At 62.9% G+C, this 112,373-nt stretch carries 110 protein-coding genes, 1 tRNA gene and 1 pseudogene; 48 read left to right on the top strand and 64 right to left on the bottom strand.

The features are described from left to right. Positions 1–56 precede the first annotated feature (56 nt). The 3 genes from FJ953_RS13615 to FJ953_RS13605 all read left to right on the top strand — a co-directional run bounded on the left by FJ953_RS13615 (position 57) and on the right by FJ953_RS13605 (position 1,940). Positions 57–431: a TIGR02301 family protein gene (locus tag FJ953_RS13615; protein ID WP_140494550.1), complete on the top strand. Its 375-nt coding sequence runs from the start codon at positions 57–59 to the stop codon at positions 429–431. 387 nt (positions 432–818) lie between these two features. Then, entirely contained in the window at positions 819–1,076 is a 258-nt protein-coding gene (locus FJ953_RS13610; RefSeq protein ID WP_008874920.1) for a hypothetical protein, read from the top strand. A gap of 69 nt (positions 1,077–1,145) precedes the next feature. Continuing rightward, positions 1,146–1,940 carry a hypothetical protein gene (locus FJ953_RS13605; protein WP_181175019.1) on the top strand — a complete coding sequence of 265 codons (795 nt, stop codon included), beginning with the start codon at positions 1,146–1,148 and terminating at the stop codon, positions 1,938–1,940. Between the two features lie 104 nt (positions 1,941–2,044). Here FJ953_RS13605 and FJ953_RS13600 read toward each other — a convergent pair whose 3' ends face one another. Both FJ953_RS13600 and FJ953_RS13595 read right to left on the bottom strand, forming a co-directional pair. Next, the gene (locus tag FJ953_RS13600; RefSeq protein WP_140624533.1) at positions 2,045–2,272 is read right to left on the bottom strand and encodes a hypothetical protein; all 228 of its coding nucleotides are present in this window, start codon (positions 2,270–2,272) and stop codon (positions 2,045–2,047) included. A 52-nt stretch (positions 2,273–2,324) separates the two neighbouring features. Continuing rightward, entirely contained in the window at positions 2,325–3,656 is a 1,332-nt protein-coding gene (locus FJ953_RS13595; RefSeq protein WP_140624532.1) for a dihydroorotase, read from the bottom strand. 82 nt (positions 3,657–3,738) lie between these two features. Here FJ953_RS13595 and FJ953_RS13590 point away from each other — a divergent pair, with 82 nt between their 5' ends. The 3 genes from FJ953_RS13590 to FJ953_RS13580 all read left to right on the top strand — a co-directional run bounded on the left by FJ953_RS13590 (position 3,739) and on the right by FJ953_RS13580 (position 7,434). Next, entirely contained in the window at positions 3,739–4,599 is an 861-nt protein-coding gene (locus FJ953_RS13590; protein ID WP_140624531.1) for a folate-binding protein YgfZ, read from the top strand. Next, the gene (locus tag FJ953_RS13585) at positions 4,599–5,231 is read left to right on the top strand and encodes an HD family hydrolase (RefSeq protein ID WP_140624530.1); all 633 of its coding nucleotides are present in this window, start codon (positions 4,599–4,601) and stop codon (positions 5,229–5,231) included. Before FJ953_RS13590 ends, FJ953_RS13585 begins: the two co-directional genes overlap by 1 nt. A gap of 64 nt (positions 5,232–5,295) precedes the next feature. Beyond that, on the top strand, positions 5,296–7,434 hold the full coding sequence (locus FJ953_RS13580) for an EAL domain-containing protein (protein WP_140624529.1): 2,139 nt from the start codon (positions 5,296–5,298) through the stop codon (positions 7,432–7,434). Positions 7,435–7,443: 9 nt separating this feature from the next. Here the strand turns inward: FJ953_RS13580 and FJ953_RS13575 are convergent, their stop codons facing one another. Further along, on the bottom strand, positions 7,444–8,334 hold the full coding sequence (locus tag FJ953_RS13575; protein ID WP_140624528.1) for a fatty acid desaturase family protein: 891 nt from the start codon (positions 8,332–8,334) through the stop codon (positions 7,444–7,446). A gap of 115 nt (positions 8,335–8,449) precedes the next feature. Here FJ953_RS13575 and FJ953_RS13570 point away from each other — a divergent pair. Further along, a pseudogene (locus FJ953_RS13570) lies at positions 8,450–8,880 on the top strand (LysR family transcriptional regulator). A gap of 18 nt (positions 8,881–8,898) precedes the next feature. Here FJ953_RS13570 and FJ953_RS13565 read toward each other — a convergent pair. The 8 genes from FJ953_RS13565 to FJ953_RS13530 form a co-directional block, all read right to left on the bottom strand. Further along, positions 8,899–9,171, bottom strand: coding sequence for a DUF3303 family protein (locus FJ953_RS13565; protein ID WP_140517813.1), 273 nt, complete (start codon positions 9,169–9,171; stop codon positions 8,899–8,901). A gap of 20 nt (positions 9,172–9,191) precedes the next feature. Beyond that, positions 9,192–10,655, bottom strand: coding sequence for a RimK family protein (locus FJ953_RS13560; RefSeq protein WP_140494569.1), 1,464 nt, complete (start codon positions 10,653–10,655; stop codon positions 9,192–9,194). Positions 10,656–10,660: 5 nt separating this feature from the next. Then, a complete protein-coding gene (locus FJ953_RS13555; RefSeq protein ID WP_140624527.1) occupies positions 10,661–11,758 on the bottom strand; it encodes a GNAT family N-acetyltransferase/peptidase C39 family protein in 1,098 nt (365 codons plus the stop codon). 202 nt (positions 11,759–11,960) lie between these two features. Further along, complete coding sequence (locus tag FJ953_RS13550) at positions 11,961–12,752, bottom strand: anti-sigma factor (protein ID WP_140517812.1); 792 nt, start codon at positions 12,750–12,752, stop codon at positions 11,961–11,963. A 2-nt stretch (positions 12,753–12,754) separates the two neighbouring features. Beyond that, entirely contained in the window at positions 12,755–13,267 is a 513-nt protein-coding gene (locus tag FJ953_RS13545) for an RNA polymerase sigma factor (protein ID WP_140494575.1), read from the bottom strand. A gap of 157 nt (positions 13,268–13,424) precedes the next feature. Next, positions 13,425–13,841, bottom strand: coding sequence for a type II toxin-antitoxin system VapC family toxin (locus FJ953_RS13540; RefSeq protein WP_140520684.1), 417 nt, complete (start codon positions 13,839–13,841; stop codon positions 13,425–13,427). Beyond that, positions 13,841–14,083: a type II toxin-antitoxin system VapB family antitoxin gene (locus FJ953_RS13535; protein ID WP_140520954.1), complete on the bottom strand. Its 243-nt coding sequence runs from the start codon at positions 14,081–14,083 to the stop codon at positions 13,841–13,843. The genes FJ953_RS13540 and FJ953_RS13535 overlap by 1 nt, the downstream gene beginning before the upstream one ends. A 52-nt stretch (positions 14,084–14,135) precedes the next feature. Beyond that, positions 14,136–16,880, bottom strand: coding sequence for a DUF2339 domain-containing protein (locus tag FJ953_RS13530; RefSeq protein ID WP_140624526.1), 2,745 nt, complete (start codon positions 16,878–16,880; stop codon positions 14,136–14,138). 255 nt (positions 16,881–17,135) lie between these two features. Between FJ953_RS13530 and FJ953_RS13525 the strand changes: the two genes are divergently transcribed. Further along, positions 17,136–17,600 carry an NUDIX domain-containing protein gene (locus FJ953_RS13525; protein ID WP_140580886.1) on the top strand — a complete coding sequence of 155 codons (465 nt, stop codon included), beginning with the start codon at positions 17,136–17,138 and terminating at the stop codon, positions 17,598–17,600. Between the two features lie 45 nt (positions 17,601–17,645). On the opposite strand, the gene FJ953_RS13520 is transcribed toward FJ953_RS13525, so the two are convergent. The 9 genes from FJ953_RS13520 to FJ953_RS13480 all read right to left on the bottom strand — a co-directional run bounded on the left by FJ953_RS13520 (position 17,646) and on the right by FJ953_RS13480 (position 25,173). Beyond that, the gene (locus FJ953_RS13520; RefSeq protein WP_140555803.1) at positions 17,646–18,164 is read right to left on the bottom strand and encodes a PaaI family thioesterase; all 519 of its coding nucleotides are present in this window, start codon (positions 18,162–18,164) and stop codon (positions 17,646–17,648) included. Then, positions 18,161–18,931, bottom strand: coding sequence for a DNA repair protein RecO (gene recO, locus FJ953_RS13515; RefSeq protein ID WP_140494585.1), 771 nt, complete (start codon positions 18,929–18,931; stop codon positions 18,161–18,163). The genes FJ953_RS13520 and recO overlap by 4 nt, the downstream gene beginning before the upstream one ends. 132 nt (positions 18,932–19,063) lie before the next feature. Next, on the bottom strand, positions 19,064–20,200 hold the full coding sequence (locus tag FJ953_RS13510) for a porin (protein WP_140624525.1): 1,137 nt from the start codon (positions 20,198–20,200) through the stop codon (positions 19,064–19,066). A gap of 581 nt (positions 20,201–20,781) precedes the next feature. Beyond that, positions 20,782–21,672 carry an aminoglycoside phosphotransferase family protein gene (locus tag FJ953_RS13505; RefSeq protein WP_140624524.1) on the bottom strand — a complete coding sequence of 297 codons (891 nt, stop codon included), beginning with the start codon at positions 21,670–21,672 and terminating at the stop codon, positions 20,782–20,784. A gap of 5 nt (positions 21,673–21,677) precedes the next feature. Then, the gene (gene era / locus FJ953_RS13500; RefSeq protein ID WP_140494591.1) at positions 21,678–22,610 is read right to left on the bottom strand and encodes a GTPase Era; all 933 of its coding nucleotides are present in this window, start codon (positions 22,608–22,610) and stop codon (positions 21,678–21,680) included. Next, positions 22,607–23,332, bottom strand: coding sequence for a ribonuclease III (rnc, locus tag FJ953_RS13495; protein ID WP_140494593.1), 726 nt, complete (start codon positions 23,330–23,332; stop codon positions 22,607–22,609). Before rnc ends, era begins: the two co-directional genes overlap by 4 nt. A 4-nt stretch (positions 23,333–23,336) precedes the next feature. Next, positions 23,337–24,086 (bottom strand): signal peptidase I, encoded by a 750-nt coding sequence (lepB, locus tag FJ953_RS13490; protein WP_140517805.1) that lies wholly within the window; start codon positions 24,084–24,086, stop codon positions 23,337–23,339. Between the two features lie 77 nt (positions 24,087–24,163). Continuing rightward, positions 24,164–24,577: a holo-ACP synthase gene (acpS, locus tag FJ953_RS13485; RefSeq protein ID WP_140494597.1), complete on the bottom strand. Its 414-nt coding sequence runs from the start codon at positions 24,575–24,577 to the stop codon at positions 24,164–24,166. Then, entirely contained in the window at positions 24,574–25,173 is a 600-nt protein-coding gene (locus FJ953_RS13480) for a DUF2062 domain-containing protein (protein ID WP_140494599.1), read from the bottom strand. The genes acpS and FJ953_RS13480 overlap by 4 nt, the downstream gene beginning before the upstream one ends. Positions 25,174–25,389: 216 nt before the next feature. Here FJ953_RS13480 and FJ953_RS13475 point away from each other — a divergent pair, with 216 nt between their 5' ends. Next, entirely contained in the window at positions 25,390–25,911 is a 522-nt protein-coding gene (locus FJ953_RS13475) for a GNAT family N-acetyltransferase (RefSeq protein WP_140624523.1), read from the top strand. A 6-nt stretch (positions 25,912–25,917) separates the two neighbouring features. Here FJ953_RS13475 and FJ953_RS13470 read toward each other — a convergent pair whose 3' ends face one another. The 4 genes from FJ953_RS13470 to rpoZ all read right to left on the bottom strand — a co-directional run bounded on the left by FJ953_RS13470 (position 25,918) and on the right by rpoZ (position 29,674). Continuing rightward, entirely contained in the window at positions 25,918–26,298 is a 381-nt protein-coding gene (locus FJ953_RS13470) for a VOC family protein (RefSeq protein ID WP_140559458.1), read from the bottom strand. A gap of 10 nt (positions 26,299–26,308) precedes the next feature. Then, positions 26,309–26,887, bottom strand: coding sequence for an orotate phosphoribosyltransferase (gene pyrE, locus FJ953_RS13465; protein ID WP_140520690.1), 579 nt, complete (start codon positions 26,885–26,887; stop codon positions 26,309–26,311). A 28-nt stretch (positions 26,888–26,915) separates the two neighbouring features. Beyond that, a complete protein-coding gene (locus tag FJ953_RS13460; RefSeq protein ID WP_140517800.1) occupies positions 26,916–29,144 on the bottom strand; it encodes a bifunctional (p)ppGpp synthetase/guanosine-3',5'-bis(diphosphate) 3'-pyrophosphohydrolase in 2,229 nt (742 codons plus the stop codon). A gap of 128 nt (positions 29,145–29,272) precedes the next feature. Continuing rightward, a complete protein-coding gene (rpoZ, locus tag FJ953_RS13455; protein WP_140494610.1) occupies positions 29,273–29,674 on the bottom strand; it encodes a DNA-directed RNA polymerase subunit omega in 402 nt (133 codons plus the stop codon). Between the two features lie 333 nt (positions 29,675–30,007). Here rpoZ and FJ953_RS13450 point away from each other — a divergent pair, with 333 nt between their 5' ends. Further along, positions 30,008–30,589 carry an NYN domain-containing protein gene (locus FJ953_RS13450; protein ID WP_140494612.1) on the top strand — a complete coding sequence of 194 codons (582 nt, stop codon included), beginning with the start codon at positions 30,008–30,010 and terminating at the stop codon, positions 30,587–30,589. 11 nt (positions 30,590–30,600) lie between these two features. Continuing rightward, complete coding sequence (locus tag FJ953_RS13445) at positions 30,601–31,263, top strand: uracil-DNA glycosylase (RefSeq protein ID WP_224519207.1); 663 nt, start codon at positions 30,601–30,603, stop codon at positions 31,261–31,263. 14 nt (positions 31,264–31,277) lie between these two features. Here the strand turns inward: FJ953_RS13445 and FJ953_RS13440 are convergent, their stop codons facing one another. The 3 genes from FJ953_RS13440 to dapA all read right to left on the bottom strand — a co-directional run bounded on the left by FJ953_RS13440 (position 31,278) and on the right by dapA (position 33,458). Beyond that, positions 31,278–31,988, bottom strand: a complete 711-nt coding sequence (locus FJ953_RS13440) for a GH25 family lysozyme (protein WP_140624522.1) — start codon at positions 31,986–31,988, stop codon at positions 31,278–31,280. An 83-nt stretch (positions 31,989–32,071) separates the two neighbouring features. Further along, positions 32,072–32,551 (bottom strand): SsrA-binding protein SmpB, encoded by a 480-nt coding sequence (gene smpB, locus FJ953_RS13435; RefSeq protein ID WP_006202221.1) that lies wholly within the window; start codon positions 32,549–32,551, stop codon positions 32,072–32,074. A gap of 25 nt (positions 32,552–32,576) precedes the next feature. Continuing rightward, complete coding sequence (gene dapA, locus FJ953_RS13430; RefSeq protein ID WP_140494617.1) at positions 32,577–33,458, bottom strand: 4-hydroxy-tetrahydrodipicolinate synthase; 882 nt, start codon at positions 33,456–33,458, stop codon at positions 32,577–32,579. A gap of 303 nt (positions 33,459–33,761) precedes the next feature. On the opposite strand from dapA, the gene FJ953_RS13425 reads away from it, so the two are divergent. Both FJ953_RS13425 and FJ953_RS13420 read left to right on the top strand, forming a co-directional pair. After that, on the top strand, positions 33,762–35,807 hold the full coding sequence (locus FJ953_RS13425; protein WP_140624521.1) for a lytic transglycosylase domain-containing protein: 2,046 nt from the start codon (positions 33,762–33,764) through the stop codon (positions 35,805–35,807). 177 nt (positions 35,808–35,984) lie between these two features. Beyond that, complete coding sequence (locus tag FJ953_RS13420) at positions 35,985–36,881, top strand: alpha/beta hydrolase (protein WP_140624520.1); 897 nt, start codon at positions 35,985–35,987, stop codon at positions 36,879–36,881. A 136-nt stretch (positions 36,882–37,017) separates the two neighbouring features. Here FJ953_RS13420 and FJ953_RS13415 read toward each other — a convergent pair whose 3' ends face one another. Together FJ953_RS13415 and FJ953_RS13410 are read right to left on the bottom strand one after the other, a co-directional pair. Further along, a complete protein-coding gene (locus FJ953_RS13415; RefSeq protein ID WP_246674802.1) occupies positions 37,018–38,085 on the bottom strand; it encodes a site-specific integrase in 1,068 nt (355 codons plus the stop codon). Between the two features lie 241 nt (positions 38,086–38,326). Continuing rightward, positions 38,327–39,469 (bottom strand): porin, encoded by a 1,143-nt coding sequence (locus FJ953_RS13410; protein ID WP_140494624.1) that lies wholly within the window; start codon positions 39,467–39,469, stop codon positions 38,327–38,329. A gap of 470 nt (positions 39,470–39,939) precedes the next feature. On the opposite strand from FJ953_RS13410, the gene FJ953_RS13405 reads away from it, so the two are divergent. From FJ953_RS13405 to FJ953_RS13390, 4 genes are all read left to right on the top strand, one after another. Then, positions 39,940–40,030, top strand: a tRNA-Ser gene (locus tag FJ953_RS13405). 174 nt (positions 40,031–40,204) lie between these two features. Next, positions 40,205–40,555 carry a GIY-YIG nuclease family protein gene (locus tag FJ953_RS13400; RefSeq protein WP_348640071.1) on the top strand — a complete coding sequence of 117 codons (351 nt, stop codon included), beginning with the start codon at positions 40,205–40,207 and terminating at the stop codon, positions 40,553–40,555. 14 nt (positions 40,556–40,569) lie between these two features. After that, positions 40,570–41,718, top strand: a complete 1,149-nt coding sequence (locus FJ953_RS13395) for a porin (RefSeq protein WP_140520696.1) — start codon at positions 40,570–40,572, stop codon at positions 41,716–41,718. Positions 41,719–41,917: 199 nt separating this feature from the next. Continuing rightward, entirely contained in the window at positions 41,918–43,030 is a 1,113-nt protein-coding gene (locus FJ953_RS13390) for a pyridoxal phosphate-dependent aminotransferase (RefSeq protein WP_140567731.1), read from the top strand. Between the two features lie 36 nt (positions 43,031–43,066). Here FJ953_RS13390 and FJ953_RS13385 read toward each other — a convergent pair whose 3' ends face one another. After that, complete coding sequence (locus tag FJ953_RS13385; RefSeq protein WP_140624519.1) at positions 43,067–44,071, bottom strand: bifunctional helix-turn-helix transcriptional regulator/GNAT family N-acetyltransferase; 1,005 nt, start codon at positions 44,069–44,071, stop codon at positions 43,067–43,069. A gap of 166 nt (positions 44,072–44,237) precedes the next feature. Here FJ953_RS13385 and FJ953_RS13380 point away from each other — a divergent pair, with 166 nt between their 5' ends. The 6 genes from FJ953_RS13380 to FJ953_RS13355 all read left to right on the top strand — a co-directional run bounded on the left by FJ953_RS13380 (position 44,238) and on the right by FJ953_RS13355 (position 50,589). Continuing rightward, positions 44,238–44,522, top strand: coding sequence for an acylphosphatase (locus FJ953_RS13380; RefSeq protein ID WP_140494632.1), 285 nt, complete (start codon positions 44,238–44,240; stop codon positions 44,520–44,522). A gap of 69 nt (positions 44,523–44,591) precedes the next feature. After that, positions 44,592–45,242: a TetR/AcrR family transcriptional regulator gene (locus tag FJ953_RS13375; RefSeq protein ID WP_140567723.1), complete on the top strand. Its 651-nt coding sequence runs from the start codon at positions 44,592–44,594 to the stop codon at positions 45,240–45,242. Between the two features lie 66 nt (positions 45,243–45,308). Then, a complete protein-coding gene (locus FJ953_RS13370; RefSeq protein ID WP_140555818.1) occupies positions 45,309–46,472 on the top strand; it encodes an isovaleryl-CoA dehydrogenase in 1,164 nt (387 codons plus the stop codon). A 1-nt stretch (position 46,473) separates the two neighbouring features. Then, positions 46,474–48,081 carry a carboxyl transferase domain-containing protein gene (locus tag FJ953_RS13365; protein WP_140624518.1) on the top strand — a complete coding sequence of 536 codons (1,608 nt, stop codon included), beginning with the start codon at positions 46,474–46,476 and terminating at the stop codon, positions 48,079–48,081. A 1-nt stretch (position 48,082) separates the two neighbouring features. Then, complete coding sequence (locus FJ953_RS13360) at positions 48,083–48,646, top strand: O-acetyl-ADP-ribose deacetylase (RefSeq protein ID WP_140517990.1); 564 nt, start codon at positions 48,083–48,085, stop codon at positions 48,644–48,646. Further along, complete coding sequence (locus FJ953_RS13355) at positions 48,628–50,589, top strand: acetyl/propionyl/methylcrotonyl-CoA carboxylase subunit alpha (protein WP_140624517.1); 1,962 nt, start codon at positions 48,628–48,630, stop codon at positions 50,587–50,589. Before FJ953_RS13360 ends, FJ953_RS13355 begins: the two co-directional genes overlap by 19 nt. 153 nt (positions 50,590–50,742) lie before the next feature. Here the strand turns inward: FJ953_RS13355 and FJ953_RS13350 are convergent, their stop codons facing one another. Continuing rightward, positions 50,743–51,864, bottom strand: a complete 1,122-nt coding sequence (locus FJ953_RS13350) for a branched-chain amino acid ABC transporter substrate-binding protein (RefSeq protein ID WP_140494645.1) — start codon at positions 51,862–51,864, stop codon at positions 50,743–50,745. 398 nt (positions 51,865–52,262) lie between these two features. After that, positions 52,263–52,529: a sel1 repeat family protein gene (locus FJ953_RS13345; protein ID WP_010915070.1), complete on the bottom strand. Its 267-nt coding sequence runs from the start codon at positions 52,527–52,529 to the stop codon at positions 52,263–52,265. A 445-nt stretch (positions 52,530–52,974) separates the two neighbouring features. On the opposite strand from FJ953_RS13345, the gene FJ953_RS13340 reads away from it, so the two are divergent. The 5 genes from FJ953_RS13340 (at position 52,975) to FJ953_RS13325 (ending at position 56,663) form a co-directional block, all read left to right on the top strand. After that, positions 52,975–53,316, top strand: coding sequence for a DUF2147 domain-containing protein (locus FJ953_RS13340; protein WP_140494647.1), 342 nt, complete (start codon positions 52,975–52,977; stop codon positions 53,314–53,316). A 207-nt stretch (positions 53,317–53,523) separates the two neighbouring features. Further along, positions 53,524–53,682 carry a hypothetical protein gene (locus FJ953_RS30445; protein ID WP_181165140.1) on the top strand — a complete coding sequence of 53 codons (159 nt, stop codon included), beginning with the start codon at positions 53,524–53,526 and terminating at the stop codon, positions 53,680–53,682. 54 nt (positions 53,683–53,736) lie between these two features. Beyond that, positions 53,737–53,931, top strand: coding sequence for a hypothetical protein (locus tag FJ953_RS13335; protein WP_140517987.1), 195 nt, complete (start codon positions 53,737–53,739; stop codon positions 53,929–53,931). Between the two features lie 101 nt (positions 53,932–54,032). Continuing rightward, positions 54,033–55,493, top strand: coding sequence for an AMP nucleosidase (locus FJ953_RS13330; RefSeq protein WP_224617604.1), 1,461 nt, complete (start codon positions 54,033–54,035; stop codon positions 55,491–55,493). Between the two features lie 141 nt (positions 55,494–55,634). Next, the gene (locus tag FJ953_RS13325; RefSeq protein ID WP_140520705.1) at positions 55,635–56,663 is read left to right on the top strand and encodes an endonuclease/exonuclease/phosphatase family protein; all 1,029 of its coding nucleotides are present in this window, start codon (positions 55,635–55,637) and stop codon (positions 56,661–56,663) included. Between the two features lie 13 nt (positions 56,664–56,676). Here FJ953_RS13325 and FJ953_RS13320 read toward each other — a convergent pair whose 3' ends face one another. Next, positions 56,677–57,270, bottom strand: a complete 594-nt coding sequence (locus FJ953_RS13320; protein WP_140520706.1) for a DUF922 domain-containing protein — start codon at positions 57,268–57,270, stop codon at positions 56,677–56,679. Between the two features lie 137 nt (positions 57,271–57,407). Continuing rightward, positions 57,408–59,087 carry an electron transfer flavoprotein-ubiquinone oxidoreductase gene (locus tag FJ953_RS13315; RefSeq protein ID WP_140520707.1) on the bottom strand — a complete coding sequence of 560 codons (1,680 nt, stop codon included), beginning with the start codon at positions 59,085–59,087 and terminating at the stop codon, positions 57,408–57,410. 220 nt (positions 59,088–59,307) lie between these two features. On the opposite strand from FJ953_RS13315, the gene FJ953_RS13310 reads away from it, so the two are divergent. The 3 genes from FJ953_RS13310 to FJ953_RS13300 all read left to right on the top strand — a co-directional run bounded on the left by FJ953_RS13310 (position 59,308) and on the right by FJ953_RS13300 (position 61,786). Continuing rightward, complete coding sequence (locus tag FJ953_RS13310) at positions 59,308–59,952, top strand: hypothetical protein (protein ID WP_140517982.1); 645 nt, start codon at positions 59,308–59,310, stop codon at positions 59,950–59,952. Between the two features lie 109 nt (positions 59,953–60,061). Next, positions 60,062–60,934 (top strand): uracil-DNA glycosylase, encoded by an 873-nt coding sequence (locus FJ953_RS13305; protein WP_140624516.1) that lies wholly within the window; start codon positions 60,062–60,064, stop codon positions 60,932–60,934. 48 nt (positions 60,935–60,982) lie between these two features. Beyond that, positions 60,983–61,786: a helix-turn-helix transcriptional regulator gene (locus tag FJ953_RS13300; protein WP_140624515.1), complete on the top strand. Its 804-nt coding sequence runs from the start codon at positions 60,983–60,985 to the stop codon at positions 61,784–61,786. 9 nt (positions 61,787–61,795) lie between these two features. Here FJ953_RS13300 and FJ953_RS13295 read toward each other — a convergent pair whose 3' ends face one another. Continuing rightward, positions 61,796–62,698: a DMT family transporter gene (locus tag FJ953_RS13295; RefSeq protein ID WP_246674823.1), complete on the bottom strand. Its 903-nt coding sequence runs from the start codon at positions 62,696–62,698 to the stop codon at positions 61,796–61,798. A gap of 237 nt (positions 62,699–62,935) precedes the next feature. On the opposite strand from FJ953_RS13295, the gene pepN reads away from it, so the two are divergent. Then, complete coding sequence (gene pepN, locus FJ953_RS13290; RefSeq protein ID WP_140624513.1) at positions 62,936–65,581, top strand: aminopeptidase N; 2,646 nt, start codon at positions 62,936–62,938, stop codon at positions 65,579–65,581. 101 nt (positions 65,582–65,682) lie between these two features. Here pepN and FJ953_RS13285 read toward each other — a convergent pair whose 3' ends face one another. Further along, positions 65,683–66,096: a hypothetical protein gene (locus FJ953_RS13285; protein WP_140517978.1), complete on the bottom strand. Its 414-nt coding sequence runs from the start codon at positions 66,094–66,096 to the stop codon at positions 65,683–65,685. Between the two features lie 243 nt (positions 66,097–66,339). On the opposite strand from FJ953_RS13285, the gene FJ953_RS13280 reads away from it, so the two are divergent. Continuing rightward, on the top strand, positions 66,340–68,664 hold the full coding sequence (locus FJ953_RS13280; RefSeq protein WP_140624512.1) for a PAS domain-containing sensor histidine kinase: 2,325 nt from the start codon (positions 66,340–66,342) through the stop codon (positions 68,662–68,664). A 44-nt stretch (positions 68,665–68,708) separates the two neighbouring features. Here the strand turns inward: FJ953_RS13280 and FJ953_RS13275 are convergent, their stop codons facing one another. From FJ953_RS13275 to FJ953_RS13210, 14 genes are all read right to left on the bottom strand, one after another. Next, positions 68,709–69,188, bottom strand: coding sequence for a DUF4179 domain-containing protein (locus FJ953_RS13275; protein WP_140520713.1), 480 nt, complete (start codon positions 69,186–69,188; stop codon positions 68,709–68,711). A gap of 51 nt (positions 69,189–69,239) precedes the next feature. Beyond that, the gene (locus tag FJ953_RS13270) at positions 69,240–72,200 is read right to left on the bottom strand and encodes a bifunctional [glutamine synthetase] adenylyltransferase/[glutamine synthetase]-adenylyl-L-tyrosine phosphorylase (protein ID WP_140624511.1); all 2,961 of its coding nucleotides are present in this window, start codon (positions 72,198–72,200) and stop codon (positions 69,240–69,242) included. Further along, the gene (locus FJ953_RS13265; protein ID WP_140559439.1) at positions 72,200–73,675 is read right to left on the bottom strand and encodes an ATP-binding protein; all 1,476 of its coding nucleotides are present in this window, start codon (positions 73,673–73,675) and stop codon (positions 72,200–72,202) included. Before FJ953_RS13265 ends, FJ953_RS13270 begins: the two co-directional genes overlap by 1 nt. A gap of 8 nt (positions 73,676–73,683) precedes the next feature. Beyond that, positions 73,684–74,358, bottom strand: coding sequence for a response regulator transcription factor (locus tag FJ953_RS13260; RefSeq protein ID WP_181165141.1), 675 nt, complete (start codon positions 74,356–74,358; stop codon positions 73,684–73,686). Positions 74,359–74,701: 343 nt separating this feature from the next. Next, a complete protein-coding gene (locus tag FJ953_RS13255; protein WP_140517974.1) occupies positions 74,702–76,246 on the bottom strand; it encodes a Do family serine endopeptidase in 1,545 nt (514 codons plus the stop codon). Between the two features lie 136 nt (positions 76,247–76,382). Then, positions 76,383–76,850 (bottom strand): cytochrome c-type biogenesis protein, encoded by a 468-nt coding sequence (locus FJ953_RS13250; protein WP_140517973.1) that lies wholly within the window; start codon positions 76,848–76,850, stop codon positions 76,383–76,385. Continuing rightward, entirely contained in the window at positions 76,847–78,838 is a 1,992-nt protein-coding gene (locus tag FJ953_RS13245) for a heme lyase CcmF/NrfE family subunit (RefSeq protein ID WP_140624510.1), read from the bottom strand. Before FJ953_RS13245 ends, FJ953_RS13250 begins: the two co-directional genes overlap by 4 nt. 29 nt (positions 78,839–78,867) lie before the next feature. After that, positions 78,868–79,311, bottom strand: a complete 444-nt coding sequence (ccmE, locus tag FJ953_RS13240; protein WP_140494692.1) for a cytochrome c maturation protein CcmE — start codon at positions 79,309–79,311, stop codon at positions 78,868–78,870. A 14-nt stretch (positions 79,312–79,325) separates the two neighbouring features. Beyond that, complete coding sequence (gene ccmI, locus FJ953_RS13235; RefSeq protein ID WP_140624509.1) at positions 79,326–80,480, bottom strand: c-type cytochrome biogenesis protein CcmI; 1,155 nt, start codon at positions 80,478–80,480, stop codon at positions 79,326–79,328. Between the two features lie 127 nt (positions 80,481–80,607). Next, on the bottom strand, positions 80,608–81,045 hold the full coding sequence (locus FJ953_RS13230) for a hypothetical protein (protein WP_140520719.1): 438 nt from the start codon (positions 81,043–81,045) through the stop codon (positions 80,608–80,610). A 187-nt stretch (positions 81,046–81,232) separates the two neighbouring features. Next, positions 81,233–82,621: an ATP-binding protein gene (locus tag FJ953_RS13225; RefSeq protein WP_281405113.1), complete on the bottom strand. Its 1,389-nt coding sequence runs from the start codon at positions 82,619–82,621 to the stop codon at positions 81,233–81,235. A 28-nt stretch (positions 82,622–82,649) separates the two neighbouring features. Next, positions 82,650–83,315: a response regulator transcription factor gene (locus FJ953_RS13220; RefSeq protein WP_140494700.1), complete on the bottom strand. Its 666-nt coding sequence runs from the start codon at positions 83,313–83,315 to the stop codon at positions 82,650–82,652. 71 nt (positions 83,316–83,386) lie between these two features. Further along, positions 83,387–83,677 (bottom strand): hypothetical protein, encoded by a 291-nt coding sequence (locus FJ953_RS13215; protein WP_140494702.1) that lies wholly within the window; start codon positions 83,675–83,677, stop codon positions 83,387–83,389. A gap of 173 nt (positions 83,678–83,850) precedes the next feature. Then, on the bottom strand, positions 83,851–84,258 hold the full coding sequence (locus tag FJ953_RS13210; protein ID WP_140494704.1) for a DUF3168 domain-containing protein: 408 nt from the start codon (positions 84,256–84,258) through the stop codon (positions 83,851–83,853). 256 nt (positions 84,259–84,514) lie between these two features. Here FJ953_RS13210 and FJ953_RS13205 point away from each other — a divergent pair, with 256 nt between their 5' ends. After that, entirely contained in the window at positions 84,515–85,303 is a 789-nt protein-coding gene (locus FJ953_RS13205) for a hydratase (RefSeq protein WP_140624508.1), read from the top strand. Between the two features lie 45 nt (positions 85,304–85,348). Here the strand turns inward: FJ953_RS13205 and FJ953_RS13200 are convergent, their stop codons facing one another. The 5 genes from FJ953_RS13200 to FJ953_RS13180 all read right to left on the bottom strand — a co-directional run bounded on the left by FJ953_RS13200 (position 85,349) and on the right by FJ953_RS13180 (position 90,340). Beyond that, positions 85,349–86,155, bottom strand: a complete 807-nt coding sequence (locus FJ953_RS13200) for an ABC transporter permease (protein ID WP_140624507.1) — start codon at positions 86,153–86,155, stop codon at positions 85,349–85,351. 3 nt (positions 86,156–86,158) lie between these two features. Continuing rightward, positions 86,159–86,992, bottom strand: a complete 834-nt coding sequence (locus FJ953_RS13195) for an ABC transporter permease (RefSeq protein WP_140517968.1) — start codon at positions 86,990–86,992, stop codon at positions 86,159–86,161. A gap of 16 nt (positions 86,993–87,008) precedes the next feature. Beyond that, positions 87,009–88,121: an ABC transporter substrate-binding protein gene (locus FJ953_RS13190; RefSeq protein ID WP_140494711.1), complete on the bottom strand. Its 1,113-nt coding sequence runs from the start codon at positions 88,119–88,121 to the stop codon at positions 87,009–87,011. Positions 88,122–88,190: 69 nt separating this feature from the next. Beyond that, complete coding sequence (locus FJ953_RS13185; RefSeq protein ID WP_140494713.1) at positions 88,191–89,285, bottom strand: ABC transporter ATP-binding protein; 1,095 nt, start codon at positions 89,283–89,285, stop codon at positions 88,191–88,193. Positions 89,286–89,443: 158 nt separating this feature from the next. Further along, positions 89,444–90,340, bottom strand: a complete 897-nt coding sequence (locus FJ953_RS13180; RefSeq protein ID WP_140553936.1) for a LysR substrate-binding domain-containing protein — start codon at positions 90,338–90,340, stop codon at positions 89,444–89,446. Between the two features lie 75 nt (positions 90,341–90,415). Between FJ953_RS13180 and FJ953_RS13175 the strand changes: the two genes are divergently transcribed. The 6 genes from FJ953_RS13175 to FJ953_RS13145 all read left to right on the top strand — a co-directional run bounded on the left by FJ953_RS13175 (position 90,416) and on the right by FJ953_RS13145 (position 98,092). Beyond that, positions 90,416–92,005, top strand: a complete 1,590-nt coding sequence (locus FJ953_RS13175) for an amidohydrolase (RefSeq protein WP_181171578.1) — start codon at positions 90,416–90,418, stop codon at positions 92,003–92,005. Between the two features lie 28 nt (positions 92,006–92,033). Beyond that, a complete protein-coding gene (locus FJ953_RS13170; protein WP_140517963.1) occupies positions 92,034–92,966 on the top strand; it encodes a dimethylarginine dimethylaminohydrolase family protein in 933 nt (310 codons plus the stop codon). 206 nt (positions 92,967–93,172) lie between these two features. Continuing rightward, positions 93,173–95,326 (top strand): penicillin-binding protein 1A, encoded by a 2,154-nt coding sequence (locus FJ953_RS13165; protein WP_140517962.1) that lies wholly within the window; start codon positions 93,173–93,175, stop codon positions 95,324–95,326. A 133-nt stretch (positions 95,327–95,459) separates the two neighbouring features. Further along, the gene (locus FJ953_RS13160; protein ID WP_140624505.1) at positions 95,460–96,044 is read left to right on the top strand and encodes a DUF1214 domain-containing protein; all 585 of its coding nucleotides are present in this window, start codon (positions 95,460–95,462) and stop codon (positions 96,042–96,044) included. Continuing rightward, positions 96,037–96,606, top strand: coding sequence for a DUF1254 domain-containing protein (locus FJ953_RS13155; protein ID WP_140624504.1), 570 nt, complete (start codon positions 96,037–96,039; stop codon positions 96,604–96,606). The genes FJ953_RS13160 and FJ953_RS13155 overlap by 8 nt, the downstream gene beginning before the upstream one ends. Positions 96,607–97,060: 454 nt before the next feature. After that, positions 97,061–98,092, top strand: a complete 1,032-nt coding sequence (locus FJ953_RS13145; protein ID WP_140629390.1) for a hypothetical protein — start codon at positions 97,061–97,063, stop codon at positions 98,090–98,092. On the opposite strand, the gene FJ953_RS13140 is transcribed toward FJ953_RS13145, so the two are convergent. The 3 genes from FJ953_RS13140 to FJ953_RS13130 all read right to left on the bottom strand — a co-directional run bounded on the left by FJ953_RS13140 (position 98,070) and on the right by FJ953_RS13130 (position 100,973). Next, positions 98,070–98,417 carry a DUF1491 family protein gene (locus FJ953_RS13140; RefSeq protein WP_140494737.1) on the bottom strand — a complete coding sequence of 116 codons (348 nt, stop codon included), beginning with the start codon at positions 98,415–98,417 and terminating at the stop codon, positions 98,070–98,072. The genes FJ953_RS13145 and FJ953_RS13140 overlap by 23 nt on opposite strands. Before the next feature lie 71 nt (positions 98,418–98,488). Continuing rightward, positions 98,489–99,253 (bottom strand): peptidoglycan-binding protein, encoded by a 765-nt coding sequence (locus FJ953_RS13135; protein WP_140624503.1) that lies wholly within the window; start codon positions 99,251–99,253, stop codon positions 98,489–98,491. Continuing rightward, positions 99,228–100,973 carry a PAS domain-containing sensor histidine kinase gene (locus FJ953_RS13130; protein ID WP_140520733.1) on the bottom strand — a complete coding sequence of 582 codons (1,746 nt, stop codon included), beginning with the start codon at positions 100,971–100,973 and terminating at the stop codon, positions 99,228–99,230. The genes FJ953_RS13135 and FJ953_RS13130 overlap by 26 nt, the downstream gene beginning before the upstream one ends. Positions 100,974–101,315: 342 nt before the next feature. On the opposite strand from FJ953_RS13130, the gene FJ953_RS30440 reads away from it, so the two are divergent. From FJ953_RS30440 to FJ953_RS13120, 3 genes are all read left to right on the top strand, one after another. Beyond that, positions 101,316–101,483, top strand: coding sequence for a hypothetical protein (locus FJ953_RS30440; protein WP_181171577.1), 168 nt, complete (start codon positions 101,316–101,318; stop codon positions 101,481–101,483). 23 nt (positions 101,484–101,506) lie between these two features. Next, on the top strand, positions 101,507–101,854 hold the full coding sequence (locus FJ953_RS13125) for a DUF5330 domain-containing protein (RefSeq protein ID WP_140555857.1): 348 nt from the start codon (positions 101,507–101,509) through the stop codon (positions 101,852–101,854). 99 nt (positions 101,855–101,953) lie between these two features. Continuing rightward, entirely contained in the window at positions 101,954–102,382 is a 429-nt protein-coding gene (locus tag FJ953_RS13120; protein ID WP_140624758.1) for a SufE family protein, read from the top strand. Between the two features lie 187 nt (positions 102,383–102,569). On the opposite strand, the gene FJ953_RS13115 is transcribed toward FJ953_RS13120, so the two are convergent. Then, complete coding sequence (locus FJ953_RS13115) at positions 102,570–102,995, bottom strand: MucR family transcriptional regulator (RefSeq protein WP_095089970.1); 426 nt, start codon at positions 102,993–102,995, stop codon at positions 102,570–102,572. A 429-nt stretch (positions 102,996–103,424) separates the two neighbouring features. Continuing rightward, positions 103,425–103,793, bottom strand: coding sequence for an SH3 domain-containing protein (locus FJ953_RS13110; RefSeq protein WP_140520957.1), 369 nt, complete (start codon positions 103,791–103,793; stop codon positions 103,425–103,427). Positions 103,794–103,909: 116 nt separating this feature from the next. Between FJ953_RS13110 and FJ953_RS13105 the strand changes: the two genes are divergently transcribed. The 3 genes from FJ953_RS13105 to FJ953_RS13095 all read left to right on the top strand — a co-directional run bounded on the left by FJ953_RS13105 (position 103,910) and on the right by FJ953_RS13095 (position 107,268). Continuing rightward, positions 103,910–106,024 (top strand): S9 family peptidase, encoded by a 2,115-nt coding sequence (locus FJ953_RS13105; protein WP_140567669.1) that lies wholly within the window; start codon positions 103,910–103,912, stop codon positions 106,022–106,024. Positions 106,025–106,091: 67 nt separating this feature from the next. Next, positions 106,092–106,718, top strand: coding sequence for a LysE family translocator (locus FJ953_RS13100; protein WP_140517957.1), 627 nt, complete (start codon positions 106,092–106,094; stop codon positions 106,716–106,718). A gap of 160 nt (positions 106,719–106,878) precedes the next feature. Next, positions 106,879–107,268, top strand: coding sequence for an SET domain-containing protein-lysine N-methyltransferase (locus FJ953_RS13095; RefSeq protein WP_140494748.1), 390 nt, complete (start codon positions 106,879–106,881; stop codon positions 107,266–107,268). On the opposite strand, the gene FJ953_RS13090 is transcribed toward FJ953_RS13095, so the two are convergent. The 4 genes from FJ953_RS13090 to FJ953_RS13075 all read right to left on the bottom strand — a co-directional run bounded on the left by FJ953_RS13090 (position 107,269) and on the right by FJ953_RS13075 (position 110,477). Next, positions 107,269–108,219: a cytochrome c gene (locus FJ953_RS13090; RefSeq protein ID WP_140559432.1), complete on the bottom strand. Its 951-nt coding sequence runs from the start codon at positions 108,217–108,219 to the stop codon at positions 107,269–107,271. Between the two features lie 9 nt (positions 108,220–108,228). Further along, a complete protein-coding gene (locus FJ953_RS13085) occupies positions 108,229–108,666 on the bottom strand; it encodes a cytochrome c (protein WP_140494752.1) in 438 nt (145 codons plus the stop codon). 157 nt (positions 108,667–108,823) lie between these two features. Continuing rightward, positions 108,824–109,426 carry a superoxide dismutase gene (locus FJ953_RS13080; RefSeq protein ID WP_140567666.1) on the bottom strand — a complete coding sequence of 201 codons (603 nt, stop codon included), beginning with the start codon at positions 109,424–109,426 and terminating at the stop codon, positions 108,824–108,826. Between the two features lie 172 nt (positions 109,427–109,598). Continuing rightward, complete coding sequence (locus tag FJ953_RS13075; protein ID WP_140494756.1) at positions 109,599–110,477, bottom strand: branched-chain amino acid aminotransferase; 879 nt, start codon at positions 110,475–110,477, stop codon at positions 109,599–109,601. A 154-nt stretch (positions 110,478–110,631) separates the two neighbouring features. Between FJ953_RS13075 and FJ953_RS13070 the strand changes: the two genes are divergently transcribed. Continuing rightward, positions 110,632–111,294, top strand: a complete 663-nt coding sequence (locus FJ953_RS13070; RefSeq protein WP_140494758.1) for a haloacid dehalogenase type II — start codon at positions 110,632–110,634, stop codon at positions 111,292–111,294. Positions 111,295–111,496: 202 nt separating this feature from the next. Continuing rightward, positions 111,497–112,321 (top strand): L,D-transpeptidase, encoded by an 825-nt coding sequence (locus tag FJ953_RS13065; RefSeq protein WP_140494760.1) that lies wholly within the window; start codon positions 111,497–111,499, stop codon positions 112,319–112,321. Positions 112,322–112,373 lie beyond the last annotated feature (52 nt).

The following is a 112,373-nucleotide window of genomic DNA, read 5'->3' as shown; positions in this document are numbered from 1 at the left end:
GAATTCCCCCGGCACAATCGCCTTGCAGGCGGCAAATTGTTTGGCCAGATTGACTTATGCGTTGCCTTCCTCTCCTTCTCGCGACATGCCTTGCCGTCAGCCCTGTGGCGGCACGACCGGCGTTCAGCGCCGAGGCACCCTTCGAACCGGGGCTGATGCGGCTGGCGGAGGTTCTGGGGTCGCTGCATTTCCTGCGCAATCTGTGCGGCGAAAAGGGCGACCAGTGGCGCGGCGAGATGCAGAAGCTGCTCGAATCGGAGAACCCGGATCCGCAACGGCGCGCCCGCTTCATCGCCAGCTTCAATCGCGGCTACCGCTCATTCGGCGGCACCTACACGCAATGCACCGCGTCGGCGACCGAAGCCATCGGCCGCTACATGAAGGAAGGCGAGACCCTGTCGCGCGACATCGCCTCGCGCTACGGCAACTAGCGCATGTCGCCCAAGGTACCCTGGCAAGAGCGCATCCGGCCTTCATCAACAGATATCCGGTCCATTGGCCGCGACTGCGGGCATATCCAGCTTGTGTCGAGAACTGTCATGGTGCAATCCTTTTGTTGCGCTTATGCAACAGCGTTAATGAAACGTTAGCGCGCGGATGTGGAATTAACTCAAACTGAAGGTTTTCACCCCGCAGGCACGCCTAATCGGCTAAGTTTGACCAGGATTGAATGCAGCTTCGCAAGCGCAACCGGCCTCCTGTAAAGAACGATCAAAAAAATGTCGTATTTACAAAGACTTATTTGCGGCTGCGTGTAAACGGAACAGATCAAGCCTGATCCATCGACGGATCGCTGCTTGCAAGGGTGGACATCGCTTATGGAACATGGTGTCAACGACATCGACGCGCTGGTCAGGGAAGAAAAGCGCCTGACCGCGGTGGAGAGCCACAGCGAGGCCTGGGCCGAAGGTCTTTCGGCAGGCATAGAACCCGAGATCATCGCCGAAGCGGCGCTTGAAACCGCGTTCGGCGAAATGCTGCGCGCCAACGGCGAGACATCGGCCCTTGCCCTGCTCGACCGCATGCGTGAAAAGGTGATTGCTGGCGCCTTCGAACCCGAACGGCTGCGGCACTGAACCGACGTCCGGTTCTTTGACGGCAAATGCCGCTCGGGCATCATGCCCGGAAGCAGGGAGAAACGGGCAGTGGATTTTTCGATGTCAGGCAAGCCGCGCGGCTTGGTCCTTTGCATCTGTTTCGCCGCGTGCAGTGCCGCAATTCCCTTGGTTGCGTGTCTGACAGGCAGTCCCGCTTATGCGCTGAGCGAGATCAAGCGCGAAGAATTCCCCTCGCCGGCCCAACCGATGGTGGACGACGACGTGTCGCCGCCGGGAAGCACCGTGCCGATACCCGATCCGGTCGGAACGCCATCTTCGACGAGCCAGCCAACCGCCCCGGACAAAGCCGAGCCGGTCACCCCGCCGAACGGCGACGGTGCCACCAACAGGCCGCGCGTCGATCCCGACGCGCCCACGCCGGAGGTCGTCTACGACCTCGGCAAGCTGCCTGAACCGGTGCGGCGCATGCATGACCTGATCATCGAAGCCTGCGAGAGCGGCGACATCGAAAGACTGAGGCCTTTGATCGGCAAGGGCGACGGCATGACCCAATTGTCGCTGACCGACATAGATGGCGACGCCATTACCTTCCTCAAGGGGCTCTCCGGCGACCAGGATGGCCAGGAGATTCTTGCCATACTGGAGGAGGTGCTCAATGCCGGCTATGTCCATGTCGATGCCGGCACGCCACAAGAGCTCTATGTCTGGCCGTATTTCTTTGCCCTACCCCTAGACAAGCTCGACGCCAGGCAACGGGTCGAGCTGTTCAAGATCGTCACCGCGAGTGACTTCGACGACATGAAGCAGTTCGGCGCCTACATCTTCTACCGCGTCGGCATCACGCCCGCTGGGCAATGGACGTTTTTCGTCGCCGGCGACTGAAACTCGGACACGCGAGTGCCTATTCGTGCGGATCGCCTCGTCGAATGGCTGCATCGGGCCCGTTAATATTCCAGTTGCGGAGAAATCAGGAAGGAAACGAAACTTCAGCCAGTGGTCAAAAGAATGCCCTGGCCGAATTTTTCCGCCAGGTTCTGGATAAGCAGCCTTTCAGATGTTGTAAGGCGCTCTTGATCGACAAACCGCCAGTTGCGCTCGTAGATGGCGAAAGCTTCCTCGGCAGGAATCGGGCGCGTTGCATCGCGGCTCCAGACGATTGCGTGTAGCTCCGGAAACTCAGCGGGGACAATCATTGGCGTGATATCTGTGCGCATAACCCACTCAACTTAGTGGATCGTGCCTAAGAAATCCAACGATGTGAAATGGCTATGCGGGCAACGCCTCGGAGAACTCCACTGCCCTGCCCTGGCCCGGCGTCGCGATCTCGCCCTCCCACATGATGCGCTGGCCTCGAATGACAGTGCCGACCGGCCAGCCGGTGACTTCCTTGCCGTCATAAGGCGTCCAGCCGGCCTTCGAGCCGGCTTGTGCATTGGTGATGGTCTCTCGCCGCTTCATGTCGACAATCGTAAAATCGGCATCATAGCCGGCGGCGATACGGCCTTTCCTGGCCATGCCAAAGATGCGCTGCGGGCCGTGGCTTGAAAGATCAACGAAGCGCTGCAAGGTCAGCCGACCGGCATTGACATGGTCGAGCATGATAGGCACCAGCGTCTGCACGCCGGTCATGCCCGAGGGCGATGCCGGATAGACTTTTGCTTTTTCGGCCAATGTGTGCGGGGCATGGTCGGAACCGAGTACGTCGACAATGCCTTGCGCGATGCCGTGCCAGACGCCGTCGCGATGGCGCGGGGCACGGACGGGCGGGTTCATCTGGATCAGCGTGACGAGCCGTTTGTAGTCGTCCGCCGACAGTGTCAAATGGTGCGGTGTCGCCTCGCAGGTGGCGACATCCTTGTGCTGTTCGAGGAACAATATCTCCTCGGCCGTGGAGATGTGCAGGACGTGGATGCGGGCACGGGCGGCCCGCGCGACGCGCACCAGCCGCTCGGTGCAGCGCAAGGCGGCGATCTCGTCGCGCCAGACCGGATGCGATGAAGGATCGCCCCCGATGCGCTCGCCAAGGCGTTCGCGCAGCCGGAACTCGTCTTCCGAATGGAAAGCGGCGCGGCGGCGGGTGTTCCTGAGGATCGAGGCGACGCCTTCATCGTCCTCGACCAGCAGGTCGCCGGTGGACGAGCCCATGAAAACCTTTATCCCGGCCGCGCCCGGCAGGCGCTCGAGCTCGGCGACATCGTTGGCGTTGTCGCGGGTGCCGCCGACCCAGAAGGCGAAGTCGCAGTGCATACGGCCGGTGCCGCGTCGGACCTTGTCGGCAAGCGTTTCTTCGCTGGTGGTCAATGGATTGGTGTTGGGCATTTCGAACACGGCGGTGACGCCACCGAGCACCGCCGCCCGAGATCCAGTCTCCAGATCCTCCTTGTGCTCCAGTCCCGGCTCGCGGAAGTGCACCTGGCTGTCGACGACGCCCGGAAGGATATGCAGGCCCCGGCAGTCGATCGTCTCGCCGGCCGAGGCCTGGCGCAGATCGCCGATGGCGGCGATGCGCCCATTCTTCACGCCGACATCGCGTTGCCCCTCGCCGTCATGGTTGACCACCATGCCGCCTGTCAGGATGAGGTCGTAGGTGTTGGCCATGCTGATCGATCTCTTGCGGGGGGAGTGTCAGCGGCTTACGTAATGGCCAACCGTTTTGCAAGATCAGGCTTTTATTCGCCCCATGCCCTTTGCCCTGCTGAAAGACCGCGCGCTCATCTCCATCTCCGGCCCTGATGCCGAACACTTCCTGCAGAACATCCTGACCACCGACCTCGACGCGCTCGGCGCCGGCGAGGCAAAACCGGGCGCGCTTTTGACACCGCAAGGCAAGATCCTGTTTGACTTCCTGATCTCACGGGCCGGCGAAAACGCGTTCCGCCTCGAATGCCGCGCCGACATCGCTGACGATTTCGTACGCCGGCTGATGCTGTACAAGTTGCGCGCCAAGGTCGAGATTGCCAAATCCGAACAGACGCTTGTCTCCATTGCCTGGGGAAATGAGTCAGCTCCCTCACAAAAGGATTCAACCGTGCTGGCCGACCGGCGCTTTCGCGATGAAAGCGTCACCCGCTCCTATGGCAGCGCTCAAGAGACTGACGACGGTGCCGCATGGCAGGCCTTGCGCATCGCGCATGGCATTGCCGAGAGCGGCACCGACTACCAGCTCGGCGACGCCTTCCCGCATGACGTGCTGCTCGACGAGACCGGTGGCGTCGGCTTCAGGAAAGGCTGCTATGTCGGCCAGGAGGTCGTCTCGCGCATGCAGCATCGTGGCACGGCAAGGCGGCGGGTGCTGATCGTCAGGGCCGAACGGGCCTTGCCTGAGGCCGGCGCCGAATTGACCGTCGACGGGCGATCGGTGGGCACTCTCGGCTCGAATGCCGGCACGATCGGCCTCGGCATCGCCCGTATCGACAGGGTCAAGACAGCGCTCGACGCCGGCCAGCCGATCCTGGCCGGAGACGTGCCGGTTACGGTGGCCATTCCACCTTTCGCCAAATTCAGCTTTCCCCAGGAAGCCGCCGGCACGGAGGAGGCCTGATGGCGGCCGACCGCATCGGTGCGCCGCCACGCGCCTGGCAGCGCATGCTGTCCGGCCGCCGGCTCGACTTGCTCGACCCCTCACCCCTCGATATCGAGATTTCGGACATCGCCCACGGGCTCGCCCGCGTCGCGCGCTGGAACGGCCAGACCCGCGGCGAGCACGCCTTCTCGGTCGCCCAGCATTCGTTGCTGGTGGAAGCGCTGTTTTGCGACCTGATGCCCGATGCGCCGGCGGACGCCCGGCTTGTGGCATTGCTGCACGATGCGCCCGAATATGTAATCGGCGACATGATCTCGCCGTTCAAATCGGTGATGGGCGGCAGTTATAAGGACTGTGAACTGCGCTTGCAGCGCGCCATCCATCTGCGCTTCTCGCTACCGCCGGAACCAGGCGCCGGCCTGCGCAAGGAGATCAAGCGCGCGGACCAGATCGCCGCCTATTTCGAGGCAACGCTGCTCGCCGGCTTTTCGACCGCGGAGGCGACCGAGTTCTTCGGTCGTCCACGCGGCTTCAGTGCCGAGCGCTTCGATTTCACGCCGCGCTCGGTAACCTGGGCACAGAATGCCTTCCTGAAGCGTTTTTCCGCGATCGAGAAGTCGCGGCGCAAGGTTGCTACGGCGGTAGGGTAGAAAACGCTAAATTAACCGGAACAGCCGACAGTGCGGTGTTCGATCACGAGCCGCAGGCACGCTCATGCCCGTCGTTGACGACAAGGATGGTTCGACCGTCCCTGAACAGGGGGCCGAAGGCGTGGATCGTCGTGATATGGAAGACGAACTGCGCGAACAAAACGAACGCTTTTCGGCCGCCGTCGAGAACATGTCGCATGGTCTTTGCATGTTCGACGCCGACGAGCGCATGATCATCTGCAACGGCAACTATATCAACATCTTTTGCCTCGACGCCAACGTGGCGCAGCCGGGCATCCATTTCATCGACATCCTGCGGCACAGCGTCGATGTCGGCATCGCCTCGCAAAGCGCCGAAGAACTTTACGCCATCCGCAAGCCCTATATCGATGGAGCGAAACCCTCGACCTATGAGGAGGCGCTCTCTGATGGACGCATCATCAGCATCTCGCACCGGCCATTGGCATCGGGCGGCTGGGTTTCGATCTACGAAGACATCACCGAGCAGCGGCGCGCCGAACAGGATCTCAAGGAACAGCATCGCCGCTTCGACGCGGCGCTCGAGAACATGTCGCAGGGCCTGCTGATGTATGACGCCGGCGGCAGGCTGATCGTACGCAATCAGCGCATCCTGGAGCTTTATGGTGTGACCGAGGTGGATCTGCCGCTCGGCATGACTCACCGCGAACTCCTCGAACGGCTGGTGCGCCTTGGGGTCTATGCGCCCATAGATGTCGAGGACGAAGTTTCGAGGACCGAGGCTCGCGTGCTGGCCGGCCAGACGCGGTCGACCCCCCGCCGGCTCGCCGACGGACGAACGCTGATGGTTGCCCGCCGGCCGATGAGCGGCGGCGGCTGGGTCGCCACTTTCGATGACGTGACCGAGAGCAGGCTTGCCGAGGAGCGCATGACCCATCTTGCGCATCACGACGTGCTGACCGGGTTGCCCAATCGCTCGGTGTTTCGCGACCGGCTCGACCGGGCACTGGAGGATGCGGCCGCGGGACCGCTGGCAATCTTCTCGCTCGACCTCGACCGCTTCAAGGTCGTCAACGATACGCTGGGACATCCGGCTGGCGACCGGCTGCTGAAAGGCGTGGCCGCAAGACTGCTGCGCTGCGTGGACAACGACGCAGATATCGTCGCCCGTTTTGGCGGCGACGAGTTCGTGATCGTCCAATTCAACGTCGAGGGCCTGGCGAGCGCGGAAAAACTGGCGAAACGCATTGTCGAGGCCATCGCCAAACCATTTCATGACAAGAGCCGGGACATGCATGTTGGCGTCAGCGTTGGCATCGCGCTTTCTCCCGGCGATGGCAGGGACGCCGATACATTGCTGACAAACGCCGACATGGCGCTCTACCGGGCAAAAAGCGAAGGGCGCAACCTGTACCGTTTCTTCGAGCCCGGCATGGATGCCACGGTGCGCGCGCGCCGGGCCCTCGAAGCCGATCTCGATACGGCGCTGCCGAGCCGGGAATTCGATCTCGATTTCCAACCGATCATGGCCATAGCTTCGGGCGAGATTGTCGGCGCCGAGGCCCTGATGCGCTGGCATTCGCCGTCGCGCGGCACTGTGGCGCCGGACGAATTCATTCCGGTCGCCGAGGAAACCGGGCTGATCGTGCCGCTTGGCGAATGGGCGCTGCGAAAGGCCTGTGCGACGGCGGCAGCCTGGCCACCTGGCCTGCGCATTGCGGTCAATGTCTCCGCCGTGCAGCTCAAAAGCGGCGGCTTTGCTCGCAGCGTCATCTCTGCCCTGGCCTTTTCGGGCGTGCCGGCCAGACGACTGGAACTGGAGATCACCGAAACCGTGCTGATGGACGAGAGCAAAGCCGTCCTGAAGACGCTGCGACAGTTGCGTGAACTCGGCATCCGCATCGCGCTCGACGACTTTGGCACCGGCTATTCTTCACTCGGCTATCTCAGGCGCTTTCCCGTCGACAAGATCAAGATCGATCGTTCCTTCATCTCCGACATCGGCAATCTCGACACCGCAGCGATCGTGCGCACGATCATCGGGCTGGGCGCCGAACTGGGCATCACCGTCACCGCCGAAGGCGTGGAAACCGAAGCACAGCTCGACATGCTGCGCCGAAACGGCTGCGTTGAGGCGCAAGGCTATCTGATCGGCGTGCCGTCAAAGGCGGCGGAGATTCAGCACCTGTTGAAATCGAGCGCGGTGCGCAGCCAGACCGGCTGACGCCATAAATCAGCGCAGCGTCTCGATGTATTTTTCGTGGAAGCTGACATAACCCGGCTCGACAACCTTCAGATGCCGCTCGATCAGCGCGTGAAACTCCGGCAACCGGTGGAAGGGCACGCCCGGATAGGCGTGATGCTCGGCATGGAAGGGCATGTTCCAGGCAAGCTTGCGCACAGCCCAGTTGGTCAGCGTCGTCCTGGTGTTCTCCAGCATGTTGGCGACGAAGGGGCAGCGGCCATGCTCGGCCAGCAGATAGAGCCGCAGGAACGGTTGGCCGAGCAGCGCGGGAAAGATCCAGACATGGAGCAGCACCGTCGCCTTGAACCACAGCGCGAGCATCAGCACGACGGCGTAGAAGGCAATCATCGCGCGCGCCTCGGCGCGTATCTTCGGACGCCCCTTGGGGGGCACGTAGCTGTCCTGGCAACGTCCCACGGCATTGGCGTAGAGCGTCTTCAAATGCCCCAACCACACTGGAAGTCCGGAAACGTGGACCAGGTACTGCCGCCAGGTTTCCGGCTTCGGGAAAGCCAGCTCCGGATCGCGTTCGGGATCCTGTGTGAAACGGTGATGGGCGAAATGGAAATAGCGGAACCAGTCGGCCGGCAGCGCGATCGCCAGGCTGCAGACACGCGCGACTGCGTCGTTCAGCCATTGCCTTTCGAAAGCCGTGCGATGCACCGTCTCATGCAGCAGCGTGAACAGGAACACGATCAGTATGCCTTGCGGCAGCATCAGCAGCGGCCAGAACGGGACCTTGGCGGCGATCAACGATCCGAGGAGCAGGATCGCGCCGAGGTGGAAAGCGAGCTGAACAAGGCCCGGCCCATCCGACTTGCCGGTCAGCCGGCTGCGCTCCTCATTCGTCAGCGAGGCGATCACGTCACGATGATCCATAGGGGCATTCCGGCTGATTGAATTCATTCGGTCAGCATACCCCAGCAAGAAACCTTTCTAACAACGAGGATTTCTGCAATATAGATAAGCTGAACTTATCTTTTTGATCACCGCCATGGTTGCAATGCCGTCGTTGCGGGGTCTTCAGGCCTTCGAGGCGGCTGCGCGCACCGGCAGCTTCGCCGCTGCGGCGGAAGAGCTTTCGGTCTCGGCCGCCGCAGTCAGCCAGCTCATCCGCATCGTCGAGGAGCAAGTTGGCCGCAAGCTCTTCCACCGCGCCAACCGGCGTGTCGTCCTGAGCGAGGTTGGCGTCGAGATGCTGCCTCGATTGACCATGGCCTTCCAGGAAATCGGCAAGGGATCTATTGCGCCGAGGCCGTGGAGGACGGCCGGCTGGTCCGGCCTGTCGCCAAGGCGATTGCGCTGCGCCAGCCCTATTGCCTGACGATTCCGCAGCGGAGCGCAAGAAGGGACGTCGTGGCGGCGTTCCGTGACTGGCTGGTCGATGAATGCCAGCGCGTGGTGAGCTCGCCGGCGCTCCGCTGAGCCGGCAAGCGGCGATGGTCAGAGGTGCCCGCTCAATGCCTCGACCATGTCCTTGTTCGCCGCCACCGGCACGATCTCGAACTCCACCAGATCCGCCCACTCGATCACCCAGCGCTGCAGCAGCGTGACGTCGTCGGTCTCCACCAGCAGGAAACAGCGGCTCATGTCCGCCGCGATCCAGCTATGGTGCACCAGAAGCTCCTCGGGCTTCAGGCGACCGTAATCGCGGAAGCGGCGGTAGATCTCCTTGCGGTCGCAGCCGCGAAAATCCTCGGTCACCAAAAACAGCATCTCTGCCCCAGATCGGATAATTATCGGCCCGGCCGCTCCAAACGTTCCAGGAACCATTGCGTCAGCCGTACCCAGACCTCGTCCTTCTCGCCGGAGTCCTCCCAGCCATGATCGAGGTTGGGATTGTCGTTGACCTCGATGACGAAGACGCCGTCCTTGGTCTCCTTGAGGTCGACGCCGTAGAGGCCGTCGCCGATGCAGCGCGCCGCCTTGACTGCCGTCTCGACGACATGGGGCGGCGTCTCCTTCAGCGTGAAGGTCTTGATGCCGCCCTGGTCGGGCTTGCCGCTGGCCTTGTGGTTGACGATCTGCCAGTGCTTCTTGGCCATTAGGTAATGTACGGCAAACAGCGGTTGGCCGCCGAGCACGCCGACACGCCAGTCATATTCGGTCGGGATGAATTTCTGCGCGATCAGAAGATCGGAATCCTCCAGCCATTCGGTGGCGAGTGTCTTCAATTCCTCGAAATTGGCGCATTTCTTGACGCCGCGCGAGAAGGAGGAATCCGGGATTTTCAGCACCAGCGGAAAACCCAGCGTCTGCGCCGCCAGTTCAAGGTCGGAAGTGCCGGCTATCATCACGGTCGGCGGAACCGGCACCTTGTTGTAGGCCATCAGCTCGTTGAGATAGACCTTGTTGGTGCAGCGGATCATCGACAGCGGGTCGTCGATGACCGGCATGCCTTCCTGCTGGGCGCGGCGCGCGAAACGATAGGTATGGTTGGAGATCGAGGTGGTCTCGCGGATGAACAGCGCGTCGTAATTGGCGAGCTTGGCGAGGTCCCTCTTGGTGATCGGCTCGATTTCGACGCCCATCTTTTCGGCGATCCTGGCCCAGTAGCGCAGCGAGGAGATTTCCGAGGGCGGCAATTCCTCATGCGGATCGACCAGCGTGGCGAAAGTGTAGCGCGCCGGCGTGCGGCCCTTGGTGTCGCGCCATTCGCGATTGGTATAGGTGTCCAGGCATTGCAGGAAGAAGCTCTCCTCCTCCTCGGTCATGCGCGCAAGGGGATGAAAGCCGATCTTGCGGATCGAGGCCCACTCGGCGCTGTCCTTGATGTGGACCTCGAGCGCCGGCGCGCGGAACCAGTCGAACAGGAGCTTGGCGAATCGGTCCCACACCTTGGACGGGCCAATGCCGAAGAAGATGCAGACCTTCGCCGGAAAAGCGCCGCCAAGATCCTTGCGGCACTTGTTGAGCGCCAGCTCCAGTTCGGGCAGCGCATGTTCGTAAAGCTTGCGCTCCGACAGATCGATCATGGTTTCTACGGTCGGGATGACCTTGTGGCCGCGCGAACCCGCCAGCAGCGAGGCATAATAGCCGCGGCTCTGGTAGCCGTAATTGTTCGACAGGTTGATGACCTTGGGACGCTGGCCGCGAAACAGCGCCGGATGCGCGAGATAGTCGCGGTTGGTGATAATCTTGTGCGGTGTCGCCACCTGGTCGAGATCGCTCTGCCGGCCAGTTAAGATAACCCAGGTCATTGTTATCAGCGCTTCCCCAGAGTGATGGCGGCGCGCAGTCCGTCGCGGCCGAACTGCGCCATGTTCATAAAGATGCCGTAAGGCACGGGAATGTTGGCGGCATCAAGGATGGTCTCCTGCCTCTCGTCCTCAACCCAGGGATCGTGGATCAGGATATGGTCACCGTCGTCGCCGATGGCCAACACCCAGTGCGGCACCTTCTTGCCGAACATCAGGAAGCCGCTGATCAGCACCAGCACCAATTTTCCTTTCGCGATCGCGGCGCGAATGTCGTCGATGGTGAATGAACGGTAATTCACCGGGATGCCGTAAAGTTCCGCGCGTCGGCGAAAGTCGACCTGGGCCAGTTCCATCACCCGGCGCTTGTCCGCGCTGCGCACCGACTGGAGGAACAACGCGCCGTAGAACGACACGTAAATCTCGGCCGCAAGGCCGCTCTCATAGCCGGCGACCGCGAGGCCGAACGGCTCGCAGCCACCCGGGCCCGACATCATGAAGACGGTCGTCGCTTCGCGCCAAAGACGAATTTCCCTGACCGGGTCCGGTACGAAGTCGTGATCGAAATTGCCCATGGCCATCATCAGGCAGCAGGGACCGCAAGTGAATTCGCAGGTCTGCTGGTAGAACGGCACGCTGGTGGCGGCCGGAAGTTCGCCGCGCAAGGTCTTCTCGTAGCGCAGCGCCGTGGCGCCGTCCTCGTAGTAATCGGGTTCGCGGCCGATCTTGCGGTAGCCGGCCCGCTCGTAGATGCCGATGGCGCGGGCATTATCCTCCCGCACTTCTAGGCGCAGCATCATGCGATCGTGTTCGAAGGCCGCCTCCTCCGCCGCCACTAGCAACCGGCGGCCGATGCCGAGGGCGCCAAAAAAGGGACTGGTGGCGATCGAATAAAGGCGCGCCACGCCGCTGCCCTTGCGAAACAGCACAATCGCATAACCGGCGACGCGGCCATCTCTTTCGGCGACCAGCGTCTCGGCGGTCTCGCGCTCGATGAACTGTCGGAAGGAGCGACGGGAAATGCGGTCGCTGGAGAAAACAGCTTTCTCGATGGCGGCGAGATCATCGACGTCAGTCGCGCGGGCCGTGCGAATCTCGGCAGGCATGCGGGCTTGGAAAACCTCGATTGGGTTGTGATGAAGGCCCTATTCGAAACGTCCAGACACCAGCCCAAAACGGCAGCGCCCATCCAGCGCTATCGCACCTCGATTAGGGCCGAATTGTGACAGATTGGCGCCAGCCCGGGAGGACAAAGGCTTTGAACCAGGTCACCGTTTTCGAGTAGGCGGCGCCAAAAAACGATGCTGTTCAACTCGCCAGGCCGGCCAGAAGCTGGCTGTAGGCGCTCTTGGCCACGATGGCCAATTGCTCGCGCGGCACTGAGCCGACGACAGCGCAGCCATAGCCCTTGTCCAGCCAGTAGACGGCCTGCGGGCCGGCTTGCGCCGAAGCGTAGGTCCCCCTGGCGTTCTCCACCGATTCGGCCGTTACAAAGAGCGATATGCGCTCGCCCTTGTCGTCTTCATAGAGCAGCATTGCCGCCTTGCTCTCGCCAGCCGGCAGCAACCTGCCGCCGACCAGTTGGAACCCGCTGCCGGTCAAGTCCGGCGCAACCAGCTTCAATCCGACCCGGTTGGACAGCCAGGTCAGCAGATGATCCTTGTCGCTTGCCGGCACTTCCACCGCATGCCGCTTCTCGGCGGCATAGATGACATGCGCGGCGATCGCCTGCTCGGCCAACTGATCCTCGGCCTGATCTTCCCGGCCAATACCGTCGCTGCCGGCAAAGTAGCCGCCAAGCCCGCCCGCGGCCAGTAGACCGGCAGCGGCGGCGGCAAGCCACCAGCGCGAGCGTGGCATTGGCGTCCTGGCTGGCGTCTCGCCAAGCACCACCTTGCGCAACCGCACCGGCACCGGCTCGTCGATCACGCCAGCGAAGGCATCTCGCAATGCCGTCCTGTCGGCGATGAAACGGGCGCTTTTCGCCTTCATCTCGGGAGTGGCGTCGAGCCATGCGTCATAGGCGGCGCGCTCATCGGCCGGCAACTCGCCGTCGAGTGCCATGTGGATGTCGCGTTCGGAGAAATCGCGGCGGATCATTTCTAGACGATCCTTATCGAACGGCGGCGTGCCGTGTCGTCCAGCAGTCCGCGCAACTCCTCGCGCCCGCGCGCGATGCGCGACATCAGCGTTCCAGCGGGCACTCCCAGGATGTTGGCGGCCTCGGCATAGGAAAAGCCTTCGATCGCGACCATGACGAGTGCGGCACGGCGGTCGGGGCTGATCGCCTGCAATGCGTCGACGATCTCGCGCGAGGCGATGCTTTCCACCTGCTCGGCCGGCTGTGCAACCGCCTCGCCCGCTTCCAGCGACAGCATCGCGGCTTCGCCGCGCCGGTTCACTTTGCGCATCTGGTCAATGAACAAATGATGCATGATCGTAAACAGCCACCTCCTGGGGCTTTCTCCCGTCTGCCAGTTGTCGAGCCGCATGAGGGCCCGTTCGAGACAGTCCTGGACGAGATCGTCGGCGGCGTCGCGGTCGCGCAACAACGAGCGTGCGTAGCGGCGCAGGCGCGGTATTTCGCCGAGGATTGCTGCCTTCTTTTCGTCCATGACCGCTGGTTTCGGAATTGCCCTATTCATCAGATTGAACGCGCCTTCGCGGCGCGACGCAAGCAGCCAGTGCGAAGCGGTCCACCGCCCCGGTCACCCAAGCAATGATGTAACGATGGAAGCGGCGGGTTTATTCCCGCAATCAATAGGAGGCCAACTACGCCAAATCGGTCTTGAGAAAGTCATTGCCTTTAAAGAGCAACGGAACATCAAGAGCCTTGGCGCAGGCGTAGGAAAAGCAATCACCAAAATTAAGGTCGGCCGGATGACCGACCGCTTTGCTGTACCGGATGCTGGCATCAATGGCGCGCCCACCGATATCCTCGTTGATGGTTACATTGCGAGCGTCGATCTCAACAATGAACGCATCGACCAGATTGCGCGCCGCAGACAGCATTCCGGGAGTCGGCTTTTTGGCACCGGCATTCACTCGCCCGAGGGCAAGCGTAGCTTCGAGCCGAACAAGCGCTGAAATGTACAGCTGACCGTCGACGTCGGCGATCCGCTTCAGCAATTCCTCCCAACCCGATTCCTTGGCGAGAATTGCAACGACAACCGATGCGTCGACAAACATCAGTCTTCCCACATCTCGTCCATGAATGCCTTCATATCGAAGGTGGTGTCGGACGGCCCCAACGCCGCTGCTTGCGCTTGAAGAACGGCAATCCTCTCCCGCAGCGGTTTGCGGGCGCGGCTTCGTTCAAGTTCGTGCAAAAGCGCGGTTCGCACGGCTTCCGTTTTGCTCGGCGCATTCGTCTCGCGCTGCAATTTCGTCGCCAGCGCATCTACCTCATCGTCGCGGATATAGAGCGGCATATGAATATCTCCGTGAATATTCATATATTCCATTTTGAATATTCAAACAATCCTAACCCTCACGCCCCTTCGCCACCCTGGTCAAAAGCCGCTGGTAAAACAGGCCGATGCCAATCAGCACGGCGCCAAGGCCGATGAAGGACAGCGCGCGAAGCACACCCTCCAGCTCCGACATGTCGAAGAGGAACACCTTCAGTACGGCGACCGCAATCAATGCGGCCGAGGCGATGCGCAGCACCTGCGATTTCAGCCAGACGCCGGCGGTCAGCAGCGCCACGCCGATGATCAGCCAGAGTGCCGAATAGGTGTAGGTTTCCAACTGGCCAAGGCCGCTCCACAAGCCGATGAACTCACCCTTGAACAGGCGCCGCACCGACAACGTGGCATAGGCGAAGGCAAGCAGGGCCGCCACCAGCGCCAGCATGGCGGCATACCATTTCGGCCGCTTGTTGCGGGCATAGAGCGCAAGCCCTCCGGCCGCGACCGCCGGCAGCAGATAAGCGAGGAACAACAGGTTGAAGACCGGGATCTGCCCGGTCGACTCGTCGGTGAAAAGCGGGTTCAGCACCAGGAAATGCTGCACGACGATGAAGGCGACCGAGATCACGCCCGCCGCCATGGACCCGTAGCGCAGCACGGAACTTGGCGAGCGCCTGTCGATGGCCACGAGTATGGCGCCGGCGCCGATCGCGATCAGCGTGTAGATGGCCTGTTCGGCAAGTGTGGGCGCATCGCTGTTGAGGACACCGCCATGCATGGCGTGGCGCACCAGCATGGCAAGCGTCAGCAGTGCAAACAGCGCCGCCGAAGCTTCCATGGCCAGGCGCGGCCGGCCGTCGGTGGTGCGGGCCAGTTGCCAGGCGGCGAAAGCGAAGGCGAGCGCCGGCACGCCATAGCCCGGCAGCAGCCAGTTGAAAACCGGGGTCGTCGACAGGAACCCGGCACCGACGACGGTCGGATCGAAGATGACACGTCCAAGCACCGCCGCGACCGCGCCGACCGAAATCCAGCCGAGCACCGGATAGGAACGCCAGCGTGTGGCCAGCGCCGGCACGATTGCGGCCGCACCAAGCAGGATGGTTGTCCAGCCGGAACTGAAGGCCATATGCAGCATCAGCAGGCCTGCGAGCGCGGCTCCGCCGAGCGCGAAGGATACGGCCGCCCTGCCCTGCAACGGCGGTTGCTCGCCGCGCGCGATCCACTCGCCGCCGGCAGCGAAAACCACGACCAGCAGCGCCGCCACGGCGGCGTAGGCAAGATCGCGGTCGAGATTGCCGAACGTGAACCAGAGTGCCTGCAGGACGACCAACGGCACGATGACGCCCCACGCCGCCCATGACGCAGCGCGGAAGTGGGTCGCGGCGGCAAATTTGCGGGCGGCCCAGAAACCGGCGCCGATGAAGACAAGGCCAAGCGCAACACCGATGCGCAAGGTCAGTGCGTTCGATGTCGCCAGGGGCACGGCATCGATGCCCAAGACGTCGCCTGAAAAATCAGAAGCGATCGAAGTCGGCGGGATGATGCCGAGATAGATCAGCACCGTCACCAGTCCCGCCGCATAGAGCAGTGGCAGCGCCGGGGGGCGGTAGAGCGCGACGGCCACCATCGCGGCGAGCACGACGGCTCCCGGCAAGGCATCGCCGGCAGCGACGAAGGCCGGATCGACCGAAAGGCCCAGCGCCGAGAGGGCAACAAACAGGCCCGGCGCGACGGACGGCCAGTCGAAAGCCGTGGCTGATCCGCCTTCGTCGCTGCGGCGGCCGAGCCAGACGAAGGCGAGCACGGCCAGCGTGACGGTGTTCACGAACAGGATCACGGATAAATTCGCGCCCGGCGCATCGGTCATGTAGAGGATCGTCCAGATGCCGGTACCGACAAAGGCCGCCGTCATCAGCAACTTCCAATCGCGCATGCGGGCAATGACGCCGCTGGCGGCAAGCACGATCGCCAGATAGCCGAACAGGGCCCAGGGATTGGGCGCCTGAGAGGCAATCAGCATCGGCGTCACCATGGCGCCGACGAGGCCGATACCAGCCAGCGCCTGGCCGTGGACAAGGGCGGCGGCAATCGTCGCTATGCCGATGGCGCCGAGCAGCGTGAGGGCGAGCGCCGGCCCGATAAATCCGTAGATGCCATGTGCGGCATAGACGGCGCCGAACAGGATGAAGGCGCCCGCCGCAGTCAGGATCGCCGGGATGTAGGCGCCTGCGGCGCCTTGCACGGGCACCCTGAAGCCGGTGCGGCGAATGAATTCGCCGGCTGCAATCAGCACAAGGCCGAGCAGCCCGGCCATGGTCAGCCGCACACCGGGGCCGAAAATTCCGGCTTCGATCGTGTAGCGGATGAGAAACAGGCCGCCCAGCGCCAGTGCCAAACCGCCGACCCAGACCGCCCAGCGGGTGCCGAGCGCCGTTTCGATATCGGGTTTGCCGGGCGCTTTCACCGCTGCGACAGGCTCGGATTCTGCTACCTTGGGCGCCGCCTCGCCTGGTGTCCATGGTCCCGGCTTGACCTCGTCCGTCGCGGCGTCGGTTTCCAGAGCCGGCAGCGCCTGCCCGGTGGCTGCCTCGCTGGCCGTTGGCGAAACGACCACGGCCGCAACAACAACGGCTTCGGCCGGCTGGCCCTCGGTCGCCGCCGGTTCGGACTGCTTGGCGAGAGGCGGCACGGCGCCGGAAAGGACGAGGCTCCGCAGTGCGCCTAGCTCACGCTCGATCAGTCCGATGCGGCTCTGCTGGCGCGAAATGATGACGAACAGCGCGATGATGGCGACAAGGCCGATCAGGCTTTCAAACATGGCGGCTCCCCCAAACCAGACCAGTTGCTACTGACAATCAAATGTGGCCTGCAAACGACCAGCCAACGGCCGTCGGATCGGCGGCTGGAAAGATCGAGCATGTTTCGGCGTCGAAAGCCAGCGGCTTGCGCCCATTGGCCCTCGGCATCGCTTGCGAATGGCCGGTTTCCGGAACATTGCCTGCCAAACCCGCAGCCGATGGCCTATGATACCTTGGCCGCAAAGGGTTCTCCAAGCGATGTCATGGGAATACGTATGCCGCAACGAAGCGCAGGACTGCTGATCTACCGGCGAAACGCCGGGGCCCTCCAGTTCCTGCTCGTCCATCCGGGTGGACCGTTCTGGGCAAGAAAAGACGAGGGGGCATGGTCTATCCCCAAAGGGCTCGTCGACGAAGGCGAGGACGAGTTGAAAGCCGCCCAACGTGAGGCGGAAGAAGAACTCGGCGTCGCCATCAACGGCGACTTCCAGCCTGTCGGCAGTTATCGGCAGCCTGGCGGCAAGATCGTGAGTGCGTGGAGCGTCGAGGCCGACGTCGACACCGATGCCATCAAAAGCAACATGTTCACCATGGAGTGGCCACCACGGTCGGGATCCATGAAGGCATTTCCCGAAGTGGACCGGGCCGGTTGGTTTTCAGAGTTGGAGGCCGGTCTCAAGATACTCAAAGGCCAGCGCGCGATCCTGGACGATTTCGTGGAACGGCAAAATGCCGGATAACATCCGCTGTTATCACCGCTCGCCCAGTGCGCCTTAGGACGATTCCTATCGTGCCGCCAGATTGGAGGCCGGGAAGATCGAGCATGTCTCGGTGCCGAAAGCCAGCAGCTTGCCGCCGGCGTCCTTCAGCGTCGCTTCCGAAACGGCCAGCGTGCGGCCCTTGTGAATGACCTTGCCCTCACAGACCACCTCTCCGGTCCTGGGCGTGATCGGCCGCGTCAGGTTCACCTTGAATTCCGCCGTCGTATAGGCCTCGCCTTTTGCGAGCAGCGTCTGCACGGCGCAGGCAAGCGCCGAATCGAGCAGTGTCGCCGCCCAGCCGCCATGCACGCCCCCCAACGGGTTCAGGTGGCGCTCGTTCGGCACACCCCGAAACACGGCACGGCCTTCCGAGACTTCGGTCAGCGCGAAGCTGAGCTGGAAGGAAATCGGCGGCGCCGGATATTTGCCATCGATGATGCGCTGCAAAAGTTCCAGGCCGGTGTAGGCAAGCATGTCGGCATGCGGAATGGTGCCGAGGCCGAGCGGCGAGACCCGGCCTGGATAAAGTTCCACTTCGCTCATGTGATGATTTCTCTCGCGGCGGTTTCTCCCGACAGGCCTTTTGTCGTGTGGTGCTTGCGCAGCGCGGCGAGGAAGCCGGAGCGCGCGTCCGGCTGCTCGATGCCGCGCGGCTCGTAGACGTGACGGGTGAAGAAGAAGCCGGTGAGCCGGAAGGCATCCTGGATCGCCGCCGGATCGGCGCGCAGGCCGGAGCCACGCAGGAAGGCCGGCAGCGCCAGCATCTTGTCGCGCCAAGGCGCGCCGGCTTCCCGCGACACCGCTCGGCCCGATTTCGGCGAGACATAGGCAAGATCCTGCCGCGTGCCGGTCGCGGCGCACTGGCTGAGATCGAGACCGAAACCCAGTTCGTCGAGGATCAGGAGCTCGAAACGGGCCACCAGTTCGCCGGCCGCATCGACGTCATCGAGATGCACGATCATCACCGACAGCGCCTCGTAGAGGCCGCCATGGGCGTCGCGCTCGGGCAACAGGCGCAGATGCGCGGCCATGGTCTGCAGGCCATACACGGCGACCGCACTCTCCATCAACCTGGCCGCATTCATCTCGATCGCTTCGGCCTGGAACGTGCCGAGGTGCTCATCAAGGCGCGCCCGCCAAAGCAGGTCGACACGGTTGCCGGGCTGGAGAACAGGCTGCTGCTTGCGCGAGCGCCCGCCACGCACGAGGCCGAGATGGCGGCCATGCGCACGCGTCATCACCTCGAGGATGGCGCTGGTTTCGCCATGCTTGCGGGTGCCGAGAATGATTCCCTCGTCGCGCCATTCCATGCCTGGAGCATTTCACCGATCGGGTGGCGAAATCAAGGTACGGGCTTGGTGCCTGGGCTGGCTCTCGCAAGGGTGCATAAAAAGCCGCCCGCAGCATAGCTGCGGGCGGGTCTGGTGGGGTCAGTCGATCCGTTAGAACGAGCGCTGGAAGCGGAGGATGCCGCCGACGCTGCTCTTCTTGTCGGCCTTGGTCCAGTTGTTGAAGTCGGCGTCGTCGAATTTTCCTGCATTGAGGTAATCGACTTCAGCCGTGATCGTGTAACCGGGCACAATCGTGTATGCGACGTTGGCAGCGACGCCGAGGTTCTTCCAGTCGTCATAGGAGATCTGGGCGTTGAACGAGGTCTTGTCGTTGAACTTGTAGGTGCCGCCACCCCAGATCGCCCAGTTTCCGCCCCACGGCTTGTATTGGGTGCGGCCCGTGCCGAAGTCGTTGATGTTGTCGTTGGTGCCGTAGCCGCCCATGACGAACAGCGTCAATTCCTTGCCGACATTGACGTCCAAGCGAACCTTGCCGGCCACTTCCTCGTAGTTGCTGTCATAGGCGACGACGCCGGTGACCGCACCCCAGTCGCCCTTGTACTTCAAGCCGCCGACGACATGCGGAACATAGCTGTCGATCGTGTTGACGCCGGTACCTTCTTCGAGCGAGACCACGGCCGAGAAGCCGCTGCCAGCGTCGAAATAGTACTGCACGACGTTGGTATCCTTGATACCGTACGGGATGATCGTGTCCTGGATGACGTTGCCGGCATAGCCGATAAACGAATCGTATGCCGTTTCATCCTTACCGACGCGCAGGCCGCCGAGCTGAATCCAGGCGAAGTTGAGGGTGGGCGCCTTGTTGCCGGCCTGCCAGCCAGTGCCGCCGGTCTCATAGTCGCCGCTGCTGTTGCCAAATTGAAAGCGAGTCTCGGTGTAGGTCTTCAACGTACCGAGCTCGGTTTCCTGGCCGGTCCAGGTCTTCAGCGAGAAGCGCATGTTCTTGTAGTAGGTGTCGTGGCTATCGCCGTCCATGTGATCGGCAACGTTGTTGACGCCGTCCAGCGTGCCGCTGTCGCCGACGCCTATGTCATAGCGGAGATAGCCGCCGATGCGCAGGCAGGTCTCGGTGCCGGGAGTATAGAAGTAGCCGGCGCCGTAGACGTCGCAGATCCTGACGTATTCAGCGGGTTCCGGCTCGGCGACGACGACAGCGTCGGCGGCGCGAGCACCGGAGACCGCGATCAGTGCCGCGGCTGAGCCGAGAAGAAGGCTCTTGATGTTCATTTTCTGACCTCTCTAGTCAAAGTTAAAAATGGCTTCGGATTTTGGTTGGCGGATATATTTTCCCGCCTCACCACAACGAAAAAGGCCCGCACCGCGTCCCCTTTTCGCGGCGAACATACCCATCAATCTTCCGCCTTCAATGACAATTCCACAAACATTCGGGATTGATGACATAGATTAAATCCGTGTTGCAGAAATAGCACTGGAGAATTCACTTCAGACTACGGCACCGCACAAGTGGAACATTGTCATATTTCCGTAATAATTCCCTGTATGTTCCAATTTTATGATGATATTCTACGAACACCAATTGTTTGAGAAACTTCGCGTAAATAAACCCACTTCCATGGTCGTTTCTACCTAGCCATTCCCCAGCCACGTGAAACCGAAGCCGATCCCCTCGAAGGAGTCTTTTCAGCGGGTCACGGGCACGCCGGAACGGACCACAGGCCATGATGGGAAGATCAATCCGACGTCGGCGGACTCGTCTGCAAGAATCCGCGCTGGCCAACTGAGAAGTCGACCCAACGGAACCTCGGCGTCCCTGGTCGATAGCCACCAGCCAACGGTTTGGGTCATTATTACCGGCGCTTGTGGTCGGCCAGCACCGCGTCGATCACGCGCCAGGATTGTTCGATCTCGGCCGAGTTGACGTCTATCTCGCCGGCGGCGGTGATCAGCGCCTTCCACAGTGCCCAGCCGCGGCCGCGCGCCCAGGTCGCGTCGTCGACGCCGAGGCCAGCGCGGAAGGCCCCCCTGCTCTTTCCCTCGAACAATGTCCAGGCAATCGCCAGATCGCATGAGGGCTCGCCGATGCCGGAGGTGCCGAAGTCGATCACCGCGCTTAGCCTGCCGTGTTCAACCAGAAGATTGCCCCAGCTGACATCGCCGTGGAACCAGACGGGCGGGCCTTGCCAAGGGGCGGCAAGAGCCGTTTCCCAGACAGCGCTTGCCGCGCCGGCGTCGATACGGGTGTCGAGCGCCGCGATCGCTTGTCTCGTCTCCCCGTCATAGACGTTCAGCGGCCCGCCGCGAAAGAAATTGTGTTGGCCCGGCCCCGGTCCGCCAGCCGGGTCGATCCGCTTCAGCGCAACCAGAAAGCCGGCCAGGTCCGCCGCGAATTCCGACAGGTTGGCGATACGCTCGCGCTTTGCAGTCTCACCTTCGATCCACCTGTAGACGGACCAATGCCACGGATAGCCTTCGGCCGGGGCTCCCATCGCCAGCGGTATAGGGATGGGCAGCGGCAACAGCGGCGCCAGCCTCGGCAGCCAGCGATGTTCCTTCTCCACTTGCAGGGAATAGGCGGCGGCACTGGGCAACCGAACGGTCATCTCGTCGCCGAGACGAAAGCTTCTGTTGTCCCATCCGCCAGGTTCAATCGGCCGAACCGCAAGATCCCTCCAGCGAGGAAACTGCGCCGCGATCAACCGGCTGACTAAAGCTGCGTCGATATTCGACTTGCTATCCATCCATCCTAGTGCGGAAACTCGAGCCCCATCTCACGGTAGCGTTCGGGATCGTCGCCCCAGTTCTCGCGCACCTTGACGAACAGGAACAGATGCACCTTTTGCTCGAGGATGCCGGCGATTTCCATACGCGCCGCCTGGCCGATGGCGCGGATGGTCTCGCCCTTGTGGCCGAGCACGATCTTCTTCTGGCTGTCGCGTTCGACATAGATGACCTGCTCGATGCGCACCGAGCCGTCCTTCTTCTCTTCCCATTTCTCGGTTTCGATGTGCGAGGAATAGGGCAGTTCCTGATGCAGCCTGAGATAGAGCTTCTCGCGAGTGATCTCGGCGGCGAGCTGGCGCATCGGCAGATCGGAGATCTGGTCTTCCGGATAATACCAGGGCCCCACCGGGAGCGCCTCGGCAAGGTAATCGAGAAGGTCCTTGCAGCCGGAGCCGGTCAGCGCCGAAACCATGAAGGTGCGCTTGAACGGCACTCTTTCGTTCGCTGCTGCCGCCAGCGCCAACAACGCCTCCGGCTTGACGCGGTCGACCTTGTTGAGGATCAGCGCCATCGGCTGGCGCACATCCTTCAGGCGTTCGAGAATGGCATCGGCATCACCTCTAATGCCACGCTCGGCATCGATCAGGAGCAGCACGATATCGGCATCCTTGGCGCCGCCCCAGGCTGTCGTCACCATTGCCGTGTCGAGACGCCGCTTCGGCTTGAAGATGCCCGGCGTATCGACGAAGACGATCTGCGCGTTGTCGTGCGTGGCGATGCCTCTGACGATGGCACGCGTCGTCTGCACCTTGTGGGTGACGATTGACACCTTGGCGCCGACAAGCTGGTTGACCAGCGTCGACTTGCCGGCATTGGGCGCACCGATCAGCGCTACGAAGCCGGAATGCGTAACGGCCGCAGGCGCGGCCGGAACCGTGTCTTCCGTGGCTGTCATGCCGCGTCTCCCTGATCGATCCAGACACCTTCACGAATGAGAAGGGCGGCGGCGGCGGCCTGCTCGGCCTCGCGTTTGGAGCGGCCGCTGCCGACAGCCGGCTGAAACCCACCAACCATGACACTGACGGTGAACAGCGGATCGTGATCCGGCCCCTCGCGGCTATCGATGCGGTAGACGGGCACGGCGCTTGCCGCCTGATGCGCCCATTCCTGCAACTCGGTCTTGGCGTCGCGTCGGCCGGCACCCGACGCCTGCGAGCGCGGCTGCCAATATTTGTGGATGAAAGCGCGCGCCGCTTCCAGCCCTCCGTCGAGGTAGAGCACGGCGATCAGTGATTCCAGCGCGTCGGCGCGCAGATTGACGCGCTTGCGTCCCTCGAGCCCTTGAACGTCGGATCCGGCGCGGATCAGCTCCGGCAGACCAATATGTTCGGCGATCTCCGACAGCGCCTCGGCATTGACCAGCGCGTTGAACCGCAGCGACAATTCGCCTTCCGCCGCATCGGGAAACGCGGCCAGCAGCATATCGGCCACCACGAGGCCGAGAACCCGGTCGCCCAGGAACTCAAAGCGCTCATAGTCGGTGCCGGCATTGGCGCCGCGGGCGCTGGCATGGGTCAAGGCACGCTGCAGGCGCCGGCGGTCGGCAAAGGCATGGCCCGTGCGCTCCACCAGCGCTTCGGCGAGCGCGTCGGCGGTCAGCCGTCTTGTCGCCGCCATGACCCTAATTAACGAAGTGGAAGAGGCGCGAAGCACGCATAAGCGACGGCCACTTCCAGATTTCGAGCGGGCTCGCCTTGCCGGCGATCGAGAAGAAAACAAGGTTGGCCCGGCCAACCAGGTTTTCGGCCGGAACGTAGCCGACGGAGAATCGGCTGTCGGCGGAGTTGTCCCTGTTGTCGCCCATCATGAAATAGTGACCGGGCGGAACATCGAACTCGCGCGTGTTGTCGCCGATCGAGTTCGGCGACAGATCCAGCGTATCGTAGCTGACGCCGTTGGGCAGCGTCTCACGATAGACGTCGATCGGATAATCCTTTTCGGTGATGTCGGGATTGTCGATCTGTCCGGTCTTCACGCGCGGCACGCCGACGCCGTTGATGAACAGCTGGCCGTCCTTCACCTGGATCTTGTCGCCGGGCAGGCCCACCACACGTTTGATGTAGTCAACGGACGGGTCCGGCGGGAACTTGAACACCACCACGTCGCCGCGCTTCGGCTCGGAGCCCCAGATGCGGCCCGAGAAGATGTCCGGGCCGAAGGGCAGCGAATAACGGGAATAGCCGTAAGACCATTTGGTGACGAAGAGATAGTCGCCCTCGAGCAGCGTCGGCCGCATCGAACCCGACGGGATGGAAAAGGGTTGGAACAAGAGCGTGCGAATGACCAAGGCAAGCAAGAGCGCCTGGACGATGACGCTGACGGTTTCGCCAAGCCCGCCGGATTTCTTCTGGGGTTTTTCAGCCACGCTCATGTCGTCCTCGATTGTGCGTTGGATGGTATAGAGTCTCGGCGCGCGCTGGGCAACGTCATGCCGGTGGTCAGATGCAATCAATGTGGCGCTTGTTCGACGGGCAACGCTTCGATGATCACAAAGGCTTGAGCAAGCGGAAAATCATCCGTGATGGTGAGATGGATCATCGCCCGATGGCCCTTTGGCAGAATCGCGTTCAGCCGCGCCTCGGCGCCACCGGTCAGTGCCATGGTGGGCGCGCCGCTCGGAAGATTGACGACACCCATGTCGCGCCAGAACACGCCCTGCGCCAGGCCGGTGCCCAGTGCCTTGGCGCAGGCCTCCTTGGCTGCGAAGCGCTTGGCGTAGGAGGCCGCCCGCGCCCGACGGTTTTCGGAGCGGGCTTGCTCGACTTCGGTGTAGATTCTCTGGATAAAGCGCTGGCCATGGCGCTCCAAGGACTTTTCAATGCGTCTGATATCGATCAGATCGCTGCCGATGCCGATGATCATCGCGCGGTGGAACCGATGCTTGCGTTTGGGTGAGACGATTGCTCATGGCGGGCCGCGCGCTCTGCCAGCCGTTTGCGCCGCTGCTCGCGAAAGGCGTTCATGCCCCAGCGCGTGATGGCGTAGAACAGAACCCCAAAGGCCAGTCCAAGCGGTATCGCACCGATCAGCATCGGCTTCAGCACCGGGGCCCACAATTGCGCGAAGGAAAGGTTGTGCAGCATCTCGCCCAGATGTGCTGGCGGGCCGTGCGCCGGCAGGCGGCTGTGCAGGATCAGCTTGCCGGTCTCCCAGGAGGCGCCCCACAGCAGCGGGAACGTCAGTGGATTGCCGAAGAATACGGCGCCAAGTGCGGCCGCCACCAGATTGCCGGCTATGAGCCAGCACAGCACCGCGGCAATGGCGAAATGGAAACCCACCGGAAAGAACGAAGCAAAGACGCCAGCGGCGACGCCGGCCGCCACCGCATGCGGCGTGGCCTTCAGCCGCAGGATGCGCTTGGAGAAGTACTGCAGCGAGCGCGAAAACGACCGGCGCGGCCATAGATAGGTACGCACCCGCTCCAAGAGGCCATCAGGCTCGCGGCGTCGAAAAAGCACTCTATTCCAATTCCTGATCTACCAATACCCGCCGTCCTGCCACCCAAGCCAGGTCACAGCAACTTATCTTGCGCTTCCGGGGCGCAGAAAGGCAACAACGACTTTGATATAGCGACAGGCTGCCTTCGGAACAACGAAACGCTGCCGCGATGGTCTGCCGCAGGGGGTAACAAGATCGCCATTGAGGCGAAACTGAGGAAAAGAAGGACGGCCGGCATGGCCACCATTCGACCAGCGCGCGACGACGAGGCGAAAGAGTTGCCCGATATCGAGCAATCCGCCGGGCTGGCGTTTCGTTCCATACCGGACCTCGCCTGGATCGCCGAAGACGGCAATATGAGCGTCGAGCGGCACCGCGCGCTGACCACGGAGGGCACATGCTGGGTCGCCACGGACAAGCGCGACCGCGCCATCGCCTTCTTGAGCGCCAGCGTTGAGGACGATGCATTGCATATCCTGGAATTCGACGTTCGTTTTGAGTGGCAAGGCTCGGGCATCGGCCGAGCCCTGCTGGAGACCGTCATCGAGGAGTCCAGGCGGCGCGGCCTTGCAACGATCACGCTGACGACATTTCGCAATGTTGCTTGGAACGTGCCGTTCTACCGAAAGTTCGGATTCCGCGTCCTGGAGGATGCGCAGATCGATGCGCGGCTCGCCGGGTGGCTGAGACAGGAAGCCGCGCACGGCATGCCGGTGAGCCGGCGCTGCGCAATGCTGCTCGATCTCGCGCGGATTTAACGGCGGCTATTCCAGATATTCACTGACCTCGATCAGATTGTCGTCGGGATCGCGGAAATAGACAGACATCATGCGGCCGCGTGCGCCGATCCGCTCTACTGGTCCAAGTTCCACCGCCACACGATCGGCTTCGAGACTGGCGAGGAGTTCGCCGAGCGGCCGATCGGTGATCAGGCAGAAATCACCGGCTCCGGGCGTCGGCGACTTCGCCTTCGGCTCGAAGGTGCGGCCGACCTCGTGGACATTGATCTTTTGGTTGCCGAAAGCCAGGGCTGTCGGCAGGCCCGGCGTATCGATGCGCTTAAAGCCCAGAACGCGCTGGTAAAAGGCGCAGGTCGCCTCGAGTGAGGCCACCGTCAGCACGAAATGATCGATACTGATGATCATCCCGCCCCTCTCAGATATTGCGACTGCCCGGCTTGATCGCCGGTATGGCGGCGAGTTCCGGCGGCAGCCGATCGGCCGGATAGGCCGGCACCTCGTACTCGGCGAGGGCGATCAGCGGCACGCCGACATCGGTCTTGCCCGCCGAGCGGTCGATGATGCAGGCCGCCGCCGTGACCTCGGCGCCAAGTTCGCGCAGGCAGTCGATGGTCTCGCGGATAGACAATCCAGTGGTGACGATGTCCTCGACAATGACGACACGCGCGCCGAGCGCGATCTCGAAGCGGCGCAGCCGGAACTCGCCCCCTTCCCGCTCGACCCAGATCGCCGGCACGCCAAGATGGCGCGAAGTCTCGTAGGCCGGGATCAGCCCGCCGATGGCCGGGCCGACGACATAGTCGATTTTACCCGGCACGGCGGCGCGGATCTTTTCGGCCAGCGCCTTGCACAGCCGCTCGGTCTTATCGGCATGCATGAACACGCGCGCCTTCTGCAGGAAGACAGGGCTGCGCAGACCCGACGTCAGGATGAAATGCCCCTCCAGGACAGCACCAGCCTGGCGAAAAATATCCAGCACTTCGTCCGTATTCATCCGTCTATCCCCGTGTAGATCAGCCGAGTTAGCCATTGACACGCCGTGCATCGCTGACGCTCGAATTGTCCTTGAGCTGCGACAGCAGCCGGTTGAGATGCTTCAGATCCCAGACTTCGAGATCGATCAGCATTTCGGTGAAATCGGGCGCGGTGCGCACCATTGACAGCGTATGGATGTTGGCATCGTTCGAGGCAACGACCTGGGCGATGTCGGCGAGCGATCCCGGTGCATTGATGGCGGTGACGGAAACACGCGCGGGGAAGCGTTCCTTGGTGCGCTCGTCGATGTCCCAGCGCACGTCAATCCAGCGCTCGGGCTGGTCGTCGAAAGCCTGCAGCGCCGGCGACTGGATCGGATAGATGGTAATGCCGGTGCCCGGCTGCACGATGCCGACGATGCGGTCGCCAGGCACCGCCCCTTCCGGCGCGAAACGCACCGGCAGGTCACCGCGCACGCCACGGATCGGCACCGCGCCGTCACGCGGCTGGTCCTTGTCCTTGCGCGCGGCACGGCCCGGGATCTGGAACAGCATGCCGGCGGCGTTGCGGATCTTCGACCAGCCTTCCTCGCGCTGCTTGGGCGCCGCCGGCGTGACGCGCTCGTCCTTGTAATCGGGGAAGACGGCTTTCATGACGTCGGTGGACGCCAATTCGCCGCGGCCGACGGACGCCAGCACGTCCTCGATGTCCTTGCGCGCCAGCCGGTGCAGGACGGGCTTCAGGTTTTCCTTGGTGAAATTCTTGCCGGCCCGCTCGAAAGCCCGTTCGAGAATGCGCGCGCCGAGACCCGAATACTGCTTGCGGATGGCGTTCTTGGTGGCGCGGCGAATGGCGGCGCGCGCCTTGCCGGTGACGACGACGGATTCCCACGCGGCCGGCGGCACCTGCGCCTTGGAGCGGATGATCTCCACCTCGTCGCCATTCTTCAGCTCCGTCATCAGCGGCATGATGCGGCCGTTGACCTTGGCGCCGACGCAGGTGTCGCCGACATCGGTGTGAACCGCATAGGCGAAGTCGATCGGCGTGGCACCTTTCGGCAGCGCGATCAGCATGCCCTTGGGGGTGAAGCAGAACACCTGATCCTGGAACAGTTCCAGCTTGGTGTTCTCGAGAAAATCCTCGGGATTGTCGCCCTCGGCGAGTTGTTCGATCGTGCGCCTCAGCCAGGCATAGGCATTGGTTTCCTTCGAGATCGAATGGGCCGTGCCGTTCGCCTTGCCGCCGGTATCCTTGTAGATCGAATGGGCGGCGACGCCATATTCGGCGATCTTGTTCATCTCGCGGGTGCGGATCTGAAGCTCGACGCGCTGACGCGACGGCCCGACGATTGTGGTGTGGATCGAGCGGTAGTCGTTCTGCTTCGGTGTTGAGATGTAGTCCTTGAAACGGCCGGGCACCATCGACCAGGCGGTGTGGATGGCGCCAAGCGCGCGATAGCAGTCCTCGACATTGTCGACGACGACGCGAAAGCCGAAAATGTCGGACAATTGCTCGAAGGAGAGCGCCTTGGCCTCCATCTTGCGGAACACCGACCACGGCTTCTTCTGCCGGCTTTTGACGCCTGCATTGATCGCGTGTTTCTCGAACAGAGCCGACAGCGCTTTCTCGATCTCCGACAGCACACCCTTGTTGCGCTCGAAAATCTCGGCGAGCCTGGCGGTGACGGCGCGATAGGCTTCCGGATTGATGTAGCGGAAGGCGATCTCCTCCAGTTCCTCGCGCATGCCCTGCATGCCCATGCGCCCGGCCAGCGGCGCATAGATATCCATCGTCTCCTCGGCGATGCGCAGGCGCTTGGCTTCCGGCACATGGTCGAGGGTGCGCATATTGTGCAAGCGGTCCGCGAGCTTGACCAGAAGCACGCGCACATCTTCCGAGATCGCCAGCAGAAGCTTGCGCAGGTTCTCGGCCTGCTCGGCCTTCTTGGAGACGAGGTCGAGCTTCTTCAGCTTGGTCAGACCCTCGACCAGCTTGCCCATCTCGGGCCCGAACAGTTCGTCGATCTCGGCCCTGGTCGCCGTGGTGTCCTCGATCGTGTCATGCAGCAGGGCGACGGCGATCGTCGCCTCGTCCATGTGCATTTCGGTGAGGATGGCGGCGACTTCGAGCGGATGCGAGAAATAGGGGTCGCCGGAAGCGCGCTTCTGGTGGCCATGCTTCTGCATGGCATAGACATAGGCCTTGTTGAGCAACGCCTCGTTGACGTCAGGCTTGTAGCGCTGGACGCGCTCGACAAGCTCATACTGACGCATCATGGGCGGAATCTCTCGGCGATGAAATGAATCATGCGCCGCACTGCTGCACGGCGCATGTCATAGATAGCCACGAAACTGCCGGGACGGAAGTGCCGGAAGATTGTTCCAGGCGCCTCCGCAAAGCAGTCTTAGTAGTCGTCGCTCTTTTCCGGCGGCACCAGGCCTTCGATGCCGGCCAGCAGGTCTTCCTCGGTCATGCGATCGAAGGCGATGTTGTCCTCCGCATCATCGGTATCGGCGGCCGTGACGGCTGCGCCGGTCTGATCGGCGATCGCCTCGCCATCGGCTTCGGGCTCGTCGACCTCGACATGCTTCTGCAGCGAATGGATCAGGTCTTCCTTGAGGTCGTCGGGCGACAATGTCTCGTCGGCGATCTCGCGCAGTGCGATGACCGGGTTCTTGTCATTGTCGCGCGGGACGGTGATCTGCGCGCCTTGGCTGATCTGACGAGCACGGTGGCCGGCCAGAAGCACCAGCTCGAAGCGGTTGTCGACCTTGTCGATGCAATCTTCAACGGTTACGCGGGCCATGGATTGCCCCTTTCATGCCTGGATTTAATGGAAAACAGGCGCGGTCAATAACCCGAACGCCGCCGAAATACAAGCATTATGGAATGCCGGGGCCGGAGAACGCAGGATCTGTCATTGCTTTGTCGGATTTCCCCCAAAACCGGTTTCAGTCGAGCTCCGGTGCGCCCGGTACCAAGCCGGCGATCACAATTGCTTGCAGTGCGGCAACGCACCCTTGGATTGCCACAAAACTGGCGTTATTTCGAAAAGCGTAAGGTCAGCCGGTTTATTGCGAACCCTACTGATAGTCGCATTTCGTTTTGACGGCCGCTTATTTCGAAAAGGAATTTTTCCATGTTCGACCCCCGTGAAAAGATCGCCCTGTTCATCGACGGCGCCAATCTCTACGCCACGTCGCGCGCGCTCGGTTTCGACATCGATTATCGCAAGCTCCTGTCGAGCTTCCAGAAACGCGGTTACCTGCTGCGCGCCTACTATTACACCGCCCTGGTAGAGGATCAGGAATATTCCTCGATCCGGCCGCTGATCGACTGGCTCGACTATAACGGCTTCAAGGTCGTCACCAAGCCGGCCAAGGAATTCACCGACTCGACCGGCCGCCGCAAGATCAAGGGCAACATGGACATCGAATTGACCGTCGATGCGCTGGAACTGGCCGATGTCGTCGACCACTATGTCATCTTCTCCGGGGACGGCGATTTCCGCACGCTGGTCGAGGCGCTGCAACGGCGCGGGCGCAAGGTGTCGATCGTCTCGACCATGGCCTCGCAGCCGCCGATGATCTCCGACGATCTGCGTCGCCAGGCCGACCATTTCATCGACCTGATGACGTTGAAGAACGAGGTGGGCCGCGATCCTTCCGAAAGGCCGGTGCGCCGACCCGAACCGGCCGAGACGGAAGAGGACGAGTACTGAGGGCGGCTGCGTTGGCCGCACATCTGGCCGCCTCCCCGGAACCCGATCGCGATTGCCCGCTCTGTCCGCGGCTGCACGGTTTCATTGCCGAGTGGCGGCAACGCGAGCCATCGTGGTTCAACGCGCCGGTTCCGACCTTCCTGCCGCCCGAAGGCGACGATTCGGTCCGGCTGCTGATCGTCGGGCTTGCGCCCGGCCTGCGCGGAGCGAACCGCACGGGCCGGCCTTTCACGGGCGACTATGCCGGCGACCTGCTCTACGGCACGTTGATCGCGCACGGCTTGGCGCGCGGCGAGTTCAAGGCACGGCCTGACGATGGGTTGGAGCTCGTTGGAACGGCAATCACCAACGCCGTCCGCTGCGTGCCTCCCGAGAACAAGCCTGTGGGCGCCGAGATCGCCACCTGCCGGACTTTCCTTGTGCCGACGATCGCACGGTTTCCCAATTTGCGGGCCGTGCTGACACTTGGTTCGATCGCGCACCAGTCGACCGTGCGGGCACTGGGCCAGCGCGTCGCCGCCTATCCCTTCAAGCATGGCGGGCGGCAGGAGGCCGATGGCATTACGCTGTTTTCCAGCTATCACTGCTCGCGCTACAACACCAACACCGGCGTGCTGACCGAAGCGATGTTCGTCAGCGTTTTCAGGGAAATTGCGGCGTTCCTGGATTCGTAGGGTCTGGAATTGCCTTACAACGCCGGCGCGAACAACGCGGCCAGCGTCTCCTGACCGCCTTGCAGGACGTTCAGGTCGACGTCACCGACGATGCCCTCGACGCGGCCCCTGTTGTGGTACTGCCAGTAGACCCAATCGTCGCGACCCGGCTCGAGCAGCAGTGAGCGAAGCCAGAGCGGACGGGCGGCGATCTGTCCTGCATAGGCCGTTGCTGCATCGTCGGTCAGATAGATGATGGCTTTCTTGCCAAAGGCGGCTTCAACGGGACCGAGGAAGGCCTGCAGTTCGGCGTCGAGTTGTTCGGGCGAAGGGCGCTGCGGGCAATTGCCGCCGAACTCGATGTCGACAACCGGCGGCAGCAAAGGCTGGTCGTGCGGCACCACGGCGATGAAATTCTTCGCCTGGTCGGCGCCCGGCCGGCAGAAGGTGAAAAAGTGATAGGCGCCGACAGCGAGCCCGGCAGCACGAGCCTCGCGCAGATTGGTGGCAAAGGCATCGTCGACATGATCGCCGCCCTCGGTCGCCTTGATGACTGCAAAGGCGACGTCGGCGGCGGCAACGCGTCGCCAGTCGATGCGGCCCTGATGATGCGAAACGTCGATGCCCCTGACAGGATATTTGCCGCGATCCGGAGAAAACGCATGGAAATAGAAGAAGCCGCCAGCGACAATGAGGATTGCAAAAACCAGGCTGACCGATCCCCAGAGGATGATCCGGTTCTTCAAGACTGTCCCCTCCGGTATTCTGGCTCCTTGGCTAGAACCCTGAAAGCCAAACACTTATCCGCTTGGCTACCGCCTGATGGCTGTCACCCGCGCTCTTTCAAGAGCCTGCCCTTCTCACGCGACCAGTCGCGCTGCTTTTCCGTCTCGCGCTTGTCGTGCAGCTTCTTGCCGCGACCGACGGCGAGCAGCAGCTTGGCCCGGCCCTGGTCGTTGAAATAGATCTTCAGCGGCACCAGGGTCATGCCTTCGCGGTCGACGCTCTGCGACAGCTTGGCCATCTCGCGCTTGTTGAGCAGCAGTTTGCGGCGCCGGCGCGGCTCGTGGTTGAAGCGGTTGGCCTGCAGATATTCCGGTAGATAGGAGTTGATCAGCCAGATCTCGCCGCCCTCGACCGAGGCGTAGCTGTCCTGGATGTTGGCTTGGCCCTGGCGCAGCGACTTGACCTCGGTGCCAGTCAGCACCAGGCCGGCCTCGATCGTGTCGAGCACCTCATAGGAAAACCGCGCCTTGCGGTTTTCCGCAACGGTCTTGTTGTTGGGATCGGCTTTTCTGACTTGATTCATAATGCGGAGAGGTGGCGCCTCATCCCTAATTTATCAAGCCGGCGTGCTTCATCGCCGCGTCGATCTTTTCGGCCGTCGATTGTTCGACCGTGACCAGCGGCGAACGCAGCACGTTCTCGACCTTGCCGAGCTTCGAAAGCGCATATTTGGCGCCGGACACGCCGGGTTCGATAAAGATCGCCTTGTGCAGCGGCAGCAAGCGATCCTGCAATTCCAGCGCCTTGGCGCTGTCGCCGGACAGCGTCGCCTCCTGGAATTCGGCACAAAGCCGCGGCGCGACGTTGGCCGTCACCGAGATACAGCCGACACCGCCATGCGCGTTGAAGCCGAGCGCGGATGCATCTTCGCCGGAAAGCTGGATGAAATCCTTGCCGCAGGTCATACGCTGCTCGGAAACCCGTTCGACCTTGCCGGTCGCGTCCTTGACGCCGACGATATTCTTGAAGTCGTGCGCCAGCCGGCCCATCGTCTCCGGCATCATGTCGATGACCGACCGCGGCGGGATGTTGTAGATGATGATCGGCAGCTTGGTTGCCCTGGCGACGGCGGCGAAGTGCTCATAGAGCCCGCGCTGCGTCGGCTTGTTGTAGTAGGGAGTGACGACAAGTGCAGCATCGGCGCCTGCCTGTTCGGCATATTGGACCAAGCCGATCGCTTCCGCGGTGTTGTTGGAGCCAGCGCCGGCGACGACCGGAGCGCGGCCCCTGGCCGCCTCGATGCAGACCTTGACCACCTGACGATGCTCGTCATGCGACAGCGTCGGCGACTCGCCGGTGGTGCCAACGGGAACAAGGCCTGTCGTGCCCTCCGCAAGTTGCCAGTCGACAAAGGCGCGAAAGGCTTTCTCGTCGAAACGCCCGCTCTTTTCGAACGGTGTCACGAGCGCGGTCAGCGAGCCTCTCAGCATGTTCGTCCAACTCCTTGGGACTTCTTGTTCACGCATATCGTTATCCCGAAACCGGTAGCCACTTTTGGGCGATAGGCATGGGTGTTTTCGTCTCTGGTCTTAATGTCGCGCCTTCTAACCGAAAGCGAGGCGGCGCACCATAGTCTCGACATGGTTGCGCGGCAAGCATTGCCATGCTGCCAGCAAACGCAATTCGAACGGCCTCGATAACCTTTTGTTAACTGGCCCTTCATGACCTAAGTTTACGTTCTGGTCCGGGTCGCGAAGCTTTCGCGCCTGCTGGTGATGTGTAAAGGCTGAACGATGCCGACTAGGCGGCCTCATCTTTTCGCGCTCCTGGGCGCGGTCGTCGCGCTGATGCCGGAGATGGCGATCGGCGGCAGCGTCGACGTGCAGTTGACATCGGCCATCCCGATACCCGGCATGCAAGGCTCGCAAGATGCGGGTCCACGCGATACGGCCCTCTCTGACAGCGTCGTGCAGTTGAAGAGCGGTCTGGACGCACTGGCGGCGGGCGACATTCCCGGTGCCCGCGCCGCGCGCGATGCCCTTCCCGCCCGTTCGCTCGACCAGCACATCCTTGCCTGGGCAATCGCGCTTTATGGCGGCGACAAGGTGCCGAGCGGCGACATCGCGGCCGCAGCGAAGATGTTGCCCAACTGGCCGGGGACAACCGCGCTGCGCAAGAACAGCGAACGCGCACTCTATCGCGAGAACCCCGCCCCCGACATCGTTGTGCAGGCGTTCGACGGCAGCCAGCCGCAGACATTCGAAGGCGTGATGCTTCTTGCCCGCGCCTATGTGGCCCTGGGCAAGACAGAGGCGTCGCGTTCGGTGCTGGTACCGTTCTGGCGCACCGCGATCCTGGAGGCCAAGGACGAGACAGCGCTGATCAAGGAGTTCGGCGGGCTGATCCCCGCCGCCGATCACCGATTCCGCATGGAGCGCATGTTCTACGCCGACCGGGTCGGCGCGGCGCAGCGCGTCGCCGGCCCGGCGCAAGCGGAGCAACTGGCCACCGCCTGGGCGGCGGCCGACAAGGGCGACAAGAACACCCCCAAGCTGCTCAAGGCGGTGCCGGCTTCACAGCGTTCTGCCGGCTATTTCTTCGCGCAAGCCGAATATCTTCGCAAGCAAGACAATATTGCCGACGCCGCCGCCATCGTGATGAAGGCGCCGACGGATCGCGAAGCGCTGGTCGACCCGGATGCCTGGTGGGTGGAGCGCCGGGTACTGTCGCGCGAGCTGGTCGACAAGGGTGACATGAAAGCCGCCTACAGGATCGTCGCCATGCATGCGGCCGAAAGCACAGCGAACGCCGCCGAAGCCGAATTCCATGCCGGCTGGTACGCGCTGCGCGGTCTGAACGATCCCAGGCTTGCGGCAACCCATTTCGCGCGCATCGCCGACCTTGCGCAGGGGCCGATGACATTGTCGCGCGCCTATTACTGGCTCGGCCGCGCCGCCGAAGTTGGTGGTCCAGGTAACGCAAAGGACTATTTTGCGCGCGCGGCGGCCTATGGCACGACATTCTACGGCCAGCTCGCCGCCGAGCGCATTGGTCGCCCGGCGCTGAACATCGTCTATCCCACACCGAGTGCCGCCGACCGCCAGAGTTTTGCCGGTCGCGAAGCCGTCGCCGCCATCAAGCGGCTGCAGGAGGCGGGCTACGACCGTTATGCCGAAACGCTCTATCGTGACCTTGCAGGACAGTTGACCAGCCCGGGCGAACTGGCGCTCCTGGCCGTGCTGGCGGAAAAGCAGGGCAACCACTTCATGTCGCTCAAGATCGGCAAGATCGCCGGCGCGCGTGGCATCGATGTCGGCGCGCTGTCGCATCCTTTGGGGGTCATCCCCGATAGCGCCGATATTTCCGGTTCGGGCAAGGCGCTGGCCTATGCCATCGCCCGCCAGGAAAGCGAATTCAACATCGCCGCCATATCGAGCGCCGGCGCGCGCGGGCTGCTGCAGCTGATGCCGGCAACCGCCAAGCAACTGGCGAAGAAGGCCGGGCTGCAATTCTCGCAGGCACGCCTGACCACCGACGCCGGCTACAATGCGACGCTGGGCTCGGCCTTCCTCGGCCAGCAGCTCGATCGCTTCAACGGCTCCTATGTGCTGACCTTCGCCGGCTACAATGCCGGCCCCAGCCGCGCTGCCCAATGGGTGGCGAAATACGGCGATCCGCGCGGCAAGGACATCGACGCCGTCGTTGACTGGATCGAGCGGATTCCTTACACGGAAACAAGGAGTTATGTGCAGCGCGTGATGGAGAACTACGAGGTGTACAAGATGCGCATTTCCGGCAAGTATGACATTGTGGGAGATCTTGTGAACGGGCGGAGTTGACGGCTTTCATTCCTCTTGCGAGAGGAGTTGGCCTCGCGCGGACCCGCCCGCCTTGGCTGAGTGAAGGGGCCTCGCCACCTTCGGCCCGCAAGAGGAGAAGTAACTGCTCCATTTGACCATCCCTCCCCTCGCCTGTAGCAGACGGACCATCCGGCGAGAGCAAGCGGCAGCATTCCAATGGCGAGCGAAGGTTTCTCCGATTTCTTCTACGCGGGGCCCGATGGGCTGAAGCTCCATGCCCGGATCTATGGCGACGCAAATTCGCGACATTGGCCAGTCGTCTGCCTGCCCGGCCTCACCCGTAATGCACGCGACTTCCACGAACTCGCGCTCTATTTGGCCGGCAAAGCGGGAAGCCCGCGCAAGGTCGTCGCCTTTGACTATCGCGGCCGCGGGCAGTCCGATTATGATCCCGATGTCAGCCGCTATAATGTCGGCGTCGAAGCCGGCGACATTCTTGCCGGACTGGCGGCATTGGGAATCGAGGAAGCCGCCTTCGTCGGCACCTCGCGCGGCGGCCTGATCATTCACGTCCTGGGTGCGCTGCGGCCGGCCATATTGAAAGCGATCGTGCTGAACGATATTGGACCGGTGATCGAGCCGGCCGGCCTTGCCCATATCCAGTCGTATCTCGAACGCAAACCGAAGCCGAAGACCTTCGCCGAAGCAGTGGCAGCCCAGCGCCGCGTTCACGGCCGGGATTTTTCAGCGCTCGCCGATGCGGACTGGGAGCGCATGGTGCTGGCGCTCTACCGCGAAATGGATCAGGGCCTGCTGCCGGATTTCGACCCGAAGCTGGTCGACACGGTTGGAAATCTCGACCTGACGCAGCCGCTGCCGGCGCTGTGGCCGCAATTCGACGCCCTGTCGGCCCTTCCCATGCTCGCCATACGCGGCGCCAATTCGAGTTTGCTGTCGGTGGGCACACAGCGGCAGATGCGGGAGCGCCATCCGGCAATGCAGACGATCACCGTCGAAGGCCAGGGTCACGCCCCTTTTCTCGAAACCGGAACCTTGCCGGGCGACATCGCCGCTTTCCTCGACAGAGCCGAGCGGCTGCCGACTCGCCTTTAAAAACCGTTGCCGGCGAGGCAAACCACAGCAGGGCGACCAAGGCGGGCTCCGAAAGCCAGGATAGCATGCCTCAAACAACCCGCGGATCGGGGGGATCCACGGGATTGGTTGTCCACACCCTCTTCAAGGCGTGAACTTATCGGGACTTTGAGGCCTTCTTCATTGCCTTAGCCGGAGTCTTTACGGCAGGCGGTTCGTCTGACGCACCGCGCGCGGCAGCGCGCGGGGACGGTTCGGGCGCTGCCTTCACGCTGTCGGCGCCGCCAGACCGGGGTACTTCCAGCACGGTGACGCAGCCGTCGAGGTCATTGGTGGCCAGATGCGCATAGCGCATCGTCATCGACAGGGTCTGGTGGCCGAGCCACATCTGCACGCGCCTGATGTCGATACCGCCCTGAACAAGACGCGAGGCGCAGGTATGGCGCAGAATGTGCGGCACTACCTGATCGTCGGCGGCCAGACCGACTTCGGCCTTCGCATCGTTCCAGATGGCGCGGTATTGAGCCTGGCTGAATGTGGTGAACGGGCCTTTCGGCCGACGGCCTTCGCCGGGAGGCAGCTTGATCACTTCCTTGACACGCTCGGTCATTGGAATGGTGCGGCTGCGGCCGGACTTGGTGATCCAGAAGGAGACGCGATGCTCCTGGATGTCGTTCCAGATCAGCCCGAGCGCCTCGCCAAGGCGGCAGCCAGTGTCGACCAGGAAGACGGAAAGCCGGTAGGCATCCTCGCTGCGGCTCCTGATGGCAGCAAACAGCCTAGCCTCTTCGTCCCTTTCAAGGAAACGAATCCGTCCCGACCGCTCCTTCTGGCGGCGGAACTCGGGCAGGCTGTGGATATCTCCCATCTTGTAGGCCTTGCGCAGCAGTTTGCTGAGGGCAGCCATCTTCCGATTGATGGTTGCGTTGCTGTTGCCGCGCTGGCGCAAGGTGCCGATAAGGTTGTCCAGGGTACTCTGGTCAAAGGCGCTGAAACGCTCCCCGAGCAGAATCTCGTCTATCTCGCCGATGAACGAGCTGACATTGTATTTATGTCGCCCATCATCCCACAATATATCTCGATATGCTGAAAAAAGATCTCCAACCCTATGCGACTTTACTTCTCGTATCTTATTGTAGGTGTAGTTAAACTTTGAATTCTGAGAAGAAAACATCGAAAAATGATCGGAGGGCTCGCCCTCTTGAATCGCTTCGGTCGTCATCATTTGCCACACCCCCGAGTGGGATAGATTCAGCCCTATCCGCTTGGGAGCGTCCTTTCAAGAGATTTGAATCACGCAGTTGTGATTTCATCCGCCATCAGCGGATCCCACGAAACCATCCCACGGACTCTATTCAGCTACCGTTACCCCCTGTTCCTTCTGTTTGCCTTGATCCAGTCACGAAACAAAAACAGCCCGGGCGTTGATGCGCCCGGGCTGGATTTCACCTGTATGGAACCAGCCCTTAGAACGAGCGCTGGAAGCGGAGGATACCGCCGATGCTGCTCTTCTTGTCGGCGCCGGTCCAGTTGGAGAAGTCGGCGTCGTCGAACCTGCCTGCATTGAGGTAGTCGACTTCGGCCGTGACCGTGAAGCCCGGGACGACGTCGTAGGCGATGTTCGCCGCGATGCCCAGGTTCTTCCAATCGTCATACGACACCTGCGCGTTGAACGAGGTCTTCTCGTTGAACTTGTAGGTACCGCCGCCCCAGACAGCCCAGTTGCCGCCCCACTGCTTGTAGAAACCGCGACCATGGGCGTCGACAAAATTGCCGGCGTCGTCGTTGAGGTTGTCATCGGTGCCGTAACCGCCCATGACCCACAGCGACAGTGCGTCGTTGACGTTCACGTCCAAGCGAACCTTGCCGGCAACTTCTTCGTAGTTGCTGTCATAAGCGACGACACCGCTGATGGCGCCCCAGCCCTGCGTCCACTTCAGACCGCCGACGACATGCGGAACGTAGCTGTCGATCGTGCCGACAACGCCCGCGCCTTCTTCGAGCGAGACCACGGCCGAGAAGCCGTTGCCGGCGTCGAAGTAGTACTGGACGACGTTGGTGTCGAAATCGCCGTAAGGAACCAGCGTATCCTGGATCACGTTGCCGGCGTAGCCGACGAACGTATCGAAGGCCGATTCGTCCTTACCAACGCGGAGACCACCGAGCTGGATCCAGGCGAAGTTCAGCGAGACGTCCTTGTTATGGGCGGTGTTGAACGGCTCGATTGCGTTGTCGTTGCCGAAGTTGAAGCGGGTCTCGGTGTAGGTCTTCAAGGTGCCGAGCTCGGTTTCCTGGCCGGTCCAGGTCTTCAGCGTGAAGCGGGCATTTTTGTGCCAGGCATCATTTACCGAGCCGTCCTGGTGGTCCGCAGTCTTCGAACCGTTGAACGTGCCGACGTCGCCGCCGCCGATGTCATAACGGATGTAGCCGCCGATGCGCAGGCAGGTCTCGGTGCCGGGGATGTAGAAGTAGCCAGCGCCGTAGACGTCGCAAATCTTGACGTATTCAGCGGGCTCCGGCTCGGCGACGACGACGGCGTCGGCGGCGCGCGCACCGGAAACTGCGATCAGGGCCGCAGCGGAGCCGAGAAGAAGGCTCTTGATGTTCATTTTCTGACCTCCAGTCAAAAGTTAAAAAACGGGTCTGGGTATTCTTTGCTGAAGGACAGCGTTCCCTGCCCCATCCCCACTACCGAAAAAGATGCGCACCGCGCCGCTCCTTCGAAATCGACATTACCCATGAGCAGACGGGGTTCAACCACGATCGTACCGGCGAAAGGGCTGTGCGGCTGCTATCCCCCAGCGTTGTTGCACAAATGACACGATTTGGCCTCACTCAGAAAGCTCTCATTAACCTTCGGCCCGCCCCAGCCCCTTGTTTACGGGCGAATCCGGCGATCGGCTGACGGAATCATGGCGAGGCCTTGAGCCGCCAGCCAGGGAATCGCCGCAGAACCGCCGCATCGCGGAAGGCCGCAGGCCGGTGCGTTCTTATTTTTCCGTATAATGGCTTCTTTTTCCGAGATATTGGCTGGGGCTTGTTGATTGTGCCGGCGCTTTTCTTTATCCAGCGGCGCAACGGAGAGGTGGCCGAGTGGTCGAAGGCGCTCCCCTGCTAAGGGAGTAGAGGTCAAAAGCTTCTCGTGGGTTCGAATCCCATCCTCTCCGCCATCCTGCTTCGCTCTTCGAGCTTCGCAGGACAAGCCCAGACCAGACCTCAGCGCGAAGCAGGATGCCCTCCGAAGCCTCGGCGAAGGAGGGCCGCAAGCTTGCAAAAGCAGGATTGGCAATACCCTCAGCGCGAAGCAGGATGCCCTCCGAAGCCTTGGCAAAGGAGGGCCGGTCGTGTGGTATGTATACCTGCTGGAAAGCAAGACTGCCGACGGTGAGCGTTATGTCGGCATCACGTCCGACTTGAAGCGACGGCTTGCCGAGCACAATGACGGAAAATCCAGTCACACATCCAAGTTCCTGCCATGGCAGATCGTCACCTATGTGGCGTTCTCGAATCAAGCCAAGGCGACTTCATTGAGCGTTATCTCAAATCCGGTTCCGGGCACGCCTTCGCCAGCAAACGTCTGTGGTGAATGCCCCTTCCTTGTGAAAAAACCCAGGGATTCCCGGAAAAACGCAGCAATACCAATTGTTTGCTGCAAAAACACGCACCACCAAAACGGTTGTTTCGTTCGATTCTGACTGGAGGTCAGAAAATGAACATCAAGAGCCTTCTTCTCGGCTCCGCTGCGGCCCTGATCGCAGTTTCCGGTGCGCGCGCCGCCGACGCCGTCGTCGTCGCCGAGCCGGAGCCCGCTGAATACGTCAAGATTTGCGACGTCTACGGCGCTGGCTACTTCTACATCCCCGGCACCGAGACCTGCCTGCGCGTCGGCGGCTATGTCCGTTACGACATCGGCGTGGGCGACACCGGCTCGTTCGATGGTGCGAAGGCTGCGGATCACCAGGACGGTGACGACCACAACACCTACTACAAGAACACGCGCTTCACGCTGAAGACCTGGACCGGCCAGGAAACCGAACTCGGCACGTTGAAGACCTACACCGAGACCCGCTTCAACTTCGGCGACGACAATGCCTTCGACGAGCCGATCAACGCCGCCCACAACCGAGACGTCTCGCTGAACTTCGCCTGGATCCAGCTCGGTGGCCTGCGCGTCGGTAAGGACGAATCGGCCTTCGATACGTTCGTCGGCTACGCCGGCAACGTGATCCAGGATACGCTGGTTCCTTATGGTGACTTCGACACCAACGTCGTCCAGTACTACTTCGATGCCGGCAACGGCTTCTCGGCCGTGGTCTCGCTCGAAGAAGGCACCGGTACCGACACGATCGACAGCTATGTTCCGCATGTCGTCGGCGGCGTGAAGTACACGCAGGGCTGGGGCGCCATCACCGGCGTCGTCGCTTATGACAGCAATTACGAAGAAGTTGCCGGCAAGGTTCGCTTGGACGTCAATGTCAGCGACGCACTGTCGCTGTTCATCATGGGCGGCTACGGCACCGATGACAACCTCAACGACGACGCCGGCAATTTTGTCGAAGCCCATGGCCGCGGCTTCTACAAGGCGTGGGGCGGCAACTGGGCAGTCTGGGGCGGCGGCACCTACAAGTTCAACGAGAAGACCTCGTTCAACCTTCAAGTGTCTGCTGACGACTGGAAGAACGTCGGCGTTGCGGCGAACGTTGCTTATGACGTCGTTCCCGGCTTCACCGTCACGGCCGAAGTCGACTACCTCCATGCCGGCCGGTTTGACGATGCTGGCTTCGTCAACCCGTCGTTTACACCTGCCGATAAGAAGAACAGCGTCGGCGGCATGCTCCGCTTCCAGCGCTCGTTCTAACAGCTATCGCTTCGAATATCGAAACCCGGCGGGCAACCGCCGGGTTTTTCATTGGGGTTATGATCGAGCGGCAAACGATTGTTCATTGCGCCTCGCTAAAGAATGAAAAATCCAGCATCGCGGATGCGGGCTCGCGCAACTTGCACCCGCCTACTGACCGCGCTAGCAAGAAGCCCCTTCCCTCACGCGAGCTTTTGCCATGCGTCTGCGCCCTCCCCTTATGCCGCTCGTTGCAGCGCTTCCGTCGACCGTGCCGTTTGTCGGCCCCGAAGCGCAGGAGCGCGAGCGCGGGCGTGCATTCCGCGCCCGCATCGGCGCCAATGAGAGCAGCTTCGGACCCTCGCCGCGCGTCATCGCCCGGATGGCCGAGATCGCGCGCGACATGTGGATGTATTGCGATCCGGACAATCACGACCTGAAGGTGGCCGCGGCCGCGCATCATAATCTGAAGGTCGAGAACGTCGTGGTCGGCGAAGGCATCGATGGCCTGCTTGGTCTGGTGGCGCGCATGTATGTGGCGCCTGGCGATGCGGTGGTCACCTCGCTCGGCGCCTATCCCACCTTCAACTTCCACATTGCCGGTGTCGGCGGACGGCTTGTCACCGTGCCCTATGCGAACGACCACGAGGATTTGGAAGGGCTGCTGGCTGCGGCCGCCAGAGAGAAAGCGCCGCTGGTCTATCTGTCCAATCCGGACAACCCCATGGGGAGCTGGTGGGAAGCGGCCGAGCTGACGCGCTTCATCGAAGCGCTGCCGGAAACCACCATGCTCGTGCTCGATGAAGCCTATGGAGAATTGGGGCCGGCCTCCGCACTGCCGCCCATCGACGTCTCGCGGCCGAACGTCATCCGCATGCGCACCTTTTCGAAAGCTTACGGGCTTGCCGGCATACGCTGCGGCTATGCGGTCGCCGAGGCCCAGGTGATCAGCGATTTCGAGAAGATCCGCAACCACTACGGCGTCAGCCGCATGGCGCAGGTGGCGGGCGTCGAGGCGCTCGCCGACCAGGATTATCTGGATTCAGTGGTGGCGCGGGTGGCGGCAGGGCGCCGGCGCATCGCGCAGATAGCCGAACAGAACGGGCTGACGCCGCTGCCGTCGGCGACCAATTTCGTCACCATCGATTGCGGCCGCGACGGTGCTTTCGCGCTGAAGATCCTGCAAGGCTTGTTGTCGCGCGACGTCTTCATCCGCAAGCCGATGGCGCCGGGGCTCGATCGTTGCATCCGCGTCAGCGTCGGACTGGACCACGAGCTCGACATTTTTGCTGAGGAACTGCCCGGCGCACTGGCCGCCGCCCGTGGAAACTGAACGAGCGTTGCCATAGCGGCGACACTTGCCGGCCCGTTAGAGATCGAGCTCCCAGTTCTGGCCGGTGAGTTCCTTGCCGAAACTGTGATGGCGCTCCTGTGAGACCAGTCTGAACCCGGCGCGCTCATAAATCGCGCGGGCGGCGACCAGAATGTCATTCGTCCACAGAACGAGCTTGATGTAGCCGCAGGCGCGCGCCTGGTTCACGCATTCCGCAACCAGGCGCTTGCCGATGCCCAACCCGCGCGCCGCAGCCTCGACATGCAGCAGCCGCAGTTTCGCGACCTCGTCGTCCTGGTGAACCAGAAACACCGCGCCAAGCGGGAGGCCGGCGCGTTCGGCGATCCAGCAGAAATCGCGCCCTGGCTTGAAATTGCGGATGAAGTCGGCTCCGATTTCGGCAACCAAGGCTTCGAACTCGATGCTCCAGCCATATTCCTCGGCATAGAGCTGGGCCTGACGCTGAACCACCCAGCCAATGTCGCCGACGCGATGCGGACGCAACGTCACGACGGGGGGCGCCGCCTGGCCTTCAGCCGCCGGATCGCCCAGCAGCTCCGCTGCCTTGCGCAAGGCGTCGCCGAGTTCGGCCAAGCTGTGGTCGGGCAGGTTCTCGATAAGCCGGGAAGTGTCGCGGTCCGCCGCAGCCTGCAAACCGGCAAGGGCGGCCCGTCCCCTTGCCGTCAGCGACAGAATACGCCTTCGCCGGTCGACCGGATCGTTCCGGGTTTCGGTCAGGCCTTCGCCGGCGAATTTTCGCAGGATCCGCGTCAGATAGGCCGCGTCGAGACGCAGTTGCCTGGCGATGTCGGAGGCGGCCGGGCCGACATCGATGTCGAATGTCTCCGAAAGGAAGCCTCGCTCGCCGGCGATTTCCGCCGCCGCCGGGCGATCCCGATAACCAAGCTCGAACAGGACGCGCGCCTCGGTGAGCGTGAACGGGCTCTGCGTCAAGGTCTCGTCGAGAAGGCCGACAGTGCGGGTGTAGAAACGGTTGAAGTGCCTGATATCGGCCACCAAAGCACTGCGTTGGTCCAGCATCTGCGTTCAGCCCTGGATTTATGATTGTCGCAGTGTGAGAAATTTAGTGGACTGAGTCAATTAAATTCGAGTTCGACTCGGGCCCCCTCCATCCTCGTTCGACCGGCCTGTTGCATTCCCCGTCGCCTGCGCCAGATTCCAGCAGACGAGCCTCGGGAGAGACGCAATGGCTGACGATCGCAAGGCAGTGCGTGTGCGGGCCCACGGCAAGGTGCAAGGCGTCGGCTACAGGATCTGGGTCCGAAGCCAGGCCGCCAGCCTTGGGCTTGCTGGCTGGGTGCGCAATGAAGCGGATGGCTCGGTGACCGCTGAGATTGCCGGCACAGGCGAAGCCGTCTCGACCATGATCGGCCGGCTTTGGAAAGGACCGCCGGGAGCGTCCGTTTCCGGGGTTGACGTCGAGGATGCGGTATCCAGCAATCCTGTTACCGGCTTCCGGATCGATGCCTGATGCGGCTTCGGCATACCTCTTGAATTAATTGAACGTTCGTTTTATTAATTCGCAACAAGGGAGGCTCTTTTGGCGCGCACGACAGGATCCGATGGCGGAAAGACCGAGGCGGCAGCCCGCGAGGCGGCGGTCAACCTGATCGCGCGGCTCGGCTATGAGGCGATGTCGATGCGCCAGCTGGCATCCGAAGTAGGCGTGCAGGCAGCCGCGCTTTATCGCTATTTCCCGACCAAGGAGGATTTGCTGTTCACGCTGATGCGCGAGCATATGGAAGAGCTGATCGCAGCCTGGAACGCCGCACGGCCCGCCGATGCCGATCCGGCAAGCCGGCTTTCGGCCTATGTCGAGAACCACATCGCCTTCCACATCGCCCGCCGCCATGCGACGCATGTTTCGAACATGGAGCTGCGCAGCCTGTCGCCCGAAAGACTGACCCAGATACTGCGGATGCGCACGGCCTATGAGAAGGAACTGCGCGCCATTCTGCGTGACGGCGCCGAGGCAGGCGTGTTCGTCGTCGAAGACACCGGCCTCACCGCCATGGCGCTGATCCAGATGATGACCGGTGTCATCGTCTGGTTCCGGCCGGGCGAGCGGCTGTCGATCGCAGAAGTCACAGCGACATATCTTTCGATGACGATGCGGCTCGTCGGCGCAACGATCGACACCTACAGCGCCGCACATCCGTTTGGACGCGCAAACGACGCCGTGGGATTTTAGTTTCGCGCATGATCTTTTCCGAAAATCCAAGTCGATTTTCGGGGGTCATGCGGCAGGAGGAACCGGATGTACACGAACACGCTCAGCTTCGGGCATGACGAGGATGTCGAGGCATTGCGCGAGCTGGTGCGGCGCTTCGCCCAGGACAGGATCGCGCCGATCGCGGCGGAAATCGACCGCTCGAACGAATTCCCGGCGCATCTGTGGGCGGAACTCGGCAATCTCGGCCTCCTCGGCATCACCGCCGATCCGGAGTTCGGCGGCAGTGGCATGGGCTATCTCGCGCACGTGATCGCCGTTGAGGAGATATCAAGGGCCTCGGCCTCGGTCGGCCTGTCCTACGGCGCCCACTCCAATCTCTGCGTCAACCAGATCAACCGCTGGGCAACGCCGGCGCAGAAGGAGAAATTCCTGCCGCCGCTTTGCTCGGGCGAGCGCGTCGGCGCGCTGGCCATGTCGGAGCCCGGCGCCGGCTCCGACGTCGTCTCGCTCAGGCTGCGCGCCGAAAAGCGCAACGACCGGTACGTGCTCAACGGCACCAAGATGTGGATCACCAACGGCCCGGACGCCGAGACGCTGGTGGTCTATGCCAAGACCGATCCGGAGCGCCATGCCCGCGGTATCACCGCCTTCATCGTCGAAAAGGCCTTTGCCGGATTTTCGGTCGCGCAAAAGCTCGACAAGCTCGGCATGCGCGGCTCCAACACCGGCGAACTGGTTTTCGATAATGTGGAGGTGCCGTTCGACAACGTGCTGCACGAGGAAGGGTGTGGCGTCGAGGTGCTGATGTCTGGTCTCGACTATGAGCGCACGGTGCTGGCCGGTGGCCCGATCGGCCTGATGGCCGCGTGTCTCGACGTCGCAGTGCCCTATGTGCATGAGCGCAAGCAGTTCGGCCAGGCGATCGGGGAATTCCAGTTGGTGCAAGGCAAGCTCGCCGACATGTACACGACGATGAACGCCGCGCGCGCCTATGTCTACGCGGTCGCCGCCGCCTGCGACCGCGGCCAGACCACCCGCAAGGACGCCGCAGGCTGCATTCTGTTTGCCGCCGAAAAAGCAACGCAGATGACGCTTGACGCACTCCAGCTTCTGGGTGGCAACGGATACATCAACGACTATCCGACCGGCCGGCTGCTACGCGACGCCAAGCTCTACGAAATCGGTGCCGGCACCAGCGAAATCCGGCGATGGCTGATCGGCCGCGAGATCATGGCGGAGGGGGTATAGCATGGCCGTCCTCCGGACCCAGATCTCCCCTTCCTCCGATACCTTCCACACCAATGCCGAACGCATGCGGGCGCTGGTCGGCGATATCGCCGAAAAGGCCGCGAGCGTCGAGCGCGGTGGCTCGGAAGAGGCGCGCGAGCGACACGTCGAGCGCGGCAAGCTGCTGCCGCGCGAGCGGCTGGCGCAATTGCTCGACACCGGGTCGCCCTTTCTCGAGATCGGCCAGTTCGCCGCATGGTCGATGTATGGCGAGGACATTCCCTCCGCCGGCATCATCGCCGGTATCGGGCGCGTCGAAGGCACGGAAGTGATGGTCGTCGTCAATGACGCCACGGTGAAGGGCGGCACCTATTACCCGCTGACGGTGAAGAAGCATCTGCGCGCGCAGGAGATCGCGCTGCAGAACAATCTGCCTTGCGTCTACCTGGTCGACAGCGGCGGCGCCAACCTGCCCAACCAGGACGAGGTGTTTCCCGACCGCGAGCATTTCGGGCGCATATTCTACAACCAGGCCAACATGTCCGCCTCAGGCATCCCGCAGATCGCCTGCGTCATGGGTTCGTGCACGGCGGGCGGCGCCTATGTGCCGGCAATGTCGGACGAGACGATCATGGTGCGCAACCAGGCGACCATCTTCCTCGGCGGTCCCCCGCTGGTGAAGGCCGCCACCGGCGAGGACGTCAGCGCCGAGGATCTCGGCGGCGCCGACGTCCATACACGGCTCTCCGGCGTCGCCGACCACTACGCGCTCGACGACGAGCATGCGCTGGCCATCTGCCGGCGCATCATCAAGAACCTCAATCGGAACAAGACCGTAAGCCTTGCCGTCCAGAAACCGATTCCGCCGCTTCATCCGGCAGATGAGATCTACGGCATCGTGCCGACGGATCTGCGCCAGCCCTATGACGTGCGCGAGGTGATCGCGCGCCTCGTCGACGGTTCGGAGTTCGATGAGTTCAAGCAGAATTACGGCACCACGCTCGTCACCGGCTTTGCCCATCTCCACGGCATGCCGGTCGGCATCATCGCCAACAATGGCGTGCTGTTTTCCGAAAGCGCGCTGAAGGGCGCGCATTTCATCGAACTGTGCTGCCAACGCAAGATTCCACTGGTGTTCCTGCAGAACATCACCGGCTTCATGGTGGGGCGCAAATATGAGGCAGGCGGCATCGCCAAGGACGGCGCCAAGCTGGTGATGGCAGTCGCCACCGCCCGCGTGCCCAAGGTCACCGTGATCATCGGCGGCTCGTTCGGCGCCGGCAACTACGGCATGTGCGGGCGCGCCTACTCGCCCCGCTTCCTGTGGATGTGGCCGAACGCCCGCATTTCGGTGATGGGCGGCGAGCAGGCGGCGACGGTGCTGGCCATGGTCAAGCGCGAGGGTATCGAGCGCAAGGGCGGCGAATGGAGCGCTGAGGAAGAAGCGAAGTTCAGGAAGCCGATCCTGATGAAATACGAGCATGAAGGCCACCCGCTCTATTCCTCCGCAAGGCTATGGGACGACGGCATCATCGATCCGGCCAAGACGCGCGAGGTGCTGGCGCTCAGCCTCTCGGCCGCGCTCAACGCGGAGATCGAGGAAACGCGCTTCGGCGTGTTCAGGATGTGAAATGGGCGAGGTGCAGGACAGGATCCGCATTAACGTCGGCGACATCACCAAGTTGGATGTCGACGCCATTGTCAACGCGGCCAATTCCTCGCTGCTCGGCGGCGGCGGGGTCGACGGCGCCATTCACCGGGCGGCGGGGCCGGAACTCCTCGCCGAATGCCGCACGCTCAACGGCTGCAAGACCGGCGATGCAAAGTTGACCAAGGGCTATCGGCTGCCGGCCCGCTACGTCATCCATACGGTCGGTCCAGTCTGGCAGGGCGGCGGCAAGGGCGAGGCGGAGTTGCTCGCCTCCTGCTATCGGCGTTCGCTCGAAATCGCCGCCGAGAAGGAATGCCGCTCGGTCGCCTTTCCGGCGATCTCGACGGGCATCTACCGCTATCCGAGGGATGAGGCGGCAGCAATTGCAGTCGGCGCCGTAAATAGCTTCTTGAGCGGAAATACGACGCCGCAGACCGTCATCTTCTGCTGCTTCGACGAACAAATGGCCGAACTATACCGTGAGGCCGTTGCTTCCTCCAGGCGAACGCAGTCTACGGAGGTTTCATGTTCACAAAGATCCTGATCGCCAACCGAGGCGAGATCGCATGCCGGGTGATCCGCACGGCGCGCAGGATGGGGGTGCGCACGGTTGCCGTCTATTCCGATGCCGATGCGAAATCCCTGCATGTCGAGATGGCCGACGAGGCGGTACATATCGGTGCCTCGCCTGTCAGCGACAGCTATCTGCGCGGCGACAAGATCGTCGCGGCCGCCTTGGCGACAGGCTCGCAAGCCGTTCATCCCGGCTATGGCTTCCTGTCGGAAAATCCTGATTTCGTCGACCAGGTGGCGGCCGCGGGGCTCACCTTCATCGGCCCGTCGGCGGCCTCTATCCGCGCCATGGGGCTGAAGGATGCCGCCAAACGGCTGATGGAAAAGGCCGGCGTGCCCGTCGTGCCGGGCTACCATGGCGAGGCGCAGGAGATCGTGATCCTGGCCTCCAAGGCACGCGAAATCGGCTACCCCGTGCTGATCAAGGCGCGGGCCGGCGGCGGCGGCAAGGGAATGCGCCGGGTCGAGCACCCCGATGAGTTCTCCGAAGCGCTGTCGAGCGCACGACGCGAGGCGAAATCCGCTTTTGGCGACGACCGTGTACTGGTGGAAAAATATATCGACAAACCGCGCCACATCGAGGTGCAGGTTTTCGGCGACAATTTCGGCAATGCCGTCCATCTGTTCGAACGCGACTGCTCGGCGCAGCGACGCCATCAGAAGGTTATCGAGGAAGCCCCCGCCCCCGGCATGACCGAGGCGTTGCGCAAGGCGATGACCGAGGCGGCGGTGAAGGCCACCAAGGCGATCAGCTACTGCGGCGCCGGCACTATCGAATTCATCGTCGATGCCTCGCAAGGCCTGAAGCCTGACCGCTTCTGGTTCATGGAGATGAACACGAGGCTGCAGGTCGAGCATCCCGTCACCGAGATGGTCACCGGCACCGATCTGGTCGAGTGGCAGTTGCGCGTGGCATCAGGCGAGAAGCTGCCGAAAACGCAAGGCGAGATAAAGCTAGCCGGCCACGCCTTCGAGGCGCGCCTCTATGCCGAGGATGCCGCAAGGGAGTTTCTGCCTGCGACCGGCACGCTGCATCATCTGAAATTTCCCGACACGGTTCCCCAAGGGGCCGCCATGCGTGTCGAAACCGGGGTGCGGGCCGGCGACGCCATTTCTCCCTATTATGATCCGATGATCGCCAAGCTGGTGGTGCATGGCGGGGACAGGCTGGCTGCGCTGGAGGCACTCGGCGCGGCGCTTGCGCGAACCGAAGTCGCCGGTTCGATCGTCAATACCGCCTTCCTCGCCGCGCTGGTGACCGATCCGGACTTTTCGGCGGGCGATGTCGATACCGGCCTGATAGGCCGCCACCAGCAGGCGCTGACCGAGATTGCGCCGCCGAGCGGCGAAACGGTCGCGGCCGCGGCCATAGCGGCCTCCGGGGCGGGCGCGCTGCCGGCATCGGATGATCCATGGTCGTCGCTTGCCGGCTACACGCATTTCCATGGCATGGCGCGACAGATCCGGCTGAAGTTTGGCGAGGACGATATTCTGGCGAGGGTTTCGGTACGACCAGACCGGCGTTCCCAGGTGACGCTCCATGCACCCTATGACAGCGCCAATTCGCATGACCTTCGCGCCGTTCCTCGCCTCGCCCGCTGGCCAGGCCACATCACGATATTCGAAGGCGCGGCCGGCTATACGTTCGCGGTGCCGGACCCGTTGGCCAGAGGCGATGATGCGGCGGCGGCGTCAGGCAGTTTGCGCGCGCCAATGCCGGGACTGGTCAAGCTTGTGCGGGCGACAAAGGGCGATACGGTGATGAAGGGGCAACCGCTGCTTATTCTCGAGGCGATGAAGATGGAGCACACCATCGCCGCGCCCCATGATGGCGTGATCGCCGAGATCGCCACCGAGGGCGCGCAGGTTACCGACGGCACTGTGCTGGTGCGGTTCGAGGATATGCAAGGCTGACAGCCTCGCTGCCGGACGCCAAGCGTCCCTGTCCTGCCGGACAGAGAGAGGCGCCGTAGAATGTCGACCGCCGTTATATGTCCATGGCAAGACACACAGGCAGAAATGAAATGGCCGGGACGAGCCCGGCCATTTCATCGATATAGGCAGCGATTACGGCTGGATCGGCGCATACTTGCCGTCGTGCCACTGGTTGATGTCGTAGCTGGCGTTCTTGAGGTCGCCCTTCTCGTCGAAGGTGACATTGCCGACAACCGTGCTGATTGGCTGCCCGTTCTTCAGCGCCTCGGCGACCTTGGCCGGATCATCGCTGCCGGCACGCTTGATGCCTTCCGCAAAGGCCTGGATCGTGGCGTAGGAGAATAGCGTGAAGCCTTCCGGCACGAAACCGCCGGCTTTGATCTTCTCGACGGCTGCCTTGGCTTCCGGCTTTGCCTGAGGATCCGACGGGAAGACGAACATGGTCCCTTCGCCGGCCGGGCCGGCAACCTGCCAGAATTCCGGCGAGGCTATCGAATCCGGCATGATCAGCTGGAACTTGATGCCCTGTTCCGCCGACTGGCGCAGGATCAGGCCAGCCTCCGGGTGGTAACCGCCGAAATAGACAACGTCGGCCTTGAGGTCCTTGAGCTTGGTGACGAGCGCCGAATAGTCCTTTTCGCCGGCATTGATGCCTTCATAGTCCACTTCCTTCAGGCCGCCGGCATTCATCGTGGCCTTGACCGCATCGGCAACGCCCTGACCGTAGGCACTCTTGTCATGCAGGATGACGACGTTCTTGCCGGCATACTTCTTCGCGATCCAGGGGCCAATGAAGGCACCCTGCGCATCGTCACGCGTATAGAGGCGCATGATCGTCGGCCAGCCGGCCTTCGCTGCGGCGTCGGTCAGCACCGGGTTCGAGGAGGCCGGGCTCATCATCAGGGCACCGGCTTCGGCATAGACGGCGGAAGCCGGAATGCTCGAACCCGAGCAAGCGTGGCCGTCGATGAACTTGACGCCATTGGCGACGATACGGTTGGCGACCGAAACCGCCTGCTTCGGGTCGCACTGGTCATCCTCGATATCGAGCTTGATCTGGCGACCGTCGACACCGCCGGCAGCATTGATCGCGTCGGCGGCAGCCTGCGCGCCCTGCTTGAACTGATCGCCAATGGTGGCGAGCTGTCCGGTCATCGGACCGACCACCGAAAAGGTGATGTCGTCGGCATAGGCGACCGGCGCGCTCATCATCAGGCCGAAAATGGCCGCGTTCAAAATACTTAATTTTTTCATTGCGGTATGACTCCTCCACTCACGCGCGGCCGCCCCGGCCACGCTTCTTCCAGAGAGGCCGGACAATTTCATCCTTCGTGTGGCCTGTCTAGGCGCATTGGCGGCGCTCGATTAGGCCTGCGGAGCATCTCTGGAGCAAAAAGGCAAAAGCCGCGCCGGCCTTGTTCCGGCCGGTCGCGGCTTTGCCTGTCGAGCTGTTTCTCAAGCGCCCCCGCACTCGAACCCAACTCGCCTTCCCTGTCTTCCTGCTGGCCCTGATCTTTCCGAAACCGGATCATGGCCGCCGCGCCGCTGGCCCTGTCGGGCGTGCCGCGTTCTTGGTTTTGTCACGTGGCCGTCTTACCGCGGCCTTGTCCTTGCCTGGCGGACCAGAAGGCCGCCCTGCCTTATCTCTAAATTCAGTGCATCGTCATCCATTCGCGGGCTTCGCGCAGCGCCTTGGCGATCTCGACCTTCGACATCGCAGCCGACAGTTCCGAACGCAATTCCGCAGCGCGGGCCGAACCCTTGATCGCGGCGATGTTGAACCATTTGTGGGCGGCGACGACATCGGTCTCGCAATCGCGGCCCGTCGCATACATCATCCCCAGTTCGAAAAGAATGTCGGCCTGGGCAGTTGCCCCCATGGCGCCGAAGCCTGCTTCAAGCATTTCAAAACGTGCCATTTTTCAATCCTCTCTTCCGGCCCTGTCTGGCTCCCGAGAGCTGCCTCCGTTTGTCTGCCCGGGCTGCTCTTTCGATGCTTTCGAGAATGCCGCTCAGGCTTGAATCCGTCGTTAAATGGCGTGCTTAATTTGAGGAAAACAAAGCTAAAACAATAGGTAAACGTGGAAATTCGTTAAGGATACAAAGCCAGCGATTCAGCCGGATAGCGCCAAATTTGACGACAATTTTCGCGGGCGGAATCAACACTCTGCTAACCACGCGAAACAAACGCCGCGCATGCATGCATTCATTTCCCTGCCGACATTGCTTCCGTCGGCGCATCTGAATTGCCAAAGCTTCCGCTGCGGCACCGCTTTTGTTTTGCAGGGAGCTGGATTAGCTTACGTTTGCGTAAGCGGCAGACCGGCGAGGCGTAGCCTCCTGCCGGTATCCAAGGGAGGAAAGATGTTTCGAAAAGCAAGCCTGGCCCTGGCGGCCACTTTGATCCTGACCGGTCTGGCCTGGGCCGATCCGATCGAGGGAAACTGGAAGACGCAGGCCGGCGATACCGCGGCCATCGGGGGCTCGGGTTCATTTTCCATCACGCTGAAGTCTGGCAAATATGCCGGCAAGACCATCGGTTCGCTCAAGGCGTCCGGCGACAACAAATACACCGGCAACATAACCGACCCGGCAAACGACAAGACCTACTCCGGCAAGGCGACACTGTCGGGCACCTCGCTGAAAATGAGCGGCTGCGTGCTCGGCGGGCTGATCTGCAAGAGCCAGACCTGGCACAAGCTCTGATCGACCCCATCCTTGCGACATGAAAACGGGGCCGGCAGGCCCCGTTTTCGTTTCATGATCCTGGCGTGCTGTGCCGGCGGCCATGCTCCTTATGGCCAGCGCCGCCTCAAAACCCATCAACCAATTTGAACGGCAGATGAACGCCGGCATCAGAGCCGGTTCAGTCGTGCCCGGGCATTCTCCTGCGTGTTGAAGGAGACACGACCAATGCTCGCCCGCCGCTTCACCATCGTCTGCCTGCTGGTGAGCCTGTTTGGAATGTTCTTCGCCATCCTCGTCGCCGAAGCGGGCCGTTCGGCCCGTTCCTGGGACGAGGCCAGTTCCAGAACCTGCCGCCTCGCCTGCCCGACCACCCTTCGCCCCTGAGACAGAAACCAAAGACCTGACCAACCACAAGACCTCGAAAGAAAAGCAAAGACCATGAACCGCATCGCCGCCAATCTCTTCAAAACCGTTCGGCTTCTGCCGCGGGCGGCGCTCATCCTGGCGTTTCTTGCCGCACCGGTCCTGGCCGTGCCGATGATGCGTACCGATGCCGGGTCCACGATCGACGCGCCAGCACTGAAGAAATCCGGCGTCGGTTTCGTGCTGCTGGTCAGCCTGCAGCGCGGATAAATTGCGCCTTCGATCGGGACACCCCTCCCAACCGCCTATCCAAATCTCTATATTGAGCCATGGAAAAGCGAATCTACCCCCAAGCCATCGAATCTGTCGTCATGCCCGAGCCTTTTGGCCGGCAAAGCTTCGACACCGCCGAAAAGGCGGTCGCGGCGCTGCAAGCCCTTTATGACCGCAACACCAAGTTCCTGCGCGACTCCTTCGCGGCGCTTGCCGCCGGCGGGGACAGCAGCAAGCGCTACCGCGCCTTCTACCCGGAGATCGGCGTCACGACGAACTCGTTCACCCAGATCGATTCACGCCAAGCCTATGGCCACATGCCGACGCCGGGGCATTTTTCCACCACCATCACCCAGCCGAGCCTGTTCGAAAGCTATCTGGTCGAGCAATTGCGTCTGATCATGCGCAACCACGGGGTCGCGGTCACGGTCTCGGAATCGACAACGCCGATCCCGCTGCATTTCGCCTTTCTCGAAGGCACCCATGTCGACGGAACCGCGGCCGAGCGTATCCAGCGGCCTATCCGAGACCTGTTCGACGTGCCAGATCTCGACGGTACAGATGACCAGATCGCCAACGGCACGTTCGAAGTGGCGTTCGGAGAACCAAGGCCGCTGGCGCCCTTCACCGCGCAGCGGATCGACTATTCGCTCCACCGCCTGTCGCACTATACCGCGACCACGCCGCAGCATTTCCAGAATTTCGTGCTGTTCACCAACTATCAGTTCTATATCGACGAGTTCGTGGCACGCGCCCGTGACCTGATGGAGAATGGCGGCGGCGGATATGCCGAATTCATCGAACCGGGCAACGTGGTCACCAAAGCCGGGCAGAGCGCCCCGAGCGAAGGGGTGGCGCCGCAGCGCCTGCCGCAGATGCCGGCCTACCACTTGAAGAAGCCGAACCATGGCGGCATCACCATGGTCAATATCGGTGTCGGACCCTCCAACGCCAAGACGATCACCGATCATATCGCTGTGCTGAGGCCGCATGCCTGGGTGATGCTCGGCCATTGCGCGGGCCTGCGTAATACGCAGGCGCTGGGCGATTATGTGCTGGCGCATGCCTATGTGCGCGAGGATCACGTGCTGGACGACGACCTGCCAGTCTGGGTGCCGATCCCGCCGCTGGCCGAAATCCAGGTGGCATTGCAGGAAGCGGTGGCCGAAGTGACCGGCCTGTCCGGGTACGATCTCAAGCGCATCATGCGCACCGGCACTGTAGCCACCATTGACAACCGCAACTGGGAACTGCGCGACCAGCGCGGACCGGTGCAGCGGCTTTCGCAGTCGAGGGCGATCGCACTTGACATGGAATCGGCAACGATCGCGGCCAATGGCTTCCGCTTCCGCGTGCCTTACGGCACGCTCTTGTGTGTCTCCGACAAGCCGCTGCATGGCGAACTGAAGCTGCCCGGCATGGCGACCGAATTCTACAAGCGGCAGGTGGCGCAGCACCTCACCATCGGCATCAGGGCGATGGAAAAGCTTTCGGAAATGCCGATGGAGCGGCTGCATTCGCGCAAGCTCAGAAGTTTTTCGGAAACGGCCTTCCAGTAGCCGATCTGCGCGCCGCCAGAGCCATTCGCCGTCTTGCCGGCGATTCGCCATCTTGCCGGCAATTCGCTATCTTGATTGAGCCGCATTTTTGCCGATAACCGGGCGGGGACCATCGCAGGCAACTCATGCAGATCTGATCCGATGAAACGCAGTCGAGACATGGCGGCTTCACTGGTATTCATCGTGATGATGACGCTCTCGGTCGCGCTGGTGGCCGGCTTCTTAGGCGCGTTGCACCCGGCGCTCGATTCCTTTTCGCATTTCCGCATTCACCTCGCCGTGCTGATGGCGCTTTGCGCGCTGCCGCTGCTGGCGACATCGTTTCGCCTGCAAGCGGCCGCGGCCCTGGTTTTTGCCGTGGCCGCTCTTGCCACCGCTTCGACCGCCTTGCCCCGGCCGTGGCCGGTTCAGGCGGTCGCCAAACCCACCGACCAGGTAGTCTACAGCCTGCTGCAGATGAATCTGCGCTACGACAACCCGACGCCGAAAAAAGTGCTGTCACTGATCGGCCGGACCAATCCCGACGTCATCACCCTGGACGAGGTGTCGACGATGTGGGCGACGGAGCTTGGCTACATCGCCAGCGCCTATCCATACCGGATCCTCTGTCCCTATCCCAACGGCGTATTCGGCGTCGCGCTGCTCTCGCGGCGGCCCTTTCTCGCCGGCACCGCGCCACATTGCGAGCGCCGGGGCGCAATGGCCGTTGCGACCATCGATTTCGGCGGCAGGAGCGCCGACGTCGCCGCCATCCATCTCAGCTGGCCGTGGCCGCGGGAACAGTATTGGCAGATCGGCGAACTCTCGGAGCAGCTTTCATCGCTCGGCCAAACCGCCATCATGGCCGGCGATTGCAACGCGGTGCCATGGAGCGCCGCGGTGCGGCGCGTCGCCGCTCTCGGCGGACTGACGGTCATGCCGTCGGCCGGGTCGACCTGGATTCACCGGAAGCTGCCCGACTTCCTGCGCCGCTATGCAGGCCTCCCGATCGACCAGGCGTTCAGCAAGGGCGGCGTGACCATTCTGTCGTCAACGCGACTGGAAGATACCGGCTCCGACCATCTTCCCGTACTCGTGGAGTTCTCGCTTCGCCCCGACGACAGGCTGCCCCATGACGAGCATGAGAGCGCGCTCGCGGCGAGCGACCTTGAAAACAATCCGCGCGGTTGATGCTTCGGCATTCTCAGGGTTTGGTCAACGCTTCGACAAGGTGCTCGACAGGCCCGCCGCCGCGATGCTCGCGCGCATCGAAAGCGTTCTGCCTGGCTTCGTATTCGACATAGATGGTCTTGATTCGGCGCCGCGCCTCGAGATGCGTGCCGGTGCAGAACCAGTTGTCCGGGCGCCGCAGTCCGGCAAGCGCGGTCTCGGTGGCCCGCATCATCCGCCTCGCGATACCGCCATGCGTCTGCTCGTGCTTGCGAACGCCGACCATGAAACGGTCCCAACGCTCGCGCAGGACTGCGCTTGCCGACGAGAGCCGCGGGAAAGTGTAGGTCAGGTTGAGCGTCCCGTTGGCCTGCCGCAGATGGCAGGCTCCATCCTCCCGGACAATATCGAGATCCCAATGCACGGCGTAACCGGTTTCGGCGATGGCGCGCGTCATATAGCCGTGCTTGGGTCCCAGCCGGTCCATTGCCTCGACAAGGGCGGCTCCGGTATTTCCAGCGACATCATAGGTGCGGATGTGAACGGTGAGCTTTGTGCCCGCCGACGCGGCTGATGCGCAAAGCAGCATGAAGGCCATGGCGAGCATCGTCGGGCTGGTCAGGCGCATGTCCGCCTCCTTTGTCGGAGCCGAGCAGACCACACTCGGCGGAAGGCTTCAACGGGCTTGATCGAGGCAGGCGGTCGACGGCGACAGACAAGTCCGCCGCCGCTCGCATGTTTTCGTGACGGCTTAGCCGGGCACGCTCACATGTTCTGATAGACCGGGCCTTCGCCACCTTGCGGCGGCACCCAGTCGATATTCTGGTTCGGATCCTTGATGTCGCAGGTCTTGCAGTGGACGCAGTTCTGCGCGTTGATGACGAAGCGCACGTCCTTGGCCGCCGGATCGGCAGCGGCATTGCCGTCCTTGTCGACCCATTCGTAGACGCCTGCCGGGCAGTAGCGCGTCGAAGGTCCGGCAAAGACGTCATGCTCGGAACGCTTCTGCAGCTCCATGTCCGCCACCAGCAGATGCACCGGCTCGTTTTCCTCGTGGTTGGTGTTGGACAGGAACACCGAGGACAAGCGGTCGAAGGTCAGCACGCCATCGGCCTTGGGATAGTCTATTTTCTTGTGCTTCGCGGCGGGCTCTAGCGTGGCGTAGTCGGCCTTGCCATGCTTCAGCGTGCCGAAGGGCGAGGAGCCGAACAAAGTGTTCAGCCACATGTCCAGGCCGCCGATGGCGACGCCGGCGATGGTGCCGAAGCGCGACCACAGCGGCTTGACGTTGCGCACCTTCTTCAGATCCTTGCCGATGTCTGTCGCCCGCCACGCGGCTTCGTAAGCGGAGAGCTCGTCATTGGCGCGGCCGGCGGCGATTGCCTCGGCGACATGCTCGGCCGCCAGCATTCCCGACAACACGGCATTGTGCGAGCCCTTGATGCGCGGGACGTTTACGAGCCCGGCGGCGCAGCCCATCAACGCGCCACCCGGGAAGCACAGTTTCGGCACCGACTGCCAACCGCCTTCGGTAATCGCGCGCGCGCCATAGCCCAACCGCCTGGCGCCCTCGAAAGTACCGCTGATCGCCGGGTGGGTCTTGAAGCGCTGGAACTCCTCGAACGGCGACAGCCAGGGGTTCTTATAATTGAGGTGGACGACGAAGCCCACCGCCACCTGATTGTCGTCCAGATGATAGAGGAAAGAGCCGCCGCCGGTCTTGAGATCGAGCGGCCAGCCGAAGGAGTGCTGGACGAGACCCGGCCTGTGCTTCTCCGGCTTGACCTGCCACAGTTCCTTGAGGCCGATGCCGTATTTGCCCGGCTCGCGGCCCTCGGAAAGCCTGAACCTGGCGATCAACTGCTTGGCGAGCGAGCCGCGCGCGCCCTCTCCGATCAGCACATATTTGCCCATCAGCGCCATGCCCGGCGCGAAACCCGGGCCGTGTGTGCCATCCTTTTCGACGCCCATGTCGCCGGTGACAACACCGGTGACGGCGCCTTCCTCGTTATAGAGCAGGCCGGCCGCGGCGAACCCCGGATAGATTTCCACGCCGAGCGCCTCGGCCTTGGCGGCCAGCCAGCGGCAGACATTGCCAAGCGAGACGATGTAGTTGCCGTGATTGTTCATCAGAGGCGGCATCATCATGTTGGGCAGGCGGAAAGAGCCGGCGGGGCCAAGCACCAGGAAATGGTCCGCCGTGACCGGCGTTTTGAATGGATGGTCTTGTTCGTCGCGCCAGCCCGGCAGCAACCGGTCGATGCCGATTGGATCGACGACGGCGCCTGACAAGATGTGGGCGCCAACCTCACCGCCCTTTTCCAGCACGACCACGGAAAGCTCGGGATTGACTTGCTTCAGGCGGATGGCGGCGGCGAGGCCGGCCGGGCCCGCACCGACGATCACCACGTCGAATTCCATGCTTTCGCGTTCGATATCGCTCATCAACCCCTCCGCACTGGCTTGTCGCTATTGCGCGTATCTTGCTGGCTCATGCGCTGCATAGCGCATCAAGTCGCGACAGGAAACCGGCGCGCCTGTGACAACGCGGATTTGGCCAAAAAGTCGCGCATCGTGCCGAAGGACACCCGTTTTGCGCCGGCCTGCCCGCAACGCGTACGTTTTTAATTGTTCGACGGCTTGCTTATCGGCCATACTTCGCACCATGCGCATTCCTGGGCCAGCCGGCTTCTCATCAACGCGCTTCCCATCGACGCCCGGCAGGGCCTGCCGGGCGTTCCTTTCGGCCCTCCCCCTGCTGGCGCCGGTCCATGCCTTTGCAGACGAGGTGAAGGTCTGGGCCACCGGTGCCTACTCCTTCTCCGACGAGCTTGGCGGGTTCGAAATCACCGGCGCTTCCGGCACCGGCACCAAGGACGATCCGCTCGTCATCACCGAAGAGCTGAATTCAGCGACGCCGGTGACGTTGACCATCCGTGCAACCAAGCCGATCCAGGCGTTCGGCAAGGCGGGCGAGTTCGCCAACGGCATCATGTATTTGCGCTTGGACGTGCTCAACAACAGCGGCCAGGCCTGGATCGAATTCCAGTTCGAGCTTCAGGAGGTCCTGAATCAGCCGAGCGTCTTCGGCGACGGGCTTTCGTTCGACCAGCGCAACAAGACGCCTGACAATATCTGGTCGAGCAATTTTGCCGATTTCGACCGCGATTTTGAACCGTATGACCGTCTGCTGTTCAAGAACGGCAAGGTCGACCCGCTAAAGACCGCCAGGTTCGAATTCCTGATCACCGACTATACGCCGCGCTGGACCTTTTATCTGGTGCAGGACCCGCGCATACCGACGGGTTAGGTTGCGGTGAGCGTATGACGCTGCCACAGACAGGCCGTCATTGCCCGGTTGTGCCAATGTCCCCAATCACCAACTTGCAATATGCGACCAGTCGAACGATGGTGGCGCCATGACTGCCGCTTCCCCAAACAGCCGACCTGATATCGCCGAGCTGCTCGCCTTCTATGCCAGCGCGGGCGTCGACGAGGCGTTGGAGGACGCGCCGGTGAGCCGCTTCGCGGAAGCCGCGCCCAAGCCGGCGGAGCGGATGCCGGCTGCCGCGCCGAGCGATAGCGGGGCACCGGAGCGGCCCGCCCAACCGCGTCTCGATGCGAGCGCCGTGCCTAACGCTCCGCCGGCGCGCCCGCCCATTTCGGCGGTACCCGACGAGGCGCAGGCGGCGCTGGCGCGTGAATTGGCCTCGGCTGCCTCGACGCTGGACGAGCTTCGCCAGCACATGTCGACTTTTGACGGCTGCAACCTGAAGTTCACCGCCAAGAACCTGGTCTTTGCCGACGGCAACCCGGATGCATCGGTGATGCTGGTCGGCGAGGCGCCCGGCCGTGACGAGGATATAGAAGGCCTGCCCTTCGTCGGCCGCTCCGGCCGGCTGCTCGACCGCATGTTGGCCGCGATCGGGCTAGACCGGACATCCGTCTACATCGCCAATGTCATCCCCTGGCGGCCGCCGGGAAACCGCACGCCGACGCCGCACGAAACCGAGATCTGCCGGCCGTTCATCGAAAGGCAGATCGAACTGGTCAAGCCGAAGGTGCTGGTCAATCTCGGCGGGCCCTCGGCCAAAACCCTTCTGAATACGAGCGAAGGCATCTTGCGGCTGCGCGGCAACTGGCGCGCCCACACGACAGCGTCCGGCGTCGTTATTCCGGCGATGCCGACGCTGCACCCGGCCTATCTATTGAGGACGCCGGCGCACAAGAGGCTGGCTTGGCGGGATTTTCTCGAGGTGAAGGCGAAGCTAAGAGCGCTCACCTCTCCATGACCTCGCGGATAATTGAAATGCGCCTGCCGTCGCCCTAACCATGCCCTCATGATATCTCCTCAAACCTCCGCCGGCAGCCTCATCCGTGAATGGCGCACGCGACGCCGGATGAGCCAGCTCGACCTCGCCACGGAAGCCGATATCTCGCAGCGGCATCTGAGCTTCGTCGAGAGCGGGCGGGCCGCGCCGTCGCGCGACATGGTGCTACACCTGGCCGAGCAGCTTTCGATCCCGCTTCGCCAGCGCAACCAGCTCTTGCTGGCGGCGGGCTTTGCGCCGAGCTTCAGCGAAAGGCCGCTGACCGACATTTCGCTGGCACCGGCCATGGCGGCGGTCGAGACGGTGCTTCGAGGGCACGAGCCGTTCCCGGCGCTTGCGGTGGACCGGCACTGGAACCTCGTTTCGGCAAACACTGCCATTGGGCCGTTCCTGGCCGACGTTTCCGAGCCCTCGCTGCTCAAGCCGCCAGTCAACGTGCTGCGGCTCAGCCTGCACCCTGGAGGTGTCGCGCCGCGCATCGTCAATCTCGCGGAGTGGCGGGCGCACCTGCTGGAACGCCTGAAGCACCAGAACGACGCGTCAGGCGATCCGGTGCTGATCGAACTGGAGCGTGAGTTGCGCGGTTATCCCTCCGGCCTGAAGAGTGGGCGGCCGTCGCGGGTCGAGCCGAGCGGCATCGTGCATCCGCTGCGGCTTGCCCATGGGGATCAGGTGCTGTCGTTCATCAGCACCATCACCGTGTTCGGCACGCCGCTGGACGTGACGCTGTCGGAGCTGGCGATCGAGTCCTTCTTTCCGGCCGACGAGCAGACGCGGACGGCGCTGGTAAGATTGGCGAAAGAGCGGGCCTAACGGTGCTGATCACCCCTGCGGCGGGGCGGCCTTGCGCGTGCGGGTGCGTTCCAGGCCGAGTTGACGTTCGCGCCAGATGATGAAGATGCCGGCGGCAACGACGATCAGACCGCCGGTCAGCGTGTTCAGCGTGGCGACATCGCCGAAGACGAGATAGCCGACCAAGACGCCGAGGATCATCGAGGTGTATTCGAACGGCGCCACCACCGATGCCTCGGCATGGCGGTAAGCCGAGGTCATCAGGATCTGGCCAAGGCCGCCGCAGAAGCCGGCGGCGACAAGAAGGACCGCCTGCCCCGGCGTCAGCGCCTGCCACCCAAACGGCAGCGACAGCAGCGCCATGACGCTCGCGGTGACCGAAAACCAAAGCACGATCGTGGCGGTGCGCTCGCTTTGCACGAGATTGCGCACGAGCAGCATGGCGACGGCCGAAATCGCCGCCGCTATCAATGCCGCGATGACGCCGAGCACCTCCTGGTCATCGAGCGCCTCGCCGGAACTCAGGAGCGTCAGCTCCGGCCAGGAGATGATCAGCACACCGACGAGGCCGACGGCGACCGCGCTCCAGCGATAGATACGAATGGCTTCGCCGAGGAAAATCGAGCTGAACACCACCACCAACAGTGGCTGGGCGTAATTCAGCGTGATTGCTTCCGGCAGCGGCAACCGCGTCAGCGCGAAGAAGCCGAGCCCCATGGCGCAGACGCCGACGACGCCGCGCGCGATGTGGTTGAACGGACGGCTTGTACTGAAAGCCGTGCCGAGATTTCCCTTGAAAGCCAGAAAGGCAATGATCGGAAAGATAGCGAAGAAGGAGCGGAAGAAGACGATCTGTCCCGCCGGCACAGTGCCCGCCGCCTTGATGCAGGTCGACATGCCGACGAAGACCGCCACCGAGACGATCTTCAGCATAATGCCGGTGAGCGTGTTGTGCCCTACGGTATTGTCACTGTTGTCGCGGCCTGCTGTCACGCTCCCGCCGCTTCCCGCGTGGTTGCCCAGGTGCGCGCCATGACTGCCTCGCGATGCTGGAAAGGAAGGTCTGAATAGACCTTGTCGCAGTTTTGTCGAGCCGCCGGTTCGTGTAAAGAGCGCGGACTTCAAAATTTTGGACGGGCAGGACAGGCCCGGAAAGACAGGAACCAAGGAATGCGCACCGACACTGGCCAGGTCTTCAAACTCGAAGACTATCGCCCCAGCGACTATCTCATTCCGGAAACGAACCTTGAATTCCGTCTTTCGCCAGGCGCGACGATCGTCACGGCAATTTTGACCGTCGAGCGCCGGGATGGCGTCGCGGCCTCTACGCCGCTTGTGCTGGATGGCGACGGGCTGACGCTCAGGCGCGTCGAGATCGACGGCAGGAAAGCCAAGCCGACGGATTTTGCCGTGACGCCCGACCGACTGACCATCCTCAGGCCCCCGGCGGCGCGTCGCTTTCGGCTGTCGATCGAGACCGAGCTGGCGCCGTCGGGCAATGAAGCGCTGATGGGCCTCTACCGCTCAAGCAACGTCTATTGCACGCAATGCGAAGCAGAGGGCTTCCGCCGCATCACCTATTTCCTCGACCGCCCCGACATCCTTTCCGTCTACACCGTGCGGATCGAAGCCCGCCGCGACGAGGCGCCGCTGCTTCTGTCCAACGGAAACCCGGTCGACAAGGGCAATCTCGGCGATGGCTGGCACTATGCCATTTGGCACGATCCCTTCCCCAAGCCATCGTATCTGTTCGCGCTGGTCGCCGGCAATCTCGGCCGGGTCGCCGACAGTTTCGTTACCATGTCCGGCCGCACGGTCGAGCTCGGCATCTATGTCGAGCCCGGCAAGGAGAAGCTCGCCGGCTACGCCATGGATGCCTTGAAGCGATCGATGCAATGGGACGAGGAGGCATTCGGCCGCGAATACGACCTCGATGTCTTCAACATCGTCGCCGTGTCCGACTTCAACATGGGCGCGATGGAGAACAAGGGCCTCAACGTCTTCAACGACAAATACGTGCTGGCCGACCGAGAGACCGCGACGGACGCCGATTTCGCCAATATCGAGGCGATCATCGCGCATGAGTATTTCCACAATTGGACAGGCAACAGAATCACTTGCCGCGACTGGTTCCAGCTTTGCCTGAAGGAAGGGCTGACCGTTTATCGCGACCACGAATTCTCGGCCGACCAACGTTCGCGTGCGGTCAAGCGCATCGCCGAGGTGCGCACGCTGCGCGCGCATCAATTCCCCGAGGACCAGGGGCCGCTGGCGCATCCGGTCAGGCCGCGCCGCTATCGCGAGATCAATAATTTCTACACGGCGACCGTCTACGAAAAAGGCTCGGAGGTGGTGCGCATGATCCGTACCATCCTCGGGCCTGATAGCTTTCGCGCCGGCATGGACCTCTATTTCGAGCGGCACGACGGCACGGCGGCGACGATCGAGGATTTCCTGACAGTGTTCGAGGAGGTGTCCGGCCGCGACTTGTCGCAATTCGCGCTCTGGTACCATCAGGCCGGCACCCCTAACCTGGCGGTGAGCTCGACCTATAACCAGGCGGAGCGGGAATTCACTCTGGAAATCGAGCAATCGGTGCCGCCGACCCCGTCGGAAAGCCGCAAACGACTGATGCACATACCGCTCGCCTTCGGTCTGATTGGCGCCGGTGGCGAGCCGGTCGCCTATGACGCGGTCGACGGCGCCAGCGTCGAGGACGGCATCATCCACATCCGCAAGCGCCGGCATGTGGTGCGCTTCTCAGGCGTCGCCGAGCGTCCGGCGGTTTCGCTGAACCGCGGCTTCTCGGCGCCGATAACGCTTGCCGTCGAGCAGAAGACCGACGACCAGTTCTTCCTTGCCGGCCACGACAGCGACAGCTTCTCGCGCTGGCAGACCTTCAACACGCTGCTTACGGATGCATTGATCTTGGCCTTCCGCCAGATTCTCGACGGCGCCGAGCCTGGCTTCACCGCGCGGCTGACCGAGCTTGCCGGCAGGATCACGAGCGACGAGACGCTGGAGCCGGCCTACCGGGCGCTGGCGCTTTCGCTTCCGGGCGAGACCGACATAGCGCGCGACATCGGCAAAAACATCGAACCCAACGCCATCTTCGCTGCGCGCGAGGCGCTGGCGCTGGCAATCGCCAGGGCTAACCGCGACGCGTTCGCCGGCCTCTACGAGCGGCTTGCCGACGCCGGCCCGTTCAGCCCGGACGCAGCTTCCGCCGGACGGCGGGCGCTGCGCAACGTCATGCTCGATTATCTCTCGCTGCTGTCAGATGGCGCCGGGCTTGCGGCGGAGCACTTCCGGTCGGCCACCAATATGACTGACCGCGCGGCGGCACTGACCGTGCTCGCGCACCGCCACCATGGTTCGCCGGAGGCAAACAAGGCACTGGCGGCTTTCGAAGCGACATATGCGTCCGACCCGCTTGTGATGGACAAATGGTTCCAGATTCAGGCCAGCGTACCCGGTCCGCAGGCGGTGGAGACGGTTCGCGCCCTGACCACGCATCCGGCCTTCTCGATGGCCAATCCGAACCGGGTGCGCTCGTTGATCGGCACATTCTCCAGTGCCAACCAGACCGGATTCCACCGCGCCGACGGCGAAGGCTACCGATTCTTCACGCAGACCGTGCTCGAGGTCGAAAAACGCAATCCGCAGGTGGCGGCAAGGTTGGCAACGGCGCTCCGGTCGTGGCGTTCGCTCGAACCTGGCCGGCAGGCCAAGGCCAGGGAAGCGCTGCTTTCGATTGCCAATGCCGAAAACCTGTCGGCGGATTTAAGCGATATCGTCGAGCGTACGCTGGCGTGAGCCAGACCCAAGCGGCCACCATGGTGGTCGGCGGCAATGCCAAGGCAACGCCACCGGCCCGTCAGGCTGTGCTTCTGCTGCTCGAACGGATTCCCGCCTCCCTACGCGGGTATCAACATGGCGATGCGATGCACGCCGACCTCGGCGCTCGTATTCGTCGCCTCGTCGGTCTTGCCCTTGGCGCAAGTGTATATGTCGCCTTCCTTGAGCTTGAACTCCTTGTCGGCCTTCTTGATCGTGAATTCGCCCGCAGTGATGGTGCATACCATGTCGTTGTCCATCACCATCGCCGGCGCATGTGTGCCGGGCTGAAACACGACATCGACGATTGAGATGCTTTTGTAGGCAGGAATGTCTGAGTTTCCCGTGCCTACCTCCACCACTCTGATGCCGGGCGCAATCTCCTTGCCCTCCTTCGGGCCGTATGTCCTCGTTTTTACCGACGCCGCCAGGGCGAACAAAGGCGTTACCGCTGCCGCTGACACGCCGAGAGCAATTGCAGATCTGCGATTCATGCTTTCCTCCCAATGTGCAATCCCGCACGGAATATGCGTGATTTCTAATATTATTCCCTTTCCACGGTAATCGCCATCGCATGCCTCTGCTCGGTTGGCGGAAAAGCCGCTATTTTAGTCGATTTTTAATCTTTTTTCGCCGGACCACTGGACAAGGCGAATCACCTTTGATTCTTTAATGGCGATTCGGAAGTGCGGCGTTTGCCGGATCATCAAGCATAGGCAAATCGGGGAGTGCCATTTATGGCGAAGGCGGACGCGTGGGGCGCGCCCGGAGGGATAGCTTTTGCGCGTCGCGAGACGCCGCGAGGCGACGGCCTTGCCGGGAATACGCGGCTCATCGCCGAACCGGCCTACAAGCGGCTTCTGGCGGCGGAGCCATTGCTGCGCCGATCGATACCGGCTCTCATCGTCGTCTTCCTGATCGCGATCGCGGCGCTGCGCGTCCTGTCGCTGATGAACGAACGCGACGATATCGAGCGCAACGCCAAGGCGATCCTGATGCTGGCGTCCGGTCAACTGGCGAGTTCGCTGGCCACCACGTCCGACACCGCGCCGGGCGCCATCCAGGACCTGTTGGAAACGACCAGCCGCCAGGGCGCGATGAGCCGCGGCCACGTTCTTGTCATCACCGACAGCGCCTTCAAGATCACCGCGGTGACGCCGCGCTCGATGTCCTGGCAAGGCCGTTCGCTGGATAGCCTCGCCCAGGGCGGCCAGCCTCTGTTCATGTTCGGCGACCGCGCCGGAGTGATGGAGGTCGATATTGGCGGGCAGGACTGGTATGCAGCGGTCAGCCTGACGAACGGTCCCAAAGGCGCGGCAGCGGCGCTGGTGCCGCAGGACGCGGTTTTCGACGCCTGGCGCAAGACAGTCTCGCTGAATGTGACGCTGTTCGTACTGACGGCCGGCGTGCTGATCATCATCCTCTATGCCTATTTCGGCCAGGCGGCGCGCGCGCAGGCGGCCGACCGCATCTATCTCGAAGCGCATCAACGCATCGACATGGCGCTGGTACGCGGCCGCTGCGGCTTGTGGGACTGGGACATGGTGCGCGGCAAGATGTATTGGTCGCGCTCGATGTACGACATGCTGGGCTACGAGCCATGCGACACGATGCTGTCCTTCGGCGAGGTCGACGAGATCATCCATCCCGATGATGGCGACTTGTTCCAGCTCGCCAACAAGATCGTCGCGCGCGAGATCGATCATATCGATCAGGTGTTCCGGATGCGGCATGCCGACGGGCAGTGGGTATGGATGCGCGCAAGGGCGCAGGTCATGGATCCGGAAGCACCCGAAATCCAGTTGATCGGCATCGCCGTCGACGTCACCGAGCAGCGTCACCTGGCGCTTCGTTCCGAGGCAGCCGATTTGCGCCTGAGGACGGCGATCGAGAACATCAACGAGTCCTTCGTGCTGTGGGATGCCGCCGAGCGGCTGATCATGTGCAATTCCAAATACCAGAAGGACAATGGCCTTTCGGACCGTGACGTGATGCCAGGCGCCGTGCGCGCCACGCTGGAAGAGCGCATGCTCGCTTTCGCTTCCGATCGGCGGCTTGCCAACAGCAATGGACCGCAGGGCGGCGCGACGTTCGAACGGCAGCTGGCCGACGGCCGCTGGTTGCAGGTCAACGAACTCAGAACCCGCGACGGCGGCATTGTCTCGGTCGGATCCGACATCACCCAGATCAAGCTGCATCAAGAAAAGCTGGTCGACAGCGAGCGCCGGCTGATGGCGACCATACACGATCTCAGCCTCGCCCGCCGGGCCGAAGAGGAGCGCGCGCGCGAACTGGTCGAGCTCAACCGCAAATACATGAAGGAAACCGAGCGCGCCGAAGCGGCGAACCGGGCCAAGTCCGAATTCCTGGCCAACATGTCGCATGAACTGCGCACGCCCTTGAACGCCATCATCGGCTTCTCCGAGCTGATGGAACAGGGGCTGTTCGGCCCGCTGGGATCGGAGCGCTACGAGGAATACGCCACCGACATCAACAGCAGTGGCAAATATCTCCTGGGCGTCATCAACGACATTCTCGACATGTCAAAAATCGAGGCCGGCCAATTCTCGCTCGACCGCGAAGAGATCGATCTCGGCCCGCTGATCAGCGAGACGGTCAGGGTCGTCTCGCTGCAGGCCGCACAGAAGGCGATCACCGTGGAGACCCGCATCGCCGACGCGCTGACGCTGTTTGCCGACCGCCGAGCGATCAAGCAGATCGTCATAAACCTTTTGTCCAACGCAGTGAAATTCACCGGCCAAGGCGGCCACATATCGGTCAGGGCCCGCAATACCTCAGGGGCGCTGGTGCTGACGATCGAGGATAATGGCTGCGGCATCCCGAAGGAGGCGCTCGGCAAGCTCGGACGGCCCTTCGAACAGGTGCAGAACCAGTTCTCCAAGAGCCATGCCGGGTCCGGCCTCGGCCTCGCCATCTCGCGCTCTTTGGCCGAACTGCAAGGCGGTGCCCTGAAAATCCGCTCAACCGAAGGTGTCGGCACGATCGTGTCGGTGCGCATTCCGGTGAAGAAGGCGACGCCCGTGGTCAAGGTCGCGGCTTAAGCAACGGGCTCCGGCGATGTCGCCGAAGCCCGTGCCGGAAGGCGTTATTGCATGCTGCCGTCGTCGCCTTCGTCATCCCACTGACGGTGTAAGCCAAAGCGGCCGCCCTTTGGCAGTTCGCCCTTCTTGATCTTTCCGTCGTTGTTCTTGTCGAGCAGGGCAAAGAGCTTCTTGTCGCGACTGGCGATGTCGTCCGTCGTCAGCGTACCGTCGCCCTTGTTGTCGTAACGCGCGATGATGCGCCTGGCCATGTGCTCGAAGCGGGCCTTTTCCAGCGCTGCGGCGAGCTGCTCCACCGTGAGCTTGCCACCATTGTCGGCGACCAGCTTCTTCAACCGCGAATCCATGACGCTTGAGAACTGGTCGAAGCTGATGGTGCCGTCATTGTCCTTCATCGCCTTGTTGAGGCGCATCATCGTGCGCTCACGCATGTTTGCGCTGTCGATGTTCTCGGCATAGGCCGCAGTGCCGACGGCTCCTGCCAACGCGATGAAGGCGAACGCGAGCTTGGTTGTCTTTCTCATGGTCTTCTCCTGTTGCATCGTCACCCCCGATGCGATCCGCACGGCCGTTGATCACGGCCGCCCGGCACGAAGCAGAAGGTTGAAATCCTTCCTGACCTTCCGCGACGTCTCCTTGAGATGTGCTTCCAGCACACCGAAATCCGGCAAGTCGGTGACCGCCAGAAGCAGATCCGAAAGCCCCGGCGGCACATTGTCCCGCTCGAACTGGCCGGTGAGGCAAAGCCTGATCATCTGGGTCAGCGCCAGATAGAGGCGGTAGGCCTCGCCAAGCTCCTCCCTGACATCGGCGGCTGCGAATTGTGGCGCAAGGCGCGACAATACCTCCGCGGTTGCCGTGACCCTGCGGCCGGACTCGACATTGCCCGTGACGACGGCCACCTGGGCGATGAATTCGAGATCGATCAGGCCGCCGGCAATGAGTTTGATGTCCCAGAGGTCGCGCGGCGGCTTTTCCTTTTCGATCATGGCGCGCATGTCGGACGCTTCCGCTTTCACCTTTGCTGCGTCGCGCAATTGCCCGAGCACCGCCGCAACGTCGGCTTCGACCTCGGCACAGAGCCTGGCATCTCCGGCAATGGCGCGCGCCCGCGACAGCGCCATGTGCTCCCAGGTCCAGGCCTCCTGGCGCTGGTATTTCTTGAAGGCGTCGACGTGGGTGGCCACCGGCCCCTTGTTGCCGGACGGCCGCAGCCGCAGGTCGAGTTCATAGAGCACGCCTTCCGCGGTCGGCGCGGAAACGGCCGAGATGAGGCGCTGCGTCATCCTGGTGTAGTAATGCGAGGGCGCCAGCGGTTTTTCACCGTCGGATTCCTCGGCGTCCGCATCGTGATCGTAGAGCAGGATGAGGTCGACATCCGACCCCGCCGTCAATTCACGGCTGCCGAGCTTACCCATGCCGAGCAGCGAAACCACGCCGCCGGCGATTGTGCCATGGCGCGCCTCGAATTCGGCCATAACCGCGCGCAACGCGGCCTCAATGGTGAGGTCGGCCAGGTCAGAAAAGGCGCGGCCTGCGCGGGCCGGATCGATCGAGCCGGCGAGCAGCCGCACGCCGATCAGGAATTTCTGCTCGGAGGCAAAGATGCGCAAACGATCGAGAACGTCCTCATAGGCGCGGTCGCCTTCGAGGAAAGCGGTAAGCCGTGCCGATAGATAGCCACGATCCGGCAATTCGGTGAGAAGAGCGGGATCGAGCAGGCCATCGAACACATGTGGCCGGCGCGTGATGATCGCGGCCAGTCGTGGCGCGGCGCCCATGATCGTCGCCATAAGCTTCAGCAACGCCGGATTGGACTGGAGCAGCGAGAAGAGCTGGATGCCTGCAGGCAGGCCGGCGAGGAACTCGTCGAAACGGATCAACGCCTCATCGGCCCGACGCGTCTGGCCGAAAGCCTTGAGCAGCGCCGGCGTCAGTTCCGTCAGTCGCTCGCGCGCCTCAGCCGACTGGGTGACGCGGTAGCGACCGAAATGCCAGCCACGGATCACGCGGCAGATGTCGCTCGTTCGCTGGAAGCCGAGACCGTGCAACGTCTGCAGTGTATCGGGGTCGTCGACGTCGCCGGTGAAGACCAGATTGCCGATGCCTGCCGAAAGCTCCGGTGCGGTTTCGAACAGCGCCGCGTAGTGACGTTCGACCTGCTGCAGCGAGGCGCGGAAGCCCAGGGAAAAAGCAGCCGCATCGGCAAAGCCCAGCATGCGCGCGATTCGCTCCAGCCCTTCATCATCCTCCGGCAGGGTGTGCGTCTGCTCGTCGGCCACCATCTGGATGGCATGCTCGACCCGGCGCAGGAACCAATATTGCCGGGCCAGTGCGTCGCGTGCCTCGGCGGTGATCCAGCCGCGCGCGGCCAGCTGGCCGAGCATCGGCACAGTCTCGCGGCCTCGCAGTTCCGGGAAGCGGCCGCCGGCGATGAGCTGCTGCGTCTGGACGAAGAACTCGATCTCGCGGATGCCGCCGCGCCCGAGCTTGACGTTGTGGCCCTTGACCGCGATTTCGCCATGCCCCTTGTGGGCGTGGATCTGGCGTTTGATCGAGTGGACGTCGGCGATCGCGGCATAGTCCATGTATTTGCGCCAGATGTAAGGTTGGAGCTCCTTGAGGAAAGCGGTGCCGGCGTCCAGATCGCCGGCCACAGGACGCGCCTTGATCATGGCAGCGCGCTCCCAGTTCTGGCCGCGCGCCTCGTAGTAGCGCAGCGCCGCCTCGACCGGGATCGCCAGCGGGGTCGAACCGGGATCGGGACGCAGCCTGAGGTCGGTGCGGAAGACATAACCATGTTCGGTGCGGTCCTGCAGGATGCGCACCAGACGGCGCGTCAGCCGCGAAAACAGCTCCGTCGCATCGAGCGGATCGACGACGGCCGACGCTTCCGGGTCGAAGAAGACCACGAGGTCGATATCGGAGGAAAAATTGAGCTCATGCGCGCCAAGCTTGCCCATGCCGAGCAGGATCCAGCCCGACCGGTTCGAGGGATTGGCGGGATCCGGCAACTTCAGCTTGCCCTGGCCATGCGCGTCGCGCAGCAGAAAATCGACGGCGGCGCGCGTGCACGCATCGGCAAGGTCGCTCAACCGCCGCACCGTAAGCGAGGTCTCGGCCTCGGCGGCCAGATCGGCCAGCGCGATCAGGAAATGCGCATCGGCCTTCCATTGCCGCAGTTCCATCATCAATCTGGATTCGGAGATCGTCTCGGAGAACGATGCCCGGTCGATCGCCACGATGATCGCCTTCAGCCGGGCCCCGATCGGCTGGTCGAAAAGCCCATCCAATATCTGCGGCCGGCGACGCGCCATGTCACGCAGGAACGGCGACAGGTCGAAGACAGCGGCCAGGAAGTCCTGCGCCTCACCGGTTCCAGCCAGGAATTTCGCCAGCCGTGTCAATCCTTCTTCGCGTGCCAAGGTGGCGATCTCGGCCAGCTCCTGCCGGGCCCGGCTGTCGTCCAGAGGAGCAAGCCTTGCCGCGGGCTTCAACAGCCAGTCCTTCGCCGTCCGCTTTGCAGCCGCCGTCATCAATGATCCTCCCGCGCGGGAAAACTCATGACCACGGATAATCCGGGATTACCAGGCAACAGATCAAGCCGGCCATAGTGGAATGTCATGACCGCCTTTGCGAGGCTGAGGCCAAGCCCGGAACCTGGCTGGGAACGGCTCTTCTCGAGCCGCACGAACCGTTCCGTCGCCCGGGCGCGATCGGCATCGTCCGGAATGCCCTGGCCGTTGTCGGCGACGACAAGCCTGATTTCGCCATGCGTGCGTTCGAGCGTCACGCGGACAGTCGGCTTGGAGGTGGAATCGGTCGAGTACTTGATCGCATTGTCGACGATGTTAGACAGCGCCTGGCCGATCAGCTCGCGGTTGCCGTCGACAAGGAATGCGCCATTGACCGCGGCTTCGAGCGAAACGCCAGCCTCTTCCGCCACCGGCTCGTAGAGTTCGACGACATCGCGCACGGCTGCGGCCAGATCGACGCGACTGGTGCTTTCGGAGGAATAACCCGCCTCCAGCCGGGAGATCATCAGGATGGCGTTGAAGGTCTTTATGAGCTGGTCGGACTCGGCGATGGTGCCTTCCAGCGCCTGGCGGTAGTCCGATGTCTTGTGCTTGCCCGAAAGCGTCGCCTCGGCGCGGTTGCGCAGCCGGGTCAGCGGCGTCTTCAGATCATGCGCGATGTTGTCGGAAACCTGTTTCAGCCCCTCGTTGAGCATGGCGATCCTGGCCAGCATGGCGTTGAGGTTCTCGGAAAGCCGGTCGAATTCGTCACCGGCGCCGGTCACCGGCAGCCGGCCCGAAAGATCACCGCCCATGATGCGGCGGCTGGCTTCCGAAACGCCATCGATGCGCTTCAGGGCGGCGCGGCCGACGAAGAACCAGATCAACAGCCCGCCCAGCCCCATCATGCCGAGCGCCAGCATCAGGGAGCGGCGGATGACGGCGCGGAACCGCTCAGGTTCGCCGAGATCGCGGCCGACCAGCATGATCATCTGGTTCGGCAGGCGCAGCACCAGCGCGATCGCATTGTGGCCCTTCTCACCTTCGGATCGGACCGCCGTATCGCCGGCTTGGGGCGTGGTCTGATCGGAAGGTGTGCTGCGCTGCCGGTCGAGCTCGCCTTCGCCGAAACGACGGTAGGAGAACGGCTCGGTCGTCCAGCCTTCGGTTTCGATGACCCCCGGCTCCAGGCTCTGCACGTTGCCGGTCAGGATCTGGCCGTTGGCGTCGGCGATCAAATAGAGATTGGCGCCGGGCTGGCGCGAGCGCTGCTCCACCACGCGCACCAGGACAGGCAGGCCGCCGCGCTGGTAGGCGCGGGCAAGGCCGAGCACTTCGTCGTTGATGGTCTCCTGCGTCTGCGCGGTCAGCATGCGCGCCGAAAGCGAGGTCATGTAGAGGACAAGCAGCACGGCGCAGAGCGCGAAGAGCAAGAGATAGAGCGCCGAGAGCCGCGCAGCCGTCGTCTTCATGATGGCAGGCACGGAAAGGGCCATGCCGCCGCCTAACCGGCCCTAAGCATGTAACCGGCGCCGCGAATCGTATGCAGGATGGGCTTGTCGAAGCCTTTTTCGATCTTGCCGCGCAGTCGCGAGACATGGACGTCAATGACGTTGGTCTGCGGATCGAAATGATAATCCCAGACATTTTCGAGCAGCATGGTGCGCGTCACCACCTGACCGGCATGGCGCATCAGATATTCAAGCAGGCGGAACTCGCGTGGCTGCAGCGTGATCTCGCGTCCGGCGCGCCTGACCGAATGCGAAAGCCGGTCAAGTTCGAGATCGCCGACGCGGTAGACGGTTTCGGCTTCCTTGGCGCTGGCCCGGCGGTTCAGCACCTCGACGCGGGCGAGCAGCTCGGAAAAGGCATAGGGCTTGGTCAGATAATCGTCGCCGCCAGCGCGTAGGCCGGTGACCCGATCGTCGACCTCGCCCAGCGCCGACAGGATCAGCACCGGCGTGGCGTTCCCCCTGGAGCGCAGGCCGGCGATGACCGAAAGGCCGTCGCGGCGCGGCATCATCCGGTCGATGACCATCACGTCGTAGTCGCCGGCATCGGCGAGCGCGAAGCCGGTCTCGCCGTCACCCGCGACATGCGCGGTGTGCCCGGCCTCGGTAAAGGCTTTCTGCAGATAATCCGCAGCCTCGCGATCGTCTTCTATGACGAGAATCTTCATAGGACCGTTATACGCGATTTCGCTGGAAGATTGAGTAGCCGGCATCTGCATTTTAGCCTTCGCCAAAGCGCATCGCGATCAAGATGATCCAGGCCGCGCGCGATAAAGTCTTGGTTCTCTGGTGTTACTGGCCCAGACATGCTGCCGGCATGCCGTTGCCACCAAAGCGCTCCGCTTGTTCACTCAGCCTGAGCGCATGGCCCGCGGGGTGAGTGCGGCAGCGGGCGATGGGAAGCCCGCTGCCGCCGGAGGGGAGCACGAGGACTGACTAACGTGCTCGGCTCCATACTTCCCGTGCGGCGGCTCGGGGGTGTTTGAAACCGCCGCACTGGAAAAGTCGTTGTCAGCCCTTGGCGACGGGCAGCGCCACGAAGCGGTTGTTGTCGTCGCGGGTAATCTGCATCAGGACGGCCTTGCGCCCGGATTTCACCGCTTCGTCCATGGCCTTGGTGACGTCGTCGGTGCCGTTGACTTCCATCGAATTGACCGCGGTGATGATGTCGCCCGGCTGGATGCCACGGTCGGCGGCATCGCTGTCGGGATCGACATCGGTCACCACCAAACCCTTGCCGTTCTCGGATTTGGTGACGGTCAGACCGAGATCGGCGAGCGTATCGGCCTTAGCCGGAGCCGCAGGCTTGTCGTCGGCCGAGGCCTGCTTGTCGCTTGAAGGCAGCTTGCCGAGCTCCACCTTGACGCTCTGGCTCTTGCCGTCGCGCCAGACCGTGACGTCAACCGACTTGCCCGGCGAATAGGCGCCAATCAGGCGGGCGAGCTCCTTCGGCGAAGCAACATCCTTGCCGTCGACCTGGGTGATCACGTCACCGGCGGTGATGCCGCTCTTCTTGCCGGGGCCGTCGTCCTGTGCGCTGGATACCAGTGCGCCGTTGTTGGACTTCAGGCCGAGCGATTCGGCGATATCTGATGTGACCGGCTGGATCTCGACGCCGAGCCAGCCGCGCTGCACGGCACCGCTCTTCATCAGATCCTCGACGACCTGCTTGGCGGTCGAGGCAGGAATGTCGAAGGCGATGCCGACGCTGCCGCCGGAAGGCGAGAAGATAGCGGTGTTGATGCCGACCACCTGACCGCTGAGGTTGAAGGTCGGGCCGCCAGAATTGCCGCGGTTGACCGAGGCGTCGATCTGGATGAAATCATCATAGGGACCGGCGCCGATGTCACGGCCCCGCGCCGAGACAATGCCGGCGGTGACGGTGCCGCCGAGACCGAAGGGGTTGCCGACGGCCACGACCCAATCGCCGACCCGAACCTTGGAGTCGTCGGCGAAGTCGACATAGGTAAATTTGCCGCCACCCTCGACCTTGAGCACCGCGAGGTCGGTGCGCGGGTCGGTACCGACCAGCTTGGCGTCGAGTTCCTTGCCGTCATTGGTCACCACGGTGAAGGCGGTGCCCTCTTCGACGACATGGTTGTTGGTGACGAGATAGCCGTCCTCGGAGATGAAGAAGCCCGACCCTTGAGCCACCGGGCGCGGCTCGCCATTACCGCGGTCACGATGCCCGAACCGGCGGTGGCCATCGTCGTTCTGGCCGCCCTGATCGCCAAAGCCGCGGAATTCCTTGAAGAAGCGGCGCAGCTGCGGATTGTTGGGCAAATTGTCGAAACCGTCCTGGCCGTCGGAGCCGTCATCGGCGGTGGGCTGGACCTTGGCCTTGACCTTGACGCTGACCACGGCGGGCGAAACGCGCTCGACGACATCGGCGAAGCTGGGGACCTGCGGCGCCTCGACGCGCACGGCATCGGCCAGAACGGGGCTGGTCCCGCTGGTCAATGCGCCAACGCCGATCGCGCCGGCAACGGCGACGGAAGCGACGGCAGCCAGGAGACGCTTGCGGGTGCGGGAATATGAATTGGGGGCAATATTCATGGGGTCTCGTATCCTCTTTTTCGAAGGGACGCGCCTTGTCGGCATCCTGAGGAAGAGAATTAGAGCGGCGTACATTACGACGCCATTTCCGACGCATGAAACTTTGGTAATGTTGGCGAACGATCGCCGCCTGCGCTCAATCGCGGCGCAGGATCGCCTCCAGTGCCGCCCGCTCGTCGGCGGAGAGGGATTTTGTCGCCAGTGTCCGACGCGATCTCGCGCTGATCACGACGAACAGGCCGCCGGCCAAAAGCAGGATCACCGGCGTGCCCCAAAGCAGAGCGTTGCGCAGGTCGAAGCGCGGCTTCAGCAGCACGAACTCGCCGTAGCGCGAAACCACATAGTCCATCACCTGCTTGTCGGTATCGCCAGCGACCAGGCGCTGGCGCACCAGAACGCGCAGGTCACGGGCAAGGTCGGCATCGGATTCGTCGATCGACTGGTTCTGGCAGACCATGCAGCGCAGCCCTTCCGACAGCGCTCGCGCCCTCGCTTCCAGCGTCGGATCGGCAAGCATCTCGTCGGGCTTCACCGCCAGCGCCGTGCCGGCAAAGGACAGCGCCAGCACCATCACGAGCGACGCGATGGACAACTTCGCCTTCATGGCAGGCCCGCGGGGCTCATGGCGCCGGCCTGCTTGCGGCGGCGCGAGGGTGCGCCGACGCGCAGGCGCCTGTCCATCAGCGACATGGCCGCACCAACCATCATGACCAGGCCGCCGCCCCAGATCAGCGTCACCAGCGGTTTCCACCACAGGCGCACCACGACCGATCCGTCATTGCCCTCGTCGCCGAGCGAAATGTAAAGCTGCGAAAGGCCCATCGTCCTGATGCCTGATTCCGTCGTCGTCGTCTGGCGTACCGGATAGAAGCGCTTGGCCGAGCTGATTTCGCCAACCGGACTGCCGCCGACACCGATCAGTTGGAAGCGACCCCGATCCTCGCTGTAATTCGGTCCCTGCGCCGGATGGAGCCCGGCGAAACGCAGAGTGTGGCCGGACAATTCGACGGTTTGCCCGGCATGCATCGACAGGATCTTCTCGGTGCCGAAGCAAAGCGTGCCGACGATGCCAAGCGTGGTCAGGCCAAGACCGAGGTGGGCAAGCGCTGTGCCGAAGACCGAGCGCGGCAGGCCGAGCAGGCGCCTGACCATGACCCTCGCAGCCACATTGCCGAACCCCGCCTTGACAGCGAGGTCGGTGAGAGCGCCGAGGATCAGCCAGACGGCAAGACCCACGCCAAGGGCTGCGAATACCGAAGCGCCGTTGATGAACAGGGCGGTGACCAGCGTTGCCAGAAGCGCCGCCGCGAAAGCTGCCATCAGGCGCTGCGCGACGGCGAAGACGTCGCCGCGCTTCCAGGCCAGCAGCGGCCCGAACGGAACCATGGCCAGCAACGGCACCATGAGCGGTCCGAAGGTGAGGTCGAAGAACGGCGCGCCGACCGAAATCTTGTCGGCCGAAAGGGCCTCGACCGCCAGCGGATAGAGCGTACCGACGAGTACGGTGGCGGTGGCCGTGGTCAGGAACAAATTGTTCAGCACCAGCGCGCCTTCGCGCGAAACCGGATGAAAGAGGCCGCCGGCCGTCAGCCTCGAGGCACGCAGTGCAAACAGCGTCAATGATCCACCGATGAACAGCGTCAGTATGCACAGGATGAAGATGCCGCGCGTCGGATCGGTGGCGAAGGCATGCACCGAGGTCAGGACGCCCGAACGCACCAGGAAGGTGCCGAGCAACGACAGTGAAAAGGTCAGGATGGCGAGCAGCAGCGTCCAGATCTTCAGCGCCGAACGCTTTTCCATGACGATGGCCGAATGGAGCAGCGCGGTGCCCGCGAGCCAGGGCATGAAGGAGGCGTTCTCGACCGGATCCCAGAACCAGAAGCCGCCCCAGCCGAGCTCGTAATAAGCCCAGTACGAGCCCATGGCGATGCCGCCGGTCAGGAACATCCAGGCGACCAGGGTCCACGGCCGCACCCATCGCGCCCAGGACGCATCGATGCGTCCGTCGATGAGCGCGGCTACCGAGAAGGAGAAACAGATCGAGAAGCCGACATAGCCGAGATAGAGCAGTGGCGGGTGCACTGCGAGGCCGAGATCCTGCAAAATGGGATTGAGATCGCGCCCTTCGATGGGCGCCGGCGAAAGCCTGGCGAAGGGATTGGACGTTGCCAGGATAAACAGGAAGAATGTCGCGCCGATCGCACCCTGCACGGCAAGCACGTTGGCGCGTAGCGTCGCCGGCAGGTTGGAGCCGAAGGCGGCGACCAGCGCACCGAAAAAGGTCAGGATCAGCACCCAGAGCAGCATCGAGCCTTCGTGATTGCCCCAGGTTCCAGTGATCTTATAGATCATCGGCTGCAGCGAATGGGAATTTTCCCAGACGCTGGCGACCGAGAAATCGGAACTCGCATAGGCGCTGACCAGTGCGGCGAAGGACAGTGCCGTCAGGGCAAAGCCGGTGATCGCGACGGGAGCGCCGACCGCCATCAGGCGCTGATTGTTGGTGCGGGCGCCAAACAGCGGCACCACCGTCTGCACCAGCGCCAGCGCGAAGGCCAGGACCAGCGCGAAATGTCCGGTCTCAACCATGATCACCAACCCGGCTATATCGAGCCTGCCTATTCACTCTTGCTCTCCTGCCAAACGCCCTTGGCCTTCAGCCCATCGGCCACTTCCTTGGGCATGTAGCGCTCGTCGTGCTTGGCCAGAACGCTGTCGGCCACAAAGACGCCATCCGGGCCGAACGTGCCCTCGGTGATGACCCCCTGCTCCTCGCGAAATAGGTCAGGCAGGATGCCTGTATAGGTGACCTTGACCGATTTATGGGTGTCGGTCACAGAAAACGCCACTGTCGCCCCCTGCCCGCGCTGGATCGTGCCTTTTTCCACCAGGCCGCCCAGCCTGATGCGCTGGCCCGGCTGCACCGTCGCCGTGGCCAGATCGGCGGGCATGTAGAAATAGGACGCCTTCTGGCCGAGCGCGTAGAATGTCAGGCCGGTGGCGGCGCCGAGGAAGGCCAGGCCGCCCGCGATCACCGACAATCGTTTCTGTTTGCGTGTCATTGTCCGGTCCAGCCCTATTGCGTCGCCGTCAGGCCGAGCGAAGCGGCAAAAGCGGTGAATTTCCTGGCTTCGTCACTGTCGGCTCCAAAGACGGCAATAGCTCGGCTCAACGCCTCGCGCGCCTGGTCGGCCTTGCCCAGCACGATGTATGAACGAACGAGCCGCATCCATCCTTCCGGGTCGCGCGGATTCTGCCGCAGCTTCTCGTCGAGCCCGGCGACCATGGTGTTGATCATGGCTTCCCTGTCCTGCGGCGACATCGATGAAGCGGCATCGATATCGCCCGCGGTCGGTCCGTTTGCCGGCTCGCTCGAAGCGACGCCTGCATTGCCGGCGCCGGAACTACCGGACTTGGCCAGCGCCTGCTCGATCGCGCCGCGCCATGGCGAATCCTTCGGCAGCGTGCCCAGCATCGCCTGCCAGGCCGCGGCCGCCTCCTTGCTGCGGCCCTCCTGCGCCAAGGCCATAGCCAGGTAGAAGCCGGCCTTGGCATTGGCCGGGTCAAGTTTCAGGGCCGCCTCGAAGGCCTCCTGGGCATCCGCCGAAACGATGCCGCCGGCGGCGCTGGCGATCGCCTCGCCGAGACCGGCCCGGCGAACAGCGCTGTCGCCGTCGAGGCGAATGGCGTTGCGATAGGCGGCGACCGCGTCGGAAAAGCGCTGCATGCGCAGATAGACCGGCGCCAGCACGTCCCATCCCCTGCCGTCGGACGGATTGGCGGCAAGATGGGCTTCGGCGCGAGCCACAAGTTCGTCGACCGAGCTGTCGGCCGGATTCTTGGCCAGCCGCTCGCTGAGCGGCTGCGAGGGCAGATCGGGCGAGCCTATGTTGATGTAGAGGCCCCAACTGACCAGCGGCACCGCCAGCACGGCCGCGGTGGCGACAAGCCGCGTCGCGACGGATGTACGTCCGACGGATGCGCTGCCGGCCTGGTCCGCATTGTCGAGGCGAAGGATGCGCCGGGCGATCTCGGCGCGCGCCTCATCGGCTTCGGCAGGCTTGATCAGGCCACGGGCGGCGTCGCGGTCGAGTTCGGACAGTTGGTCGCGATAAACTTCCAGATCGTGCTCGCCGCTCGAAGACGCGCTTCTGGCGCCACCGGCCAGCGGCAGCAGCACCGCCAGGCTGGCGCCCAGCGTTAGGATTGCGGCTATGACCCAGAACAGCATGGTTCTTCCAATAACGGCAGAGCCTTGCCCTGCCAACACAAGCATACTGCGACGCTTTGACGGCGGGCGCGCCGCCTATCCTTCATCGACATCAACCGGCCGGGTCCGAAATGGACCGGCTAGCCTGTCAGGTGAGCGGCGTCCAACTGCCATCGGCGTTGCGGCAAGCCGTTCCACGCGCCGTGACGCCTGCCCCGCCGGTAAAGACGGTCTGCGTGTACTGGCGGCAGTCCTGTGAGCCGACGCGGTAGGGCTGAGCCGGAACCACTTCGCCATAGCGGGACGCCTGGGTGCCCTTCCACGTCACCTTCTGGCCGCTCGTGGTGTATTCGAGCGCCTTGTATTCAGCCTCCAGCGCGCTGCGCTTCTCGGCTTCGCTAAGGCCGCTGCCGACCGACCCGCCGATGAGGCCGCCGCCCATCGCCGAAATGATCGTCGTGGCGACTTTGCCGCTGCTGGGTGGCGTGGAGGCCGGCGTCGCAGCGATGGTGGGAGCCTTGCCGCCCAAGGTGGTGCAGCCGGAAACGGCCATCAATGCGGAAACAAGCGCGACGCGAATCTTCATGCCAACAACCGGTTTTCTTGAGCTGGAGCCTGTCATGGATGAGCCGGGGGCCGCGTCATCGGAGAAGTCGGCGAGCCTATAATGTTGATATTTGTCGGAAATTTGGCCGTTGGGCCGGCTACGGAGCCAATCGGTGCGCCGCCATAACATGCCCAGTCCGTCAATGTCGATCGGCCGGGGAAAGGCATCACTGAAGGCTCCGCAATCGCACTACCGCCTTCAATCCGCCCATGCCGGACCGTTCGAGCAGCAGTATGCCTCCATACTCGTTGACGAGGTCGGCGACAATGGCCAAGCCGAGACCCGTGCCCGGCTTGGTCTCGTCCAGGCGTCGTCCGCGTTTCAACGCTTCGCGCGCTTTTTCCTCGGGTATGCCCGGTCCGTCGTCTTCGATGGCGATCTCGAACATGTTGTCGTCCTTGTCGCCCACGGGAACGACGGAAACCGAAACCGCGCTCTTCGCCCATTTCATCGCGTTTTCGAGCAGATTGCCGAGCAACTCCTCGAGGTCCTCGCGCTCGCCGGCAAAGACGATCTCGATCGGCGGCAGCGACAACGACAGGTTGGTCCGCGGATTGAGCTTCTGCAAGACCCTGACCATGCGCTGCACCAACGGCGCTATCGGCGTGCGGTAGACGACGCTGTCGCGCTGCGCCGCGACGCGGGCGCGCTGGAGATAGTGATCGACCTGCTTCTGCATGGAAGCGGCCTGTTCGGCGATCAGTTGCCCCTTGGCGCCACCAAGCGCCCGCCCCTCGTTGAGCAGCACCGCCAGCGGCGTCTTCAGGGAATGGGCGAGATTGCCGACCTGAGTCCGCGAGCGCTCGACGATACGCCGGTTGTTCTCGATCAAGGCATTGGTTTCGTTGGCAAGCGGTTCAATCTCGGCTGGAAACTGGCCGTCAAGTCTTTGCGCGGTGCCTTCGCGCACCATGGCGAGCGCGTCCCTGACCCTTCGCAGCGGTTGCAGGCCGAGCAGGATGGCGATGGCGTTGATGGCGATCATGCCGACGCCGAACAGGGAAAGGTAGGTCAGGAGGCGGCGCTGGAAGGTGGCGATCTCCTGTTCCAGTTCGGTCTTGTTGCCCATGACGCGAAAGCGGGCGGCGCGGTTCTTGGCATCGAGAACGAATTCGCTCTCGAACACGACCAACTCCTCGCCATCGATGCCTTGCGCCGCGTAGCTGCGCTGGAAATTGGCGTTGAAGGGAACGTCCGCCACATCGGGCGACGGGATCGTCCTGGTCATCGACGATGAGTGGAGATTGCCGTGCACGCCTTCCGAAGCGGGTTCGACGGACCAGTACCAGCCCGAATTCGGTTCCGAGAAGCGGAGGTCGCCGAGATCCGGAGCGCCGGTGAGCGCGCCGGTGTCGGAAATGCCGATGGAGCCGATCAGGTTGAACAGATGCGCAGAAAGCAGGCTGTCGAAACCGCGCTCGCTGGCCTGGCGGTAGAGCGTGGTAATGAGGGTGAAAATGACGATGAGGGTCAGGATCGCCCAGACCGTGGAAAAGGCGATGACGCGGAACGTCAGCGAGCGCGGCCACAAGCGCAGCGAGAGCCGCTTGCTCACGGTTGGGTTGGTAGGGAGCGGTTCCGCCTTACGCCTCCGGCTCACGCATGCGATAACCCATGCCGCGCACGGTTTCGATCATGTCGATGCCCATTTTTTTACGGAGCCGTCCGACAAACACCTCGATCGTGTTGGAATCGCGGTCGAAATCCTGGTCGTAGAGATGCTCTACCAGTTCGGTCCGCGAGACGACCTCGCCCATGTGATGCATCAGGTAGGCAAGCAGGCGGAACTCATGCGATGTCAGCTTCAACGGCACGCCGGCGACATCGGCCTTCGAGGCCTTGGTGTCGAGGCGCAGCGGGCCGCAGGTCAGTTCGGATGAGGCGTGGCCGGCGGCGCGGCGGATCAGCGCCCTGACCCGCGCCAGGACTTCCTCGATGTGGAACGGCTTGGTGACATAGTCGTCCGCGCCGGCGTCGATGCCGGAGACCTTGTCGCTCCAGCGGTCGCGGGCGGTTAGGATCAGCACCGGCATCTTGCGGCCGCCGCGCCGCCAGCGCTCGACCACGCTGATGCCGTCCATTTGCGGCAGGCCGATGTCGAGCACGACCGCGTCGTAGGGCTCGGTGTCACCGAGAAAATGGCCCTCCTCGCCGTCATATGCCCGGTCGACGACATAGCCGGCGTCGACCAGCGCATCCGATATCTGCCGGTTGAGATCCTTGTCATCCTCGACGACCAGTACGCGCATGCGAAGACCACTGCCTGTTGACCGATTGCTTCAGCTATAGGCCGATTCCGCCGGCCTGGGAAACGACGGGGTCAGTTCTGCGGGACGACGATCTCGGAGCGGCGCGGACGCTGCCCGTTCTTGCCCGGAACGAGCACGACGATGACGCAGACCGGCTGCCCGCCTCGCGTCGACTGCGAGGCCTTGGCAAGCGTCCCGCCATTCTGCTCGGCCACCTGCTGGCCGATCGCGTAGCAGTCGGCCGCCGCCACGACAATCGATTCATCCTGCGCGGCTGCCGGCGCAACGCTTGCCGGCACCGCAAGCAGCCCGGCGCAGAGCGCCAGGGTCGCGGTTCGGAAATGGGAGCGAAGCGTTCTCATGGCCAGCGTTGTAACGCATCGGCGCTGAACGTGAAATGAACGGTGATCGCCGCTGAAACCATGCTCGCCACCCCTGCAATGCGAGACAAACAAATTGAGATTTCACCGCCCAACCCGATGAAACCCATGAAGTTCCAGTCTAGACTCCGTTTCGTTCATATTGAAAGCGCGCGTCAGGCGTTTTCCTGGGTCAGCGCCCGAAAACGCAGCAGGCCGTGATGGACAAGCAGTTCCTCGTCATACCGCGCCTCGCTGAATTCGAGCGACAGGCGTGTCTGGCCGCGAGCACCGACCTCCAGCACCGCGTCGGCAAGGCGCGCCTCGATGGCATCCATGATGGCCCGCGTTTCGGCTTCGCCATGGGCCTTCGACCAGACATGCAGCGTAATAAGTTGATCGTCGCGGTTCTCGGCGCCGGTGTCCCAGTCAAAGGCGCAGGTCTGGCCGCATGTCACGTAGGGAAAGGCGACGTTGTCGGTTGGTTGTTCGCGCAGTCCGGCGCCGCCCAGCAGAGCCGACAGGGACGGATCGCTTTTTAGCCTCAGAAACAGTGCCTGTTGCAAATCGCCGGGCGCCGTCATCGTTTCTCCCTCACCCGGTGCGTTACCGACCCTGCTTGCCAGAAGCTCTTCCGCACTCCAGACGCTTTGCCGTATATAGCCATTTACTGAACGAACACGATTGCCGATTCGTTGTCACGATGATGAATGTCGATGATCTCGAAAATACGACTTCCCGACAATCTCGTCAGCGACGATGAATAGCGGGTACCCTTTGCGAACCGCAAGCATCAGCAACGCCCGGCAGCGCCGCATTTCCTAATTTCAGGAGCTGATCATGCTCGATCCAGAAAAGGCCAGGGCCGCGTCGCGCCTCCTGGTAGGCCATTGGGACAAGGGCACCCGCCTCGACGCCATCCCCGAGGAATTGCGGCCGAAGACGCGGGCCGAAGGCTACGCCATCCAGTCGCACGTCATGGATCGCTCAGTGGCTCCGCTCTTCGGCTGGAAGATCGCGGCAACCAGCCTGGCCGGCCAGCGGCATATCAACGTCGACGGCCCAATGGCCGGGCGCCTCCTCGCCGAGAAGGCGGTCGAGGTCGGTGGCTCCGTTTCCCTGGCGACAAGCAAGATGCGTGTCGCCGAGATCGAATTCGCCTTCCGGTTCGGCCGTCAGTTGCCGCCTCGCCCGGCGCCTTATGAAATCGGTGATGTAGTGGACGCCGTGGCGAGTTTGCATCCGGCGATCGAAATACCGGACTCCCGCTATGACGATTTCTGCGCTGTCGGCGCGCCGCAGCTCATCGCCGACAATGCCTGCGCCAATCTGTTCGTCATCGGCGAGGCGGTGGAAGACGATTGGCGCGACGTAGATCTCGCGAAGCACCCGGTGGCCGCTTTTGTCCCCGGAAAATCGCAGCATAACGGATCAGGAGCAGCCGTGTTGGGCGATCCTCGTATTGCGCTGACCTGGATCGTCAACGAATTGTCGGGCTTGGGCATAGCGCTCCAGCCGGGGCAGATCGTGATCACCGGCACTTGCGTGACGCCGATCAGCGTCGAGGCGGGCGACGAAGTCATCGGCGATTTGGGCAGGTTCGGCCGGGTCTCGGTGCGCTTCTGCTAGCAGTTTTACCCCTGTGACAATCCCCTGAGGCAGACAGGCCCCCGGTCATTGTCCTCCGCGCAGCCGCATTACGACGCTGCGCACTGCAAGCACCAGCACGGTGACGACGATCAGGATCACTGAAAGGGCCGCGATCGCCGGGTCGATATTGTCGCGCAGACCCATCCACATCAACCTGGGCAGCGTGATGGCGTTGACCGAGGTGATGAACAGCGTGACGCCGATTTCCTCCCAGGAGAGCACGAAGGACAGCAGTGCCGCGGTGACGATGCCGAATTTGATGTTGGGCATGATGATGCGCGTGGCGCGCTCCCAGACGCTGGCGCCAAGGCCACGCGCTGCGAGGTCGATACGGCGGTCAAGCTGGCTGAGGGAGACCAGGATCAGCACCGTGGCGAAGGGCACCGTCATCACCGAATGCGCCATGGCCACACCCAGCCAGGTGTCGTAGCCGAAAAAGGAACTGACGCCGGAGATCGAGGTGAGCAGGAAATAGAGCGTCACCGCCGAGACCACCGGCGGCACCACCATCGGTAACAGCACGAAGCCGACCAGAGCCGCGGTGAAGCGCGGCTGGAACATCCACACGCCAAGGCTGAAGCACAGTGCCAGCACCGTCGAGATGACACTGCTGACGATGCCGATCCTGATCGAGAGCAGGATGGACTGGAGCCAGCGCGGATCCTCGATCAGCGAGCGGTAGTGGCGCAGCGACAACTCGCCCGTCGGCATCGCCAGCATGCGGCTGGGCGTCAGCGAGACCGGGATCACGGCCAGCAGCGGCAGGAGCAGGAACAGCGCCACCAGGACGGCGAGGGCCAGCGAGACGGGACCGGGGCGATAGGTCGGCATAGGCTACACCAATTGCTTCGGTCTGACGTAGCGGAAGAGCAGCGCCATCAGGATGCCGACGAACAACACCAGCACCACGCTGATGGCAGCACCCAGCCCCCAGTCCGGGCTCTGGAAGATGCGGAGATAGATCAGTTCAGCGATCATGACGCTGCGGCCACCGCCAAGGATCGCCGGCGTGACGAAGAAGCCGAGCGAGAAGACGAAGACGATCAGCGCGGAGCCGATGATGCCGGAGCGCGTCATCGGCACGAACACCGTCCAGAAGGTGCGCATGCGGCTGGAACCCAGCCCGCGCGCGGCGAGCAGCACACGCTCGTCGAGGCTGCGCATGGAAGACGCCAGCGGAAAGACGGCGAAAGGAATGAGGAAGTGCGTCATGCCGACGATGACGCCGAATTCGTTGCGCACCAGCGTCAGCGGTTCGCCAATGAAGCCGATCGACTGCAGCCAGGTGTTGATCAGGCCGCGGTTGGAGAGAAGCGCCACCCAGCCGAAGGCGCGCGTCAGCACCGATATCCAGAACGGCACCAGGATGCAGAATTCGGCCAGCACCCGCTGCGCCGGGCTGCCGCGCACCCAGACCACGGTGATGGCGTAGGCAGCGGCAACCGATACAACGGTGACGATCGCCGCGATGCGCAGCGTGCGGACGAACACCGACTGTACCAGCGGGTCGGTTATCAGCGCGCCGTACTGGCCAAGCCCCGGCGTCGGCAGCGTGAAGCTCCACTTCACCACGCCGAGGAACGGCCAGGCATAGGCGAGGCCAAGGAACAGGAGCAGCGGCGCCATCAGCAGCGCCGCGCCCATCCTATCCGAGAGAACGCCTCTCATGTCAGCCCAGCGCCGGTCAGGCGGAGATGATCTTGGTATATTCGTCCAGCGCCGCCCCGTAATTCTTGGCGTACCAGTCCATGTCGAGCGGGATCTGCTTCTTCATGTTCTCGGGATCGACCGGGTTGATGCGCTTCTTGTCGGCGGGAACCAGAGCGTCGGCAGCCGGGTTGGCCGGGCCCTGACCGAGCTTGTCGAACATGACAAGCTGCTTTGCAGGGTCCTGCGCGCTGGCGATGAACTTCATCGCCGCGTCCTTGCCGCCGGGGTTGTTCTTCAACACGGCCAGTGCGCCGGGCGAAATCAGGCCCTGGTCCCAGATGAACTTGATCTGACCGCCCGAATCCTGCTCGATCAGCGAGGCTCGCGTCGACCAGACGATCGCCATCGAGGCTTCGCCGTTGAGCAACACGCTCTGGCTTTCCGCGCCGCCGCCCCAATAGGCGACGACGTTCTCCTTGAACGCGGCGATCTTGTCATGCGCGCGCTTGAGGTCGAGCGGATAGAGCGACGCCGGCGCGATGCCGTCGGCGAGAAGAGCCGCCTCCCAACTCGACACGCCCCATTTGTAGAGGGAGCGCTTGCCGGGGAATTTCTTCACGTCGAAGAAATCGGCCATGCCGGTCGGGGCATTGCTGCCGTATTTCTGCGAATCGTAGGCGATCACATAGGAGAAGAAATAGGTCGAGGCGGCGTAATCCCAGCCGAAACCCGGCCGCATCTTCTTCTTGTCGACTATTGTGTAGTCGATCGGCTCGAGCATGCCTTGCGCGCCAAGCGTGATGGCCGAGAACGGGTCGACGTCGACAAGATCCCAGGTCGGCGCACCGCTTTTAAATTGTGCCGCGATGGCCCCTTCGGTCGGGCCGGAGCCATCCATCTTGACGGTGATGCCGGTGTCCTTGGTGAAAGCCTGGCCATAGGCGGCGTCGTAAGCCGTGATGGCGTCGCCGCCCCAGTTGACCAGCACCAGTTCCTTCGCGGCGGCGAAGGACTTGGTCGAGCGCAGCAGCAGCGGCGTGCCGGCAAGCACGAGGCCTGCAAGTTGCGTGAATTGCCGGCGCGAGATCTCACCGCGCCTTGTCCTTTCGGAGAGCGTTTCGATGGCCTGTTTTTTGGTATCGTTCATGTTAGTTCCCCTTTGTTTTCGTTGATCGAATCCGGAATCCGGTGCGGCGAATTCAGGCCGCGCCGGTGCTCATTGCCCTCCGTCCGGAAGGAGGAAACCCTTTTCCGCCGGCCAGGTCAGCCAGACGGAATTGCCTTTGCTGAGTGCCGCGGCCGCGACCTCGTTCGGCACAGAGACGGTCACCTTCGCACCTTGGCGTGTCGTAAGGTCGAGTTTGGTCGCCGCGCCCAGATAGGTCGATCCGATCGCGGTGGCAGCTATGCCGTTCTCGCCTGCCGCCGCCTCGCGCGCTATCGACATATGTTCTGGCCGGATCGCCAGGATGGCATTGCCATCCACTGCTTCGGCGTTGCCGCGCAGCTTGATTGCCCGGTCTTCGCAGAGCGCGGTCGCGCCATGGTCGGCGACGCGCACGCCCTTCAGCGGCAGCATATTGATCTCGCCCAGGAACTCGGCGACGAAGCGGTTGGCGGGCCGGTCATAGACCTCGTCAGGCGCTCCGACCTGCAACAATTTGCCATGGTTGAAGATGGCGACACGCGAGGACAGCGCCAGCGCCTCGCTCTGGTCGTGGGTGACGAAGACGAAGGTGGTGCCGGTCTCCTGGTGCAGACGTTTCATCTCGGCCTGCATCTGGCCGCGCAGGCTCTTGTCCAGCGCCGAGAACGGCTCGTCGAGCAAAAGCACGCCCGGCTCGAACACCAGCGCGCGGGCCAGCGCCACGCGTTGTTGCTGGCCGCCGGAAAGCTGCGCCGGCAGCTTCTTCTCGTGGCCGAGCAGACCGACGCGCTCTATCATCTCGCCGACGCTACGCTTGATCTCGGCGGCAGATTTCTTGCGAACCTTGAGGGGAAAGGCGATGTTTTGCTCGACGCTCATATGCGGGAAGAGCGCATAGCCCTGGAACACCATGCCGGCGGCGCGCTGTTCGGCCGGCCGGTCGGTAATATCGACGCCGTCGCTGAACAGGCGGCCCTCGCTGGGCTGCAGGAAGCCGGCCAGGATCATCAGGAAGGTGGTCTTGCCGGAGCCGGAGGGGCCGAGCAGCGTCAAAAACTCGCCGCGGCCGATATTGAGCGTCAGATTGTCCAGCGCACGGAACGAGCCGAAGCTCTTGCCGATCCCGTTCGCCTTGATCTCTGCGGCCCGGCCGGGTTGCTGCATCCTGCCTCTTCCTTGGTGGCTGGGGAAATCGTAGGCAGCGCGAAGGCTCACCGCAACCGAATAGTTTTCGCCTGATCGGCAAATTTGATTCATCTATGGCGAATGCCGGCGACGCTGGAGCCGCGAAATTCACCTCTCCTGGGGGAGATCAGTTGATCTCAATATGTCCGCAACCTGTTCTCCGATAGCTTCGACCTCAACCATCCCCCAAACGCCTCCAGCACAGGGTGACCCGCCTTGGCGTGCTCGGAAACCAGGAAATAGGAACGCGGCGACGGGATCGAGGTCTCGAACGGCTTGACCAGCCGGCCCTCACTCAGCGCCCGGCGGCTGGTCAGCTCGTCCCCCATGGCGATGCCCTGGCCGGCAATCGCCGCCGAGAAAACGAGGTTCATGTCGGAAAAGAAGATGCCGCCCTCGGTGTCGGGGTTCTCGACCTTGGCCAGCGCCAGCCAGCGCGCCCAGTCCTCCGTATCGCCAAGATGCAGCAGGTTGGCGCGCAGGACGTCGGCGGGCTTGGAAAAGCCGCCCACTTTGTTGAGTAGCGTCGGGCTGCAGAGCGGCGTGAACGAGATTTCGCACAGCAGTTCCACCACGCGGTTCGGCCAGTTGCCGACGCCAAAGGCAATGAAGGCGTCGGCGTCCGGATTGCTGACGTCGTCGAGCCGCCGGGGCGTCAGTATGCTCAGCGCCACGTCCGGATACATCTGCCGGAACTCGCCGATATGGGTGCACAAGAACAGCGAGGCGAAGCCTGGTGTGCATGAGACTGCGAAGGAGCCGCCGACCCCGGTGCCGGCGTTTTGCGCCACCGCGTCGCCGAGCACGGTCAGCGCCTTGCGCACGTCCGCGGCATAGCGCTGGCCGCGCGGCGTCAGCGCCACGCCCTTGCCGATGCGCTCCAGCAGATCGAAGCCGAGGTCGCGTTCGAGCAAGCGCAATTGATGGCTGACCGCACTGCGGGTGAGGTGCAATTCGTCGGCGGCGCGCCAGACGCTGCCATGACGGGCGAAACTGTCGAGGGCGCGCAGCGCCTGCGTCGATGGAATTCTCAAGAGGTGAACCGAATTTGCACGAACCGGGAAAACATATCACTTTTTGGCGAGCCGCTTCACTGCTTTCTTTGGCGCATGGAAAAACCGGTGACGACATCGGCGCAAGAAACCGCTCTTGCCTGCCTCGACGGCATCCAGCCGCTGCTGTCGGCCTGGACGCGCACCATCTTCGACTTCGGCGAGACTGCCTGGCGCGAGTACCAGTCGGCAGACTGGTATGTCGATCGGCTGAAGCGCGAGGGGTTTGCGGTCGAGGAAGGCTCCGCGGGCATGCCGACGGCCTTCTGCGCCCACTGGACCAATGGGGACGGTCCGACCATCGGCATGTATGCCGAATATGACGCCGTGCCCGGCAACTGCCAGGACGCTGCCACGGTGATGCGGCCACGCCTCGGGCTCGGTTCCGAAGCCGGCGGCCATACCGATCCACACTCGGGCCTGGGCATGGCCAGCCTGGGCGGTCTGCTCGCCACCAAGGCCGCCATGCAGCGCCACGGCATTGCAGGCACGCTGCGCTTCACCGGCGAGCCGGCGGAGAAGGTGCGCGGCTCGAAACCGATCCATGCAGCCAAAGGCTATTATGACGGCCTAGCCGGCATGATCTCCTTCCATCCCTTCTACATGCTGCCGCTCTGCAACACTGCGCGCTGGGACACCCATTGCGGCGCTGCCTACGCGATGATCTATCGCTTCATCTGCGATGAGCCCGAGAATTGGGCACGCGCCGCCGGCGACGGCGCCCCGATCCCGCAGGCACATTCGGCGGTTCGCGCGCCCGGCGCCAACGACGCGCTGATGACGATGTACATAGCCTCCAAGGCGCTGCGCGATTCCATGCTGCCGCACCAGGGCGGCTGGTCGATCAGCGAGGCGATCCTGACGGCGGGCCAGGCCACCGCCGACAATCTGCCGGCAGGCCTTGCCGAGATCCAGTACATGATCCGTGTTCCGACCATCGCCATGGCCGAGCAGGTCACCGCCGTGCTCGACCGAAACGCCTCGGCCGCCGCCGCGATCAGCGGCTGCCGCTACGAACGGCACTGGGTTTCGAAGTCGCGGCCGGGGCTGGCCAATCATGCCATGGCCGGGATCGCCTATGAGGCGTTGGCGAGCGTCGGCCCGCCCCGCTGGGACGAGGCGGCGAAGAAGATCGCCCGCGAGATCCAGGTCAATGCCGGTGGGGTGGCGAGCGAAAACCCCTTCATCGACGAGCTGGAGCGGCTGATTGCACCACAGGAGGCAGAGGCGATCCTGCGCCGCGACCTGCCGCCGTCGCAGGTGAACTCGACCTCGGACGACTACACCGACATGAGCTGGCACGCGCCGACGGCGCGTTTCTATGTCGCCCGCCCTGCCCTGCGTTCGGCAAACGGTCATGTTTTTCCAGCTTGGGCGATGAACGCGCTGGGTGGCATCCCGGCGACCATCGACCCGATGGTCATCTGCGCGGCGAAGACCGTCGCGCTATCCGCCCTTCGCCTGCTGGAAGACAAGGCCGCGCGCGACATGGCGATGGACGAGTTCGTCACCCGAACCGGCGGCGGCATTGGCGGTTCGACCTGGATCGCCCCGCTCTGCGACTACGATCCGCCCATCAACTTCCGCTGGCCGGAATATGTCACCACGCCGCGCGGCCGCGACTGGTGGATACCAAGCAAGCAATGACCGCAAACGCCCATACGAGGAGAACCGCATGACCGTTCATGACCGCATCATCGCCGAGCCGTTTTCGCTGCAGCGCCGCAACCCAGCCGGCGGCACCAAGCCGCTGACATCATGGGGTTTCGCCAACGAGACCGACGTCTTGACCGATGTGCTGCTCGGCTCGCCCAATTTCCTGCGCCATCTCTCGACCAGCTCCCTGTCGCGCAAGCACCTGCGCGAGGCGCCCTGCAACATCCAGATCGCGCAGGCACAACACAAGGATCTGGTCGCGGCCTACGAGCATTTCGGCGTCAACATCCACTGGCACGAGCCGACGCCGGAGCTGCCGATGCAGGTCTACTCCCGCGATTCCAGCGTAATGACGCCCTACGGCGCCATCATCACCGCCATGGCCAATTGGTGGCGGCGCGGCGAGAATTACGCCGCCATCCGCACCTATGAAAAACTCGGTATCCCGATCTACGACATGGTCACCGCAGGCACCTTCGAGGGCGGCGATTTCAACGTCATCGAGGACGGCGTTGTGCTGATCGGCTGCGGCGGCGCCCGCACGCAGGAAGAAGGCGCCCGGCAGGTGCAGGCCTGGTTCGAAAAAGAAGGTTGGGAAACACGCATCGCCTTCATCGACGAGTACTATGTCCATATCGACCTGATGGTGGTGCCGATCGCCGAAAAACTCACCGCCGTCTGCCTCGCCTGCACCGAGCCGGGGATCGTCGACTGGCTGAAGGGCAAAGGGCACGAGATCATCGACGTGCCGTTCCAGGACACGATGGCGCTCGGTTGCAACTTCATGTCGCTTGGCAAGGACAGGGTGATCGCGCCGACATCCAGCCAGTCGCTGATCGGTCAACTCAAGGCGCGCGGCTTCGAGGTGGCGGCCGTCGACATGAGCGAGATCTCCAAGACCGGCGGCGGCATCCACTGCATGGCGCAGGCGCTGAAGCGCGAGGCGGCCTGAGCCCGGAACGGCAACCCCCATCTTCGCCGGCCTGATCAGCGTCAGGCGGGTGAATGGCAGTTTGTAACCGCCCCCATCAACAAACCCCGCAGGTGTGTCCTCGCCACCCTTGTGGGCGTCCGCAAATGGATGAATAGTCAGGGCGGCGTCGCCCTGAAACTGCCCGCTTGGTTTTCAGGCCGTGCCATAGCCGTCCGGGTTTTTGAATGGTCAGTCCTGAACCACGCAAGAGAAGAGGTGCGATCGCCGCTCGGCTGCTGGCGCTCGACGCATGGATCGATTCCTCTCTCTACGAGATCGGGTTCAAGGCGCGCCAGTTCTGGGAGGGCGCGACGATTTTCTCGCGGCGCTTTCGCGTCAACGGCTGGCGCCGTGGCATCGTCGAGCTGTTGAGCGAAGGTTTCACGCTTGGCGCCGGCGGCATCGTCGTCATGCTGGCGCTGGCTATTCCCGCCTTCCAGGACACGGCCGGCGACTGGCGCGCCCAGGGCGACTTCGCCGTTACCTTCCTCGACCGTTATGGCAACGAGATCGGCCAACGCGGCATCATCCAGCGCGATTCCGTGCCGGTCGACGAAATGCCCGATCATGTCATCAAGGCGGTGCTTGCCACCGAGGACCGGCGTTTCTTCGACCATTACGGCATCGACGTTCTTGGCCTGTCGCGCGCAATCTTCGAAAATGTGCGGGCAAACTCCGTCGTCCAGGGCGGCTCCAGCATCACGCAGCAGCTCGCCAAGAACCTGTTCCTGACCAATGAGCGCACCTTCGAGCGCAAGATCAAGGAAGCCTTCCTGTCGCTGTGGCTCGAAGCCAATCTGTCGAAGAAGGAAATCTTGCAGCTCTATCTCGACCGCGCCTATATGGGCGGCGGCACGTTCGGCATCGAGGCGGCGGCGGACTTCTATTTCGGCAAGAGCGTCAAGGACCTCAATCTCGCCGAGGCGGCGATGCTTGCAGGCCTGTTCAAGGCGCCAACCAAATACGCGCCGCACATCAACCTGCCGGCCGCGCGCGCGCGCGCCAATGTGGTGCTGTCCAATCTCGTCGATTCCGGCTTCATGACCGAGGGCCAGGTGCTGCAGGCAAGACTGCATCCGGCCGATGTCGTCGACCGCGGCGAACAGAAGAGCCCCGATTATTTCCTCGACTGGGCCTTCGACGAGGTCAAGAAGATCGCCAAGCCCGGCCAGCACTCGCTGGTGGCGCACACCACCTTCGACGCCAACATCCAGAAGGCGGCGGAAGAGTCGGTGGAGTTCCACCTGCGCCAGTTCGGAAAGGAGTACAACGTCACCGAAGGGGCCGTGGTGGTCATCGAGACCAACGGCGCGGTGCGCGCGATCGTCGGCGGCCGCGACTATGGCGCCAGCCAGTTCAACCGCGCCACCAAGGCGCTGCGCCAGACCGGTTCCTCCTTCAAGCCCTATGTCTATGCAACGGCGATGGAGCACGGCTTTACGCCGAACTCGATCGTATCAGGCGGGCCGATCAGCTGGGGCAACTGGTCGCCGCACAATTACGGTGGCGAGTCGGCGGGCAAGGTCCCGCTGATCGTGGCCATGGCCAAGTCGATCAACACGGTGCCCGTGCGGCTTGCCAAGGACTATCTCGGCATCGGGCCGATCAAGGCGATGGCGGAATCATTCGGCGTGGAATCGCCGCTCGAAGCGCACAAGACCATGGTGCTCGGCACCTCGGGCATGACCGTGATGGACCAGGCGACGGGCTACAGCGTGTTCGCGCAGAACGGCTTCGTCGGCTCCAGGCATGGCATCACGCAGCTCGTCACCCGCACCGGCGAGGTGGTCTACGATTTCGCCAAGGATGCGCCGCCGCCGCATCGCGTGCTGTCCGAGCAGGCGCTGAAATCGATGAACACCATGCTTGTCGCGGTACCGGCGATGGGTACCGCCAGGCGCGCGCAGATCCCCAACATCGTCGTCGCCGGCAAGACCGGCACGACGCAATCCTACCGCGATGCCTGGTTCGTCGGCTTCACCGGCAACTACACGGCGGCCGTCTGGCTGGGCAATGACGATTTCACCCCGACCAAGAACATGACAGGCGGCTCGCTGCCGGCGATGGTGTGGCAGCGGCTCATGGTCTATGCGCATCAGAACATCGACCTCAAGCCTATCCCCGGCATCGACAAGCCCTTCGTCGACGAGGAGATCGCGGCCAAGGCCGCGGAAGCGCAGAAGAAGAGCGAGGAACAGGCAGCGGCCGATGCCGCCGCCGAACGGCCGCCGGTGCTGTCCAGCCGGACGACACAGACGCTCAGGGACATGACCCACCTGTTCGAAACGGCGCGCAGGCTCGGTGCATCTGCTCCGCCCGAAACGCTGTCGGCGCTGTGATCGCGGCGCCTCTTCCCTTCTGTCTTCGGGAAGATGGAAAAGCCGCACCTTGCGAATCCGCGTCCTGCGGCTTGCCACACGACCCCGCGCCGCGATATCCCCGAGCGGCAATTCTTCATGCGCCCGGCCTTTCATGCTCAAGAACGCCTTCCTGACGTTGCTTTCGCTTGCCATAGCCATCGGCGGCGGCGGCGCCAGCGTCTGGTATGCGCTGAAAATGCAGGACGGCGTCGGGGCGATCAGAATCGGCCAGTGGACCGCCTTTCCCGACATCGGTACACCCGCAGCCGACCCCTATTCCAAGGCCCGCGTGGCGCGCGAGGGCGTGCTCGCGCTTGGCCGCGCCGAAGGGCTGTCCTTTGTCGCGGAGGACGACGCAGCTGGCGGAGAGCTCAGGCGCGAATGTACCTACACGATCGAAGGCGGATTTCCGACCGCCCGATTCTGGACCCTCTATGCCGCCGACCAATCGCTCGGCGTGGTCGAGACCGGCAAATCGCGGCTTGCCGCACTTCAATCCTATGGCGTGCTGCGCCAATCCGACAATTCGGTGCTCATTTCCGTCGGCCATCAACCGATGCCCGGCAATTGGCTGCTGACCGACGGTTCCGGCAGGATGTATTTCGTCTTGACATTCTACGACACGCCGATCGCCAGCAGCACCGGCCTGTCGGATGTTTCGCTGCCCAAGATCACCAAGGTCGGCTGCGATGCGTAGTGTCTACGCCGCGACGCGCAGACTTGTGCATGCCATCCTTCTCGGCCTCGTCGGTGCCGGTATCGTGCACATCGTCGTGCTGCTTCTGATGCCTGAATTCTCGGAACGCGATGCCTGGTCGCGGCTGTCGATGGCATCGGATCTGTACCGGATGACCCGGCTCGATGCCGAGGCGGGCGGCGCGCCGGTGGTGAAATCGGTCGACCCGCTGTTTTATGCGACGGCTTGCCGGTTCGACCTCGAGGAGGGAATGGTGAGGATCAGAGCGCCGGGCAATGTGCCCTTCTGGTCGGTGTCGGTCTATGACCGCAACGGCCACAACATCTATTCATTCAACGACCACACGGCGACCGGGAGCAAGCTGGATGCCGTGGTGCTGACGCCGGCGCAGATGATCGACATGCGCAGGGACCTTCCCGAGGAGCTTCAGGGAGCGATCTTCGTCGAAGCGCCGATCGACCAGGGCATATTCGTCATCCGCAGCTTCGTGCCGGACGACAGCTGGAAGTCGATCGTGTCGCGCTTTCTGGAGCAGAGTTCGTGCGAGCTGCAGGACTTTTAGACCGCGGCCCGGACAGTCCGCATCACAACAATCAAGGGCGGTGCCGCAGGGATGATTCCCGCCTCGGCCTCAAGAACGTTCAGTGGTGCGGCACTGGCGTGCGTGGCGATCCCGGCTTGTCAGGGCCGGCAGGCCGCGCTTCCCCCGCGGCGGACCGCTCATAGCGGATACCGGGAAAGATGATCACCGCCGCCGGTATTTCGGTGGTTTGCTTTGCTCGATTGGTTGGTGCCGTTCTCGGCACGAAAGACAGTACCATGCCCATGGTTCGCGTATTCCTCTCGGTTGCCCCGGAGCACAACGCAACGCCTCCAAATATCATTAAGGCCGGCAGAGGGTTAACGGAGCGCTAACGGATCCCAGCTAAATTGATCTTTGTTCTTGGCAATCGCGAAACCGACACGGTTCCGGTCGAGCATGGTCAAGCGTGTATAGAGTATCGGGCGTATCCCTCGTGTCATCTTCGGACTTCAGGCAAATCGCGGCAGGGACGGAATCAGGAAAGGCCGAAAGGCTGTTCCGCGCAGCGGTGTCTGCGTTCTGCTCGCTCACCCGGCCATCCCGCCGTGAAATTGGCCAGCTCGAAGATCTGACGCTGCCGCTGTTCGACAACGTGTCCGCCGAATCGCGCCGCTACGTGGCGGCGGCCCTCTCTGAATGCGAATATGCTCCGGCCGGGCTGGTGCGGCGCCTGTGCGAGGAGCCGGTGGGCATCGCCGCCCCCTTGCTCATCCGCTCGCGCGCAGTCAGTGACATCGACCTCATTGCGCTGATCGGCCGGCACGGGCTGCCGCATGCGCGCGCGATCGCGCGCCGCAAGAACCTTAATCCGACTATCGCCGATCTGATCAGGGCACTGGAAAGGCCGACGCTGGTGCGGGTGCGCGATCCGGAAGCGGAAGCCTCTCCGGCACAAACCGCTCCCTCGAAGGCGCCGGCCGCCGACAGCGCGGCGAAGCAGCAGACGCCGGGCGTTGGTGCCGAAAATGCGCGGCGCAGACTGCGCTCCATGATGCGGACCGGCGAGGAGGCGCAGGCGGCGCAGGTCGATCCGTTCACCGGAGCCGACACCTATGCCAAATTGCGCGAGACGGCGCTGACCGGAAACGCCGCCTTCTTCCAGACCGCGCTCGCCGATGCGCTCGATATCGATTTCTCGACGGCCAGGTTGCTGACGGCGAACCAGAATTACATGCCGCTGCTGGCGGCGCTGCGCTCGCTCGACCTCAGCGAGGACCGGGCATTCCTTATCACGGTTGCCGTCTACTCCCGCGAGTTTCCGCATCCGCAGGCGATCCGCACCTTTCTCGATCGCTACCGGCTCCTGCACCGCGACGCGGCGCTGGACAAGGTGCGGGAATGGAAGGCCGTGACCCTGTCCGATGTGGTTCGCGACGCCGCCCCCACCAACAGCGCCAGCCGCGAGGCGTCGAACAGTGACGATGCAGCGGCCTTCCCTGGCCTCAGGACATCTTCACGGAAATAAGCTCCTCGACAGGAACAGCGCCGGCCTCGATCTCAACCACCCAGATGTCGGGATCGAATTTCTTCTCGCGTTCCAGTCTGGCGTCCAGCACCGAAGCATCGGCGGCGGTGGCGAGAAGGCTAAAGAAACGGTCGTCGGGCTTGGCCGAATCGTAGCTCGTCTGTGGCGCCGGCCCATAGAGAGCGATTTCACCAAGCCGGCTCCGCGTTAGAACGAACACGGCGCCGGCTTCGGTCGCGCCGCGCTTGACCACGGCGGCAAATCCGCCCGCGCCGAAAACCCGACGCAACAGGGCCGATACCCACAGATCCGTGGTCACGCGCATGAGAAAAGTCCGGACAGCATGCGGGCTATCTATCGGTATTTACACCGCTGGGCGAGCCGTTGTTTGCGCCGTCAGTTGGTCAGGCCGATCTCGCGCATCTTGACATAGACCAGTTCGTCGGGCTCGCCGGTCTGCGGCAGGCCGAACAGCGACTGGAATTCCTTGATGGCCGCCTTGGTACGGGCGCCGACGACGCCGTCGAGCTGCATGTCGTCATTGCCGAAGGCCTTGAGCCCGGCCTGTATCTTGACAATGCGAGGATCCGGCGCTTGGGAAGCCGTATCGGTCTGCAGCGACACTGGAACCGCCTGCGACACTTCGGGACGCGGTTGCGGTTTCGGCACGGCGGCGGTTTTCGGGGTCGCGCCCAGCTGATCGAGCAGCAGCCCGTCGATCTCGCCGGACGTGTTGAGCCCAACCTTCTGCTGATAGGCCTGGATCGCCTTGCGCGTGTTGGGTCCGGAAATGCCGTCGACCGTGCCGGCGTAGAAATCGAGATCCTTCAATATGCCCTGCACCTGCTCCACCACCGGATCGCCCTTGACCGGCGCCGGCGCGGTACCTGGCCGCACGATGTTGAAGGTGGTCTCCGGCTCATCAGCGGCCGCGTGCGGAACGCCCTGCATGCTGCGGGTCGCGAAGAAGGCGCCGGCATGCGGAAAAGGCTGGTACCACAGCGCATTCGCCGAAACGTAGAACAGCGTCACCAGGAATGCCGTCGACCCTCCCGCCAGGACGGGATTGCGCGAAATCATGCCGCCGATGGCGACGGCTCCGTCCTGGAAGGCGTTGCTGCGGCGCTTGGCCGCCTTAGGCTGTTTTGCGGAGCGCGCCATTTCCGTCCCCTTTCGCCCTGGCCAGCGGCATCGTCAGCACCCCGGCCTTGTCCGCCGGCCGCCCTTTCGGCCCGTTCACCGGCAGGCTGATGGTGACCGTGGTGCCCTCGCCCGGCATGCTTTCGATCGACATGGTGCCTTCGTGCAGCGCCACCAGTCCCTTGACCAGCGACAGGCCAAGGCCGGTCCCCTCGAAACGACGGGTATAGTCGTTCTGGATCTGCATGAACGGCTTGCCGAGATTGGCGAAATCTTCCTCGGCGATGCCGATGCCGGTGTCCCGCACCCAGAAATGCAGGCGCGAACCGATCCGCTTGGCGCCGACGACGACATCGCCGCCATCGGGCGTGAACTTGATCGCATTCGAGACGAGATTGATGAGGATCTGCTGCACGGCGCGCCGGTCGGCGTTGATTTCGCCGGCGTCCGGCGCGATCTGCGCCTTGAGATCGATGTTCTTGGCCTGCGCCTGGAGCCGCATCATCTGCTGACACATGTCGACGGCTTCCATGAAGCGGAATGGCTCCGGTTCGGTCGCATAGACGCCCGATTCGATCCGCGACACGTCGAGAATGGAGGTTACGACGGCAAGCAGATGCTGGCCGGAATCGCGCACCAGACCGACATATTCCTTCTGCCGTGGATCCTTGAAGGCGCCGAACATCTCGTGCAGCAGCATGTCGGAGAATCCGATGATGGCATTGAGCGGCGTGCGCAGTTCGTGGCTCACCACCGCCAGGAAGCGCCCTTTCGCCACTTCGGCGGCGGCGGCCGCGTCATTGGCGGCGCCGAGGTCTTCGCGCAACCGGGCGACCTCGTCGTTCTCGCGCAGCACAAGCGTGAAAACGTCGCCCTGCTCCTGAGCGCGCATCAGTTCGAGCGAAAACGGCCGATAGTTGTCTGCCGCGCCATTGCCATTCTGTCCATTGCCGTCCTGCGGCAGCCTGACGCGCAACTCCAGCCTGCGCGACAGCGCCCCGTCTCGCATGTCGGCCAAGGCACTGAGATAGGAGACGCGATCCGAGAGATGCACGCGATCGAAAAGCCCGGTTCCGCAAAGCAGTTGCGGGGGCAGCTTCAACAGCGTACGCGCCTTTGCCGAGGCATCGATAACCTCGCCATGGCGGGCGACGCGCAGGACCACCGCGTCGATCATGTCTTCCAGACGATCGCCGGTGTCCCCTACGTCGGCCGCAGCCGCCGTGTTGCGAACCGCCGATATACGCGGCACCAGCGTCAGCGCCCAGGCCAATGGCAGCAGCCAGTGCCACGCGGCGATCGGCACCGCGGCGTGCGGGAGGACGGTTGCCGTCACAGGCTGCAACAGAATGGCGACGACGGCGCAGACGGCTCCCCACAGCGCCGCGCGGCGCGAGGCGCCGATCCACCAGGCTTCGAACGGCAGCGCCACGAAAAGCATCGCGACCGGAGAGCTCAGCCCGCCGGCAGCGGCAACAAGACCGGCGAGCGCAAGTCCCGCGATCGCCAGCGCGGCCCGGCCGGCCAGATCCATCCTGCCGGTCGCGGCCACCAGCAAGGCGATGAACCAGCAAAGACCAAAGGCCGCGAAGATGGCGGCCACGGTGACGGCTGCGCCCATGCCTGACGTGACGAGCGTGACCGCGGCACCGGCGGCAAAGAACGGAGCGGCCAGCATGGCGCCGATAAAGCGACGCTGACGCTCGCGGTCGTCCAGCCCAAGAATGGAGGGATGGACCATACGTTCACAACCGGCGGCCATTGCCCCAGGCAATTCAACGTATCTGGCCTTGATCGGCATCAACTCAACGCACCCGCACTCGTCGTGAACAGCTCTGCTTTTGCAGATCGTTTTGATTGACTCTGAAACTCGCACCCAGCCTTTAAAGAATGGATAAGGCAGGGCCGACCCAAGGCCCGGCCCACGGCGAATATCGGGATGGGAGCGCCCGAAAAGGCGGGCAAATGCCACCATAGTAAACGGAGGGTTATCCGCAGGGGCCGCCCGAAGCCTGGCCAGCCGCAGCGCACCGACCGCCTGATTTTGTGGAAAACGCAATAGAAACAAAGGAATATATGGCTGATGGATGATAAGAAAAATGGTTCCAATCTGAGACAAATCGACAGCAAAACGCTTCGTTTCGAATTTGCCTCAAATTTGAAGAAAATTCTCGGCCAACCCGCAAGCCGTCCTTTGCGCCTGTGTGCCAATATCCCGCCCACAAAAGAGGCCATGCTCATGGATGCATGATCCGGTCACGACAAGAGGCGAGCATGTTCTTCCTGATGAGAATGGCTTTCTGGTTTTCGCTGGTGCTGCTGGCACTGCCGCTGGGCGTCGGTTCCGAGCCGGGTCAAGAAAGCGTAGGCCCGATCCAGGCTTTGTTCGCGGCCCGCGACGCGGTCGGCGACATCGCCGGCATTTGCGAACGCAAGCCCGATGTCTGTGAGACCGGCAAGTCGGCAATGCACACCATCACCGCAAGGGCCAAGGAGACCGCCAAGATCGCGGCCGCCATGCTGGACGACAAGTCCGCAGGCCCCGACACCTCCACAATGACCGGCAGCGTTCCCGAAGAAGTCGTCTTGCCCGAGACGGTCAACCTGCCGGTAAAGAATTAGGCCGTTTCGACGGCGCACCGCGGGCAGTCTGCCCTCTCGACGCCCGCGGTGTCCTTGTTTTTCCGTGACGCGGCGACGGTGGATGACTATATCCCAGTCATGACGACCACGATCCAGACGATCCGCGACGACTTCTCGTTCCTCGACGAATGGGAGGACCGCTATCGCTATGTCATCGAACTCGGCGAGGCGCTGCCGCCATTCCCCGACGAGGAACGCACCGCCGCCAACAAGGTGCCAGGCTGCGTCAGCCAGGTCTGGCTTACCACCGACCGGGGGCCGGGGGGCGATCCGGTCATCACCTTCAGGGGCGATTCGGACGCCCATATCGTACGCGGGCTGGTGGCGATCATGCTGGCGCTGTTCTCCGGCAAGACCGCCAGCGAAATCCAGAAAATCGATGCGGAAGCGACGCTGAAGGCGCTCGGCCTGGACGAGCACCTGTCGCCGCAGCGCGCCAACGGCCTTCGCTCGATGGTCAAGCGCATCAGGCGCGACGCAGAGGCCGCGCTCGAGCAGACGGCCTGATACCGCCTCCGCGATCAGCCGATCGCATCGTACCGCGCACTGTTACCAGCTCTGTCCCGGCCCGGCCGGCAAAGTAAAACGGCGCCCGAAGGCGCCGATATCGATCCGGTTGAACTGTCCGTCCGGCTCTATCTATCGTTTGAGCCGCATTCTGCGATACCAAGTGTACTCACCTGGCAGCAAATGCTTAGCGGGCCTTGCGCTTGCGGCCGAGGCCCATCTTCTTGGCGAGCTGGGAGCGGGCGGCCGCGTAGTTCGGGGCAACCATCGGGTAGCTCGGGTCGAGGTTCCACTTTTCGCGATACTGATCCGGCGTCAGATCATAGTGGGTCATCAGGTGACGCTTGAGCGACTTGAACTTTTTGCCGTCTTCAAGGCAAACGATGTAGTCGTCATGAACCGAGCGCTTCGGGTTCACTGCCGGCTTCTGCTTGTCGGCGGGCGGCTGTTCGGCGGTTCCGCCCACACGCCCGAGAGCAGCATGGACATCGGAGATGAGGTTCGGCAGTTCGCCGACCGGCACGGGATTGTTGCTGACATAGGCGGCCACCACGTCGGCGGTCAGCTCGATCAGCGCGTCGCTGTTTCTGGAAGGTGTTTCGACAATATCCATGGTCTTCAGGCCCCAACGAGAGTTAGTTTAGTGCGCCCTTTTTTACAGGCAAGGCATTGCACGAATTTTGTGCAGACAGAGCTTCTGCGATTCGTGTCGCGGGGGCATCAATGAACCTACCTAGCAAGTAAGTCAATTCGATCCTTGCACTATATTGAACGATGTTGATCAAATATTTCCGGATCAGCTTCAATCTTTCGTGCACGATGTAATTTTTCGATATTTCGCAGGCGAAACCAGCGACCGGTGACGCGGCGTTAGCTAACCGTTACATTCGCGCTAACTCACAAAGCATCTCCGAGTGCTTCGCTTTGCTTGGCGATCGCGCCGGCAATCTTGGTTGCTCACCCCCTTTCACAAAACCATAGGTTGCTCCACCTCGGCCATTGCCGGCCCTCACGCGTCGTGCAGCCGACCAGCTCGGATCACTCAATACGGGGCGATGTATTTGCCATAGGCCCACCCGGTGACAAAACCGCCGTTCTTCGCCGGATCATGCCAGACTTCGCACCAGCGATAGCGAACCGCCTGCTGCTGCTTCCATGCCGGCTGATTGGCGATGTCGAGCAGGTTCGTCCCGCCAGTGCATCGTCCGGTCATCTGCAAAACGGTGCCGTTCGGATATGCGGCCTGTTTCTGGGACGTGCCCGAGGGATATTTGCGCACGTTGAGCGTGTCGCCGAACGGCACGTTGGCCACTTGCCAAGCGGCGAATACGGTCGCATGAGATTGGCCGGCGATGGCCATAGTTGCGGAAACGACGGCGAGAGCCGCGACGGTGCGAGCATAGATATACATTATTTCTCCTCCCGGCCCGCTTTCTGGAGCCCGGCGCAGCAATAAGACCCGGCTCTTGAACCCGCGCTGATCGGCGTGTTCATTGGCCATTCAGGACATTTCCAAAGCGAGACGCAATGACCAAAACTTCTGCATTCCCGGATGTCACCCCGCCAACGCCCGAGAAGCGGCCGGTTTTCGACACGCATCACGGTATCACGCGAACGGACGACTATTCCTGGCTGCGGGCCGACAATTGGCAGGAGATGTTCAGGGACCCCGCATTGCTCGATGCGGGCATCCGCGCCCATCTCGAAGCCGAGAACGCCTACCAGTCGAAACTGATGGCCGACACGGCCGATTTGCGGAAGCGGCTGTTCAAGGAGATGAAGGGTCGCATCAAGGAGGACGATTCTTCCGTGCCGATGAAGGACGGACCCTACGCGTATGGCTCCTCCTTCAAACTCGGCGGCGAGCAGCCGCGCTATTTCCGCATGCCGCGGGACGGCGGCGCGCAGCATATCCTGCTCGACGGCGATGCCGAGGCCGAAGGCAAGGCCTATTTCCGGCTTGGCGGCGTCGATCATTCGGCCGACCATGGCAAGCTTTTATGGGCGTTCGACGACAAGGGCTCCGAATTCTATACGCTTCGGGTGCGCGACCTCTCCGACGGCAAGGAACTCGCGGACACGGTTCCAGACACCGGCGGTTCGGGGGTGTGGAACGCCGCCAATGACGGGTTTTTCTACACCCGGCTCGACCCCAACCACCGTCCCTCCAAGGTGCTGTTCCATGCGCTTGGGCAGGATCCGGCAAGCGACCGGCTGATCTATGAGGAAAATGATCCCGGCTTCTTCATGAATGTCGGCGGCACGCGCTCCAATGAATGGATCATGGTTGCCATCAACGACCACGAGACATCGGAATACCGGCTGCTGAGCGCGGGCGAGCCGTTTGGCGAGCCGAAGCTGGTGGCGGCGCGCGAGACCGGTCTTCAATACGAGATGGAGGAAGGCGGCGACATTTTCTTCATCCTGACCAACGCCGATGGGGCCAAGGACTTCAAGATCATGACGGCGCCGGCGAGCGATCCGATCCGCGCCAACTGGCAGGAACTGGTTCCGCACGAGGCCGGCCGGCTGATCCTGTCGGTGATCGGCTTCAAGAACCATATGGTCAGGCTGGAGCGCAAGGAGGGCCTGCCGCGCATCGTCGTGCGTGACCGTGCAACCGGCGAGGAACACCTGATCTCCTTCGACGAGGAGGCGTTTTCGCTCGGCCTGTCGGGATCCCTGGAATACGACACCGAGATCATGCGCTTCACCTATTCATCGATGACGACGCCGGCGCAGGTCTTCGACTACAACATGCGCACCCGCGAGCGCGTGTTGCTCAAGACCCAGGAGGTGCCGTCCGGCCACGACCCGGAGCGCTATGTCACGCGTCGGCTGATGGCGCCCGCGGCTGATGGCGAATTGGTGCCGGTCTCGCTCTTGTACCGCCGCGATACCCCGCTGGACGGCTCCGCGCCTTGCCTGCTTTACGGCTACGGTTCCTATGGCATCACGGTGCCGGCGGCCTTCAACACCAACTGGTTCTCGCTGGTCGACCGCGGCTTTGTCTTTGCAATCGCCCACGTCCGCGGCGGCAAGGACAAGGGCTATGGCTGGTACGATGACGGCAAGCGGGCGCACAAGATGAACACTTTCACCGATTTCATCGCCTGTGCACGCCATCTGGTCGCCGAACGCTACACTGTGCATGACCGCATCGTCGCGCAAGGTGGATCCGCCGGCGGCATGCTGATGGGCGCGGTCGCCAACATGGCGCCGGACTGTTTCGGCGGCATCGTTGCCGAGGTGCCTTTCGTCGACGTGCTCACCACCATGCTCGACGCCAGCCTGCCGCTGACCCCGCCGGAGTGGCCTGAATGGGGCAATCCGATCGCGTCGGCGGACGATTACCGGACGATCGCCGCCTACTCGCCCTATGACAATGTCGCCGCGCTCGGCTATCCACCGATCCTGGCGCTAGCCGGTCTCACTGACCCGCGCGTCACCTATTGGGAACCGGCCAAATGGGTGGCGCGGCTGCGCGAGCGCAAGACGGGCGACAATCCGGTCCTGTTCAAGATCAACATGGAATCGGGCCATGCCGGCGCGTCCGGCCGGTTTTCCCGGCTGGAGGAGATCGCCTACACATATTCATTCGCCTTGAGAGTGACAGGCAAGGCAACAGGGCCGCAGGGCTGAAGCGGTCATTGCCCTTCGGCCCCTGGCGTGACTTGATCGGCGACGAACGCCGAGGAGGATGCGAGCAATGATCGACCTGGCCACATTGACCACCTATGTCGCCGTGGTGCTCGGTTTTGTGTTTATTCCCGGCCCCGCCACGCTGCTGACGGTCGCGCGGGCAACGAGTTCGGGAACCAAAGCCGGCATCGCAACCGGCGCAGGGATCGCGGCCGGCGACGTGTTTCACACCTTCACGGCCATGGTCGGCATCTCGGCGATCGTCGCCGCATCGGCGGTGTTGTTCAGCGCCGTGAAGTATCTCGGTGCGGCATATCTCGTTTATCTCGGCATTCGCGCGATCATGGAAAAGACGCCGGCCGATCTCGCCGCCGGCAGGTTCCCAATCTCAGCGGGCAAGGCGTTTCGGCAAGCCATACTGACTGAGATGCTCAACCCCAAGACGGCGCTTTTCTTCCTCGCGTTCCTGCCACAGTTCGTCCGGCCCGAAAACGGATCGGTCATGCTCCAGCTGGCGGTATTGGGGATCATCTTTGTTCTGCTGGGCCTCTTCAGCACAGTGGTTTTCGCGGTGAGCGCAGGCGGGCTTGGCACTTTCCTGCGTCGAAATCCCACGGTGTTAAAATGGCAGGGCAAGATTGTCGGCGGCATCTATTGCGGCCTGGGCGTGCGGCTGGCGCTTCAGCAGCGCTGACGCGAAACGGTGACCGGCGCGGCCTTCTCGGCGAGCCGGGCAATCATTGGTTTTTGAATTCCGTGTTGCTGGTTTTCGCTCGCAATTGCGATGCCCGCGCGCTACCCAAGGCGCGTTTTGTCCCGGGCCATGACAGCCCACAATCGCACAAGGGCCTGCCATGCTGCTCGTCGACGTCTATCTCGACAAATCCCCCATCCAGGGCATTGGTGTCTTTGCCAAGAATCCCATTTCCCGCGGCACGATGATCTGGAAGCTGGATCCGAGATTCGACCGGCTCATCGAGGTCGAGACCTATGAGAGCCAGACAGGACCGGTGAAGAGCTATCTCGATCGCTATGCCTATCCGGACAGGCGAGATCCGAACTACATCGTCTTCGAGGCCGACGATGCACGCTACATGAACCACGCCGACGAGCCGAATTGCGACGTATCCTCGCCGGAGGAAAGCTTTGCGTTGCGCGACATCGCGGCCGGCGAGGAACTGACCTGCAACTACAATCATTTCTTCGCGGCGGGCTTCGACTTCCTGGGCGATCGCCACCCGTAGTCAGCTCGCCGGTTTTTTGCGCGCCGGATAGCCGTTCGGATGCGGCGGAACCGCCTTGAGATAGGCCGCGATCGCCGCGCGGTCCTCGGGCGCCAGTTCGGCCATGTTCCTCTGCACGTCGACCATGGCCCCGCCAACGGAATCGAAATCGGGCGTGAAGCCGGTTTCGAGATAGTTGGCGATATCGGCCTGCGACCAGTCGCCGATGCCGCCCTCCCCGGAGGTGATATTGGGGACGATGCCGCTGCCTTCGGCGGCTGTGGCTCCAGCCAGCCACTCGCTCTTCTTTGTCCCCCCCGCAAGGTCACGCGGTGTGTGACATTCGCCGCAATGACCCGGTCCCTCGACCAGGTAGCGACCGGCAATCACAGGACCAGGCGCGCCTTCGGGCAGGGACACAACAGGCTGCTCGCTGAGATAGAGCCGTTTCCACAAGCCGATGCCGCGACGGATGTTGAACGGGAAACTCAATGAATTGGCCGGCGCTCGGCCGGCAACCGCCGGCAGCGTCTTCAGGAAGGCATAGAGATCGGCAATGTCGGCGGGCTTCATGCGCGCGTAGGACGTATAGGGAAATGCCGGATAGAAATGCTCGCCCGACGGCGAGACACCCTTCAGCATGGCATTGGCGAGATCCTCGGCCGACCACGCGCCGATGCCGTCCTTGGGGTCTTGCGAAATGTTGGGCGGCACAAACGTGCCAAACGGAGTCTTGAGTTCAAGGCCGCCGACAAGTTCGAGCCGCTCATCGCCTTTCGAACCGGGTTTTGCATGGCAGGAGGTGCAGCCGCCGGCATAAAAAATGCGCTTGCCCCTGGCCGCGTCACCAGGCGCGAGCTTGGCCAGGGTTTCCGCATCGAGCTTCACCGGCGCCGAAAGCGTCCACGCGGCAACCGCGCCGACGCCGCCGAGCACGAGTGCGGCGCCGACAAACTTCCTCAGCCATGCCATGGCCGGCGATTAGCCTTTCTTGACCCTGTAGCCCTTGTGGCAGGTGCCGCAGTCGGAGCCGATGACGCCGATTTGCGTCTTCAGGGACTCCACGTCGGCTGGGGCCGCGGCGACCGCGGCCTTGACGTCGGCAAGATACTTGTCTTCTGTCGCCTTGAAACCGGCCATGTCTTGCCAGATCTTCGGCGCCGCCGTGGTGTCGCCCGTGTCGCTGCCCGCCGGGAACAGGACGTCGGCGTCGAATTTTTCCGCGTTCGCCTGGAGCGCCTGCAGCGCAGTCAGTACTGCGGCGGCATCAAAGGGCTCCTCACCCTTGACCACTTTCGACAGGCCGCCGACGATCTTCCCGCGTTCCTTCATCAGGGCCTGGCGGTCGAGGATCGGGTCGGCAAAGGCCGCCGAACCGGCGAACGCGAGCATAGAGATGGCGACGACAAGCTTTCTCATTCAATTAGCTCCATGATGAGGGCATTTCGGGACAGGACGTTAACGGACGTGGCGGGAGGAATATTCCCTTCCCCCGACGATTTTGCAGACCTTTGCTGTGGGATCTCGGCACAGAAAAAGAAAAGCCCCGGGGGTGCCGGGGCTTTCTGAATCTCGATCAGGCTTTCGCTTTTTCGTAGAGTTCGAGAACATGATCCCAGTTGATCAGGCTGTCGACGAAGGCCTCGAGATATTTCGGCCGGGCGTTGCGATAGTCGATGTAATAGGAGTGCTCCCAGACATCGACGCCGAGGATCGGCGCCGCGCCATGGACGAGGGGATTCTCGCCGTTCGGCGTCTTCGAGATCGCCAGCTTGCCATCCTTGACCGAAACCCAGGCCCAGCCGGAACCGAACTGGGTCGTGCCGGCGGCGATGAAGTCGGCCTTGAATTTGTCGTAGCCACCCAGATCGCTGTCGAAAGCCTCCTGCAACGCACCCGGCAGCTTGTTGCCGCCGCCGCCCTTTTTCATCCACTTCCAGAAATGGATGTGATTGTAGTGCTGGGCGGCATTGTTGAAGAGGCCGGCATTCTTGCCGAACGACTGCTTGACCACCTCTTCTACCGACAGATCGCCAAGGCCGGCTTCGGCGGCAAGCTTATTGCCGTTGTCGACATAGGCCTTGTGGTGCTTGTCGTGGTGATATTCCAGCGTCTCTTTCGACATGTAGGGCTGCAAGGCCTCATAGTCGTAAGGCAGAGCGGGCAATTCAAAAGCCATGGAAGGTACTCCCTCAAGGAAATCCGGTGTCGATACCGGACTAAGATAGGTCTGGATTGGGTTCGGACAACTCCGAAAAGTGAAGCGCCGGGTGCTCTTTCTAAGCGGGTTCCGGAGAACTGTCACACAGTTTCCGGAAACCGGGCGCATTGCGACGAAAAGCCTGGACGGATCAGCCCGCCGACGTCGAATGCGCCCAATCCCAATAGAGCTCCCGCGCCTTCTTGGCCACCGGCCCGGGCTGCAGGCTGCGGTCCTCGATGCGCGTGATCGGAATGACCTTGGAATGGTTGCCGGTCGAAAAAATCTCATCCGCCTCGAGGAATTCACGCACCGACAGCGCCTTTTCGGTGGTCTTGAACCCGTACTCGCCAAGCAACGTCATCGTGCGCGAGCGGGTGATGCCGGACAGGAAGGTGCCGTTCGGCGCCGGCGTCAGGACGTGGCCGTCCTTGACCAGGAAGATGTTCGAGGTTCCGGTCTCGGCGACGTTGCCCAGCATGTCGAGCACCAGGGCGTTGTCGAAGCCGCGCATCTTGGCTTCGAGGATGGCACGGCCATTGTTGGGATAGAGGCAGCCGGCCTTGGCGTTGGTCGGCATGGTTTCGATAGTCGGGCGCCGGAACGGCGAAACCGTCACGGAAAAGCCGGTCGGCGAGATCATCGGCGATTCGTAGAGGCACAGGCAGAAACGGGTCGAGGCGGGATCGGCCGGCACACCCATATAGCCGCCGTGCTCGGCCCAATACATCGGCCTGATATAGACAGCCGTCTTGCCATCGAATTTCTTCAATCCGTCCCAGGTCAGCCCGACGATCTTCTCGGCCGTCATCGAAGGCTTGAGACCGAGCGCGATCGCCGAGGCATTCACGCGCGCGGCATGAAGGTCAAGATCGGGAGCGACGCCCTCGAACCAGCGGGCGCCGTCGAACACGCTGGTGCCGAGCCACATTGCGTGGCTGCGCGGGCCCAAAACGGCGACATTGCCCTCGTACCAGTCGCCGTCGACGAAAGTCCATGTCGCGGAAAGTGCGGCAGCCGCCAGTGTCATTGCTTTGTCCCGTTCCGATCAATCTCGTGTTGCAGCATTGGATGACGCTTTGGCCGGCGTCGTCAACCAGCATCGGGGAGTTTTGTTGAGGCCACGGACGGCGCGCTGCAATCAAGACTTGCACCTTGCCCCGCCTCGCCTCAAAACTGTTGCCATGCAATACGCCGCTTATGTTTTCGACGCCTACGGCACACTATTCGATGTTCATGCCGCCGTGCGCCGCCACGCCGACGCCATCGGACCGGACGGCCAGTTGCTGTCCGAGATCTGGCGCGCCAAGCAACTCGAATATTCCTGGGTGCGTACGTTGATGGGCGCCTATGCCGATTTTTGGCAACTCACCGAGCAGGCACTTGATTTCGCGTTGCACAAGGTGCCCTCTGCCGATCCCGGCCTCAAGGCGGCATTGCTGGATGCCTATTGGCGGCTGGACTGCTATGCGGAAGTGCCCGCCGTGCTGAAGGCGCTGAAGGCGTCCGGCGCCAAGCTGGCAATCCTGTCCAACGGTTCACCGGAAATGCTGGAGGCAGCCGTTAAATCCGCGGCGCTCGATCAGGTGCTGGACGATATCTATTCCGTCGATGCGGTACGGCGCTTCAAGACCGATCCGTCGGTCTACGACATGGTCACGACAGGCTGGCGCCTCTATCCGGGTGCGGTCTCCTTCCAGTCGTCCAACCGCTGGGACATTGCCGGCGCGACCAAGTTCGGCTTCCGCACCGTGTGGATCAACCGCTCCAACCAGCCGGAGGAGTATCGGGATTTTCCACCGGCCCTGATCCTGCCGTCGCTCGATGCCCTTGTCACAGGTGGCTAACGCATGCGGCCCAAAAGTAATCCTGGTTTTCGCTCCTGTGACCGTAGCGCCACAGTGGCGACGCGGTCACAGCTTCGCCTTTGTTTGTCCACCTTGAGGCCAGATTCGGAACCGCCTATCGCGCCCAAGTGTTGATCAGGCACCCTCGCAACGGTCGGCATATTCATGCTTTGTTGCGATTTCAGACTTAAAGAAGGCAACCATGTTCCCAGCCGAAATCGAATCCTATCGCCTGAGCCGTCGCGGCTTTCTCAATGCCGCAGCCCTGGGCGCCGCCTCGATCGCGGTTTCCGCATGCGCCACCACCGGGTCCGGGCCAGTCGAGCCACCGCCACCGGCCTATGTCGAGCCGCCGCTCGCCGACTACGTGACGATGTACGCCGCCGTCAGCGATGGCGGTTTCGAAGTGCCGGCCATTCCCGTCGACAGGATCGATCCGCAATTCCTGCGCCAGATCGTGCCCGACCCGACCGGCCAGAAGCCGGGAACCATCGTCGTCGATACGACCGGCCACTTCCTCTATCTGGTTCGTCCGGGCGGCCAGGCGATCCGCTACGGCGTCGGCCTCGGCCGCGCCGGCTTCGAATGGTCGGGCGATGCCGTCGTCCAGTGGAAACAGAAGTGGCCGAAATGGACGCCGCCGGACGAGATGATCGCCCGGCAGCCGGAACTGAGGCAATACAGCGCTGACAATGGCGGTATGCCGGGCGGGCTGAAAAACCCGCTCGGTGCACGTGCGCTCTATCTCTTCCAGGGCAACGTCGACACGCTCTACCGGCTGCACGGCTCGCCGGAATGGCGTTCGATCGGCAAGTCGGTGTCGTCGGGCTGCGTGCGCCTGATGAACCAGGACATTATAGACCTATATGATCGCGTGCCTTCGAAGACCCCGGTGATCGTGACCAGCGACGCCAGCCAGCCCATGGTGGCGACCGCGAATCACAAAGCCATCCCGATCGATGCCGGCGTGCCGGACGGATCGGTGCTGCTTGGCCCGGTGAAAGCGGTGAGCGACGCGATTTTCTGATCGAGCGAGGGTGAATGCGGCGACTCGCCGCCTTCACCCTCCACATCAACCT

The organism is Mesorhizobium sp. B2-3-6 (genome assembly GCF_006442305.1).
Lineage (GTDB): Bacteria > Pseudomonadota > Alphaproteobacteria > Rhizobiales > Rhizobiaceae > Mesorhizobium.
This window is presented reverse-complemented; position numbering and strand designations above follow the sequence as displayed.

Bases quoted from the DNA above. Each gene is read 5' to 3' on its own strand.
- FJ953_RS13545 (WP_140494575.1), bottom strand. From the start codon at position 13,267: ATGGACGAAAAGAAGGCAGCAATCCTCGGCGAAATACCGCGCCTGCGC.
- FJ953_RS13255 (WP_140517974.1), bottom strand. From the start codon at position 76,246: ATGAATATTGCCCCCAATTCATATTCCCGCACCCGCAAGCGTCTCCTG.
- FJ953_RS13370 (WP_140555818.1), top strand. From the start codon at position 45,309: ATGTACACGAACACGCTCAGCTTCGGGCATGACGAGGATGTCGAGGCA.
- FJ953_RS13195 (WP_140517968.1), bottom strand. From the start codon at position 86,992: ATGAGAGGCGTTCTCTCGGATAGGATGGGCGCGGCGCTGCTGATGGCG.
- FJ953_RS13140 (WP_140494737.1), bottom strand. From the start codon at position 98,417: ATGCGCGTGACCACGGATCTGTGGGTATCGGCCCTGTTGCGTCGGGTT.
- FJ953_RS13320 (WP_140520706.1), bottom strand. From the start codon at position 57,270: ATGCGCCTGACCAGCCCGACGATGCTCGCCATGGCCTTCATGCTGCTT.
- FJ953_RS13600 (WP_140624533.1), bottom strand. From the start codon at position 2,272: ATGCGCACAGATATCACGCCAATGATTGTCCCCGCTGAGTTTCCGGAG.
- FJ953_RS13560 (WP_140494569.1), bottom strand. From the start codon at position 10,655: ATGACCTGGGTTATCTTAACTGGCCGGCAGAGCGATCTCGACCAGGTG.
- FJ953_RS13585 (WP_140624530.1), top strand. From the start codon at position 4,599: ATGGCGGCCGACCGCATCGGTGCGCCGCCACGCGCCTGGCAGCGCATG.
- FJ953_RS13280 (WP_140624512.1), top strand. From the start codon at position 66,340: ATGGCGAAGGCGGACGCGTGGGGCGCGCCCGGAGGGATAGCTTTTGCG.
- FJ953_RS13215 (WP_140494702.1), bottom strand. From the start codon at position 83,677: ATGAGAACGCTTCGCTCCCATTTCCGAACCGCGACCCTGGCGCTCTGC.
- FJ953_RS13415 (WP_246674802.1), bottom strand. From the start codon at position 38,085: ATGATGACGACCGAAGCGATTCAAGAGGGCGAGCCCTCCGATCATTTT.
- FJ953_RS30440 (WP_181171577.1), top strand. From the start codon at position 101,316: ATGGATGATAAGAAAAATGGTTCCAATCTGAGACAAATCGACAGCAAA.
- FJ953_RS13185 (WP_140494713.1), bottom strand. From the start codon at position 89,285: ATGCAGCAACCCGGCCGGGCCGCAGAGATCAAGGCGAACGGGATCGGC.
- FJ953_RS13170 (WP_140517963.1), top strand. From the start codon at position 92,034: ATGACCGTTCATGACCGCATCATCGCCGAGCCGTTTTCGCTGCAGCGC.
- FJ953_RS13275 (WP_140520713.1), bottom strand. From the start codon at position 69,188: ATGAGAAAGACAACCAAGCTCGCGTTCGCCTTCATCGCGTTGGCAGGA.
- FJ953_RS13110 (WP_140520957.1), bottom strand. From the start codon at position 103,793: ATGTATATCTATGCTCGCACCGTCGCGGCTCTCGCCGTCGTTTCCGCA.
- FJ953_RS13200 (WP_140624507.1), bottom strand. From the start codon at position 86,155: ATGCCGACCTATCGCCCCGGTCCCGTCTCGCTGGCCCTCGCCGTCCTG.
- FJ953_RS13115 (WP_095089970.1), bottom strand. From the start codon at position 102,995: ATGGATATTGTCGAAACACCTTCCAGAAACAGCGACGCGCTGATCGAG.
- FJ953_RS13595 (WP_140624532.1), bottom strand. From the start codon at position 3,656: ATGGCCAACACCTACGACCTCATCCTGACAGGCGGCATGGTGGTCAAC.
- FJ953_RS13260 (WP_181165141.1), bottom strand. From the start codon at position 74,358: ATGAAGATTCTCGTCATAGAAGACGATCGCGAGGCTGCGGATTATCTG.
- FJ953_RS13330 (WP_224617604.1), top strand. From the start codon at position 54,033: ATGCCCGAGCCTTTTGGCCGGCAAAGCTTCGACACCGCCGAAAAGGCG.
- FJ953_RS13420 (WP_140624520.1), top strand. From the start codon at position 35,985: ATGGCGAGCGAAGGTTTCTCCGATTTCTTCTACGCGGGGCCCGATGGG.
- FJ953_RS13360 (WP_140517990.1), top strand. From the start codon at position 48,083: ATGGGCGAGGTGCAGGACAGGATCCGCATTAACGTCGGCGACATCACC.
- FJ953_RS13310 (WP_140517982.1), top strand. From the start codon at position 59,308: ATGCGCATTCCTGGGCCAGCCGGCTTCTCATCAACGCGCTTCCCATCG.
- FJ953_RS13230 (WP_140520719.1), bottom strand. From the start codon at position 81,045: ATGAAGATTCGCGTCGCGCTTGTTTCCGCATTGATGGCCGTTTCCGGC.
- FJ953_RS13305 (WP_140624516.1), top strand. From the start codon at position 60,062: ATGACTGCCGCTTCCCCAAACAGCCGACCTGATATCGCCGAGCTGCTC.
- FJ953_RS13070 (WP_140494758.1), top strand. From the start codon at position 110,632: ATGCAATACGCCGCTTATGTTTTCGACGCCTACGGCACACTATTCGAT.
- FJ953_RS13165 (WP_140517962.1), top strand. From the start codon at position 93,173: ATGGTCAGTCCTGAACCACGCAAGAGAAGAGGTGCGATCGCCGCTCGG.
- FJ953_RS13610 (WP_008874920.1), top strand. From the start codon at position 819: ATGGAACATGGTGTCAACGACATCGACGCGCTGGTCAGGGAAGAAAAG.
- FJ953_RS13520 (WP_140555803.1), bottom strand. From the start codon at position 18,164: ATGAGCGAAGTGGAACTTTATCCAGGCCGGGTCTCGCCGCTCGGCCTC.
- FJ953_RS13525 (WP_140580886.1), top strand. From the start codon at position 17,136: ATGCCGCAACGAAGCGCAGGACTGCTGATCTACCGGCGAAACGCCGGG.
- FJ953_RS13345 (WP_010915070.1), bottom strand. From the start codon at position 52,529: ATGGCACGTTTTGAAATGCTTGAAGCAGGCTTCGGCGCCATGGGGGCA.
- FJ953_RS13075 (WP_140494756.1), bottom strand. From the start codon at position 110,477: ATGACACTGGCGGCTGCCGCACTTTCCGCGACATGGACTTTCGTCGAC.
- FJ953_RS13505 (WP_140624524.1), bottom strand. From the start codon at position 21,672: ATGGATAGCAAGTCGAATATCGACGCAGCTTTAGTCAGCCGGTTGATC.
- FJ953_RS13210 (WP_140494704.1), bottom strand. From the start codon at position 84,258: ATGACGGCGCCCGGCGATTTGCAACAGGCACTGTTTCTGAGGCTAAAA.
- FJ953_RS13325 (WP_140520705.1), top strand. From the start codon at position 55,635: ATGAAACGCAGTCGAGACATGGCGGCTTCACTGGTATTCATCGTGATG.
- FJ953_RS13390 (WP_140567731.1), top strand. From the start codon at position 41,918: ATGCGTCTGCGCCCTCCCCTTATGCCGCTCGTTGCAGCGCTTCCGTCG.
- FJ953_RS13245 (WP_140624510.1), bottom strand. From the start codon at position 78,838: ATGGTTGAGACCGGACATTTCGCGCTGGTCCTGGCCTTCGCGCTGGCG.
- FJ953_RS13565 (WP_140517813.1), bottom strand. From the start codon at position 9,171: ATGCTGTTTTTGGTGACCGAGGATTTTCGCGGCTGCGACCGCAAGGAG.
- rpoZ (WP_140494610.1), bottom strand. From the start codon at position 29,674: ATGGCCCGCGTAACCGTTGAAGATTGCATCGACAAGGTCGACAACCGC.
- FJ953_RS13285 (WP_140517978.1), bottom strand. From the start codon at position 66,096: ATGAATCGCAGATCTGCAATTGCTCTCGGCGTGTCAGCGGCAGCGGTA.
- acpS (WP_140494597.1), bottom strand. From the start codon at position 24,577: ATGATCATCGGCATCGGCAGCGATCTGATCGATATCAGACGCATTGAA.
- smpB (WP_006202221.1), bottom strand. From the start codon at position 32,551: ATGAATCAAGTCAGAAAAGCCGATCCCAACAACAAGACCGTTGCGGAA.
- pyrE (WP_140520690.1), bottom strand. From the start codon at position 26,887: ATGAATACGGACGAAGTGCTGGATATTTTTCGCCAGGCTGGTGCTGTC.
- era (WP_140494591.1), bottom strand. From the start codon at position 22,610: ATGACAGCCACGGAAGACACGGTTCCGGCCGCGCCTGCGGCCGTTACG.
- FJ953_RS13510 (WP_140624525.1), bottom strand. From the start codon at position 20,200: ATGAACATCAAGAGCCTTCTTCTCGGCTCAGCCGCGGCACTGATCGCG.
- FJ953_RS13410 (WP_140494624.1), bottom strand. From the start codon at position 39,469: ATGAACATCAAGAGCCTTCTTCTCGGCTCCGCTGCGGCCCTGATCGCA.
- FJ953_RS13575 (WP_140624528.1), bottom strand. From the start codon at position 8,334: ATGGATCATCGTGACGTGATCGCCTCGCTGACGAATGAGGAGCGCAGC.
- lepB (WP_140517805.1), bottom strand. From the start codon at position 24,086: ATGAGCGTGGCTGAAAAACCCCAGAAGAAATCCGGCGGGCTTGGCGAA.
- FJ953_RS13300 (WP_140624515.1), top strand. From the start codon at position 60,983: ATGATATCTCCTCAAACCTCCGCCGGCAGCCTCATCCGTGAATGGCGC.
- FJ953_RS13450 (WP_140494612.1), top strand. From the start codon at position 30,008: ATGTTCGACCCCCGTGAAAAGATCGCCCTGTTCATCGACGGCGCCAAT.
- FJ953_RS13425 (WP_140624521.1), top strand. From the start codon at position 33,762: ATGCCGACTAGGCGGCCTCATCTTTTCGCGCTCCTGGGCGCGGTCGTC.
- FJ953_RS13100 (WP_140517957.1), top strand. From the start codon at position 106,092: ATGATCGACCTGGCCACATTGACCACCTATGTCGCCGTGGTGCTCGGT.
- FJ953_RS13205 (WP_140624508.1), top strand. From the start codon at position 84,515: ATGCTCGATCCAGAAAAGGCCAGGGCCGCGTCGCGCCTCCTGGTAGGC.
- FJ953_RS13125 (WP_140555857.1), top strand. From the start codon at position 101,507: ATGTTCTTCCTGATGAGAATGGCTTTCTGGTTTTCGCTGGTGCTGCTG.
- FJ953_RS13120 (WP_140624758.1), top strand. From the start codon at position 101,954: ATGACGACCACGATCCAGACGATCCGCGACGACTTCTCGTTCCTCGAC.
- FJ953_RS13270 (WP_140624511.1), bottom strand. From the start codon at position 72,200: ATGACGGCGGCTGCAAAGCGGACGGCGAAGGACTGGCTGTTGAAGCCC.
- FJ953_RS13340 (WP_140494647.1), top strand. From the start codon at position 52,975: ATGTTTCGAAAAGCAAGCCTGGCCCTGGCGGCCACTTTGATCCTGACC.
- ccmE (WP_140494692.1), bottom strand. From the start codon at position 79,311: ATGACACGCAAACAGAAACGATTGTCGGTGATCGCGGGCGGCCTGGCC.
- FJ953_RS13095 (WP_140494748.1), top strand. From the start codon at position 106,879: ATGCTGCTCGTCGACGTCTATCTCGACAAATCCCCCATCCAGGGCATT.
- FJ953_RS13475 (WP_140624523.1), top strand. From the start codon at position 25,390: ATGGCCACCATTCGACCAGCGCGCGACGACGAGGCGAAAGAGTTGCCC.
- FJ953_RS13335 (WP_140517987.1), top strand. From the start codon at position 53,737: ATGAACCGCATCGCCGCCAATCTCTTCAAAACCGTTCGGCTTCTGCCG.
- FJ953_RS13460 (WP_140517800.1), bottom strand. From the start codon at position 29,144: ATGATGCGTCAGTATGAGCTTGTCGAGCGCGTCCAGCGCTACAAGCCT.
- FJ953_RS13380 (WP_140494632.1), top strand. From the start codon at position 44,238: ATGGCTGACGATCGCAAGGCAGTGCGTGTGCGGGCCCACGGCAAGGTG.
- FJ953_RS13350 (WP_140494645.1), bottom strand. From the start codon at position 51,864: ATGAAAAAATTAAGTATTTTGAACGCGGCCATTTTCGGCCTGATGATG.
- FJ953_RS13175 (WP_181171578.1), top strand. From the start codon at position 90,416: ATGGAAAAACCGGTGACGACATCGGCGCAAGAAACCGCTCTTGCCTGC.
- FJ953_RS13135 (WP_140624503.1), bottom strand. From the start codon at position 99,253: ATGGCGCGCTCCGCAAAACAGCCTAAGGCGGCCAAGCGCCGCAGCAAC.
- FJ953_RS13250 (WP_140517973.1), bottom strand. From the start codon at position 76,850: ATGAAGGCGAAGTTGTCCATCGCGTCGCTCGTGATGGTGCTGGCGCTG.
- FJ953_RS13535 (WP_140520954.1), bottom strand. From the start codon at position 14,083: ATGCCGCTCTATATCCGCGACGATGAGGTAGATGCGCTGGCGACGAAA.
- FJ953_RS13355 (WP_140624517.1), top strand. From the start codon at position 48,628: ATGTTCACAAAGATCCTGATCGCCAACCGAGGCGAGATCGCATGCCGG.
- FJ953_RS13160 (WP_140624505.1), top strand. From the start codon at position 95,460: ATGCTCAAGAACGCCTTCCTGACGTTGCTTTCGCTTGCCATAGCCATC.
- FJ953_RS13580 (WP_140624529.1), top strand. From the start codon at position 5,296: ATGCCCGTCGTTGACGACAAGGATGGTTCGACCGTCCCTGAACAGGGG.
- FJ953_RS13155 (WP_140624504.1), top strand. From the start codon at position 96,037: ATGCGTAGTGTCTACGCCGCGACGCGCAGACTTGTGCATGCCATCCTT.
- FJ953_RS13590 (WP_140624531.1), top strand. From the start codon at position 3,739: ATGCCCTTTGCCCTGCTGAAAGACCGCGCGCTCATCTCCATCTCCGGC.
- FJ953_RS30445 (WP_181165140.1), top strand. From the start codon at position 53,524: ATGCTCGCCCGCCGCTTCACCATCGTCTGCCTGCTGGTGAGCCTGTTT.
- FJ953_RS13365 (WP_140624518.1), top strand. From the start codon at position 46,474: ATGGCCGTCCTCCGGACCCAGATCTCCCCTTCCTCCGATACCTTCCAC.
- FJ953_RS13615 (WP_140494550.1), top strand. From the start codon at position 57: ATGCGTTGCCTTCCTCTCCTTCTCGCGACATGCCTTGCCGTCAGCCCT.
- recO (WP_140494585.1), bottom strand. From the start codon at position 18,931: ATGGAATGGCGCGACGAGGGAATCATTCTCGGCACCCGCAAGCATGGC.
- FJ953_RS13190 (WP_140494711.1), bottom strand. From the start codon at position 88,121: ATGAACGATACCAAAAAACAGGCCATCGAAACGCTCTCCGAAAGGACA.
- FJ953_RS13265 (WP_140559439.1), bottom strand. From the start codon at position 73,675: ATGGCCCTTTCCGTGCCTGCCATCATGAAGACGACGGCTGCGCGGCTC.
- FJ953_RS13105 (WP_140567669.1), top strand. From the start codon at position 103,910: ATGACCAAAACTTCTGCATTCCCGGATGTCACCCCGCCAACGCCCGAG.
- FJ953_RS13085 (WP_140494752.1), bottom strand. From the start codon at position 108,666: ATGAGAAAGCTTGTCGTCGCCATCTCTATGCTCGCGTTCGCCGGTTCG.
- FJ953_RS13470 (WP_140559458.1), bottom strand. From the start codon at position 26,298: ATGATCATCAGTATCGATCATTTCGTGCTGACGGTGGCCTCACTCGAG.
- FJ953_RS13080 (WP_140567666.1), bottom strand. From the start codon at position 109,426: ATGGCTTTTGAATTGCCCGCTCTGCCTTACGACTATGAGGCCTTGCAG.
- FJ953_RS13385 (WP_140624519.1), bottom strand. From the start codon at position 44,071: ATGCTGGACCAACGCAGTGCTTTGGTGGCCGATATCAGGCACTTCAAC.
- FJ953_RS13315 (WP_140520707.1), bottom strand. From the start codon at position 59,087: ATGAGCGATATCGAACGCGAAAGCATGGAATTCGACGTGGTGATCGTC.
- ccmI (WP_140624509.1), bottom strand. From the start codon at position 80,480: ATGCTGTTCTGGGTCATAGCCGCAATCCTAACGCTGGGCGCCAGCCTG.
- FJ953_RS13130 (WP_140520733.1), bottom strand. From the start codon at position 100,973: ATGGTCCATCCCTCCATTCTTGGGCTGGACGACCGCGAGCGTCAGCGT.
- FJ953_RS13530 (WP_140624526.1), bottom strand. From the start codon at position 16,880: ATGTTTGAAAGCCTGATCGGCCTTGTCGCCATCATCGCGCTGTTCGTC.
- FJ953_RS13090 (WP_140559432.1), bottom strand. From the start codon at position 108,219: ATGGCATGGCTGAGGAAGTTTGTCGGCGCCGCACTCGTGCTCGGCGGC.
- FJ953_RS13220 (WP_140494700.1), bottom strand. From the start codon at position 83,315: ATGCGCGTACTGGTCGTCGAGGATGACAAGGATCTCAACCGGCAGATA.
- FJ953_RS13295 (WP_246674823.1), bottom strand. From the start codon at position 62,698: ATGCTGAAGATCGTCTCGGTGGCGGTCTTCGTCGGCATGTCGACCTGC.
- FJ953_RS13065 (WP_140494760.1), top strand. From the start codon at position 111,497: ATGTTCCCAGCCGAAATCGAATCCTATCGCCTGAGCCGTCGCGGCTTT.
- FJ953_RS13550 (WP_140517812.1), bottom strand. From the start codon at position 12,752: ATGATCCGCCGCGATTTCTCCGAACGCGACATCCACATGGCACTCGAC.
- dapA (WP_140494617.1), bottom strand. From the start codon at position 33,458: ATGCTGAGAGGCTCGCTGACCGCGCTCGTGACACCGTTCGAAAAGAGC.
- FJ953_RS13555 (WP_140624527.1), bottom strand. From the start codon at position 11,758: ATGCCTGCCGAGATTCGCACGGCCCGCGCGACTGACGTCGATGATCTC.
- rnc (WP_140494593.1), bottom strand. From the start codon at position 23,332: ATGGCGGCGACAAGACGGCTGACCGCCGACGCGCTCGCCGAAGCGCTG.
- FJ953_RS13540 (WP_140520684.1), bottom strand. From the start codon at position 13,841: ATGTTTGTCGACGCATCGGTTGTCGTTGCAATTCTCGCCAAGGAATCG.
- pepN (WP_140624513.1), top strand. From the start codon at position 62,936: ATGCGCACCGACACTGGCCAGGTCTTCAAACTCGAAGACTATCGCCCC.
- FJ953_RS13395 (WP_140520696.1), top strand. From the start codon at position 40,570: ATGAACATCAAGAGCCTTCTTCTCGGCTCCGCTGCGGCCCTGATCGCA.